The organism is Nitrososphaerota archaeon (genome assembly GCA_029785825.1).
Classification (GTDB): domain Archaea; phylum Thermoproteota; class Nitrososphaeria; order Nitrososphaerales; family Gagatemarchaeaceae; genus UBA183.
On the sequence record JAFLYY010000001.1, the window covers coordinates 284,791 to 396,953 of the forward strand.

126 protein-coding genes and 4 tRNA genes (2 of these 130 only partly in view) are annotated in these 112,163 nt (G+C 61.7%); 65 read left to right on the forward strand and 65 right to left on the reverse strand.

What is annotated here, in order from left to right; genetic code table 11:
* Positions 1-111: the 3' portion of an HAD-IA family hydrolase gene (locus tag JRN21_01510; GenBank protein MDG6987983.1), read on the forward strand. The gene continues 591 nt to the left of window position 1, outside the view; only the last 111 of its 702 coding nucleotides appear in the window; the start codon falls outside the window, past its left edge; the stop codon is at positions 109-111.
* On the opposite strand, the gene JRN21_01515 is transcribed toward JRN21_01510, so the two are convergent.
* From JRN21_01515 to JRN21_01535, 5 genes are read right to left on the reverse strand one after another with little or no spacing between them, the layout of a single operon-like run.
* Positions 48-920 (reverse strand): extradiol ring-cleavage dioxygenase, encoded by an 873-nt coding sequence (locus tag JRN21_01515; protein ID MDG6987984.1) that lies wholly within the window; start codon positions 918-920, stop codon positions 48-50. The genes JRN21_01510 and JRN21_01515 overlap by 64 nt on opposite strands.
* A gap of 25 nt (positions 921-945) precedes the next feature.
* Positions 946-1,848 (reverse strand): MBL fold metallo-hydrolase, encoded by a 903-nt coding sequence (locus JRN21_01520; GenBank protein MDG6987985.1) that lies wholly within the window; start codon positions 1,846-1,848, stop codon positions 946-948.
* 4 nt (positions 1,849-1,852) lie between these two features.
* A complete protein-coding gene (locus JRN21_01525; protein MDG6987986.1) occupies positions 1,853-3,049 on the reverse strand; it encodes an amidohydrolase in 1,197 nt (398 codons plus the stop codon).
* A gap of 38 nt (positions 3,050-3,087) precedes the next feature.
* Entirely contained in the window at positions 3,088-4,731 is a 1,644-nt protein-coding gene (locus JRN21_01530; GenBank protein MDG6987987.1) for a thiamine pyrophosphate-binding protein, read from the reverse strand.
* Positions 4,728-5,693, reverse strand: a complete 966-nt coding sequence (locus tag JRN21_01535) for a 2-hydroxyacid dehydrogenase (GenBank protein MDG6987988.1) — start codon at positions 5,691-5,693, stop codon at positions 4,728-4,730. Before JRN21_01535 ends, JRN21_01530 begins: the two co-directional genes overlap by 4 nt.
* 124 nt (positions 5,694-5,817) lie before the next feature.
* Here JRN21_01535 and JRN21_01540 point away from each other — a divergent pair, with 124 nt between their 5' ends.
* Positions 5,818-6,423, forward strand: coding sequence for a DUF998 domain-containing protein (locus tag JRN21_01540; protein ID MDG6987989.1), 606 nt, complete (start codon positions 5,818-5,820; stop codon positions 6,421-6,423).
* 109 nt (positions 6,424-6,532) lie between these two features.
* Here JRN21_01540 and acs read toward each other — a convergent pair whose 3' ends face one another.
* Complete coding sequence (gene acs, locus JRN21_01545; GenBank protein ID MDG6987990.1) at positions 6,533-8,569, reverse strand: acetate--CoA ligase; 2,037 nt, start codon at positions 8,567-8,569, stop codon at positions 6,533-6,535.
* A 269-nt stretch (positions 8,570-8,838) separates the two neighbouring features.
* Between acs and JRN21_01550 the strand changes: the two genes are divergently transcribed.
* Positions 8,839-9,090: a hypothetical protein gene (locus tag JRN21_01550; protein MDG6987991.1), complete on the forward strand. Its 252-nt coding sequence runs from the start codon at positions 8,839-8,841 to the stop codon at positions 9,088-9,090.
* A 66-nt stretch (positions 9,091-9,156) separates the two neighbouring features.
* Here JRN21_01550 and JRN21_01555 read toward each other — a convergent pair.
* Both JRN21_01555 and polX read right to left on the reverse strand, forming a co-directional pair.
* Positions 9,157-9,260, reverse strand: a tRNA-Leu gene (locus JRN21_01555).
* A 40-nt stretch (positions 9,261-9,300) separates the two neighbouring features.
* Positions 9,301-10,989, reverse strand: a complete 1,689-nt coding sequence (polX, locus tag JRN21_01560) for a DNA polymerase/3'-5' exonuclease PolX (protein MDG6987992.1) — start codon at positions 10,987-10,989, stop codon at positions 9,301-9,303.
* 56 nt (positions 10,990-11,045) lie between these two features.
* Between polX and JRN21_01565 the strand changes: the two genes are divergently transcribed.
* On the forward strand, positions 11,046-11,315 hold the full coding sequence (locus JRN21_01565) for an Lrp/AsnC ligand binding domain-containing protein (protein MDG6987993.1): 270 nt from the start codon (positions 11,046-11,048) through the stop codon (positions 11,313-11,315).
* 1 nt (position 11,316) lies between these two features.
* Here JRN21_01565 and JRN21_01570 read toward each other — a convergent pair whose 3' ends face one another.
* A complete protein-coding gene (locus JRN21_01570; protein ID MDG6987994.1) occupies positions 11,317-12,417 on the reverse strand; it encodes a M24 family metallopeptidase in 1,101 nt (366 codons plus the stop codon).
* A 59-nt stretch (positions 12,418-12,476) separates the two neighbouring features.
* Between JRN21_01570 and JRN21_01575 the strand changes: the two genes are divergently transcribed.
* On the forward strand, positions 12,477-13,322 hold the full coding sequence (locus JRN21_01575) for a proline dehydrogenase family protein (GenBank protein ID MDG6987995.1): 846 nt from the start codon (positions 12,477-12,479) through the stop codon (positions 13,320-13,322).
* Between the two features lie 97 nt (positions 13,323-13,419).
* Positions 13,420-13,596: a hypothetical protein gene (locus tag JRN21_01580; GenBank protein MDG6987996.1), complete on the forward strand. Its 177-nt coding sequence runs from the start codon at positions 13,420-13,422 to the stop codon at positions 13,594-13,596.
* Positions 13,597-13,622: 26 nt separating this feature from the next.
* On the opposite strand, the gene JRN21_01585 is transcribed toward JRN21_01580, so the two are convergent.
* Positions 13,623-14,288: an ArsR family transcriptional regulator gene (locus JRN21_01585; GenBank protein MDG6987997.1), complete on the reverse strand. Its 666-nt coding sequence runs from the start codon at positions 14,286-14,288 to the stop codon at positions 13,623-13,625.
* A 68-nt stretch (positions 14,289-14,356) separates the two neighbouring features.
* Here JRN21_01585 and JRN21_01590 point away from each other — a divergent pair, with 68 nt between their 5' ends.
* Entirely contained in the window at positions 14,357-15,859 is a 1,503-nt protein-coding gene (locus JRN21_01590; GenBank protein ID MDG6987998.1) for a gamma-glutamyltransferase family protein, read from the forward strand.
* A 265-nt stretch (positions 15,860-16,124) separates the two neighbouring features.
* Here the strand turns inward: JRN21_01590 and JRN21_01595 are convergent.
* From JRN21_01595 to JRN21_01605, 3 genes are all read right to left on the reverse strand, one after another.
* A tRNA-Arg gene (locus JRN21_01595) sits at positions 16,125-16,265 on the reverse strand.
* A 60-nt stretch (positions 16,266-16,325) separates the two neighbouring features.
* Positions 16,326-16,784, reverse strand: a complete 459-nt coding sequence (locus JRN21_01600; protein MDG6987999.1) for an alanyl-tRNA editing protein — start codon at positions 16,782-16,784, stop codon at positions 16,326-16,328.
* On the reverse strand, positions 16,785-17,810 hold the full coding sequence (locus JRN21_01605) for an NAD(P)/FAD-dependent oxidoreductase (GenBank protein MDG6988000.1): 1,026 nt from the start codon (positions 17,808-17,810) through the stop codon (positions 16,785-16,787).
* Between the two features lie 202 nt (positions 17,811-18,012).
* On the opposite strand from JRN21_01605, the gene JRN21_01610 reads away from it, so the two are divergent.
* A complete protein-coding gene (locus JRN21_01610; protein ID MDG6988001.1) occupies positions 18,013-19,161 on the forward strand; it encodes a citrate/2-methylcitrate synthase in 1,149 nt (382 codons plus the stop codon).
* Positions 19,158-19,583, forward strand: a complete 426-nt coding sequence (locus JRN21_01615) for a CBS domain-containing protein (GenBank protein ID MDG6988002.1) — start codon at positions 19,158-19,160, stop codon at positions 19,581-19,583. Before JRN21_01610 ends, JRN21_01615 begins: the two co-directional genes overlap by 4 nt.
* A gap of 168 nt (positions 19,584-19,751) precedes the next feature.
* Here the strand turns inward: JRN21_01615 and JRN21_01620 are convergent, their stop codons facing one another.
* Positions 19,752-20,501 (reverse strand): Rieske 2Fe-2S domain-containing protein, encoded by a 750-nt coding sequence (locus JRN21_01620; GenBank protein ID MDG6988003.1) that lies wholly within the window; start codon positions 20,499-20,501, stop codon positions 19,752-19,754.
* A gap of 272 nt (positions 20,502-20,773) precedes the next feature.
* Between JRN21_01620 and JRN21_01625 the strand changes: the two genes are divergently transcribed.
* The 6 genes from JRN21_01625 (at position 20,774) to JRN21_01650 (ending at position 26,274) form a co-directional block, all read left to right on the forward strand.
* Positions 20,774-21,373 (forward strand): hypothetical protein, encoded by a 600-nt coding sequence (locus tag JRN21_01625; GenBank protein ID MDG6988004.1) that lies wholly within the window; start codon positions 20,774-20,776, stop codon positions 21,371-21,373.
* A 58-nt stretch (positions 21,374-21,431) separates the two neighbouring features.
* Positions 21,432-22,379 (forward strand): hypothetical protein, encoded by a 948-nt coding sequence (locus JRN21_01630; protein MDG6988005.1) that lies wholly within the window; start codon positions 21,432-21,434, stop codon positions 22,377-22,379.
* A gap of 200 nt (positions 22,380-22,579) precedes the next feature.
* Complete coding sequence (locus JRN21_01635; protein MDG6988006.1) at positions 22,580-22,915, forward strand: NADH-quinone oxidoreductase subunit A; 336 nt, start codon at positions 22,580-22,582, stop codon at positions 22,913-22,915.
* Complete coding sequence (nuoB, locus tag JRN21_01640; GenBank protein MDG6988007.1) at positions 22,909-24,570, forward strand: NADH-quinone oxidoreductase subunit NuoB; 1,662 nt, start codon at positions 22,909-22,911, stop codon at positions 24,568-24,570. The genes JRN21_01635 and nuoB overlap by 7 nt, the downstream gene beginning before the upstream one ends.
* A 7-nt stretch (positions 24,571-24,577) precedes the next feature.
* Positions 24,578-25,153 (forward strand): NADH-quinone oxidoreductase subunit C, encoded by a 576-nt coding sequence (locus JRN21_01645; protein ID MDG6988008.1) that lies wholly within the window; start codon positions 24,578-24,580, stop codon positions 25,151-25,153.
* Between the two features lie 44 nt (positions 25,154-25,197).
* Positions 25,198-26,274: an NADH-quinone oxidoreductase subunit D gene (locus tag JRN21_01650; protein ID MDG6988009.1), complete on the forward strand. Its 1,077-nt coding sequence runs from the start codon at positions 25,198-25,200 to the stop codon at positions 26,272-26,274.
* Positions 26,275-26,450: 176 nt separating this feature from the next.
* Here the strand turns inward: JRN21_01650 and JRN21_01655 are convergent, their stop codons facing one another.
* Positions 26,451-27,377, reverse strand: coding sequence for a DMT family transporter (locus tag JRN21_01655; protein ID MDG6988010.1), 927 nt, complete (start codon positions 27,375-27,377; stop codon positions 26,451-26,453).
* An 82-nt stretch (positions 27,378-27,459) separates the two neighbouring features.
* Here JRN21_01655 and JRN21_01660 point away from each other — a divergent pair, with 82 nt between their 5' ends.
* Positions 27,460-27,876 (forward strand): MscL family protein, encoded by a 417-nt coding sequence (locus JRN21_01660; protein ID MDG6988011.1) that lies wholly within the window; start codon positions 27,460-27,462, stop codon positions 27,874-27,876.
* A gap of 114 nt (positions 27,877-27,990) precedes the next feature.
* Entirely contained in the window at positions 27,991-28,635 is a 645-nt protein-coding gene (locus tag JRN21_01665) for a hypothetical protein (protein ID MDG6988012.1), read from the forward strand.
* Between the two features lie 266 nt (positions 28,636-28,901).
* On the opposite strand, the gene JRN21_01670 is transcribed toward JRN21_01665, so the two are convergent.
* Complete coding sequence (locus JRN21_01670) at positions 28,902-29,600, reverse strand: TrmB family transcriptional regulator (protein MDG6988013.1); 699 nt, start codon at positions 29,598-29,600, stop codon at positions 28,902-28,904.
* A 52-nt stretch (positions 29,601-29,652) separates the two neighbouring features.
* Between JRN21_01670 and JRN21_01675 the strand changes: the two genes are divergently transcribed.
* Positions 29,653-31,128 carry an NAD(P)/FAD-dependent oxidoreductase gene (locus JRN21_01675; protein ID MDG6988014.1) on the forward strand — a complete coding sequence of 492 codons (1,476 nt, stop codon included), beginning with the start codon at positions 29,653-29,655 and terminating at the stop codon, positions 31,126-31,128.
* A 26-nt stretch (positions 31,129-31,154) separates the two neighbouring features.
* The gene (locus JRN21_01680) at positions 31,155-31,553 is read left to right on the forward strand and encodes a PPOX class F420-dependent oxidoreductase (GenBank protein MDG6988015.1); all 399 of its coding nucleotides are present in this window, start codon (positions 31,155-31,157) and stop codon (positions 31,551-31,553) included.
* On the opposite strand, the gene JRN21_01685 is transcribed toward JRN21_01680, so the two are convergent.
* From JRN21_01685 to JRN21_01695, 3 genes are all read right to left on the reverse strand, one after another.
* Positions 31,554-32,138: a TetR/AcrR family transcriptional regulator gene (locus JRN21_01685; protein MDG6988016.1), complete on the reverse strand. Its 585-nt coding sequence runs from the start codon at positions 32,136-32,138 to the stop codon at positions 31,554-31,556. It abuts the gene before it with no gap.
* Positions 32,139-32,233: 95 nt separating this feature from the next.
* Positions 32,234-33,904: a TCP-1/cpn60 chaperonin family protein gene (locus JRN21_01690; protein ID MDG6988017.1), complete on the reverse strand. Its 1,671-nt coding sequence runs from the start codon at positions 33,902-33,904 to the stop codon at positions 32,234-32,236.
* A gap of 32 nt (positions 33,905-33,936) precedes the next feature.
* Positions 33,937-34,719, reverse strand: a complete 783-nt coding sequence (locus JRN21_01695; GenBank protein MDG6988018.1) for a 4a-hydroxytetrahydrobiopterin dehydratase — start codon at positions 34,717-34,719, stop codon at positions 33,937-33,939.
* Positions 34,720-34,723: 4 nt separating this feature from the next.
* Here JRN21_01695 and JRN21_01700 point away from each other — a divergent pair, with 4 nt between their 5' ends.
* On the forward strand, positions 34,724-35,017 hold the full coding sequence (locus tag JRN21_01700) for a hypothetical protein (GenBank protein MDG6988019.1): 294 nt from the start codon (positions 34,724-34,726) through the stop codon (positions 35,015-35,017).
* Positions 35,018-35,021: 4 nt separating this feature from the next.
* A complete protein-coding gene (locus JRN21_01705; protein MDG6988020.1) occupies positions 35,022-35,354 on the forward strand; it encodes a hypothetical protein in 333 nt (110 codons plus the stop codon).
* 59 nt (positions 35,355-35,413) lie between these two features.
* Here the strand turns inward: JRN21_01705 and JRN21_01710 are convergent, their stop codons facing one another.
* Positions 35,414-35,797 (reverse strand): hypothetical protein, encoded by a 384-nt coding sequence (locus JRN21_01710; protein ID MDG6988021.1) that lies wholly within the window; start codon positions 35,795-35,797, stop codon positions 35,414-35,416.
* Between the two features lie 355 nt (positions 35,798-36,152).
* On the opposite strand from JRN21_01710, the gene JRN21_01715 reads away from it, so the two are divergent.
* Positions 36,153-37,898: a hypothetical protein gene (locus tag JRN21_01715; protein MDG6988022.1), complete on the forward strand. Its 1,746-nt coding sequence runs from the start codon at positions 36,153-36,155 to the stop codon at positions 37,896-37,898.
* 2 nt (positions 37,899-37,900) lie between these two features.
* Positions 37,901-39,661, forward strand: coding sequence for an ATP-binding protein (locus JRN21_01720; protein ID MDG6988023.1), 1,761 nt, complete (start codon positions 37,901-37,903; stop codon positions 39,659-39,661).
* 6 nt (positions 39,662-39,667) lie between these two features.
* Here the strand turns inward: JRN21_01720 and JRN21_01725 are convergent, their stop codons facing one another.
* Both JRN21_01725 and JRN21_01730 read right to left on the reverse strand, forming a co-directional pair.
* Positions 39,668-41,119, reverse strand: a complete 1,452-nt coding sequence (locus JRN21_01725; protein ID MDG6988024.1) for an MFS transporter — start codon at positions 41,117-41,119, stop codon at positions 39,668-39,670.
* Between the two features lie 151 nt (positions 41,120-41,270).
* A complete protein-coding gene (locus JRN21_01730; protein MDG6988025.1) occupies positions 41,271-41,711 on the reverse strand; it encodes a CoA-binding protein in 441 nt (146 codons plus the stop codon).
* Between the two features lie 95 nt (positions 41,712-41,806).
* On the opposite strand from JRN21_01730, the gene JRN21_01735 reads away from it, so the two are divergent.
* On the forward strand, positions 41,807-41,974 hold the full coding sequence (locus tag JRN21_01735) for a hypothetical protein (protein MDG6988026.1): 168 nt from the start codon (positions 41,807-41,809) through the stop codon (positions 41,972-41,974).
* Here JRN21_01735 and JRN21_01740 read toward each other — a convergent pair.
* Complete coding sequence (locus tag JRN21_01740) at positions 41,958-43,163, reverse strand: DUF4349 domain-containing protein (GenBank protein ID MDG6988027.1); 1,206 nt, start codon at positions 43,161-43,163, stop codon at positions 41,958-41,960. The two genes, JRN21_01735 and JRN21_01740, sit on opposite strands and share 17 nt — an antisense overlap.
* Before the next feature lie 105 nt (positions 43,164-43,268).
* Here JRN21_01740 and JRN21_01745 point away from each other — a divergent pair, with 105 nt between their 5' ends.
* Positions 43,269-43,703: a hypothetical protein gene (locus JRN21_01745; GenBank protein MDG6988028.1), complete on the forward strand. Its 435-nt coding sequence runs from the start codon at positions 43,269-43,271 to the stop codon at positions 43,701-43,703.
* A gap of 37 nt (positions 43,704-43,740) precedes the next feature.
* Positions 43,741-44,151 carry a hypothetical protein gene (locus JRN21_01750; protein MDG6988029.1) on the forward strand — a complete coding sequence of 137 codons (411 nt, stop codon included), beginning with the start codon at positions 43,741-43,743 and terminating at the stop codon, positions 44,149-44,151.
* 10 nt (positions 44,152-44,161) lie between these two features.
* Here JRN21_01750 and JRN21_01755 read toward each other — a convergent pair whose 3' ends face one another.
* Complete coding sequence (locus JRN21_01755; protein ID MDG6988030.1) at positions 44,162-44,545, reverse strand: helix-turn-helix transcriptional regulator; 384 nt, start codon at positions 44,543-44,545, stop codon at positions 44,162-44,164.
* Positions 44,546-44,604: 59 nt separating this feature from the next.
* Here JRN21_01755 and JRN21_01760 point away from each other — a divergent pair, with 59 nt between their 5' ends.
* Genes JRN21_01760 through JRN21_01780 form a run of 5 tightly spaced genes read left to right on the forward strand, consistent with a single transcriptional unit; the run spans position 44,605 to position 48,841 of the window.
* On the forward strand, positions 44,605-44,979 hold the full coding sequence (locus JRN21_01760) for a PPOX class F420-dependent oxidoreductase (GenBank protein ID MDG6988031.1): 375 nt from the start codon (positions 44,605-44,607) through the stop codon (positions 44,977-44,979).
* 2 nt (positions 44,980-44,981) lie between these two features.
* Entirely contained in the window at positions 44,982-45,941 is a 960-nt protein-coding gene (locus tag JRN21_01765) for a trypsin-like peptidase domain-containing protein (GenBank protein MDG6988032.1), read from the forward strand.
* A 12-nt stretch (positions 45,942-45,953) separates the two neighbouring features.
* On the forward strand, positions 45,954-47,111 hold the full coding sequence (locus JRN21_01770; GenBank protein MDG6988033.1) for a cobalamin-independent methionine synthase II family protein: 1,158 nt from the start codon (positions 45,954-45,956) through the stop codon (positions 47,109-47,111).
* 10 nt (positions 47,112-47,121) lie between these two features.
* Entirely contained in the window at positions 47,122-48,057 is a 936-nt protein-coding gene (locus tag JRN21_01775; protein MDG6988034.1) for a hypothetical protein, read from the forward strand.
* Positions 48,058-48,097: 40 nt separating this feature from the next.
* Positions 48,098-48,841 (forward strand): nucleotidyltransferase family protein, encoded by a 744-nt coding sequence (locus tag JRN21_01780; protein MDG6988035.1) that lies wholly within the window; start codon positions 48,098-48,100, stop codon positions 48,839-48,841.
* A 4-nt stretch (positions 48,842-48,845) separates the two neighbouring features.
* Here JRN21_01780 and JRN21_01785 read toward each other — a convergent pair whose 3' ends face one another.
* Genes JRN21_01785 through JRN21_01795 form a run of 3 tightly spaced genes read right to left on the reverse strand, consistent with a single transcriptional unit; the run spans position 48,846 to position 51,148 of the window.
* On the reverse strand, positions 48,846-49,970 hold the full coding sequence (locus JRN21_01785) for an ABC transporter permease (GenBank protein MDG6988036.1): 1,125 nt from the start codon (positions 49,968-49,970) through the stop codon (positions 48,846-48,848).
* Complete coding sequence (locus tag JRN21_01790) at positions 49,971-50,888, reverse strand: ABC transporter ATP-binding protein (protein MDG6988037.1); 918 nt, start codon at positions 50,886-50,888, stop codon at positions 49,971-49,973.
* A gap of 41 nt (positions 50,889-50,929) precedes the next feature.
* Positions 50,930-51,148 (reverse strand): hypothetical protein, encoded by a 219-nt coding sequence (locus JRN21_01795; protein MDG6988038.1) that lies wholly within the window; start codon positions 51,146-51,148, stop codon positions 50,930-50,932.
* Positions 51,149-51,244: 96 nt separating this feature from the next.
* On the opposite strand from JRN21_01795, the gene rocF reads away from it, so the two are divergent.
* Together rocF and JRN21_01805 are read left to right on the forward strand one after the other, a co-directional pair.
* Complete coding sequence (rocF, locus tag JRN21_01800; protein ID MDG6988039.1) at positions 51,245-52,150, forward strand: arginase; 906 nt, start codon at positions 51,245-51,247, stop codon at positions 52,148-52,150.
* 127 nt (positions 52,151-52,277) lie between these two features.
* Positions 52,278-53,657, forward strand: a complete 1,380-nt coding sequence (locus JRN21_01805; protein ID MDG6988040.1) for an MFS transporter — start codon at positions 52,278-52,280, stop codon at positions 53,655-53,657.
* 45 nt (positions 53,658-53,702) lie between these two features.
* Here JRN21_01805 and JRN21_01810 read toward each other — a convergent pair whose 3' ends face one another.
* Positions 53,703-54,089 (reverse strand): PPOX class F420-dependent oxidoreductase, encoded by a 387-nt coding sequence (locus JRN21_01810; GenBank protein MDG6988041.1) that lies wholly within the window; start codon positions 54,087-54,089, stop codon positions 53,703-53,705.
* 189 nt (positions 54,090-54,278) lie between these two features.
* On the opposite strand from JRN21_01810, the gene JRN21_01815 reads away from it, so the two are divergent.
* From JRN21_01815 to JRN21_01825, 3 genes are read left to right on the forward strand one after another with little or no spacing between them, the layout of a single operon-like run.
* The gene (locus tag JRN21_01815; protein ID MDG6988042.1) at positions 54,279-54,761 is read left to right on the forward strand and encodes a DsrE/DsrF/DrsH-like family protein; all 483 of its coding nucleotides are present in this window, start codon (positions 54,279-54,281) and stop codon (positions 54,759-54,761) included.
* A gap of 10 nt (positions 54,762-54,771) precedes the next feature.
* Positions 54,772-55,020 carry a sulfurtransferase TusA family protein gene (locus JRN21_01820; GenBank protein MDG6988043.1) on the forward strand — a complete coding sequence of 83 codons (249 nt, stop codon included), beginning with the start codon at positions 54,772-54,774 and terminating at the stop codon, positions 55,018-55,020.
* Positions 55,021-56,256, forward strand: a complete 1,236-nt coding sequence (locus JRN21_01825) for an FAD-dependent oxidoreductase (protein MDG6988044.1) — start codon at positions 55,021-55,023, stop codon at positions 56,254-56,256.
* Between the two features lie 151 nt (positions 56,257-56,407).
* On the opposite strand, the gene JRN21_01830 is transcribed toward JRN21_01825, so the two are convergent.
* Complete coding sequence (locus JRN21_01830; protein MDG6988045.1) at positions 56,408-56,782, reverse strand: hypothetical protein; 375 nt, start codon at positions 56,780-56,782, stop codon at positions 56,408-56,410.
* Between the two features lie 47 nt (positions 56,783-56,829).
* On the reverse strand, positions 56,830-57,093 hold the full coding sequence (locus tag JRN21_01835) for a hypothetical protein (protein ID MDG6988046.1): 264 nt from the start codon (positions 57,091-57,093) through the stop codon (positions 56,830-56,832).
* 118 nt (positions 57,094-57,211) lie between these two features.
* Between JRN21_01835 and JRN21_01840 the strand changes: the two genes are divergently transcribed.
* From JRN21_01840 to JRN21_01875, 8 genes are all read left to right on the forward strand, one after another.
* Entirely contained in the window at positions 57,212-58,435 is a 1,224-nt protein-coding gene (locus JRN21_01840) for a hypothetical protein (protein MDG6988047.1), read from the forward strand.
* On the forward strand, positions 58,435-59,442 hold the full coding sequence (locus tag JRN21_01845; GenBank protein ID MDG6988048.1) for a hypothetical protein: 1,008 nt from the start codon (positions 58,435-58,437) through the stop codon (positions 59,440-59,442). The genes JRN21_01840 and JRN21_01845 overlap by 1 nt, the downstream gene beginning before the upstream one ends.
* Positions 59,442-60,482: a hypothetical protein gene (locus JRN21_01850; protein ID MDG6988049.1), complete on the forward strand. Its 1,041-nt coding sequence runs from the start codon at positions 59,442-59,444 to the stop codon at positions 60,480-60,482. The genes JRN21_01845 and JRN21_01850 overlap by 1 nt, the downstream gene beginning before the upstream one ends.
* Positions 60,483-61,435: 953 nt before the next feature.
* Positions 61,436-62,560, forward strand: coding sequence for a hypothetical protein (locus JRN21_01855; GenBank protein MDG6988050.1), 1,125 nt, complete (start codon positions 61,436-61,438; stop codon positions 62,558-62,560).
* An 868-nt stretch (positions 62,561-63,428) separates the two neighbouring features.
* Positions 63,429-63,935 carry a hypothetical protein gene (locus tag JRN21_01860; GenBank protein ID MDG6988051.1) on the forward strand — a complete coding sequence of 169 codons (507 nt, stop codon included), beginning with the start codon at positions 63,429-63,431 and terminating at the stop codon, positions 63,933-63,935.
* 274 nt (positions 63,936-64,209) lie between these two features.
* Positions 64,210-66,402: an elongation factor EF-2 gene (locus JRN21_01865; protein MDG6988052.1), complete on the forward strand. Its 2,193-nt coding sequence runs from the start codon at positions 64,210-64,212 to the stop codon at positions 66,400-66,402.
* 57 nt (positions 66,403-66,459) lie between these two features.
* Positions 66,460-68,883, forward strand: coding sequence for a M1 family metallopeptidase (locus tag JRN21_01870; GenBank protein MDG6988053.1), 2,424 nt, complete (start codon positions 66,460-66,462; stop codon positions 68,881-68,883).
* Positions 68,884-68,913: 30 nt separating this feature from the next.
* Positions 68,914-69,576, forward strand: coding sequence for a hypothetical protein (locus JRN21_01875; GenBank protein MDG6988054.1), 663 nt, complete (start codon positions 68,914-68,916; stop codon positions 69,574-69,576).
* 213 nt (positions 69,577-69,789) lie between these two features.
* On the opposite strand, the gene JRN21_01880 is transcribed toward JRN21_01875, so the two are convergent.
* From JRN21_01880 to JRN21_01905, 6 genes are read right to left on the reverse strand one after another with little or no spacing between them, the layout of a single operon-like run.
* Positions 69,790-70,425, reverse strand: coding sequence for an NAD(P)-binding domain-containing protein (locus JRN21_01880; GenBank protein MDG6988055.1), 636 nt, complete (start codon positions 70,423-70,425; stop codon positions 69,790-69,792).
* Positions 70,422-71,108, reverse strand: a complete 687-nt coding sequence (locus tag JRN21_01885; GenBank protein ID MDG6988056.1) for a heavy metal resistance protein CzcA — start codon at positions 71,106-71,108, stop codon at positions 70,422-70,424. The genes JRN21_01880 and JRN21_01885 overlap by 4 nt, the downstream gene beginning before the upstream one ends.
* A complete protein-coding gene (locus JRN21_01890; protein ID MDG6988057.1) occupies positions 71,105-71,875 on the reverse strand; it encodes an energy-coupling factor transporter transmembrane protein EcfT in 771 nt (256 codons plus the stop codon). Before JRN21_01890 ends, JRN21_01885 begins: the two co-directional genes overlap by 4 nt.
* Positions 71,848-72,660 carry an ABC transporter ATP-binding protein gene (locus JRN21_01895; protein ID MDG6988058.1) on the reverse strand — a complete coding sequence of 271 codons (813 nt, stop codon included), beginning with the start codon at positions 72,658-72,660 and terminating at the stop codon, positions 71,848-71,850. Before JRN21_01895 ends, JRN21_01890 begins: the two co-directional genes overlap by 28 nt.
* Positions 72,657-73,502, reverse strand: a complete 846-nt coding sequence (locus JRN21_01900; protein ID MDG6988059.1) for an ABC transporter ATP-binding protein — start codon at positions 73,500-73,502, stop codon at positions 72,657-72,659. The genes JRN21_01895 and JRN21_01900 overlap by 4 nt, the downstream gene beginning before the upstream one ends.
* Before the next feature lie 27 nt (positions 73,503-73,529).
* The gene (locus JRN21_01905) at positions 73,530-74,237 is read right to left on the reverse strand and encodes a hypothetical protein (protein ID MDG6988060.1); all 708 of its coding nucleotides are present in this window, start codon (positions 74,235-74,237) and stop codon (positions 73,530-73,532) included.
* A 59-nt stretch (positions 74,238-74,296) separates the two neighbouring features.
* Between JRN21_01905 and JRN21_01910 the strand changes: the two genes are divergently transcribed.
* Positions 74,297-75,007, forward strand: a complete 711-nt coding sequence (locus tag JRN21_01910) for a CTP-dependent riboflavin kinase (GenBank protein MDG6988061.1) — start codon at positions 74,297-74,299, stop codon at positions 75,005-75,007.
* Here JRN21_01910 and JRN21_01915 read toward each other — a convergent pair.
* Positions 74,967-75,389 carry a CTP-dependent riboflavin kinase gene (locus tag JRN21_01915; GenBank protein MDG6988062.1) on the reverse strand — a complete coding sequence of 141 codons (423 nt, stop codon included), beginning with the start codon at positions 75,387-75,389 and terminating at the stop codon, positions 74,967-74,969. The two genes, JRN21_01910 and JRN21_01915, sit on opposite strands and share 41 nt — an antisense overlap.
* 77 nt (positions 75,390-75,466) lie before the next feature.
* Here JRN21_01915 and idi point away from each other — a divergent pair, with 77 nt between their 5' ends.
* Positions 75,467-76,000: an isopentenyl-diphosphate Delta-isomerase gene (gene idi / locus JRN21_01920; protein MDG6988063.1), complete on the forward strand. Its 534-nt coding sequence runs from the start codon at positions 75,467-75,469 to the stop codon at positions 75,998-76,000.
* On the opposite strand, the gene JRN21_01925 is transcribed toward idi, so the two are convergent.
* From JRN21_01925 to psmA, 9 genes are read right to left on the reverse strand one after another with little or no spacing between them, the layout of a single operon-like run.
* Positions 75,997-77,001 carry a DHH family phosphoesterase gene (locus tag JRN21_01925; GenBank protein ID MDG6988064.1) on the reverse strand — a complete coding sequence of 335 codons (1,005 nt, stop codon included), beginning with the start codon at positions 76,999-77,001 and terminating at the stop codon, positions 75,997-75,999. The genes idi and JRN21_01925 overlap by 4 nt on opposite strands.
* 13 nt (positions 77,002-77,014) lie before the next feature.
* Positions 77,015-77,395 (reverse strand): prefoldin subunit beta, encoded by a 381-nt coding sequence (locus JRN21_01930; GenBank protein ID MDG6988065.1) that lies wholly within the window; start codon positions 77,393-77,395, stop codon positions 77,015-77,017.
* 23 nt (positions 77,396-77,418) lie between these two features.
* Entirely contained in the window at positions 77,419-77,652 is a 234-nt protein-coding gene (locus tag JRN21_01935) for a hypothetical protein (GenBank protein MDG6988066.1), read from the reverse strand.
* Positions 77,624-77,848 (reverse strand): transposase, encoded by a 225-nt coding sequence (locus JRN21_01940; GenBank protein ID MDG6988067.1) that lies wholly within the window; start codon positions 77,846-77,848, stop codon positions 77,624-77,626. The genes JRN21_01935 and JRN21_01940 overlap by 29 nt, the downstream gene beginning before the upstream one ends.
* The gene (locus JRN21_01945; GenBank protein MDG6988068.1) at positions 77,848-78,651 is read right to left on the reverse strand and encodes an exosome complex protein Rrp42; all 804 of its coding nucleotides are present in this window, start codon (positions 78,649-78,651) and stop codon (positions 77,848-77,850) included. Before JRN21_01945 ends, JRN21_01940 begins: the two co-directional genes overlap by 1 nt.
* A gap of 6 nt (positions 78,652-78,657) precedes the next feature.
* On the reverse strand, positions 78,658-79,413 hold the full coding sequence (locus JRN21_01950; GenBank protein MDG6988069.1) for an exosome complex exonuclease Rrp41: 756 nt from the start codon (positions 79,411-79,413) through the stop codon (positions 78,658-78,660).
* Positions 79,414-79,415: 2 nt separating this feature from the next.
* A complete protein-coding gene (locus JRN21_01955; protein MDG6988070.1) occupies positions 79,416-80,081 on the reverse strand; it encodes a S1 RNA-binding domain-containing protein in 666 nt (221 codons plus the stop codon).
* Positions 80,082-80,089: 8 nt separating this feature from the next.
* Positions 80,090-80,830: a ribosome assembly factor SBDS gene (locus tag JRN21_01960; protein ID MDG6988071.1), complete on the reverse strand. Its 741-nt coding sequence runs from the start codon at positions 80,828-80,830 to the stop codon at positions 80,090-80,092.
* Positions 80,831-80,845: 15 nt separating this feature from the next.
* Complete coding sequence (gene psmA, locus JRN21_01965; GenBank protein ID MDG6988072.1) at positions 80,846-81,592, reverse strand: archaeal proteasome endopeptidase complex subunit alpha; 747 nt, start codon at positions 81,590-81,592, stop codon at positions 80,846-80,848.
* 113 nt (positions 81,593-81,705) lie between these two features.
* Between psmA and JRN21_01970 the strand changes: the two genes are divergently transcribed.
* The 3 genes from JRN21_01970 to JRN21_01980 all read left to right on the forward strand — a co-directional run bounded on the left by JRN21_01970 (position 81,706) and on the right by JRN21_01980 (position 83,124).
* Entirely contained in the window at positions 81,706-82,293 is a 588-nt protein-coding gene (locus JRN21_01970) for a gamma-glutamyl-gamma-aminobutyrate hydrolase family protein (GenBank protein MDG6988073.1), read from the forward strand.
* Positions 82,294-82,686: a Mov34/MPN/PAD-1 family protein gene (locus JRN21_01975; protein MDG6988074.1), complete on the forward strand. Its 393-nt coding sequence runs from the start codon at positions 82,294-82,296 to the stop codon at positions 82,684-82,686.
* A gap of 258 nt (positions 82,687-82,944) precedes the next feature.
* On the forward strand, positions 82,945-83,124 hold the full coding sequence (locus tag JRN21_01980; GenBank protein ID MDG6988075.1) for a hypothetical protein: 180 nt from the start codon (positions 82,945-82,947) through the stop codon (positions 83,122-83,124).
* An 18-nt stretch (positions 83,125-83,142) separates the two neighbouring features.
* On the opposite strand, the gene JRN21_01985 is transcribed toward JRN21_01980, so the two are convergent.
* Positions 83,143-83,517: a hypothetical protein gene (locus tag JRN21_01985; GenBank protein MDG6988076.1), complete on the reverse strand. Its 375-nt coding sequence runs from the start codon at positions 83,515-83,517 to the stop codon at positions 83,143-83,145.
* A 75-nt stretch (positions 83,518-83,592) separates the two neighbouring features.
* Positions 83,593-84,165: a hydrolase gene (locus JRN21_01990; GenBank protein ID MDG6988077.1), complete on the reverse strand. Its 573-nt coding sequence runs from the start codon at positions 84,163-84,165 to the stop codon at positions 83,593-83,595.
* Between the two features lie 187 nt (positions 84,166-84,352).
* Between JRN21_01990 and JRN21_01995 the strand changes: the two genes are divergently transcribed.
* The 5 genes from JRN21_01995 (at position 84,353) to JRN21_02015 (ending at position 87,088) form a co-directional block, all read left to right on the forward strand.
* Positions 84,353-84,766, forward strand: coding sequence for a DoxX family protein (locus tag JRN21_01995; GenBank protein ID MDG6988078.1), 414 nt, complete (start codon positions 84,353-84,355; stop codon positions 84,764-84,766).
* A gap of 88 nt (positions 84,767-84,854) precedes the next feature.
* Positions 84,855-85,274, forward strand: a complete 420-nt coding sequence (locus tag JRN21_02000; GenBank protein MDG6988079.1) for a hypothetical protein — start codon at positions 84,855-84,857, stop codon at positions 85,272-85,274.
* Between the two features lie 77 nt (positions 85,275-85,351).
* A complete protein-coding gene (locus tag JRN21_02005; GenBank protein MDG6988080.1) occupies positions 85,352-86,188 on the forward strand; it encodes a deoxyribonuclease IV in 837 nt (278 codons plus the stop codon).
* Between the two features lie 42 nt (positions 86,189-86,230).
* A tRNA-Lys gene (locus tag JRN21_02010) sits at positions 86,231-86,338 on the forward strand.
* A 405-nt stretch (positions 86,339-86,743) separates the two neighbouring features.
* Positions 86,744-87,088 carry a hypothetical protein gene (locus JRN21_02015; GenBank protein ID MDG6988081.1) on the forward strand — a complete coding sequence of 115 codons (345 nt, stop codon included), beginning with the start codon at positions 86,744-86,746 and terminating at the stop codon, positions 87,086-87,088.
* A gap of 155 nt (positions 87,089-87,243) precedes the next feature.
* On the opposite strand, the gene JRN21_02020 is transcribed toward JRN21_02015, so the two are convergent.
* Together JRN21_02020 and JRN21_02025 are read right to left on the reverse strand one after the other, a co-directional pair.
* Complete coding sequence (locus tag JRN21_02020; protein MDG6988082.1) at positions 87,244-88,842, reverse strand: DUF790 family protein; 1,599 nt, start codon at positions 88,840-88,842, stop codon at positions 87,244-87,246.
* A 9-nt stretch (positions 88,843-88,851) separates the two neighbouring features.
* Positions 88,852-90,303: a DEAD/DEAH box helicase family protein gene (locus JRN21_02025; protein MDG6988083.1), complete on the reverse strand. Its 1,452-nt coding sequence runs from the start codon at positions 90,301-90,303 to the stop codon at positions 88,852-88,854.
* 258 nt (positions 90,304-90,561) lie between these two features.
* Between JRN21_02025 and JRN21_02030 the strand changes: the two genes are divergently transcribed.
* Complete coding sequence (locus JRN21_02030; GenBank protein MDG6988084.1) at positions 90,562-90,882, forward strand: hypothetical protein; 321 nt, start codon at positions 90,562-90,564, stop codon at positions 90,880-90,882.
* 53 nt (positions 90,883-90,935) lie between these two features.
* Here the strand turns inward: JRN21_02030 and JRN21_02035 are convergent, their stop codons facing one another.
* Together JRN21_02035 and JRN21_02040 are read right to left on the reverse strand one after the other, a co-directional pair.
* Positions 90,936-91,178 carry a hypothetical protein gene (locus JRN21_02035; GenBank protein MDG6988085.1) on the reverse strand — a complete coding sequence of 81 codons (243 nt, stop codon included), beginning with the start codon at positions 91,176-91,178 and terminating at the stop codon, positions 90,936-90,938.
* Positions 91,179-91,296: 118 nt separating this feature from the next.
* Positions 91,297-92,283 (reverse strand): polyprenyl synthetase family protein, encoded by a 987-nt coding sequence (locus JRN21_02040; GenBank protein MDG6988086.1) that lies wholly within the window; start codon positions 92,281-92,283, stop codon positions 91,297-91,299.
* Between the two features lie 126 nt (positions 92,284-92,409).
* On the opposite strand from JRN21_02040, the gene JRN21_02045 reads away from it, so the two are divergent.
* The gene (locus tag JRN21_02045; GenBank protein ID MDG6988087.1) at positions 92,410-92,583 is read left to right on the forward strand and encodes a hypothetical protein; all 174 of its coding nucleotides are present in this window, start codon (positions 92,410-92,412) and stop codon (positions 92,581-92,583) included.
* Between the two features lie 418 nt (positions 92,584-93,001).
* Complete coding sequence (locus JRN21_02050) at positions 93,002-94,945, forward strand: adenylate/guanylate cyclase domain-containing protein (GenBank protein ID MDG6988088.1); 1,944 nt, start codon at positions 93,002-93,004, stop codon at positions 94,943-94,945.
* Between the two features lie 230 nt (positions 94,946-95,175).
* On the opposite strand, the gene JRN21_02055 is transcribed toward JRN21_02050, so the two are convergent.
* From JRN21_02055 to JRN21_02080, 6 genes are all read right to left on the reverse strand, one after another.
* Positions 95,176-95,889 carry a DUF998 domain-containing protein gene (locus JRN21_02055; GenBank protein MDG6988089.1) on the reverse strand — a complete coding sequence of 238 codons (714 nt, stop codon included), beginning with the start codon at positions 95,887-95,889 and terminating at the stop codon, positions 95,176-95,178.
* Between the two features lie 830 nt (positions 95,890-96,719).
* Positions 96,720-97,613 carry a hypothetical protein gene (locus JRN21_02060; GenBank protein ID MDG6988090.1) on the reverse strand — a complete coding sequence of 298 codons (894 nt, stop codon included), beginning with the start codon at positions 97,611-97,613 and terminating at the stop codon, positions 96,720-96,722.
* Positions 97,614-97,668: 55 nt separating this feature from the next.
* Positions 97,669-98,112, reverse strand: coding sequence for a chromate resistance protein (locus JRN21_02065; GenBank protein MDG6988091.1), 444 nt, complete (start codon positions 98,110-98,112; stop codon positions 97,669-97,671).
* A 186-nt stretch (positions 98,113-98,298) separates the two neighbouring features.
* Positions 98,299-98,658: an arsenate reductase ArsC gene (locus tag JRN21_02070; protein ID MDG6988092.1), complete on the reverse strand. Its 360-nt coding sequence runs from the start codon at positions 98,656-98,658 to the stop codon at positions 98,299-98,301.
* A gap of 78 nt (positions 98,659-98,736) precedes the next feature.
* Positions 98,737-99,876 carry an ACR3 family arsenite efflux transporter gene (gene arsB, locus JRN21_02075; protein MDG6988093.1) on the reverse strand — a complete coding sequence of 380 codons (1,140 nt, stop codon included), beginning with the start codon at positions 99,874-99,876 and terminating at the stop codon, positions 98,737-98,739.
* A gap of 4 nt (positions 99,877-99,880) precedes the next feature.
* Positions 99,881-100,255, reverse strand: coding sequence for a helix-turn-helix transcriptional regulator (locus JRN21_02080; GenBank protein MDG6988094.1), 375 nt, complete (start codon positions 100,253-100,255; stop codon positions 99,881-99,883).
* 214 nt (positions 100,256-100,469) lie between these two features.
* Here JRN21_02080 and JRN21_02085 point away from each other — a divergent pair, with 214 nt between their 5' ends.
* From JRN21_02085 to JRN21_02095, 3 genes are all read left to right on the forward strand, one after another.
* Positions 100,470-100,778, forward strand: coding sequence for a hypothetical protein (locus tag JRN21_02085; protein ID MDG6988095.1), 309 nt, complete (start codon positions 100,470-100,472; stop codon positions 100,776-100,778).
* A 321-nt stretch (positions 100,779-101,099) separates the two neighbouring features.
* Entirely contained in the window at positions 101,100-102,482 is a 1,383-nt protein-coding gene (locus JRN21_02090) for a CoA-binding protein (GenBank protein ID MDG6988096.1), read from the forward strand.
* A gap of 26 nt (positions 102,483-102,508) precedes the next feature.
* Positions 102,509-103,300, forward strand: a complete 792-nt coding sequence (locus JRN21_02095) for an acetate--CoA ligase family protein (protein ID MDG6988097.1) — start codon at positions 102,509-102,511, stop codon at positions 103,298-103,300.
* Between the two features lie 27 nt (positions 103,301-103,327).
* On the opposite strand, the gene JRN21_02100 is transcribed toward JRN21_02095, so the two are convergent.
* The 5 genes from JRN21_02100 to JRN21_02120 form a co-directional block, all read right to left on the reverse strand.
* Positions 103,328-104,473, reverse strand: coding sequence for an MFS transporter (locus JRN21_02100; GenBank protein ID MDG6988098.1), 1,146 nt, complete (start codon positions 104,471-104,473; stop codon positions 103,328-103,330).
* Between the two features lie 15 nt (positions 104,474-104,488).
* On the reverse strand, positions 104,489-105,580 hold the full coding sequence (locus JRN21_02105) for a glycosyltransferase family 4 protein (GenBank protein MDG6988099.1): 1,092 nt from the start codon (positions 105,578-105,580) through the stop codon (positions 104,489-104,491).
* Between the two features lie 3 nt (positions 105,581-105,583).
* Positions 105,584-106,861 carry an NAD-dependent epimerase/dehydratase family protein gene (locus tag JRN21_02110; GenBank protein ID MDG6988100.1) on the reverse strand — a complete coding sequence of 426 codons (1,278 nt, stop codon included), beginning with the start codon at positions 106,859-106,861 and terminating at the stop codon, positions 105,584-105,586.
* 114 nt (positions 106,862-106,975) lie between these two features.
* Positions 106,976-107,260 (reverse strand): winged helix DNA-binding protein, encoded by a 285-nt coding sequence (locus tag JRN21_02115; protein MDG6988101.1) that lies wholly within the window; start codon positions 107,258-107,260, stop codon positions 106,976-106,978.
* Positions 107,247-107,909, reverse strand: a complete 663-nt coding sequence (locus tag JRN21_02120) for a hypothetical protein (protein ID MDG6988102.1) — start codon at positions 107,907-107,909, stop codon at positions 107,247-107,249. Before JRN21_02120 ends, JRN21_02115 begins: the two co-directional genes overlap by 14 nt.
* 175 nt (positions 107,910-108,084) lie before the next feature.
* On the opposite strand from JRN21_02120, the gene JRN21_02125 reads away from it, so the two are divergent.
* A complete protein-coding gene (locus JRN21_02125; protein ID MDG6988103.1) occupies positions 108,085-108,972 on the forward strand; it encodes a dihydrodipicolinate synthase family protein in 888 nt (295 codons plus the stop codon).
* Here JRN21_02125 and JRN21_02130 read toward each other — a convergent pair.
* The gene (locus tag JRN21_02130) at positions 108,967-109,596 is read right to left on the reverse strand and encodes a DNA-3-methyladenine glycosylase I (GenBank protein ID MDG6988104.1); all 630 of its coding nucleotides are present in this window, start codon (positions 109,594-109,596) and stop codon (positions 108,967-108,969) included. The genes JRN21_02125 and JRN21_02130 overlap by 6 nt on opposite strands.
* 210 nt (positions 109,597-109,806) lie before the next feature.
* Between JRN21_02130 and JRN21_02135 the strand changes: the two genes are divergently transcribed.
* From JRN21_02135 to JRN21_02150, 4 genes are all read left to right on the forward strand, one after another.
* A tRNA-Asp gene (locus tag JRN21_02135) sits at positions 109,807-109,914 on the forward strand.
* Positions 109,915-110,072: 158 nt separating this feature from the next.
* Entirely contained in the window at positions 110,073-110,294 is a 222-nt protein-coding gene (locus JRN21_02140) for a hypothetical protein (protein ID MDG6988105.1), read from the forward strand.
* A gap of 15 nt (positions 110,295-110,309) precedes the next feature.
* A complete protein-coding gene (locus tag JRN21_02145; protein ID MDG6988106.1) occupies positions 110,310-110,798 on the forward strand; it encodes a hypothetical protein in 489 nt (162 codons plus the stop codon).
* 19 nt (positions 110,799-110,817) lie between these two features.
* The gene (locus JRN21_02150) at positions 110,818-111,261 is read left to right on the forward strand and encodes a Rieske (2Fe-2S) protein (protein ID MDG6988107.1); all 444 of its coding nucleotides are present in this window, start codon (positions 110,818-110,820) and stop codon (positions 111,259-111,261) included.
* 52 nt (positions 111,262-111,313) lie between these two features.
* Here the strand turns inward: JRN21_02150 and JRN21_02155 are convergent, their stop codons facing one another.
* Positions 111,314-112,163, reverse strand: the 3' portion of a protein-coding gene (locus JRN21_02155; GenBank protein MDG6988108.1) for a hypothetical protein. Its footprint extends 464 nt past the window's final position; the window shows 850 of its 1,314 coding nt (coding positions 465-1,314); its start codon lies beyond the right edge, outside the window; the stop codon is at positions 111,314-111,316.

Below are 112,163 nucleotides of genomic sequence, written 5' to 3' on the forward strand. Positions count from 1 at the left end.
GCAAGGAACGCCGGGGTCGACGGGGTCCTGATAGACAGGGAAGGGAACTACGGGGCGACCGACTGCCTCAAGATCGCCGGGCTCGACGAGGTCTTCGGCCTTCTGGGGTAGCCGGCGCAGAGCATCCCGAAGTAAGTCGGGACCTGGTAGGAGTGAAGCCTCCCCTCTATGGGGACAACGGAGAGCGCTCCCGCGAGCATGGCCATCTGCCACAGGCTGTCAGGTTTGGCCTTGTCGACTAGGCTGGCCCTGACCTCTAGGACTGACTCGAGCCTGTTCTTCCTTACCGCGTCTACCACCAGGCTGTCATACTCCGCTGCAGCAGGGCTGTAGCCGTAGGGCCCTCCCTTCTTGTGGGCGTGCGCCTGGTCTGAGCTGGCGATGAAGGCAGTTCGTTTCGTCTGCGCTTCCGCGACCCGCGCTATCACTTTCCCGAACTCGAAGTCCTGGTAGAGAGGTATCCCTCTCGACGGCGTGACTATCACTATCTTGCTCCTGAGGCGGGTCCCCCTGACGAGGAACCAGAGCGGGACCAGGGTCCCCCAGTCCATGGCCATGTCCGACAGTGGCCCCTCGTTCACCCCGTAGGCAGCGCCCACGACCGGGAGCCCTTGCCCTTCGGCCGTCAGGACCAGCCTTTCCGCGAACTCCACGTCGCACCTGGCTCTGAGCCTGATCTCCCTGCCCGCCTCCCGCAGCACACCCGAGGAGTTCTCTGCCGTGACCACGCCGATGTGCCTGTGGAGCCTGAGGTTGTGGGGGGTGGCCACCACCACAGTGTCAGGGCGCGCCTCCTTGATTTCCTCCGCCAGCTTCCGCATCCCGGCTCTCGTCTGACTGAAGCGCGCGGACTTCGTCCCTGCCAGTGCAGGGACCACTTCGCTCCCGTGGGGCGCTATGCAGGCATAGACCAAAGGCATGACGGGGCGGGACCCGTCGAGATATTCAAGCGTTCTTTTCCAGATAGTGCATTATGCCCATGGTGGATGTTCTGACGGATATCTTCGCGTAGATGGGGAGTCCCTCCGCTCCCGCGTCCGCCGCCACGGTCCGCTCCATCTCCTCTGAGGCCTCGTCCAGCGTCATCTTCTGCTTCCACATTTCTTTCACCCTGCCCACCCAGCTCTCCACCAGCTCCGCGGTCCTGTCGAACACCCAGTCGACGTCCTTCCGCGCCCCAAAGTGGGGGACGAGGAGTTCGCCGGGGGTCGTCTGCTTCAGCCTAGTGATCGTGGCCACAAGCTCCGACGGGTGGAAGCTCGGAGGCGGTGTGGTGGGGATCAGCGCCCCCAGTCCAGGATAGACAATCCCCACCGAGTCCGCGGTGAGGAGAACCTTGGTCCTGTCGAGGCTCACTGAAATCTGATGGGGGGCGTGCCCCGGGGCATGCATGAGGGTCGCGGTGATCCCGTCCCCCAGGTCCAGGGATGCCTCCTCTCCAACGGCCGTGACCCTGGAGGCCGGTATGGGATCGGGAGCGCCGTACAGTTCCATCATCTCCTTGCCGAAGACTTTGGCGGAGCTCTCCACCAGGCGGGTCGGGTCGACGAGATGGGGGACTGCCCTCTCCTGCGCGAACACCTCGGCGTTGGGCATCTCCCTGAGCAGCTTCCCTGCGGCCCCGGCGTGGTCGAGATGGACGTGGGTCGGGATCACATATCTCACATCTGATGGCATGACCCCCACCTCTGATAGGCCGCGCAGCACGCTCGCGTAAGAAGAGGCGTACCCGCAGTCCACCAGCGCGGGTTTAGGTCCCTTCACGAGGTAGGCGCCGACCGTCCCGGGCACTCCGAGCGCATAGGTGTCCAGAAGGTAGACCCGCTCGGAGACCCTAGTGGCGAACAACTTTTCACTCCTGGGCTCTGCCGCCTGACCTCCCGAATTCGAACGCCAGCGAAGCCAGCGAAGCCGCCCCGATCTTGAGCACGTCCTCGTCGACCTTGAACTTCGAGCTGTGGTTAGGATAGACGCACCCCTTCGCGGGGTTAAGGCTCCCCAAGAAGTAAAAAGTCCCCGGCGCCCTCTGCAGGAACCTGGAGAAGTCCTCTCCGCCGAGTATGGCTTCAGCCTTCTTCACCTTGGCCCCGCGGACCTTCTCGAGGACTGCCCTCGCCTTGGCTGTCGTCCTCGGGTCGTTGACGGTCACTGGGTATGCATCCTTCTCGAAGGTCACTTCTGCGGACCCTCCGAACGCCCTGCAGACTTCCTTCACCACGCTCGTCACCTTCCTCTTTGCAAGGCGCCTCGTCTGCTCGTCAAGCGTCCTGATGGTCCCATGCAATTCTGCCGTGTCGGGTATCACGTTCTCCTTCGTCCCAGAGTGGATGGACCCGACCGTGATCACGAACGGCCTGACCGGGTTGATCATCCTCGATGACACTCCCTGCAGCGCGAGGATTACGTGGGCCGCCAGATAGATCGGGTCTACGGTCTCGTGGGGGGCCGACCCATGGCCTCCCTTGCCCGCTATCTTCACCACGAAGGAGTCCGGCGCGGCCATTATCGGGCCCTCCCTCACCCCGAACACCGCCGACCTCCTGGCGCAGTCTATGTGTAGCCCGAAGACGTAGTCCACCTTTGGGTCTTTCATCACTCCGGCTTCAATCATAGGTAGCGCCCCGCCCCTCCCGCCGTGCTCTTCAGCAGGCTGGAAGAGGAACTTCACGGTCCCGCACAGCTCTTCTTTGTGACCTGACAGGAGCTTCGCCGCTCCCAGGAGCATCGCCATGTGCGTGTCATGCCCGCACGCGTGCATTACCCCGTCCACCTTCGATCTGAACTCCACGTCGGCCGCTTCCGTGACAGGGAGCGCATCCATGTCCGCCCTCAGCGCTACCACCTTCCCCCTCTTGGCTCCCTTCAAGGTGCCCAGCACCCCCGTCCCCCCGGCCATCCTCCTGACCTCCACCCCCATCGCTTCGAGGCTCCGCGCCACATACTCCGAAGTCCATTCCTCGTGGTAGGAGAGCTCCGGATGTTGGTGGAGCTTCCTCCTGTTCGCGATTATCTCCGGCTCGATGCGCTTCGCTTCCGCCGTGAAGTCCATGGCCCGGCGCTCGCATGGGCGGCGTTTAAAGCAGGCCCTTAGAACATGAGCGAGCCCTGGATGTTGATCGGAGGGAGGTCCTCCGGGTCAACCCTGAGCTCTAGGACCAGCGGGACGTCCGACTTCTCCATGATGAACTCTACGGCGTCTCCCGCCCTCTCGTCCGAGTCGACCACCATCCCCCGCGCGCCGAATGTCTCGGCGACCTTCGCGAAGTCAGGGTTGGCATGCATGGTCCCAAACACCCTCCCCATCTTCTGTATCTTCTGCCTCATCAGGAGCACCCTGTAGGAGTTGTCGTTCACCACGACAACCTTCGCCCCTATCTTCTCCCTTACCGCCGTCTCCATGTCCTGAAGAGTCATCATGAACTCCCCGTCCCCCATGACCCCCACGACCTCCCTTTCCGGGAGTGCCATCTTCGCCCCGAGGACGGCCGGGAAGACGAATCCCATGGAACCCATGTTGGTGGCCGCGAGGAAGCTGCGGCTGGACCTGACCTTCAGGCACGCGTACGAGTACACCTGGTGGAGCCCCTGCCCCGCCGCAAGGATGGCATCCCTCGGAAGGGCCCCGTCGAGGGCCGAAAGGAAGCGAGCCGGGTTCGCATATCCTGGCTTGTGACGCCTTTCCGCTTCGCCCAGAACCACACGCCACGCTTCTTTCTCGTCTTCGATCCTGCTCTTCCAGCCGTCTTTCGCCCTCGCTTCGACCACGGCCGCGAGCCTCTTCGCGAACCCTGAGGCATCCGCATCCGAATGCATGGCGTAGGGGATGGGCTTCTTGTCCCAGAGAGGGTCCATGTTCACCGCGTAGACTTCGCCCCTGGGAGCGGTGTTGAAGCCATAGGTCGAGACGTCAGAAAGGCCACATCCGAGGCAAAGGACCATGTCGGCCTGGGCGAGGGCGGCGTCGGCGACCCTGACCCCGCCGAACCCTGTCCTTCCCAGCGACATAGGGTTATCCTCAGGCACCGCTCCCCTACCATTCCCGGTTGACACAGCAGGCATCTCCGTCTTCGACAGTAGGTCTGCGAGCGCCTCCGACCCCCGTGGGGAGTTGATTCCTCCGCCGACCACCACAAGGGGCCTTTCGGCCTTGACCAGGGCTTCGGCGGCGAGCTTCACCTCTTCTTCCCTGGCCGGCTTCTCTTCAGCCGCGGATACCTGGACTACCTGTCTTCCTGCCTCTTGGGACCAGACATCGTCCGGGACTTCGAGGTAGACCGGCCCTGCCGGCGCCGAGGCAGCCAGCGAGAACGCGTCAGCGAAGGCCCTTCCCGCTCCCGTCCCCTTTTCGATCCGCCAGGCTCCCTTGACCAGGCTCTTTGCCATTTCCGTCTGGGGTATCTCCAGCCAGGAGTCCATCCCCGACATCCTCCGCTTCACGGCCCCCGCCACGAGAAGCATGGGGGAGCCGTCCTTCCACGCATTCGCCAGGCCGACCAGGGAGTTCAGGAAACCCGGCCCACCGTGCACCAGCGCGACCCCCGGACTTCCCGTGACCCTCCCTTCTGCGTCAGCCATGCTCACCGCGACCTGCTCGTGTCTGGTGGAGACGTATCTGATTCCGCTCCCAGAGAGCGCGTCCATCAGGTCGAGGACCGAAGTACCGATGAGCCCGTAGGCCCTCTTGACGCCGTACCCTTCGAGCGAGGCGACGAGGAGCTCGGAGACTTTCATGGGTTCACTACGTTCAGAGGCGGCTGGCCGAGGGCTACCCTTACCACGTTCTCCACCGTCGCCTGGATTATCCTGAGCCTCGCATCATTCGTCGCGCCCGCGATGTGCGGAGTAAGGATCACGTTCGCCCCGTCCTTTGCCGCCAAGAGGAGGGGGTTGTCAGGGGAGACGGGCTCTTGAGCGAACACGTCCAACCCCGCGCCTCCGATCCACCCCTGAGTGACCGCCCTGGCCAGAGCGGCCTCGTCGTTGAGCTCACCCCTGGAGACGTTGATGTAGACAGCATAGGACTTCATCAGCCTGAACTCCCTCTCCCCGAACATCGCCTTTGTGCTCTCTGTCAGGGGTACATGTACGCTCACGACGTCGCTCTCGGAAAGCAGGCGGGAAAGCGGGAGGAACGACGCTTCTAGCGTCTTTTCATCGTCGTCGGCGAGCTTCACCAGGTCATTGTAGACGACGTTGGCGCCCAGGAACCTCGCCCTCTGCGCGACCTCCTTCCCTATCCGTCCCATCCCGACGATCCCCCAGGTCTTCCCGTGCACCTCCGCGGAGACGTTCAGGAGCTCTTCCTGGACCCACACTCCCTCGGTTATCCTGCGGTGGGCGTAGCCCATCCGCTTGAGGAGGACCAGCGCGGCTGCCAGGGTGTGTTCTGCAACCGAGATGGCGTTGGCCCCCCCGATATTCGTCACCTGGATTCCCTTCTTCCTGCAGGCCGCCAGGTCGATATGATTGTAGCCGGTGCTGGGCTGCGCAATCAGCCTGACCTTGTCCATCGAGGCCACCTCTCTCTCGGTTATCGGGATTCTGAACGTGTAGTCCCCGATTACCATGTCTGCCTTCGAAAGCTCCTCCATCAGTCTCGGAGAACCGGGGTCGCTCACGGTGACGAACTCTGCGTCGATCTTGTACTTCTCTAGGCTCTCGGCGAAAAAGAGCCTGACGAGCCCTTCTGGCATCGGCGAGAGGACGAGTATCCTCAGCACGGGGTCTCCCCGCCGGCGACGGCTCCATCCGACGACCTCATGCCCCTTCCCGGCCGAACCCGCATCTTTTTAGCGTAACCCAAAACATGCAGTGCCGTTGGGCTGGAGCAATGCCAGGAAGGCCGGTGCGCTGCTCTTCTTCGGTGTGGCGCAGTTCGCCCTCTTCGAGATGGTAGCTGAGTTCGTCTACCCGGGGTACAGCGTCTCTCAGAACTACATCAGCGACCTGGGGCCGCCCTGCGTGAACGGGGGAGGGTGCCCCTCTCAGACCTCCTGGCTCATCTTCGACACGTCTATCGCGATCATGGGCGTCGCAGTGATTCTGTCGGGGCTAATGATCCAGCGCCACTACAGATGGAAGCCGCTCTCCGGAGTCGTCGTCCTCGCAGGGATCGGGGCGCTCGGAGTGGGAGTCTTCAACGAGACGGCGCCATATGGCCTCCACGATATCTTCTCGCTGATCACCTTCGTCGGCATAGGCCTGACCGCGATTCTTTCTTACAAGCTGCAAAAGGCCCCGCTTTCTTACTTCGGGGTGATCTTGGGCCTCCTCACCCTCGCCTTCCTCGTCCTCTACATCCCGGGCACCGGAGCCGAGGGGACTGCGATGGGGATTGGTCCCGGAGGGCTCGAGCGGCTTATCGTCTATCCCGTCCTCATCTGGAGCCTGGCCTTCTCTGGCCACCTGATGGCTACGGATTAGTGTCCGCCTTCTCTGGGGGAACCGACGCACCCGCTGGCTCTTCCGCGGCTGCGAGTCCGTTCACCGCCGCCAGCTCACACCTTCGGCGCGACCGCCGCGCCTGCCGATCCTACGGTGCCTGGACCTGCTTCCGGATGGTCTCGACGACGTCAGGGTTGGCGAGTGTCGTGACATCGCCGTAGTCCTTCCTGTCTGAAATCGAAGCGAGCACCCTCCTCATTATCTTCCCTGACCTCGTCTTTGGGAGGTCTGGGACCACGTACACGAACCTCGGCCTGGCTATCGGCCCGAGCTGCTTCACCACGTTCCCCCTGATGGCGTCTTCCAGCCCCCCTGTGGGGACGCTGCCGGGCTTTAGGGCCACGTACACGACAGGGACATGCCCTCTGAGCTCGTCTTCCATGGCTATGGCTGCCGCCTCTGCGACCTCCGGCGTCGTGAGCACCGCGTTCTCTATCTCTTTGGTTCCGAGCCTGTGCCCCGCCACCTTGATGACGTCGTCGACCCTCCCGAGGATCCGGAAATATCCGTCCGCTGCCTGGACCGCTCCGTCGCCTGCAAAGTAGGGCCAGTCGCGCCAGTCCTTGCTCTGCCTGTCGCGGTTGTATTTCGAGTAGTATACGCTCACGAACCGGTCAGGGTCTCCCCAGACGGTCTGCATGATTCCAGGCCACGGGTTCCTGATGCAGATGTTCCCCGCCCTGTTCTGACCGGGAGGGACCTCCGCGCCGTTTTCGTCATAGATGACCGGGTATATCCCGGGCATGCCTGGACCGGCACTCCCCGGTTTCATCGGTGCTACAGCTGGTATGGTGGAGCAGAGGAACCCACCTGTCTCGGTCTGCCACCAGGTGTCGGTGATCACCGCCTCCCTCTTCCCCACGGCTTCATAGTACCACTTCCATGCTTCCGGCTCTATGGGTTCCCCCACCGTGGTCATGGCCTTGAAGCGATAGTGGTACTTTGCGGGTTCGTCTGGACCCGCCTTTCTCAGCATGCGGATGGTGGTGGGGGCCGTGTGGAATATGTTGACTCCGAGGCGCTCGGCGATCCTCCAAGGCCTCCCGGGGTCCGGGTACAGCGGGACTCCCTCGTACATCACCGAAGTCGCCGCGTTGGTCAGCGGACCGTAGACTATGTACGAGTGGCCAGTGATCCACCCGATGTCGGCGAAGCACCAATAGACGTCTTCAGGGCGTATGTCCTGCACGAACCTCGTAGTCCCCGCTACATAGGCCAGGTAGCCGCCGGTCCTGTGCTGAACCCCCTTGGGCACCCCGGTGGAGCCGCTGGTGTACATCAGGAAAAGAGGCGCCTCGGCATCCATCGAGACCGGAGCTATGGTCTTCCCTCTGAACGGCTTCACCACCTCGTCCACGAAGAAGTCCCTCCCTTCGATCATGGGGGACCGGGAGATGTACTTCCCCGGATGCCTCCTCCAGACGAGCACCTTCTTGACCTCGACTCCCAGCTTCTCGGCCTCCTCTACTGTGACGTCTGCTTCCTTCTTCTTGTCAATCAATCCGCCGTTCCTGTAGTAACCGTCGATCGTGACCAGGACGGTGCTCTCGGAGTCCTCCATGCGTTCGGCGCACGCCTTCGCGCTGAATCCTCCGAACACCTGGTTGTGGATTATCCCCAGCCTCGCCGCTGCCAGCATCGAGATGGGGAGCTCAGGGACCATGGGGAGATGGAACGTTATCCTGTCTCCTGTGTTCAGGCCCGCGAACTCCCTCAGGACCAGGGCGAACCCGTTGACCCTGTTGTAGAGCTCCTGGTAGGTGATGACCTGAGTGGCCTCGTCCTCAGATTCCGGGACCCAGATGAGCGCCGCCTTGTTCCTATGCTTCGGGAGGTGCCTGTCGACGGTGTTATAGGACGCGTTCAGCTTCCCGCCGACGAACCACTTCCAGAAGGGAGGTCTGCTCGTGTCAAGGACTGTGTGCCATCTGCTGTCCCAGCTCAGCAGGTCTGCATACTCTTCGAAGCACTGGGGGAAATTCTTCTCGGAGAAGCGTTCAAAGACGGACGAGTCGCTCATGTTGGCCTGCTTCACGAAGCTCTGTGGCGGCTGTATGAGTGGTTCCTCCTTCCAGTGCACTGCGATGTGGGCTTCGGAAACCTCGGCCCCCGTGCCGGCCGTCATCCTGACCCTGAAATGGACGTGTCGCGCATTTAAGAGTGGCTGAACCCTCTCACTTTCTTCCGCCGCGCCGAGGGCCCTTGGAGAGCCTGGCTGAGGATGGTTCCAGTACACCAATGACGCTATGGACCAATCATGCCATCCGCGCAATGCTGACGCGAGGATGTCCCAGTTCACGTCGGCGGTCAAGAACCAGACGGAGGCGCAGCCGTTCTACACCAAGAACGTCGGTTTCGAGAAGAAGACAGACTCCACCCCTCCAGGGGGTACAGGTGGGTGACAGTCGGGGCAGAAGGGCCCAAGTTCTGGAGCTGGCGCTCTTCCAGGGTGGGACGGCTGACTTGAATCACTGGTCGGCCAACTGGTGGCCAGTGACATCCCAGCCGATCGTGCTTCGCGTGGACGACTGCCGGAAGACCGCCGCCGAGCTGAAGGCGCGCGGCGTGCCGTCCAGCGCAGAGCCGAAGGACTACCCGTGGGGGATATCGCTACCTTCGCAGGCCCCGACGGCAACCTCTTCTTGATCAACCATTCCCCTTCCCAACAGTGGTCGGATGGCTGGAGTCAGAGCAGTCCGGCGATTTTTGCACTGGTGCGGGGGATGGGATTCGAACCCACGAACCCCTAAGGGAGGGGATCTCTCGGGCTGCGCCGCTTAAGTCCCCTGCTTTTGGCCAGGCTTAGCTACCCCCGCGAAAGCCGCGATGCAAGGTTCTGTTATTAACATTGGAGACCTATGAGACGAGCCTTACGAGCGCCTTCAGCCCCCCTGCGTTCGCGACGCCGTCGGCCTGCACCCAGCCCCTTCTCGCCACGGTCACGCCGTAGCCGACGTTGTCGAGTTCGCCCACCGAATGGGCGTCAGAGTCTATCACGAGGGGTACCCCCTCCTCAATGGCTTTCTTGGCCCAAAGTTCATCCAAGTCGAGTCGCTTGGGCTGTCCGTCGACTTCGAGCATCTTCCCGTTGTCTTTGGCTGCCTTGATCACCCTGACGAGGTCGATGGGGTTCCCCTCTCTTCTGCCGATCAGCCGGTTCGTCGGGTGGCAGAGGAAGTCGACCGAGGGGTGAGCAAGGGCCTTCAGCACTCTTTCTGTGAGCCTCTCTGGGTCCTGCTTGAAGTTCTGGTGCAGCGACGCCCCGACCACGTCAAACTCGTCGAGGAACTCCCTGTCAAAGTCAAGCGACCCGTCGTTCCTGATCTCGACCTCAACCCCTTTCAGTATAGTGAACGGCGCCAGCAGTTCGTTGAGCCTGTCGATCTCCTTCCACTGGCGTCTGAACCTCTCTTCCGTTAGCCCGTTGGCCACCCTCACCGACACGGAATGGTCTGTGACCGCGATGTACTCGTACCCCCTCCCCTTCGCCGCCAGGGCCATGGCTTCAAGCTCCTCCGACCCGTCGCTCCATGTAGTATGCATCTGCAGGTCTCCCCTGATGTCGTCGAACTCCAGGAGCGCCGGGAGCCTATGCTCCAATGAGGCCTCGATCTCTCCCCTGTTCTCCCTCAGCTCCGGGGGGATGTATTCCATCCCTAGCTCCTGATACACCCCCTCTTCAGTTTCCCCTGCTCGCCTCCTCCCCTCCCTGTCGAACAGCCCGTACTCGTTGAGCTTCCAACCCTTCTCGATGGCAAGGTTCCTCATAGCGATGCTGTGGTCCTTGGAGCCGGTGAAATAGAGCAGAGCGGCCCCGCACTCTTCCTTGGTGAAGAGCCTGACGTCGACCTGGACGCCGTTCCCCTGCTTGACACTCGCCCTTCTCGGCCCACTCTCGACGACCTCGGCGATCCCGGGACACCCTTTGATGGCTTCCAGCACCCTTGGGTCCGTCGAGAGGAGGTCCAGGTCTCCTACGGTGCCCCTCCCTCTCCTGAGGCTCCCTGCCATCCTAACGCTTATTCCGAGCGCTTCAAAGTAAGACTCCAGTTTCCTGAACTCCCCTTCGGCTTCGGGGATGAGCATCCGCTTCCCATAGCTCGCCAGCCTCTCTATCCCTTCCCTGAACGACGCCCGCACCGTCGGGCCGAATTCCCTGTCCAGCCTTCCGCTCTCCAGGGCCTCCTTCAATTTGTCCACGCTGTCTATCCCGAGGTCGTGCGACAGATGATAGGCGGTCCTCGGCCCTATCCCCTGGACTCTCGTCAGAAGGGTGACCCCTGGTGGCGTCATCTCTTCCAGCTTCTCAAGGAGCCGCAACCTCCCGGTCGTCAGATACTCATCGATTTTCTTGGATATCCCCTCCCCGATGAAACGGATGTCTTCGAGCCTCCCCTCCCTCCACACGAGTTCAACGTCCTCGTCTAGGTTCCTGACGCTCGTCGCCGCGCGGTGGTAGGCTACGACCTTGAACCTGTCCTCTCCGTTGGCTTCCGCCAGGTCGCCCAGTCTGTCTAGGAGCTCAGCCACCTCTCCGTTCTTCAAGGCGGTCGTTTCACGGCGATTCGTTTTTAAAAGGAATGCCGGGCTACCAAGTAACAGTGCCAGTCTTTCAGAAGGCCTTCGTCCTGCTCAAGGTTGTTCCGGGACACGAAAGGGAAGTGATCAGTAATCTGTTGAAGATTCCCGATGTAATGGAAGCCCACGTGGTCCCCGGTGACTGGGATGTCCTCGCCGTGATCAGCTCCCAAAAGGAGGTGCTCATGCCGAGCGACGAGAAGGTGTATCGCCTGGTCATGGACAAGATTCAGAAGATAAAGCATATCCAAGACACCAACACGATGGTGTCCCAGTTCTCCCAGTCGAAGTAGACTATCTCCACCAGCCGTACTGTTTCGGAGCGTCCGTGATGGGGACGCCGCGCCTGCCTCGAATCAGGACGTCGTCTTCTATCCTCACTCCGAACTTCCCCATGATGTAGGCGCCGGGCTCCACGGTGAAGCACATGCCTTGACGGAGCTTCTCCTTCCCACCTTCTACGATGTAGGGCGCCTCGTGGATCTCGAGTCCCAGGCCGTGGCCCGTCCTGTGGAAGAAGTACCCTCCGAGCCCCGCCTTGGCCAAGACCCGGCGCGCAGCGGAATCGACCCTCCCCACGGAGGCACCTTCTACAGCGGCGCCGATGGCAGACTCCTGAGCCTCGAGGACCCTGTCATAGACCCGCTCCAGCTCCTTCGACCTGCCGAGGCAGAAAGTCCGGGTGATGTCGGCGTAGTATCCGCCATATGTCGCCCCGACGTCCACCAGCACGCTTTCGCCACGGGCCAGTTTCTTCTTCGAAGGCAGGTGATGGGGGTCGGCAGCCGCCGGCCCGGCCTGGACCAGCATGTCATCCACCTTGGTGGCCCCCTTCGCGTAGATGACCTCGGTCATCCTCCTGGCCAGCTCCTGCTCTGTCTGACCTTCATTGATGTGGCCTGGAAACTCTTCGAACGCCCTGCTCAGGATATCAGCGGACTTCTTGAGCAGGGCCACCTCTGCCTGGTCTTTGATCTCCCTCATGGCCTGCAGAATCGGCTCCGCGCTCCTGAACTTGGGCGATGATTCTTCCATCAGCTTCGAAATGTACTGGTACGGCGCCCTCCCCTCCACCCCCCATTCCCCCTCCAGCCCCGCGCCTGCCGCTGCCTCCTTCACGGCCGCTCCAGGGCCTTCTGAGTCGGTCCAAGCGAGTACTCTCATGCGCAGCCGCGCTTCTCCGTAGGGTCCAGCCTCGAGCTTCGGTGCGACAAGGTGGGGGACCCCTTCGGCGGGGAAGAGGAGCATGAACGGGCGCTCGAGCATCAGCGAATCGACCCCGGTGAGGTACTTCAGGTTCGGCCCGGGAACCAGCACCGCTCCCTGGAGCCCTTCTTTCCGGATGGCGTCCTTCAGCCTCCTCATCCGGCCGCCAAGGTCTGAGCCCGCTGCCATTCTCACCCCCTACATTCATGTGCACTGTTAATATGTGGTCTCTCCGGCTCGGCCAGGCCATGGGGCTCAAGGAGCTGGTCGTCCTCCCTGTCGCGAAGAAGTGGATAGCCGGACCTGACCTCGAGTCTGCAGTCAAGGACGCCCAGGGCGCCAACTCCAGAGGGATCGGCGTAGTTGTCAACTTCCTGGGCGAGGATATCACGGATTTGGCGGCCATGGACGCCCAGGTCGAAGAATATCTCAGGCTCCAGCAGGCGATGGCAGACAACGCCGTCAGGGGGTTCGTGTCCGTGAAGCTCACCCAGTTGGGACTGGGCGCAGACGAGGGCGGAATGAAGGGACGCCTCGAAAGGGTGATTGCGAACGCCGAAAGACTGTCACAGCTGCTCTGGATTGACATGGAAGGGTCCGCGTTCACCGGCAAGACTGTGGCCGCCTACCTTGAAGCCCACCAGAAGCACCCGGACACCGGGGTGGCCATCCAGGCATATGCCCGGCGGAGCGAGGCGGACGTGAAGGCGATCCTAGACGCCGGGGGCCGTATACGACTGGTAAAGGGGGCGTACAGAGAGCCCCAGGACTTCGTCTTCCCCACCAAGGACGACATCAGGATGAACTTCGACCGCCTGATGGTCTCTCTCTTCGAGAGGGGGGACGCCTTCGCGATTGCCACCCACGACAGCGTGCTCATAGACAGGGCTAAAGCGCTGTCAGACTCCAGCCACGCCCGCTTCCGTTTCGAGTTCCTCAAGGGAATCAGGGACGAGCTGAAGGACGAACTGGTCGCTTCCGGCTATGAGGTCGTGGAGTACCTCCCATACGGAGGCAGCTGGTGGGCCTACTCCAAGCGGCGCATCACAGAACACCCGAGCAACATCTGGCTCTTGCTGCGTTCGGTCGTCTGAGTCATCCCTGCGGGTAGCCACCGTTGATTACTGGCTCAAATAACGTAGACCCTGCTCGCAAAATACCGGAGAGAGGATGAAAGGGCAGGTCAAACAAATGGCCGAATATCAGAAAGGGCAAGTCTGGGGAGCCCTCCGCAAGGCGTGGAAGGGCTACCGAATAGCCAAGGTCCAGGGTGACAACGCCCGCATGAGGGAGTACGCCACCCGCATCAAGACCCTCCAGGGCCAACTTGGAGTTCCTCAGGCGAGCTTTCCAAATCTAGGAATGTAGAGGAGCTTCCGCTCCTCTATCCCTTTTTAGTCGGTGTCGAGCTCTTTTTCCATCTCTTCCAGAATGTCGCCGACGACCTGTTTCTGGATTCCGAGTGACGAGCAGATAGATAGGATGTCGTCTCCGTCTTCTCTCATCAGGTAGCGGAGGGCCTTCTTCCTGTCGACCCCAGGGAGGGAGGTCGTTATCCGTGCGGCTTCCCTTAGCGCGAGGCTCCTTATGTAAAGCAGTACTGCCCTCTCTTCTTCCATCTCCTTCAGCTTCCTGTCGACGTCAGCTACGACCCGAGTCAGGGGGCGGACGCGTGCGGCGCCTTCCGGGTACTTCTGGATCTCACTGATCTGGGTCATCATCTGGGCGTGTTCGTCACTCTCTTCGATTCCTGGGACCGCCCCGAATGAGAATATCCTCGTCCTGAAGAGGTTGGGCGCTAGGTCCACGGTGACCGAGAAGCTGTTCTTCAAGAGGTACTCCTTCCTCTGCGGTCCCCTAGGGCTATCCTGGGAGATAGTGCTGACGAGCCCCGCCCTCTCCATCGTGACCAGGTGCTTCGCGACCAGCTGTTGGCTGATCTTCAGTTCTTTGGAGAGCTGCAACTGATAGTTCGGTTCTTCGCTGATCCTTGATATGATCCGCCTTCGGATGGGGTTCTCAACGGTTCCGAGTATGGCGTCTAGTTCAGACTGGCTCAATGGTTATCTCCCGACGGTTGTATAGAAACCGTTTGTTCTATAAATAGATTCCCGACACCGTCTATCTGATGGCATTCAGCAAGACGCTGGTAGGACGACGCTCGGCCGTGGCCAGCGAGCAGCCCCTCGCGACCCTGGCGGGATACGACGTCCTGAGAAAAGGCGGGAACGCTTTCGACGCCGCGGTTGCGACCAGCTTCGCGCTGGCGGTGACGTTCCATCCGGCAGGAGGACTGGGCGGGGACTATTTCGGCATGTTCTACGAAGCGAAGTCCGGAAAAGTCCACTGCCTGAACTCCAGCGGGTGGTCTCCATCAGGACTGACCGTGGACCTGATCAGGGAAAAGGCGGGCGGAGAAGTCCCTCTCTTCGGGCCCCTCACCTGCGCCGTCCCGGGATACGCGGCCGGAGTCTGGGAGATGCACAAGAAGTTCGGGATCCTCGACTTCGGCGACCTACTGAAGCCCGCGATCAGCCTTGCCTCGGATGGATTTCCCGCGGGAGAGGGGATATGCAGATCGGTTGCGGGCGCTTACAATGAACTCTCGGAAGACGCCAGGAAGGTGTTCGCCCCTGGCGGGAAGCCGCCGGTTCCGGGAGATCTTATCAGACAGCCAGCACTCGGGAAGGTGATAGCAGAGATCGCCCGCTCCGGTCCTGAGGGTTTCTATTCCGGATGGCCGGCGGAGAAGATGGCATCCGCGATCGAGTCTCTCGGCGTCCCCTGCACCCTGGCCGACTTCGCCGACTTCAGGCCCGAGTGGGTCTCCCCGCTCGCGCTCGACTATCGGGGGACCACGGTCTACGAAGTGCCTCCTAACAGCATGGGTGCGACCAGCCTGCTCATACTCAAGCAACTGCTTGAAACCGACCTTTCGGCCGTCGGCCCGCTCTCGAAGGAGAGGATAGAGAAGACCATGGATGCGGCGCTCGTGGCGTACGGGCGCAGAGACCTGATGCTGGGAGACCCCCGGTTTGTTCACGTCGACATGAGTTCCTTCATGTCAGCGAAGGGACCCACAGCCTTCCCCAACTCGAGGATAAGGTCCGGAGACACCACTGCCTTCTCCGTAGCGGACTCGGAGGGGAACATGGTATCAGGGATACAGAGCCTGTTCCACCACTTCGGCTCGAGGGTCTTCGTCCCAGAGGTGGGTATCGCCTTGAACAACAGGGGCTCTGCCTTCGCCGTCTCTGGGCCTAACAAGGCGGAGCCGAGGAAGCGCCCCCTGCACACCCTGTCTTCGCTCATCCTCGAGCGGGGAGGGGCCCCCTACCTCGCCATCGGAGCGAGCGGGGGGGACTACCGCCCGATGCAGCATGCACTCTTCGTGACCAACTCAGTCGACTATTCGATGCCTGCAGAGGTGAACGTCGCCCACCCCCGGTTTCTCTGGGGTGGGGGGAAGAAACTGCTCGTGGAGAGTGGGTACGACATCCCCTACGGCTTCGAGGTCCAGAGCCTTCCCATGCCCGGCCGGACCGGGGTCTGCCAGGCCGTGGAGGTGGCTCCCGGTTACAGGAAAGCGGTCTGCGACGTCAGGGGAGACGGGGTCCCGGCAGGATTCTAGGGCCTGCTTGGTCCATACCGTCAGGTTATGGTGGCGGACCGTCTCCTCTCGGGTGATGGGAGCTCGAGCTTAGAGGCTCGGGACGGCCCGCTCTACGAAAAGCTTCGCCGCGGCAGCGCCTGCCATAGTCGGACGTTATCCCTACGACAGACTTGACCCCCGTTCGGCTACGAGGGAGGAAGTGGAACCACCCTGCCTCGGCCGCTGGGCGTACCACCTCGAGCCGGCGATGTCTCTCGCTCGGATGGGAACCTGTTCTCGAAAGCGGGCCCGGTGCGATTTGAACGCACGACCTCTGCGAGCGCAGGGCTCACTACAGCTATCTTCGGGAGGATAGGAGGCTCGGTCTCGACGAGTCTGCCGCGCTATCCGTACTTCGCTCGAAGACGATCTGCGCTACGGGCCCGATTTTGCCCGGCTTGGGTTGGACGTTATAACGGTTACCGACTCGTGCCATCTGCATGTCTTATGTGCTGCTGACCAGGTCAAAATCCAGCTCCAGCTCCCTCTTGGAGTTCCTGAACCTCACCTTCCCAATGGCGATTCTCCCTATCTGGAGGGTGTTGTCCACATGGGCTTCATTGCAGCAGTTTATGTTCCAGTCAGGGATCCTCGCTATCTTGAGAAGGGTGACCTCCGCAGGCACTGGAAAGAGGTCATAGATCGCATCTCCAAAGTGTCCCTCGGCCTCATGCCTCTCCATCTCGAACTCCAGCACCTCGGCCCCCTCGGCGACCTTCGCGTTGGCCAGCCGCTCTATCGTCGCCAGCTCTTCGTCGGTCGGCTTCCTTTCGAACTGTAGCGTGAGCCTTCCGTGCTTGCCGGACACGTAGACGGACGCCGTCCACTTCGCTCCAAGCGCCTTCTGGGCGGCTCCCTTGAGCACGTGGACAGCCGAGTGCGTCCGGAGCTCTTCCGAGCTCAACTACATCCTCGTTACGATCTTGTAGAAGTCGCCGAGCCTGGTCTCGAGCCCGTAGCGCGTCGTGTTCCCCCTCATGTACAGGAAGACAGAGAGGAGGGTGGGCCACATCTTCATCAGGCTGAACCTTCCTTCTACCTTCGCCTTGATGAATTCGTAGACCTTCGCGTAGATGGCGTAATGGTCCAGCACCGCCTTCCTGTACCCCTCCATGTCTCCGATGTGGTCGACGAAGAGGTTGACGCATTGCATGCTCGGGATTATTCCCTCTCCCAGCATCGGGTAGACGGTCCCGATAGACTCTCCGACCCCCACAACCTTCCCGTCGAAGAACGGCTCCATGAGCTTGGGTGGCGTTACCCTCACCGGCCTCCCTATCCTCCTCACAACTTCGCAGTGGTACTTCTTCACGAACTCCTCCATCTCTCCGCGGTATCTGCCTAGGACGTCGCCTGCGCCTACATGGGCCATCCCGTCTCCTAGCGGGAAATACCACCAGTACCCCGTCAGCCCCGGATAGGGTTTGATCACAAAGTCGTCGTAGGGGAGCTCTTTCGACTTGACCTGAATCTCGAACGACGGGACCACGAGGTCTTCCTTGACCTTCGGCAGGAGGGACCTGTGCAGCCCCGTCGCGTCGACCACCTGGTCGAACCCCTGCATGCTCCCATTTGCCCCCTTGATCTGGGCGCCCCAGTGTATCTTCTTCCCTTTCAGCATGTCCTCCGTAAGCCGGTGCTTGTCGTATGTTACAAGCCCCCTGAGGGGTATCTCTACCTCTTCGTCCCCAAGGTCGACGAGCATCTTCTTCCCCTTGTGGAGCACGTAGTCGTCGAAGTTGAACCCGGCCTCCCTCACAAGATCGGTGATGAACGGCTGGCTCGTCCCCCAGGCGCAGACAGTGTACCAGTTCTTCTCAGTCCGCATCTCGAAGGCCTCCGCGTCGACCCCCGAGGGGAGTCGGTTCAACAAGTAGGCCCCTGCTACCCCAGTTCCGACCACCGCGAGACGCGTCTTGGAAGACCCCATCTGTCCCCGTGCCTCGTCCTCTTTTTACCCTGTCGCCCTGACAGGCTTCGCTTCAAGCAGAGCCAAAACCTAATAAACCCAAAATATTGAATATAATAACAGAATGCCCATGCCAAAGAACCCAGAGGCCGACTCCACGACCGTGAAGCTATCCAGGGAGACCTACTCAAAGCTGGCCGCCCTCGGCAAGTACGGGGACACCATGGACCAGATCATACAGCACCTGACCGCGCAGGCAAGAGGTCTGGAGGACGTGGTGGCGGGGAAGAGTTCGATCACCTACATCGATGGCCGAGAGGGGCGGCTTCTCTACCGCGGGTATGACATCGCGGACCTCACGGCTCACTCGAACTACGAAGAGACCACGTTCCTCCTCTGGAACGGGCGCCTCCCCACCTCGGGGGAACTGAAGTCGTTCAGGGAAGATCTCGGGGCGAAGAGGGCGATCCCACGCGAGTTGGTCTCGATCCTCACGACCCTCCCGCAGAACTGCGATACTATGGACGCCCTGCGAGTGGGAGTGGCGGCTCTGGGGATCTTCGACGACCCCATGTATACCCAACTTGAGCGGGCTATGTCCATCGCCTCGAAGGCGGGGACGATAGTGGCCGCGATACATAGGCACAAGCACGGCCAGGCCATAATCCCTCCGCGCGAGGACCTGTCGTTCGCTTCCAATTTCCTCTACATGGTGACAGGGAAGGTGCCTTCGGAAGGGGACGAGAATCTGATGAACGTCCTCCTGATTCTACACGCCGACCACGAGTTCAACGCTTCCACCTTCACCGCCCGCGTGATCGCCTCGACCCTCTCCGACGTCTACTCAGCGACAACGGGCGCGGTGGGAGCCCTGAAAGGGCCCCTTCATGGCGGGGCAAACGAGAAGGTCGTCGAGATGACACTCGAGATCGGGACCCCTGACAGGGTGGACCCCTACATCCGTGAGAAACTGGCGAACAAGGTCAAGATCAACGGCTTCGGCCACCGGGTCTACAAGACCATGGACCCGAGGGCGAAGATCCTGAAGGACATGGCGGAGCGCTTCGTCAGGACTGAGAAGGAAAAGCAGTCGCTGGAGATCATCGAAAGGACCGAGGCGATCCTGCTCAGGGAGAAGAACTTGCACCCCAACCTGGACCTCTATTCCGGACTCGCACTCAACCACATTGGCGTCCCTGCCTACCTGTTCACCCCGGTCTTCGCGGTCGGCCGCGCCCCAGGTTGGCTCGCCCACGTCCTCGAGCAGTTCGCCGACAACAGGATAATCAGGCCCATCGCTGACTACGCCGGTCCCCCGCTGACCAAATACGTGCCCATCGAGAAACGTGCTTCCTCGGGTGCGGGACGTTGAGGGTCGAGGCCCTTCTGAAGCGGGACCCGGTCACCATCAGCCCAGGTGCCACCATAAGGCAGGCTGCCGAGGTCTTCGCCAGGGAGAAGATCGGGCTGCTGGTGGTCGCCCAGGCTGCGACCCCCAAAAAGCCTCAGGCGGTCATATCCGAGCGTGATGTGGTCAGGGCGGTGGCGAAGGGAACCCCCCTCACTGCGAAGCTCGAGTCCGTGGCCACGAAGAAGCTGGTCAGCATCAGGCGCTCAGACAGCCCGTCGACTGCGGCGAAACTGATGATGGAGAACGGGATCCGCCACCTGGTGGTGGTGAACGACGACGGGACCCTTTTCGGAGTCCTCTCCATCCGGGACTTCTTCCGCGAGGCGAAGCTACTCGGCTCGCTCAAGAAAGACGAGGCTGAAGAGACTCACGGAGTGGACTGAGAAAGGCTACCGCTCCTAAGCCCGCCAGTGCGTTCTCCCCTCGGCTTGGGTGCCCCTCGCGCCGACGCCCCCTGCAGAGAGCGGGCATCTGACCGCCGGGATGACCTGATGTCGAGACGGGCCGGATAGCCATGTCTGGGGGCTCTCTTCACGGAAGCGTCGACAGGGTCATGAGGACGCGGAAGTCTTCCCCGACTCCGCGGCCGGCCTGATGAACGACTCGTAGGACTGATAGTACCTTCCGTACCCCACCACTCCGTTGTGATTGACGTCGAACACCGCGGGCTCGATGTAGAGCGAGCCGTCAGGGTCAGCGGTCAGGGTCAGCATAGGCTCAGCATTTGTCGGCGGCGGCTGGGTGCTTGCCGGGCCAGCTATCGAGAGCGCGTCGGGGAGACGGTACACGCTCCCATGGCACGGGCACTGGTACGTCTCGTCACTCGGGTTGTCCGAGTTCTCGGGGTCGTAGTTGGGGCTGCACCAGAGATGGACGCACACCTCGCTGAAGGCCACGAAAGCCGTCGCCGCCTTCTGGTCCCCTCCCAGGCTGGAGGGCATCCTGATGAGCCGCCACTTGACGAACGTGTCAGGGTTCTGGGAGTCCAGCGTCAGGTTGCCGGACGAAGGATAAGTGATCAGCCAGGAGCTGTTCGGCGGGAACGTCGTAAGGTCGTTGACGTTGACGGGCTTCCCGCTTGCGGCGCCGTTGAATTTGTTGATGTCGGTCGTCACCTTTTGGCGCTTCGGCGTCCCTGGGCTGGAGACCGACGAGGATAGGTACTTCCCCCAGGGGACGAAGGGAATCGCGGTGAGCACCGCCGCGAACGTGAGGAGGACCTTGAAGAAAGACCTCCTGCTCGTCTTCGCTTGTGGGGTTGGCCCGGGTGGCGTTGGCGGGGGAGGAAGTCCGGGCTTCACGGCGGCCGAAGGCTGCCGGCGCCCAGAGAGAGGATCCGTGGCTGGGCGAAGAGGAGCTCCCGGGGCAGAAGTCTTTTCGGGCGTACCCTGACCTGTCTCTCCGCCTGCAGTCGGCCCTCCTGGCGACTGGCGTTTCTCTTCTTGCTTGCTCTCTTCAGACATTGCAACCACCGTTTGGAAGACGCTTCGTAGCAAGATGCGCGTGAACATGTTCATTTACGACTTCGGTTTCGAAAATCCAAAAATACCGGAAACTCAGAAACTACATCGTCATGGAGACATCTAGAACAAAGTCCTACCTGACGCACATACCTGTGCGGTCCCCACTGGAGGCTGACGCCCTCTCGAAGGAGAGCACCTGGAACATACTCAGGCTGGTAAGGGATGCAGGCGCGCAGGGAGCGTCGGCCGACGAGCTCGTGAAGAGGCTCAGACTCCCCCCGTCTGCCGTCTACGCAACGCTCAAGGAACTGAGACGCCTCGAGTTCGTCTCCGTCCTTCCACGGGAGAACAAGAGGAAGGGAGAGCGGAAAAGGAGGTTCGTCTGCGAACGGACCACCTGGGGGAAGTACAGGATCGACGGCGCGTTCCTGGACGCCATAACCTATGAGGGCATCACGGAGCAGGTCACCGAAGGGCTAGGCGGCGCATTGTCGCAGGTGCTGGGTAGGCTGTTCGACGAGTTCGGGAGGAATCCGAGGCTACTACAGTATCTCCCTGTGGCGGCTGAAGGGAGAATCTGCCCGATCTGCGGGAGGAACCACGAAGCAACAGACTTCGCGTTCGCAGTCGTGCTCGCTGCCTTGGACACATACATCACGGAGTCGGCGGACTTCTTGGGCCTGCTCAGGAAGAAAGCCTACGCGAAATAGCCTGCACAGGAGGGGCGGGGCAACACTTTATCGGCTCCAGCGCCCGGCTCCCTCCGGATTGTCGCGGCCGAAGGTCTTCTCTGGCAAGCAGGGGCTCGCCGTCGGTCTCGCCTTCGGGGGAGCGGGAGGGGTCCTCGCCCTCCTGGACATGTCTCTCTGGGCAGAGAACCAGTATGTCCTGGCTCTCTCCAGAGGGGTCGGAGCCGGCATCGGCGTCGTCGAGTTCTTTGCCTCCGAAGCGGCGGTCCTGGCGGTCATGGCTTCCGGCATCTATCTGGTCTACAGGGGAGCGATGGCTTCGGAACCCGGGAACCTCTCCTTGCCGTCGATAATCGGCGCGGCATTCTCCTCCAGAAAGACCATGAGGCTCGCAGTGACGGGGGGCGTCCTCTACGCCTTCGCCTTCCTCTTCCTTTCGGGGACCTTGGTCTACCAGCCGACTGTCGACTTCAGCGAGGTGTACGGGGCGTCCTCCCCCGGCTGGGCCTCCGCCGTCTGCTGCGGCACCCTCGGGTCAGTCCCCGAACTGAAGTTCTACCTCTCCCCGGCGCTCCACCTGGGAGCGCAGCTCCTTCCTCTCACGCTCCTGATGCTCGTCCTGGTCCCTCCCCTCGTAACCCTGAACATCGCGGTGGCTCTGGGGTCCCTGAGGCAGAAGGCGCTCAGGTCGGGCCGGCTGGTCACCTCCGTAGGGGCTCTGGTGGGTCTCGTGACCGGATGCCCCACCTGCGCAGGATACTTCCTCCTGAGCGCCGCAGGAGGGCTGGGCGCTTCAGCCTTCACCTTCGTCCTTGCGCCGTATCAGCTACTGTTCGTCGTCGTAAGCCTCCCGTTGCTCGTCATAGGTCCGTTCCTGACCGCCTATGGGCAGAAGAAAGCGCTGTCTTCAGCTTGCGAGGTCCCGGGCGCTCCCGACCAGGCGCCCCCGACTCCGGTGGCCCCTGCCAAGACCATGGATGGGGCAACGGGTTCCACTGCGAGCGATTGCCGACGGTGCTGCGCCTGACCAACGGCCCTGACTGGTGCTCCGCACCCGGGTGCCAAGGAACTGCAACCTCGCCGTCCGCTTTCGCCGCGCTGGTGGCCGGCCACGAACTTTGCTTTCCGCCCTTAGAGGTGGGCGAGCACCCCACCAATCTTAAATAGCGTGAGACGGTCGCAATTTTTGAAATGGCTCTCTTCGGGGACATAGGGACGGTCTTCGCGATGGGCCTGGTCGGCATGGGGTTTACCCTCCCGGTCGTCCTACTTCCGCGCCTCTTCGGGCCGAGGCACCCCAACCCCCTGAAAAACGCCCCCTTCGAGTCCGGGCAGGTCCCCCAGGGGGCCGGGAAGATGCACTTCATGATGCAATACTACGCCTACCTCCTGATGTTCATCGTTTTCGACGTCCTCGGGATGTTCCTCTACGCCTGGGCGGCAGCCTACAAACCGCTCTCGCTCGGTTTATCATCTGACTGGGCGGTCACGCTCTTCATCGGGATGCTTTTCATCCCCATGGGGTTCGCCCTGGTCCTGGCGGGGAGGCGCGACCTGTGGTAGTCGCCCAGCAGCAAAAGTCAGGGGCCTTCCAGGTCTTGGTCGGGAAGATAGACGACATCCTCCAGTATGCCATAGGCGATCCGATGCGCTACCTCGCAAACTGGGGGCGCCTCTACTCCCTCTGGCCCGTCCATCTAGAGACGGCATGCTGCGTCCCTCCGGAAACCGTCATCCTGGGGGACAACAAGCAGATTTCTGAATACGAACCTGGCGACATGGCCGCCTCGGCTTCAGGGCTCGTCACTGTCACCAGGACCTTCAAGCGGCAGTACAGCGGTCACATCCTCGAAGTCACGGGGCGCGGGATGCTCCCCATCCGTCTGACCCCGGAGCACCCAGTCCTCGTCGCTTCGCGGTTGCTCAGGAGCGGCAAGGGAGAATACCTTCCTGGAACCAGTTGGAAGAAGGCGTCAGAGCTGGTCAGCGCCCCGCCGGTAAAGGTGAACGGCGAGTTCGTCTTTCCTACGATGGCACACGACTGCCTCCTGATACCGAGGATCAAAGGGCACGTCGAGCTGACCAGCATCCCTCTCAGCCCCTATGCGAATCGCCGCGGCCTTGCTGTCCTGAAAGGCCGACGGGATAGCCCGCCCTTGGACTTTCCGCTCAATGCGAGGACCGCGTGGCTCCTGGGTGTCTACGTTGCGGAAGGCTGGACCACCGAGAACCACGACGTCTTCTTCTCACTTGGGAAGCACGAGAGGAGCCTCGCCAGGCGCATCTCGCTCCTGGCGAAGTCCCTGGGGTACTCGCCACAGGTCAGGGAAAGGGAGACCGCGCTTGTCGTGAGGTTCTCATCCAGCATCCTCGCAAGGGCCCTGAGAGAGTGGTGCGGGCACCTCGCGGAGAACAAGAAAGTTCCCGACTTTATACTCTACCACAGGAGCGAACACCTGTTGCGTTCGTTCCTCAGCGGCTACCTGAAGGGAGACGGAAGCGTCACCGTCGACAACAGGGGCCCCACTTTCGACCGTGCGAGCACAACTTCGAAGATCCTTGTCCTCCAGTTGCAGCTGGCGTATGCTAGGCTTGGGCGTTTCGCAAGAATCAGACTGGAGCGCCGAGAGGGGGTCGCCCATATTGAGGGAAGGACAGTCAAGACGAGGGATGCATACTCTCTTTTCCTACTCACATCGAAAAGGAAGGTCGCCGGCTTCTGCATCAACCCAGATTACATCGTCGTCCCGATAAGGAAGATCTCGAAGCTACCCTACTCCGGTCAGGTGAGGAACCTTGAGACAAGCGACAGCACGTATCTCGTGTCGAACGCCGTCGTCCACAACTGCAGCGTCGAGGTCGGAGCGGCCGCAGGGTCGAGGTTCGACATGGAGAGGTTCGGCGCCCTCGAAGCGTTCGGCTCCCTCCGCGCCTGCGACCTGATCATAGTCATGGGTACTGTCACCCGCAAGCTCGCCCCCAGGCTGAAGTTCATCTACGACCAGATGGCCGAGCCCAAGTGGGTCATGGCGATGGGCGCGTGCAGCATCACCGGGGGGCTCTACTTCGACTCGTACAACGTCCTGAGAGGAATCGATGACATCATCCCGGTCGATGTCTACATCCCCGGCTGCCCACCAAGGGCCGAAGCCGTGCTCCAGGGCCTCGTCCTGCTCCAAGAAAAGATCAGAAGGGCTCCATCTCTAAGCGGCCGGTGACACCTGCATGAGCAAGGCACAAGCCCCGCAGCCTGCACCGTCTCAACCCCCGACTGCCGCGCCGGCCACTCCTCCGCGCGTCCAGGCTCCTCCAGCCGCGACCGCTCCCACGAACCCAGAGCCCGTCAGGGCTAAGGAGTTCGCCGCGAAGTTCACAGCAAGGTTCCCCGGTGCTAAGGTGGACTGGATGAAGGAGCACAGAGTCAAGTTGACCGTGACCCCTCAGGAGATCGGGGAAGCGGCACTCTTCGTCCGTGACTCTCTGAAGTTCGATCACATAAGCGCCGTCAGCGGGATTGACTGGATCGCGAAGAACGAACTCGAGGTAGTCTACTTCGTGGGCTCCTCGGTCCCCGGACTGGAAGACTTCGTCTTTGCCTTGGCTGAGCGCGTCCCCAGAGACGACCCTGTGGTCCCGACCCTCATCGGGGTCTGGAGGGGAGCGGAGTACCAAGAGCGCGAGACGCACGAGATGTTCGGGATCAACTTCAAAGGGCACCCCAACCAAGCCCACATGTTTCTCCCCGAGGACTGGAACGACCTCCCTCCTCTCCGCAAAGACTACGTGTCGCCAGGAAGATGAACATGGCCCAGGAATCGGAATACTCCCCAGACTCCGACAGAATCATGGCTGTCTCCCTGGGGCCGCAGCACCCGGGCGCAGGTCACTTCCGCATCCGCCTCTGGCTCGACGGGGACTACGTCGTCCGGTCCGAACCTGACCCGGGGTACGTCCACCGGGGAGAGGAAAAGATGAGCGAGTACAGGAACTACATCCAGAACGTCCCGCACCTTGAGAGGCCCGTCATACTCGACAGCTCGAACATCCTCTTCCCGTACGCCTTGGGGGTCGACGAGCTCATGGGGAGCAAGATCCCACCCAGGGGACAGTACCTCAGGGTGATCATGTCAGAGATAAACCGCATCATCTCCCACATGTACTTCCTCGCCATCCAGGGGTACTTCATGGGGCACACGACTATGATCACTTGGTGCATGGGTGACAGAGATTTTTGGATCGACCTCGGCGAGCGCATAGGCGGAGCCCGGGTCACCTTCGCCTATGTCATCCCAGGAGGGGTGAGGAACGACATCCCCGAGTACGCCATAGACAAAGGGCTCAAGACCTGCGACTGGTTCGACAAGCGGATGGACGAGTACGAGAAGATCTTCTTCGACAACCCCATGGTCCACCAGCGCTCCGACCGGGTCGGGGTTCTGTCGAAGGAGGACGCAATAGCCTTCGGGACGACTGGGACGGTGGCGCGCGCCTCGGGGTTGGCCTTCGACGTCCGCAAGGACGAGCCCTACAGCTCCTACGGAGACTTTGAGTTCAAGACCCCCATGCTCACTCAGGGAGACTCTTGGGCGAGGGCGTACGTGGCCCTCCTGGACATGAGGGAAGCCGTGAAGATCATCCGTCAGGCCCTGAAGAAGCTTCCACAGGGTTCAGTCAGGCTGAAGCTCGGTCCCCAGCCGAGGGTCCCGGCGGGGGAGGTCTACTCCAGGACCGAAGGGGCCAGAGGGGAGATGTCCTACTATATCATCAGCGACGGGTCGCCCCGCCCCTACAGGCTGAAGATAGGGGTTCCGTCGGCGAAGAACCTGAGGGTCCTCCCCCACCTGTTGAAGGGCGTCCACGTGGCAGACATCCCCGTGATATACTGGGGTCTGAACTATTGGCCGGTAGAAGCCGACAGATAAGCATCTTTAAGCTCCGTTCTGCAGAATCTGCCCGATTCAAGCCCTTCTTTCTGCTCAGGCTTGGCATCAGCCCTTGACGCGGGAATGCTAGCGCTGCTTCGTCTACAAAAGCGTCGCAATCCGCATGTACCTGTTGCTTGGGCGACTCCAGCTCGGGTGTCGTCGCCGCTTGGCTTTCAGCTCTGACTCGGCGTCACCCCTCCTGCGGGGGGTGCGAACGGCTCGGCCTCGGGACCCTTCTCACCCCTGTGGAATACGTAGACGCCGACGAGGATAAGCGCTCCCCCGAAGATCTGGGCGAGAGTAATCTGCTCGCCCAGGACCACCAGCCCAAAGACCGCCCCGAACACCGTGGAACTGGACCAGACCAGCAGCATCCTGATGGCGCCGAGCCTCTTCACGGCCGCTATGAACAGGACGGTCCCACCGGTGACGACCGCCCCGAGCAGCAGCAGGATGGAGGCGCTGTATGCAGTGAACCTGAGGTGCGCCCCAGCTGCTAGGAAGACGGCTGTCAGCGCGGTCCCGCCTATCAAGTTCCTGTACTTGCTGATGAGCGAGGTGTCGAACCGTTTCGTCGCCAGGGCCATGATGTTGTTCTCGAAGGCCCAAGCGACCCCCGACCCGAGGACGAGCAGGTTCCCGGTCAGCCCTTGGAAAAAGGCGATATGCGACAGGTCGAGGTTCGTCGAGACCACAACCAGCCCTGCGACTATGAGCAGCCCGCGCAGGGCCTGGCCCCGGCGGAGCGACTCACCGAACACCGAGAAAGCTAGGATGGTGGTGAAGAGCACCTCCCCGTTTGCCAGGAGGGCGGCGTTCACCACCGTGGTCTCGTCCAGCCCCGCGGTGTACATCAGAGGGGCCAGGGCTGCCCCCACGAGCCCGAAGAACACCAGGTACCTGAGGCTGCCAGGAGCCGGCCCCCTTCTAGGCTGATGGAAGAGGAGCACCACGCCGGAGATCAGGAAGGAGAGCCCGGTCACCACCACGGGGCCATTGTAGGAAAGGGCGATCTTGGTGAGCGTCGACACCGACCCCGCGCAGAGGGACCCGAGGATGGCGTAGACGTATCCTTTCGTCGTCTCAGAGCTGGCCTTCACGAGTAGCTTGCGCCGGGGAAACAGGGGGCATTAAGCATCCTTTGCGAACTCCTCTTAAAACGGCCCCCGCCTACCCATGGCCATGGCATCTGATGACGCCATACTGACTGAACTTCAGAAGATTAGAGAGCTCCTCACCCCCAAACCAGCTCCGCCAGCGCCTCCTCCTCCCAAAGGGCTGTGGGCCGAGTTCAAATCGTTCCTATCCCAGTACAAGGTCCTCGGCCTCGCCGTGGCCTTCATCCTAGGTCTGTACCTGGGGAACCTCGTACAGGGGCTGGTCAACGACCTGATTATGCCAGTCATCTCCATAGCGACCGGGAGTTCCGGCCCACTCAAAGCGTGCACCACCGGAGGGACCCCGGTCCCCGCATGGCAGTGCATCACCGCCGGGCCTTTCCTCGTCGGCTCGTTCCTCGGCACCGTGATAACCTTCATCGTCGTCGCCTTCGTCGTATTCCTCATAGTCAAGGTCGCGAAAAGGTCGAACATCCAATAGGAGCTCTCCCCGTTTCTTCTTCTGCCGTGCGTCAAATCCGTTAAGCATACTGTCAACGGTAATTGCCTCAGTCAGTCATGTCCATCTCCCAAGATATCAGAGCAAGATTTCACGATGAGCAGCAGCAAGTTCGAAAAAGGATGGAAGACCCAGGAGAAGGAGCCTTTCGGGAAGATGGTCCGCGAAACCGTCCGCGGGCCACAGCCGATCCGGCCCCAGGTCCAGAAAGCGACCCAGCAGTTGACTGGGGAGATCAACCGCCTGGACCAGGCGATGGGCCGGCTGAAGCAACGAGAGAACTCCATTTTCAAGAAGACCGTAACGGCCGTTCAGGCGCACGACCAGGAATCCAGTAAGGCGTACTCCAACGAGCTCGCCGAAGTCCGCAAGATGGAGAAGATTGTAACGCAGTCCAGGATTGCCCTGGAACAGATCAACACGAGGCTGCAGACGGTCACAGACATCGGAGACTTCGCGGCGACCATCGCCCCGGCCATAGGGGTGATCAAGAATGTACGCGTCACCCTTGGCGAGGCCATGCCCGACGCCCAGGGGGCCCTGGGAGAGATCGGGGCTCAGCTGAACTCGATAATGGTGGACGTCGGCCAGATAACGGGGACGACCTTCTACCAAGCCGAGAACGGCGAGGAGGCCAACAAGATCCTGGCCGAGGCATCCGCGATAGCCGAGAAGCGGATGTCCGAGTCCCTCCCCGAGGTACCAAGCAGCGCCGGTCAGTCCATCTTCACGAGCGAATAGACCGCCCGGGGCAGCTCGGCCCCGGCCGGGCCGCCCTTTCTGCTTCTTGTGGTCGTTGCGGCTTCCGATGCGCGAACAGCCTCTCCGGTAGAGGAACGGCGCCAGCCATCTCGATTCTCCTCGAGCGCCGTCGCGGGGTAGGCGCATCACGAAAGCCTAGAATGCCGAGTAGAAACCTGGCCCCGCTGCAAGGAACAGTGCCTCAGGACTCACGAAGGTGAAGAGTCGTCTGGCGTACTGGACTCTCCGCAGGGTCCAGCATGGAGCTATGCCGGAGACGAGGTCGTCCAGAGCAGCTCCATGAACTGCTTGAAGTGGCTCGCCACGGCTGGGCTGTCGATCCATCCGCAGGCAGAGTGGTCAGGGAGCCCGATTAGGGCGACTTTGTCGTCTACCAGGAGGTCGAACGCCACCTGGTTCCCGGTCCTCGCCTCTACCCCGGGGGGGAGGAGCCCCTGGGCCTGGTCGTCGCAGACCGCTCTGACCTTCACCCCTCTCTTCACCGCCCCGTCGAGGAGTTCCATCACCTTGGCGTCCTCCAAGCCCATGGCAGGCGTGACGACCATCACACTCTCTCTTGCCCCTCTGAGCATCTCGTAGATCTTCCCCAGAACTCTCTCGCTCCCTCGGACGGTGTACACCAGCTCTGCTTCTTCGGTAGGCTCGGCCCTGTATATCCTCTGAAGCTCCCTGAATGCGTCTTCGACCCTCGAAGAAATCGTGGCCTTGACGGTCTCAGGCTTCTTGGCTCTGTACGTGACCGGTTTGCTTACGACCTTCTCGACCCACCCCTTCGCCTCGAGGGCCTTGAGCGCCGTGTAGGCGCTGGGGTAAGGGATCCGGGCCTCGGTGGCGACCCTCTTCGGCTCAGCAGGCCCGAGGCCGGCGTTGGCGACGTATGCCTTGGCTTCGTAGCTCGTGAGCCCCAGGTCCTTGAGCTGTTCGACTATCTGGGACCTGTCCACGCATGGAGTGCGGCGAAGCTCTTATATAGTATTTTCGTAGCGTTCGCACTAAATGGCTGGCGAACCTGACTACGACGTGGTCATCGCAGGCGGCGGGATGGCCGGCCTGATCACAGCTGCTTCCATTGGCTATCATTCGAAGGGGAGCGCCCGGGTCCTAGTGGTCGACAGGAACAAGGAGGCCGAACCGGGAAGGAAGACTAACAACGGCTGGACCTGTGGGGACGCCACCAGTAAGAGGTCTCTGGACTACCTCGCGGAGCACATAGGGATAAGGTACGGCTCCCCCGAGCTGGAACATCCGGTGAGCGGGGTCTACGTCTACTCCCCAGACAGGAAGTCGAAAGTGCTCTTCGAAGGGGAGGGCTATCTGTTCAACAGGAAGCTGGTCCCGAGGCGCCAGGTCGCAGACGCGAAGAAGTTCGGGACAGAGTTCATGTTCGGGGCCACGGCAGAGAGGCTTCTCTCGGAAGAAGGCCGCATCACCGGGGTGACGGGACGGAAGTCCGACGGGGCGGCGTTCAGCGTCACCGGGAAAATCGTCATCGACGCGACAGGTTCGTCCTCTACCCTCAGGAGATTCATGCCCATTCCGTCGCTGATCGAGAAAGAGATCGACCCGGACGACGTGGTCGGCACCGGGAGGTACATCCTCGACTTCGAGCCTGCCAAGGACGACCCCGCCTTCTTCGCTCCCGACTACTGCATAATCCACCTCGACCAGTTCATCGCCCCCGCCGGCTACGCCTGGGTCTTCCCGAAGGGGAAGAAGAAGGTGAACATAGGACTGGGGGTGTCTCACTCCGGGCTGGCGAGGAGGAACAGGAGGTTCGGGCTCAACGACAACCTCCAGAGCCTCATCGACAAGTACCTGGCCGACAACCCGGTCATCAGGAACTTCTCGCAGCCCTCTGACGACGCCAACGCCGGGAACACGAAGGGGAACTGGCAAGTCCCGGTGAGGCGGCACAACGACTGCATGGTCGCCAACGGTTTTGCGGTGGTGGGGGACGCCGCCTGGATGCCCAGGCCCATCGACGCCGGAGGGATAAGCCCCTCCATCTATGGCGGGACCATCCTGGGGAAGGTGGTCGCCGAGGCGCTCGAGGCCGGGGATGCGACCGAGGCGGGCCTCTGGAAGTACAACGTCGAGTACATGAACACCCACGGATACCCGATGGCCAGTTTCGAGGTCCTCAGAAGATACCTGCAGACAGTCACCAACGACCAGATCAACTACGGGATGGAACACTTCCTCTCAGAGGAAGATGTAGCGGCGATAACCGAGAGGAAGCACCCCGAATTCAATCAGGCCCGCTTCATGAACCCGGCGATGTGGTTCCGGGTCCTGGGGCAGCTTTCGCTCGCCAGGGGGCTCAGGTACACCGTCAAGAAAAGCGCCGCCCTGGTGGAGATCAACTTGGCCTACCCAGACTCCCCCAAAGGCTTCGGCGAGTGGCAGAAGCGCCTGGGGAAGGAGCTCGCTGAGACCGTTGAGAAGTTCAAGCCCCTCGACGTAGCCAACTAGAAATACCGCTCGGGTTCCAGGTGCCCATGGTCAAGCTCGCCCCCAAGGTCATGGGGTTCCTAGAGGGGAAGCACTTCGGTAAGCTCGCGACTGTGATGAAGGACGGGTCCCCTCATGTCACCCCCATCTGGTACATGATGGACGGGGGCAAGGTCGTGATCAACACTACCACGACTCGGGTGAAGTACTTCAACATCGTCCGGGACTCGAGGGTAAGCTTCCTGGTGGACGACGGATATCCATACGTCATACTCTTCGGGAGGGCCAGGGTTGCGCCAGAGCGGGACGCCAAGAGGGACATAGAGGCCCTCGCGGTCAGGTACACCGGAGAGGCGAGGGGGCGGAAGTCGGCGCGGTCGACCTTCTGGAAGGAGCCCCGGGTATCGATAGAGATAGTGCCAGAGAGGGTCTTCGTCAACCTCTAGCTATTTCATCGCGCGCGAGAAGAAGTCGGTTACGAACCTGCTGTAGGTCTCCCTGTCCGAACTCTTCGCGAAGTGGATATGCTGGAAGATCACCCTGTTGAGCATCCCAAGGAGGCAGTCGACGGCTAACTTGGGATCCGTCTTGCGAAACATCCCTCTCGAGATCGCGCGTTCCACCAGCCCGGAAGCGATACCTGATATCTTCTCCAGGTCGTCGGACACCATCTGGGCGCTGTGCTTGTCCAGGGTGGCCGAGTCCCTCATGTATAGTCCGATGTCGAAGGTGTGCTCCGGGAAAGACCTGAGGTAGGTAGAGATGAAGATCTCGAGCCCTCTCTTAGGGTCGGGGGCCTTGGACGCGGCGGCGAGCTTCCGGATGAACTCTTCCATCGATATCTGTTTCCGGGCTACGGCTTCGAAGAGCCCCTTCTTGCTGCCGAAGTAGTAGTAGATGACAGGGGCGGTGGTCCCTGACACCCTGCAGATGTCTCTCACCGAGACGTTTGCGAACCCCTTCTCCGCGAACATCCTCGAAGCCACTTCGAGTATCTTCCCGGCGGTCGCATGCTGTTCTTCGACCTGCACGTCCAACGAAAGCCCTCCTTTCCGTATATAACAGTTGGAGGCCGGGCGGATGCGGCCGCCCAGAGCCCTTGTGACGCGCGTATCAGCGGGGCAGGCTAGTCGAACTCGCCGCCTTCGCCGCCCATCCCGCCGGCTCCCCCGGGGGGTCCCGCCGGCGCCTTCGACTTCCCTGCGGCGATGACGTCATCGATCCTCAGTATCATCGAGGCCGCCTCGGTGGCAGACCTGATGATCTGAACCTTCACGGCCAGAGGCTCGATGACCTGGCGCTGGTACATGTCCTTGACCTTCCCGTCCGCGGCTTCGATCCCGAACCACTTCCCGTTCTCCGTAGCGTGCTTCGCTCTGAACTCCACCTGCGCGTCGATGGGGTCCATACCTGCGTTGAGCGCGAGGGCGATGGGTATCGACTCGAGGGCCTCGGCGAACTTCTGGGCTGCGAGCTGCTCCCTCCCCGTGAGCTTGTCCGCCCACTTGAGGACCTGAGCTGCCGCCTCCGCCTCCGCCGCGCCACCGCCGGCTACCACCGCCGGCCTCTCGATGACGTCTTTGGTCACCATCAGGGCGTCGTGGAGGGACCTCTCGCCCTCGTCTACGATGCGCTGGGTCCCGCCTCTCACCAGTATGGTGACCGCCTTCGGGTTCTTGGCTCCCTCTACGAACACCCATTTGTCTTCTTCGACCTTCCTCTCTTCTACGTGCCCCGCATAGCCGAGGTCGCCGGGAGAAAGGTCCTCGAAGTTGTTCACCACCCTGCCGCCTGTCGCTTTCGCTAGCTTGGTCATGTCCGACTCCTTCGCCCTCCGTACGGCGAGAATCCCGGACTTCGCAAGGTAGTGCTGGGCGATGTCGTCGATACCCTTCTGGCAGATGACGACGTTAGCCCCCACTTCAGCGACCTTGTCCACCATACCCTTCAACATCTTCGTCTCTTCGTCCAGGAACTTCTTCATCATGCTGGGGTCGTTGATGTTGAGCTTGGCGTCGAATTCCGTCTTTTCTATCTCGAAAGGAGCGCTGACGAGGGCGATCTTGGCTTTGTCCACCGACTTCGGCATGCCAGAGTGGACCACTTCCTTGTCCAGCACTATCCCCTGAATGAGCCTGGTGTCCTTCAGCGAGCCGCCGGGCTTCTTCTCCACCTTTACGTTGTCGATGTCCACCCTGTACCCCTTATCTGCCTTCTCCGCCACCGCCAGGGTCGCCTCGACCACGAGTTCCGCAAGGTCCTGAGCTTCCTTCGAGACCAACTTGGTCTGCATGCTGGTCTTCGCGACCTTCACCAGCCACTCCTTGTCGCTCGAGGAGACCTTCTCGGCCACGTCCTCCAGGGACTCGATGGCCTTCCTCGAGGCCTTCGAATAGCCGTCTACTATGACGGTAGGGTGAACGTTCTTGTCAAGGAGCTCCTCTGCCTTCTCCAGCAACGCTCCTGCGAGCACTACCGCAGAAGTCGTCCCGTCGCCGACCTCGTTGTCGGTGGTCTTGGACACTTCTACCAGCATCTTGGCTGCCGGGTGCTGCACGTCTATCTCCTTCAGCATCGTCGCGCCATCATTGGTGATGGTGACGTCTCCGAGAGAGTCTACGAGCATCTTGTCCATACCCCTCGGCCCTATGGAGCTCTTCACTACCTCTGAGATCAGCTTAGCGGCCGCTATGTTGTTCCTCTGGGCCTCCCTGCCCCTGCTCTGGCTCGACCCTTCCTTAAGAATCAGGACGGGCTGCCCAGACTGGGTGACTGCCGGAATCGCGGTTGTTGACATCGTAAATCTTCGTTCGGTATACAACTAGTGGTTTATATTCGTTTTGCGGGAGGGAGGGTACTGCGGGCCTTTTCGGGCTTCCGTGCCGGGGCTACCTGCTGTATGGCCTTCGCCAGGCCGATGTCCCAGCTGGTCACGCCTCCTTCCGAGTGAGTCTGGAGCGCTAGCGTGACTCTAGTGTATCTGATGTGGATGTCAGGATGGTGTTCCTGCTTCTCAGCTACTGCCGCTACCCTTCCCACGAAGGCGACCCCTTCCATGAACGTGTCGAACTCGAGCGTCCTGGTGATGAACTTCCATTCGCGCTTCCATCCCTCGAGGCCCTTCAGGGCCCTGTCAACCTCGGGTGCCTTCAGGAGCCTTGGCACAGATGCCTGGGAGTGGGCGTCCGCTTTTAGTTTTACCGAAGCGGCAACTGTAGTTGACAACGGGAGTTTACGACCCAGCTGCGTCCTCGTCTCCGTCGCATGGGAGAAAAGAAGGAGCTTCTCCGGTCGACCGCGCAGTCCCTGCAGAGGATCAGCAGCTCGAAGTCCGAGGTGGCGTCCGGGCTCGACTCGTCCGTCATTTCGCGCCAGGTGGAAAGGGTCACGAAGCCGAGTTCCCCGGGGGCTGCCATGAAGAAGGCGGGGGTCGCGCTCATCGCCGCGCCCGAGCCGCTGACCGGGGTCGCGGGAGTTGCCCTGGTCGCGTCGTCGTTCGCTATCAAGGGGAAAGAGCCGGCGAGCCTGGCGAGCATCGCCCAGGAGACGAGGAAGATTCTCCGTGAGATCCAGTCCTTTAGGATTTAAGTAGCCGCGGAGGTGTCGGCGCATCTCGATGGAACTCAAGCCATCGAAGGGGCTCAAGGTGAAAGTCAACGCGCAGCGCGAAGCCGTGTTCGGCGACGAGTCAGTCAGCGTCCAAGGTGCATCGATCAAGGAGGGGGCTAGGGTCGGGGTGATGACAGGCCGGTCACTGGTGGGGTTCTGCGAGGTGGAGATGCAGAAGCTCGACGGCCGCGCACACTGGTACCCGATAGAAGACTTGACAGGGGAGCACGGCGAGAAGCTGGTCGAAGAAGTGATACCGATAGAGCTAGAAGAGGACGAGGGACCAGAAGAGGAGCAGTAGCGGCATGAGCGAGGCCGCCAGGGCCGAGCTTGTCTTCGTCGTCGATGTAGCCTCGTTCACAACAGGCGGCTTCGTGGGCACCACCAGCTACGGGGGGAGGAAGGTGAACATGGAGTTCGATGACGGAGGCGAAGGCGTTTTTCTCACAGCAGAGATGGCAGGCCGCATCGGGGTAAGGAAGGGGTCAAAGGCCGTGGTGGTCCTGGAGGATGGCGCTATCCGCGTCCACGAGTTGGCTGTCGCGGGGGTCGGGAAGTCTCTCCGTGTCTCCGATTCAACGGTCTACTACGGCGTAGGAAGGGAGGGCGCTGCCGTCCTAAGAATCAGGAAAGCCTGAGCTCCTCGGGCCCATTTCAGCATCGCGTCGCCGTCGCAGTCGCAGTCTGGGGTGCCGTATCATCCCGACATCCCGCCTATCCTCGCCCTCATCCTCCAAACGAAGCTCTTGGGGTATCCCTCGATCATACTCGTCAGTTTCCTGATGCGCGGCTCCACCAGCTCTTTGCCTTCTCCTGCCCGCTCCCCCGCCATCGCGACCGCAGTTTCGAGTGACTTCCAGAATGTGGCGTACACATCCCGGTCCTTGGGGCAGAGATCGGCGATCTCGTCCCCCTTGATCCCTCCATGTTCCGCGGCTACGATGTCCTCGAAAGCGACCATCATGTACTCATGCTCCTCCGACTTCTCGACGACCTGGAGCTTGGTCATCAGCAGCTGAGTGATGGAGGGCGTATGCGTCCCGGCGGAGATACCCTCCTTGAAGTTGAACCTATGGCACATGACGGACTCGTCTAGGAAGAGGTCGACCCTCCGTCGGTTCCCATGTCGTAATAGATCCGCCTCTGCCCCATGTCGAGCTTGTTGAACAGCTCCCTCGGCTTGTAACCGAGCGTTTCCACGGTTTTCACAATCTCTCTTGAGAGCCCTCTCTCTTTTGCCCATCAGGTCGACGTCCCTGTTCTCCCGGAAGTATCTGGGACCGCTGGCGTGCTCCGCGGCTTCTTTGGGGGGCGCGCACATCAGGAAGAGCTTCAGTTTCGCCGACGCCCCTCTTGCTTAATAACGGACGCGGCTTCATCCTTTAAGCCTCCGACAAGAGGGCCACAAGAATGAAAGACGCAGTCTGGGTTAGGCCATGTCCTTCGAGATAGCCGAGGACCTTTCGCGTCAGACTTCGGAGCTTCTTTCCCGGTTCGAAAGGAGGGCCGCATCCTTCTCCAACAGGGCAGACCTCGCCTCATTTGCACTTCAGCGCGACCAGGCTGCGGCGGAGAAGACCGCCAGGGAGTTCTTCGGCCCAGGGGAGCACGTGGCAACGGGGATCGACGGCTCCATGGACTTTGACGAGCGGCTCCAGATGATACTCTTCTACGCCAACGCGACCGCCTACAGCTGCCCCTTTACAGTCGCGGAACGCCTGTCCCTGGATCTCTCCGGGGCCTACAGAGAGTCGAAGATGGACGCTTCCGCAGCCGTCCCACTCTGGGCCGAGGACCTCTCGAACGTCCTCACAAACGAGCCCGAGATAGACATCGAACTGGAACATTCGATGGAGAGAATCCCGAACTCCTTCATGACGCTCGGAGAGCTTTACCTGGGGTACCGGGCGTGCGAGAAGTCCAGGGTCTTGTTCATGGACCGGCCCCTGTCCGGGACCTATTCAGCCCTCTCCCGCGACGTCAGGCTGCTCCTCCGGCGGGGGGAGACCAAGCTCACTCGTTGGTCCCCTGAAGTTCCGGCGACGCTGCTGGACATAAGGCTCGCCCTGTACCTGGGCTCCCCTTCCATGGCGGTCCCCACGAGGGGCCGCTATCTGCATATCGCCCTGCTCAAACGCCTGCTCGCGGGTCCGTCGAGCGTAGCAGACCTCTCGAAGAGGCTCAAGGTCAGGGAAGCGGAGGCGTCGAAGGCTGCTGCAAGGCTCCTCAAACTCGACAAGGAAGTCGGAGGGTCTATACTATCAGACTCTTCAGAGTCTCACCTCGAGGTGAGAGACGAGGTCCTAGGATACTGGAGCCGCACCCTCGCGCTCTCTGTCGACTACGCCTCCAAGGTCTTCTCCAGGTCGAGGCACCCCCTCGCCTTGAAGGCGGACGAGTATCTCACGATGCTCGATGTCAGCGCGATCTCTCTCTTCCTGCTCCAGGGGCTCCTCGACCGGGCCTCGGAGAAGCGGACCCTCCTGGTGGGGATAGCCAAGGACACCTCGGCGACGGACGTCGCAAGGTCGGTCCTGCCGTTCGCGTCAGCCGGCGGCTTCGTGAGACTTGGGTCTCCAGCTCCGATGCTGAGGAACGACAGGGCTTTCCTGGCGATACTGAGCGCCGAAAACCCGGAGATCGCGACCCCCTGGAGGACGATGGGGTACGACTCTGCCTTCTCCACCATCGCCAACGTCGGAGGAGAACTGCGGAGCGCCAGGAAACTGGTCTCCAGAGAACAGCTCTTCGTCCGCTCTTACTTCCAGCTCCGGACCCTCAGGAGCGACAGAAAGGTCAGGTCGCAGGTCTTCCTCTTCGATAGGCCGTTCGGCAAGGAAGACGAGGGCGCCGAGAGGCAGGTCAGGGTGAAGGAGAAGTCGGGGATGACCGACGTCGGTGCCTACTTCGAAGGAGACCGCTTCAGCCAGACGTCTAACCTGGTCCTGCATATCCTGTCCATGGGAGACAACCCGGAGGTCTTCGAAGCCTTCGGCCACAACCAGTTGCTCTACCTGGCGGACAAGGCGGTGAAGGCAGAGGTCAGGATGCTCCGGAGCTCCCTCAGGGGGGTCGCAGACCTCAGCGCGGGCGGGGTGTCCAACCGGCGGAAGATATTCGGGCTCGTTACACCTTATAGGCAGCAGCGAGCCGAGGCCGAACACGCGAGGATGAAACAGTAGAGATGCTGGAGAGCCAGGAGAACGGGTTCTTCGACAACATGGGCGGAGAGTTCGACGCCCGCCTCAAGATGGTCACGAGGACTACGAGGACCACCAAGAGCGACGGCAGGGAGCTGACCGTCTCCAACCCGCTCGCGATAATCGAGGCGCGGTTCAGCTACAAGGTCCTCGACAGGCTCCTCTCCCCCAACTTCGTCGCCATAGAAAGGAGCGTCGACGGCGAGAAGCGCTACGTGATGTACGAAGTGGTGGCTGTCAACCCCACGCACTACCAGCTCCCGGGGATCGACGCTTCGATGCCCACCCTCCTCAGGAAGGAGTACCTCGACACCATCAACGAGAGCTGGGGCAAGTCCCAGGAGACCTGGATCGACCTCGCAGCGATCCCGACCAACTACTGCGCGAAGCTGCAGGGCGACGGCATGGAGTACACGCGAGCCTCCTACGCCCCGCTCCCGGGTGCCAAGGCGCTGCTGCTCTCCAAGCCCGCCGTCGAGAGGTTCCTGTGCGTCGCCGGAGGGGTCGAGATCGGCGACATGGTGGGCTTCGAGATTCCGCTCACCGTAGACATGGACAGCCTGATCCGGTATCACATGGGCGCGTTTGGCTTCACCGGCGCAGGGAAGTCAAACCTCACCAGCGGCCTGCTCAGGACGGCCCTGGCGAGGGACCCGCTGCTTACCGCGGTGGTGTTCGACATCGCAGGCGAGTACGCGGTGAACCTGCTCGACCTGCTGAAGGCAGGAGCCAAGATATACACGACCGAGACCATGGACAGCGCCTCGGAGTTCGTAAGCTCCCAGGCCATCCCCGAGACCCTGGAGACCGCCCTGGGGAGGGAGAAGATAGAGCAGGAGTTGGCAGGCCTCTACAGAGGCGGGGTGGAGCGGCTTTCGCTCCTTGATGCCGGCGGGATAGACCTGGCGTGGATACAGTCACTCCTTCAGGGGACCGTCGACTCGGGGAGGACCGGAGGCACTTCGGCCAAGATAGGGATCTCCCGTCTCGGCATGTCCTTCTACGAGAAGAGAGGATACAGGGCGAGCACCAGGCTGACCGACCTGGACAAGGAGGCGAGAGACGAGCTCAACGCCCTGCTGAAGGACATCAACCAGAGCGTCAACGAGCGCTCCGGGCTCAGGGCTGACCTGGACCTCATAATCAAGATGCTCGATGCGCCGGAAGGGGCCCCGACTGGCCCGGCCCGGGTCACCCCCGAGGTGCTTGCCGACCGGCTTGTCCGCGGGAACGCCCCCCGCCTGAACATCCTCTACATGCCTGACCCTCACAACGCGAGGTCGGTCGCGGCCCGGCTGATACGCCGCCTCCTGTTCCTGAAGAAAAAGGTGGGGAACAAGCAGAGGATCCTCGTCTTGCTCGACGAGGCCCAAGAGTACATCCCTGACGAGACGGCAGACCGCGACTTCACCAGAGACTCGAACCTGGCGGTGGAGCAGCTCCTCCGTCAGGGGAGGAAGTATAGGCTCCACTGCTGGATGGCCACGCAGAGGGTCGCCAGGCTCAACGTGAACGCCCTGCAGCAGCTCCACAGCTACTTCGTGAGCACCCTTCCGCGGATGTACGACAGGATGGTGATAGCTGACGCCTTCGCGCTCCCTTACGAGGTACTCGAGAGGTCTGCCGAACTCGGCACGGGGGAGTGGCTCTTCGTGTCCTTCAAGGCGGCGAAGCAGAGGAACGTCCCTGTATTCCTGAAGACCGTCAACAACGAGGGCGTCGTCGCCAGGGCCCTGAATCACTAGGCCCGCTCACTCTGGCATCATCTCAGGCGTCCCGTCATGGGTCCCTTTCTGACGCTTGGTCATGAAAGCGGGGACCGCCGCGAAGAGGCTGATCACCCCCAGGATCAGGAAGAGCCCGTGCAGCGACCCCACGAATGCCGCCTCGACGGCCGGGTTCACCACCCCCGTGGGGGACCCCGCGAATATCGCCTGGAGGACTGCCGATGGGACGCTGGCGGCCATCACCGCGAACGCCAGTCCCAAGCTGAGGAGGAACCCGGTGTTGACCAAGGTCGACGACATCCCCGACGCTATCCCCCTCCTGGGCGTGGGAGTCGCGTTCATTATCGAGGCTATGTTTGGCGCGACGAAGAGACCGCCTCCAGCCCCCGCGAGGGCCATTGGGACCAACAGCCGCAGATAGCTGTCCGCCGTCCCCAGGGGGAATGCCCCGAACCAGAAGAGCGCGGCCGCGACCACGATCAGCCCTGCCGTCGCCAGCCCCCTGGACCCAACCCTGTCAGAGAGGTACCCGCTCAGGGGGCCGAGAGTGACGAAGGCGATCGAATATGGGATGAGCCAGAGCCCCGACGTGAACGCGCTCAGGAGCAGGACCCCTTGAAAATAGAACACTAGGACCAGGGAGATCCCTCCGCGCGCCACCGACGCCAGCAGGTTGCTCGCCATCCCTGTTGCGAACGCCCTTATCTTGAACAGAGTCAGGTCCATCATGGGGTAGCGCGTTCTGGACTCGACCACGACGAACCCCCCCACCATGGCCAGCCCCGTCCCCATCACAGCAAGGTAAGTAGGGGACCAGCCTATGAGCGCGCCGAGCATAAGCCCCACCAGGAACACCGTCAGCCCCCCTGAGAATAGGACGTTCCCCAGGGGGTCCAGCTTCTCACCACGGCGGGGCTCCGATATTTCCTTCAGTTTGAGATAAGCCCAGCCGGTAGCGAAGGCGCCGAAGGGTATGTTGATCCAGAAGATCGACCTCCACCCGAGGAAGGAGCCGGCAAGGACACCGCCGAGCGCCAGGCCGAGGACAGATCCCACCGTCCCGGCTACCTGGTTGAGCCCGAGGGCCCTCCCTCTTTCCGTGACGGGGAAGGCGTCGGTGAGGAGGGCGGCGGCGTTAGAGAATATGAGCGCGCCCCCCGACCCTTGCACCAGCCTGAATAGGACGAGGGAGATCCCGTTGGGGGCGACGCTGCAAAGGGCGGAGCCCACGGTGAAGAGCGCGAACCCGAGGTTGTAGAGCTTCACCCTCCCGAGGATGTCTGAGAGCCTTCCGAAGGTCATCAGGAGGGAGGCCGTGACGAGGATGTACCCCATGATGATCCACACCGCCTCGAAGGGGGTCGCGTGCAGGTCAGCGGTGATGGTCGGAAGGGCGATGAGCACTATGTTGGAGTCCAGGACCGCCATGAACGCCCCGATGGTCGTGTTGATGAGGACCACGTACTTGTACTGCAATCTGATGAATTCCACAGAGACTCTGACGGTTGCCGATAAGACTTCGCGTCAGGGCGGGGCCGCGAGCATGAGGGCGGCGGGAACCAGCCACCCCGGCTGAGTCAATGGGGCTTCGGACGGCCGTGGCGTGCGGGGGAGCCACCGGTCTGCCTTACTTCCAGCCTTCCGCGACCCTGTGCTCTATCCGCATGCATTTGTCCATCACGTAGTCCACTCCGGCGTCGGCGAGGATCTTCTTCGCCTCCTCGTTCTCCAGGCCGAGCTGCCCCCAGAACACAAAGGGCCTCCCCGTCTTCTTCTTCATCTCCGCCACCTGTCTGGCCACCTGGGGGAACTCCTCGGACGGTCTGAACACATCCACCACCTCGATCTTCTGCGCTGTTTCTTCGGGGATGTCCGCAAGCGTCGGATATGTCTTCTGGCCGAGCACCACGTCCGCGGTAGGGTTGACCGGTACTATGGTGTATCCGTGCTGTTGCAGGTACGCAGGGACCGTGTTTGCCTCTTTCTCCGGGTTCTTCGACGCGCCCACCACCGCGATGAGCCTGTATCTCTTCATCACTTCGGTCGGCTGAACCGTAAACTTGTCCATGTCGGCCGAACCCGATTTCCCGTTAATACAGATGTCGGCCCCTGGAACAATGTCCGCAAACTCTAAAGCCTCTGGAGGTGAGACTGGCGAACAGAATGCTGGCGACCCTCCTGTCGAACATCCCGCTCGGGACCGCTAATGCGCTCTCCTGGTCCATGCTGGTCGTCGTGGCGGTTTTCCTGGTGTCGGGCACTTCCATCGCCTACTACTTCTGGAGGGAGAGCAAAAAGGTGAAGGCGGCCGCTCCTACTGGTCCTGCCTGACGGGCTTCTGGTTCTTTCGCCTCAGCGGGATGAGTATCGCCGCGCCGACGGCGGCGATCGGCAGCGCCACCACCGCGACCTCCACGATCCCTTCGACGACGCCGACAAGGAGCCCCCCGACGGTGTTGATGAACGTGGAGAACCCCGAACCTACGCCAGGGGCAACCACCTTGACCGTGGCGCTCCTCTCGACCACGGTCCCGTTCTGGTCAGTCACGCTAACGAGGACATTGTAGTCGCCCGGCTCGTAATACGTGTGTATCAGGATCTGCCCCTGGGCCGCGTATCCGTCTCCAAAGTTGTAGTTCACCACGTACGGCTGGGACCCGCCTTTCACGACTGCGTTGAAGGTGACGCTCAACGGGACCGTGCCGTTGTCGGGAGTGACGGAAAGGGTCAGGGAAAGGGGGGAGGGAGCGGAGGTCTCGCCGACCGTGACGCTGATGGTCGCGTAGGCTATGAGAGTCCTGGTCTGAAGGATCTGGCTCTCCACCTCGTTGATTTGCTGGTTCACTTGCTGCAGCTGGGACTCTATGGCCAACGTCCCGTTTACTGTGGAAGACTCGTTGAGGAGCTTCAGCAGGGCTCCCTGTTCCGTCTGCAGGGAGATCAGCGTCGCGTTGAGGTCGGTGTACTGCACGGTCACATCGTTTGAGTTCGTCGTCAGGCTGACGAACGACCCCATGCCCTCGACCTGCCCCAGGACCGCGCGATATTCGGCCGCCGGTACCCTGATCACGACATAAGCGGAGCTGTTGTAGGTCGACTGGTAGGCTACGTACCCTCCTACCGAGTAAGCTAGGGCCGACACCGCGGAGGCGGTCTGTTCGGGGGAGGAGGCGGATAGGACAAGCGAAGTCGAAATCTCGATGTCCCCTCCCGGAGAGCCCTGGGTCCCATTGGAAGCCGCCGCGGTTCCGCCCCCAGAAGTGGTGCTGGCGGTCTCGGCCTGGCTGACGACCACCGTCTGGTAAGGCGAGCTAGGGGGGTTGCTCTCATGCGCGCCGAGAATGTAATTCGAAGCTATGGACTGGTCGAAGCCCGAAGAGACCGGCAGGGTCTGAACGGCGGGTCGCGCCGTGAGACCCGCGCCCATGTTGACCAGGGCGACGACGAAACCCCCCGCGACTATCGCCGCAGCCAAACCTAGGAGCGCCCTCCTCCTGCTCACCCCTCCGAGCCTGTTCACGCCGGAGGTGTCTTCCGGGGCCGAGTTAGTCCCAGCGTCCCGAACGGGGCGTTCGCCCCGGCAGAACAGTAGTCCTTATCTCATCTCGCCTCCCATTGTCAGACCTTGTCTCAGCCTTCCCGGGACAGGGTTGACTACGAGCTCCGGGGGAAGACCCTCACCGTCTACCTCTACATACTGAAGCACGGTAAGGCAATAGGGGTCCGGGAAGTCCAGAAGGCGCTAGGCTTCTCCAGCCCCTCGGTCGCGTTCCACCACCTCGACAAGCTCGTGGACCTGGGGGTGGTCGAGAAGGATGAGTACGACAGGTACGTCCTCGCCAAGAAGGTGGACGCGGGGATCCTCCATTCGTTCGTCAGCATAGGCGGGGTGACGCTCCCGAGGCTGGGGTTCTACGCTGCCTTCTTCACCACCATAGCGGCCGCCTACCTCCTCTTCGACAGAGGGTCGCTCGACCTGTACGCGCTCATCGGGACCATAGGCGGGGCGGGGGTCTTCTGGTACGAAGCCTGGAGGGTATGGAGGAGAAAGCCGTTCTGACTGCTAGAACTAACTACATGACGGGGAGGAGGGAGGTATGAGAGGGCCGCGGTTCAGTTCTGGGCTGGCGGCAGGCATGCTCGTGGCGCTGGCCGTGGTCGCGGCGTCGGCGGGGATGTCGTACCTAAGCGTAGGGTTCGTATCCGCGTCGCCTTCGCATCAGACTACCCCTTATTCGTCGATCACCGGCGCCGAGACGAAGACCACGACGGCGGCCCCCTATCCCGTCACGAGCAACCAGACCCTGTCCGCCGGAGGCACATCAGGTCAGACCTCTTCCTCGGCCTCCCCTCAGGGGTTGTCACTCGTTCCGTCTTCGAACCTACAGGTAGTTCCGAAGCAGCCTCCGCTCTCCAATGCATTCCTACTGGTCCCAATCCTGGTCGCGTTCCTGGTCGGGGCGGCGCTGTACAGGGTGTCCAGGGAGAGAACGGATCTATACGATTAAGGCGACCGTGTTACTTTGCGACCAGGAACTCGCGGCTGTTGGGTTCCTTCCCTTCCCAGCGCTTCGACCAGTTGGCGAGCTCGCAGAGGATCCTGTAGACCTCATGCCCTTTGACGGTGAGCGAGTATTCAATCCTCGGCTTCTCCTCGGCGTAAACCTTCCTCTGCACCACTCCGAACTTCTCGAGCTGTGACAGCCTCTCGGCGAGCGAGGTGGCGCTTATCCCGTCAATGTGCCTCTTCAGCACGTTGAACCTCGTCGGCTCAATCTGGCCCAGCATGTGGATCGTGGGCAAGGTCCAAGTCCGCGTGATCTCGTTCCAGGTCTTGTGGACGATGGCGCACGAGTTGAGCGTCTTCCGGTCAAGCTCCTCTGACTTGGTCAAGCTAACCATGAGCTAGTTAGTTCAGATAGACTACCAGTCTTAAAAACCTGTCTCGACCGGAGCCGAACATGTTCAGAGGTCAGCGCACGAGCGGGACGGCGGCATTTACTGAGGTCGAAGCCGCCTACCTGGCGGAGGGGTTCATCGGGAGGGTGGCGACGGCTTCCCTGTCCGGGCAGCCCCATGTGGTCCCGGTCGGCTACAGGTTCGACGGGGCGACGATAACCTTCGGCGGTTGGAACCTGAAGTCCACCCTGAAGTATAGGAACATGATGGCCAACGACAAGGTCGCGTTCGTCGTCGATGACGTGGTGTCGACCGACCCCTGGGAAGTGAGAGGGGTCGAGGTGAGGGGGAGGGCAGAGCCCGTGGCAGGAGAGGACGGTGTGAGCATGGTGAGGATAATCCCACTCAATATCAGGAGCTGGGGTCTGAGGGACTGAAGTTGGCGCTTTCAGGGTTCGAAGGGCAGGTCACAGGGGCGGTAGAGAAGGTCAGCGAAAGCATAGTCAGCGTCGCCAGCACGAGGCTTGAGCGGCGGTTCTTCGCCGTCGTCCCCCTCGAGGGGCAGGGGTCGGGGATAGTGCTCGACAGGAGGGGGCTCATCGTGACCAACAACCACGTCATAGCCGGCGCCAGCCAGGTCCACGTCAGCCTCAAGGACGGCAGGACGTTCACCGGGGAGGTGGTGGGGTCCGACGAGGCGACCGACGTCGCGGTGATACGCATGGATGCCACCGACCTCCCGGCCGCAGAGCTTGGAGACTCGGAGGCGGTCAGGGTCGGTCAGTTCGTCTTGGCAATCGGGAACGCCCTCGCCCTCCCCGGAGGGCCGACGGTCTCCATGGGGGTGCTCAGCGCCAAGGGGAGGCCGCTCCCAGGCACGGACTTCATCTTCGAAGGGCTGCTTCAGACCGACGCGGCGGTCAATCCAGGGAACAGCGGGGGCCCTCTGGCGGACCTTGACGGGCGCATCATCGGGATCACGACCATGATGATCCCCTACGCCCAGGGGATGGGGTTCGCGATACCCATCAACACCGTCAAGAAGATAGCCGACGAGATACTCGAGAACGGCAGGGTCAGCCGCCGCTGGATCGGAATATCTGGGATAGACGTCACCCCTCAGCTCGCGAGGCAGTACAGCCTGTCGACGGAGGCCGGTTTCTTAGTTGCCGAGGTGGTCCCGCGGAGCCCCGCCGACTTCGCAGGGGTCCGCAACGGAGACGTGATAATGGGAGCCGACGGGTCCGAGGTGAAGCACACCAAGGACCTGCTTGTAGCGATCTCGAAGGCCAAACAGGGAGGGACGGTAAGGCTCGACGTCAACCGCCAGGGGAGGCGGGGGGCCCTTGAGGTGAGCCCGACGGAATCCGCGCCCGTCCGACCCATATACGGACGTTAACCAACGGCTTTAATCTGGCTCCGCGCACCCCCTCTTGTGGCGTTCACAACCACTGTGGTCGGAAGCTTCCCCAGGCCCCGGGAGCTCATCGAGGCGACGAAGAGGCACGCGAAGGGCGAGCTGTCGGACATGGAATACGACGGGCTTCTGGACAAGGCGACCCGGTCCATAGTCGCGGGGGAGGAGCAGGCAGGTATCGACGTCATAACCGACGGGGAGCAGAGGCGGAGCAGCTTCGTCAGCTTTGTCGGCGATAAAATCCCCGGCTTCAAGGTCATGCACATAACACAGCTCAACCCTGACGCCATGGAGATACTCAAGCGCAACAAGGTCCAGCTTACTTACATGCGGGCCGTAGTGACGGAGGAGTTGGGCGACGCGGTCATCGCCCGAGACGAGTTCGACGCGGCCAAGAAGCACTCGAAGAAGCCGTTCAAAGTCACGCTCCCAGCGCCTTACCTGGTGATGTGGGAGAGCTGGCACAAGGAGCTCTCGAAGGGGGCCTATCCCAGAGCGGAAGACTTTGCCTACGCCTACGCGCGTCTCCTCAGAGCGGAGGTCCAAAGGCTGAAGGAGGCGGGGGTATCTTTCATCCAGATAGACGAGCCGATGCTCGGAGACCTCACGGAGGCGGGGGAAAAGCCCGACAGGTACAGGAAGGTGTTCGACGAGCTCTACGGCCAGAAGTACAGAGGGTTCAAGGAAGAACTGAAGCTTGCCGTGGACCTCCTCAACGAGGTCACCAAGGGGGTTGGCGGCGTGAGGGTAGGGGTCCACATGGACCGCTGGCCGAACAAAGACTCTCCCTATTTCGACCTCGGATACGAGCGGTTCCTCCCTGAGCTGCTCGAGACGAAGACCCAACAGTTCGTACTGGAGTACACGAGCCCAGGCACCGGAGACCCGGCAAAGCTGGTGAAGGAGTTCCCCGACGGCATGGAGATAGGCCTAGGTGTGGTAAGCGTCCAGGACTACGAGGTCGAGTCCCCGGAGACGATAGTCTCTCGTGCCAAGCGGGTGACCAGCTCAATAGATCCCGAACGGATCTGGCTCAACCCAGACTGTGGTTTCGCCCCCGGGATGTTCAGGGCCTTCCCGGTCGACGTCGCCTTCGCCAAGCTGAAGTCGATGTCGAAGGCGGCGGAAATACTTAGGAAAGAGTTCGCCTGAGAGGTCCATCTTGGGCCTGAAGGCGTCGCTGGCGAGCAGTCCTGTCATCTACGAGATAGTCCCTCCCCGGAGGGACCCGTCCAGGTTCAGCACAGAGATTGGCGGAGTGGAAGTGGTCCTCCTCGACAAGCGGATCACCGCCATCAACATCCCTGAGCTGATCAAGCGCCGGGAGGACCACGGGAGCGTCGTCTATTCCCCTGCGACAATCCCTCCCGAAGAGTACGCTATGATGATCAGGGACTACAAGGAGTCCGTCGTAAACCTCGTCGCCCCGCGTATGGAGGAGGAGGCGTTCTTGAAGAGAGCGAGGAAGATCATCCACGAGTACAAGGTCCCTAACCTCGTCGTCGTGGGGAAGGAGAGGACGACGGACAGGCTACCGGGACCTGACGTGGCGAGGGCGCTCGGGCTCCTCTCCCAGGAGAGGACGGATTCGGTAGCCCTAGGCGGGGTCTGCATATTTTCCCGGACCACCCCGCCCCTGGACGAACGGCGGGGGCCTTCCTCCCAGAGCGAGGCTAGGCGCGTCTGGCTGAAAGCCCAGGCCGGAGCGGATTTCGTCACCAGCCAGATCAACCTCGAAGCAGCCCCTGTCAGCCGCTTCCTCAGGGCCTACCAGGCCATCTGCGAGGAGACTGGGCAGAAGCCCGTGACGGTGTTCGTGAGTCTGACGACGGTCCCCACCCGGACCATATTGTCTCTCATCGAATCGCTCGACGTCGTCGTCCCGTCCCCTGTGAAGAGGAGGCTCCTGAGCGCCTCCGAAATGGGGAAGGAGTCGGTGAAAGTCTCACACGACGTCTTCGCCGAGGTGCTCTCGCAGGCGGAGAAAGACGGCATAACGGTCCCGCTGGGGCTCCAGGTCGAGCAGGTCGGCGTGAACAGCGGCGCCCTTACGCTGGACCTCCTCGACACTGTCTACCCCATGGCCCGAGGGCGCTGAGCCGAACGATTTTTTACCGCACGAAGTCCACGCGACGGCCATGGGCAAGGGGACCCAGGCGGCGATCCTTTGCGGGGGGAGGGGGGAGCGGCTGAAACCTCTGACCGACTACTTCCAGAAGGTGATGATCCCGATTGGGCCGAAGAAGCTCCCGCTCCTGGCATACATAATCGCCCTTGTGAAGCACCACGGGATAGAGGACATCGCCCTTCTCACAGGCTACCGTTCGGAAGACATCAGGCACTATTTCGGGGACGGGAAACAGCACGGGGTCAGGCTCTCCTATTCCAAAGATGAGAACGGGGTCAGCGGGAGCCTCAACGCGGTCGCCCACGCCCTCCGGAACGAGGCGATTGACAGCGACGAGCTCCTCATCTACTACGGAGACATCCTGACTGACCTGGACATTACCGCCCTCCTCGAGACCCACAGGAGGACTGGTGCCGACGTCACCCTTGTCTTGGACAAGGGGTACACTCTCCCCGTCGGAGTGGCGGAGCTGAACGGTGACATGGTTTCTTCCTTCAAGGAGAAGCCGCGGGTGGACCTCACAGTTACCACAGGGCCGATGGTCGTGGGTCCGAACGCCATGGAGCTCATGAAGTCGCTCGCGAGCAAGGAAAGGCCGGACCTCATGACCGACTTCGTCCCGGAGATGCTGAAGAGGGGAGGTAAGGTGGCCGCTTTCTACAACCAGAAGGAGTGGTTAGACGTGGGGACTCTCACGAACTTCGAGAAACTGAACCAGAAACTGGCGAGGCATCCCCTCAACCACCTCGTCTGAGCAGCTAGTCTTCACGCCAGCGGAAGAACTTCACGGCTAGGGCGAAGACGGCGGCAGATATGACGAGAAGGAGCCCCGCGTCGAAGTACGCAGGGCCGAAGTTCTTGTAGATCATCACGTCGTTCAGCCCCTCTATCATGTAGTAGAGCGGGAGGACGTGGGCGACTGTCTGAAGGTACTTGGGCATCGACGTGACCGGGAAGAACGTCCCCGAGAGGAACATCATCGGAAATGTCACGAGGTTCCCCACCACAGAGGCCGCCTCGGGGCTGTTGGAGACGGTCCCCACGAGCATCCCGAGGGATACGAAGAAGAAGGGCCCCAGCACGAGGAACATCCCGATCCCCCAGTTCAGGGTTATGTGGGCCCCGAACGCGTATACGCCGACCAGGGTCATGAGGAAGAATGAGACGACCGTGGTCCCGATGTACCAGATTATCTTGGCCAGGAGCCATTCGGTCTTTGTCAGAGGCGTGAGCGAGAGGAGCTTGAACACCTTGTCCCTCCGATAGGTGGAACTGATGTTCACGAGGGCGAACATAGGGCTCGTGAGGGCCGCGAAGCCTATGAGACCAGGGACCAGGAAGTCGATGTACTTGTAGTTCGAGGAGACGGCTGTCTTGGACGTTATCCCCACCGAGTGCACCCCGGTAGCGCCGTGGACGTTGAAACCGTTCACGACCACCGCGACGATGCCGGAAACCACGGCGCTGGTCGTAGAAGTCGGGTTGCCGTAGACGGTCACGTTGACCTTGTCCCCCGCCTGATAGGCGGCGCTGAAGTTTGCTGGGATGACTATGCCGTCCGACGCGGAATTCGACGTAAGGAACTGCGTGAAGTTCTGGTCAGAAGGGACCGGGCGCAGGCAGAGCCCCGAGGTGCTGTTGGAGCTGCAGTAGTTGGAGGTGCTGTTCAACGCCGACACGAACGACGAGCCGATGGGGCCCACGTCCATGTTCTGCACGTACACCTTCGACTGGCTGATCCCGCCGGACGAGAAGATCGCGCCGAAGAGCAGGATCAGGATGATGGGGAACACGAGGGTGAAAAAGAACCCCTCTTTGCTCCTGAGGTTCGACCTCCCGTACACCTTCAGGTCTGCCGTCATCCTGCGTATGCTGAATCCCATCTACTCCCCCCCTTTGCCCGTCCCGCCTTCCCCCACGAGCTTGAGGAATACGTCCTCGAGGCTGTCCCTCTTCACCGTGAGGTCTCCCCACTCGGCCCCTGATTCCTCTATGGCGCCCAGGGCGACCAGAGCGTCTTTCTTGTCCCTGAGCATGATCGTCACAGTCTCCCCGTCCCTCCCCACGTCCAGCTTCGTGTTCTCCTGCAAGTAGGCGAATAGTCCCTGGCTCCCTTTGACCACCATCCTCTGCCCTGTGCCGAACCTCGATTCTATCTCCGCTGTCGTCCCGATGGCCACGATCCTGCCGTGGTTCATTATCGCCACCCGGTCGGCCAGCTCTTCCGCCTCCTCCAGGTAGTGGGTGGTGAGCATGACCGTCCTCCCCTCGCCCTTCAGCCTCCTGACGACCTCCCATACGGCCCTCCTCGCCTGAGGGTCAAGCCCCGTCGTCGGCTCGTCCAGAAAGACCACTTCGGGGTCGTTGACCAGCGACAGCGCCATCCCCAGTTTCTGCTTCTGCCCCCCCGACAGGTTCTGGAACCAGACGTTCTCCGCGTCGTCAAGGATCACCCTCTTGAGGAGCTCGTCCGGGTCCACTTTCCTCCCGAAGAGGGCCCCGTAGTATACGATTGCCTCCCGCGGCGTCGGATAGTCGAGGAACTTGAACCCCTGGGGGGTCACCCCTATCTTCTTGTGGAGTTCATACCCCGACTTCCACGGGTCCATCCCCAGGACCTGCGCGGTGCCCTCGTCCCTGTCCCTGAGCCCTTCAAGGATCTCGATCGTGGTCGTCTTCCCGGCCCCGTTCGGCCCCAGCAGTGAAAACACTTCCCCCTCGCCCACCGAGAAAGAGATGCCGTCTACGGCCTGCAGTCCCCCGTATCTCTTCTTCAGTCCGTCGACCTCTATGGCGGGCAATTGAGGGCCCGCACTGGCATTCGCTATTTACGGTGTTTCTTTCAAGTGTTGACGGGCCGCTCCCATCCCCACGGGCCCCTCGCCCACCATCTGCCGAAGAGGACCATGGCGATCCCTCCTAAGATCAGTATTATCCCTACTATCACGGCGAGGAGCTGGAGGATCACCACGATGATGCTCACTACGAAGCTGGCCAGAAGTATGATAATCGCCGCCCCGATGAGTACCATCAGGGCTCCGAGCAGCTGTGACCTGTGCACTGCCTCTTCCGCCGCGGCGCGATATTTAGCCTCTCGAGCCCTTCTCGAACCCCTGACGCGAGTCCGTTAATATCATGGGCGTAGCCGTCCCTGCCGATGAAGATAGGGGTGGTCGGCGCCCCCGTCGACCTCGGCCAGCAGCGGAGGGGGGTCGACATGGGCCCCAGCGCGATGAGGATCGCCCGGCTCGAGGAGCGGCTCGAGTCGCTCGGCCACAGCGTCAAAGACTTCGGCAACATCTCTGCCGCTGATATGGCGACCGCGAAGGTCGGGGACAGGAGCGCAAGGTACCTGAACGATGTGGTCAGGCAATGCGGGCTCATCGCCCGCAGGGTTGCCGACTGCGCATCCCAGGGCCTCTTCCCTCTCGTCCTCGGAGGAGACCAGAGCGTCTCGATAGGGACACTGGCAGGACTCTCGTCTGGCGGGACCAGCAGGGGGATAGTCTGGCTCGACGCCCATGGCGACTTCAACACGCCGAAGACGACCCCCAGCGGCAACATACACGGCATGGCGCTGGCGGCCATCCTTGGCTACGGCCTGCCGGAACTCGTCCGCCTCGGGGGACGCTCCCCCAAGGCGTCGGAAAGGAACACCGTTCTGGTGGGGGTGAGGGACCTGGACCCGGACGAGGGGAAGGCTGTGGCGCGTTCCAAGATGACCATCTTTACGATGAAGGAGATAGACCAGCTCGGGATGCAGACAGTCATGAAGCGGGCCATAGGCATAGCCGGAGACGGGGTCGACCAGGTCCACGTGAGCTTTGATGTCGACGTAGTCGACCCCAGGGAAGCGCCCGGGACCGGCACCCCTGTCAGGGGCGGCCTCACCTATCGCGAAGCGCACCTTGCCATGGAGACGCTGTCCGACTCGCGCAGGGTGACGTCAGCCGAGTTCGTCGAGGTGAATCCGATCCTAGACACGGCCAACCACACGGCCGAGCTGGCGGTGGAGATGATGCTGTCCCTCTTCGGGAAGAGGATCATCTCGCGGCAAGCCTGAAGCCTCAGGGTTCTTTATAACCCGGACCCGGCGTGCGGCCCGAAAGTTGCAGACCCCGGGAGCAGACGCGCGTCCGCCGGAAGTCCCCACGGGGACGACCTCACATCAGCTGAGGGCCTTGCTCGCGATGGTAGGGGTGGCCCTCCTCCTCAACTATGTGGAGACGATGATCATTCCGGGGATCCTCACCATCCAGACCTATTTCTCCACCACCGAAGGGACGGTCGCGTGGATCACCTCGGCCTTCCTCATAGTGGGGTCCGCCGTGTCCCCGTTGTTCGGAAAATGGGGGGACAGCTACGGCAAGAAGCGGATGTTCCTGATCGCGCTCGTGTTCTACACCGCTGGGGTGGGGGTCGCTGGGTTCTCTCCCTCGATTTACTTCCTCATCGCCGCAAGAGCGGTGCAGGGGATAGGCTTCGCCATAGTCCCCCTGGCCCTTGCGATAATCGCCGAGACCTTCCCGAAGGAGAGGATCGCAACTGCCCAGGGGATTGTGAGCGCCACCTTCGCCATAGGGGCAGCGGCCGGCCTAATCGTCGGCTCGTACATAATCCAGGACTTCGGTTGGCAGTGGGCCTTCCACTCGGCGTTCATCCTGAGCGTAATCCTCTACGTTGTGGTCGCGCGCTTCCTTCCTAGGGGGCACCCTGGGACTGGGAGGAAGGTGGACTACGAAACGGTGGTCCTCCTCATGGCCGGTGTGTCGCTTGTGCTCCTCTACCTGACCGACGCGCCATACAGCGGCTGGTACTCTCCCTACGGCCTCGGCGCCCTCGTGGCTGGCGTGGGATTGACCGTAGGGTTCTTCTTTGCTGAGAGCAGGAAGTCCAACCCGCTCATCCAGCTCAGCCTCCTCCGGATCAGGAACGTGCTGGTGGCCAATGGCATAGGGATAATCTCCGGGATCGGGCTGTTCATGCTCTTCTTCGCTGTCACCTTCTACGCTGAAGACCCAGTCCCCCTCGGCCTGGGCCTTACCCCGATAGACGCAGGGCTCGCCATAGGCCCTGCCGCGATCCTCATGCTCGTCGCCGGCCCGTTGGTGGGGAGGATGGTGACGAGCTACGGCCCCAAGCCGGCTATGGTGGTCGGCGGAGCGATAGCCATCGCGGGCTTCGCGCTCTTCGTCCTGAACAGGGGGACCAGAATCGACATCGCCGTCGACGCAGCCGTCTCCATGGTAGGCGCCGTGGCCGTCATCATCCCCATAGTCAACATGATCAGCGTCTCACTCCCCGGGGAGGCTGTAGCCACGGGCCTCGGGCTCAACACCATGCTCCGCAACATCGGCGGTGCCCTCGGCCCCGTGGTAGCGACCACAATCCTGAGCACATACGCGACGACCCTGATGGTCCCGCACGGCGGGCACCTGATCCCAGTCGCATTCCCCAACTCCACCGGCTTCGACTACGTCTTCTATCTGGGGATAGCGGCGATGGCCATGGCGGTCGTCATCTCCCTTGCGACGAAGAACTACACCTTCAGGAAGGGCCAGCCTGACTGACCGTCCTTCCCTCGCTGCGCCGGGGCTGGCGAAACGGACGGCCTGCTAGTGGGTGACCCGCTCCGGGCGGATCCTGATGACCACCCTCGGGTCGTCTGCCTGGTGGTAGGCGTACTTCTTTCCTTGATACTTCATAGACAGCCGGTCGATCTGGGCCTCGGCGCCGTCTTTGGTGATCTCGACCACCTTCCCCCGTATCATGACCTTCCGGTACGGGTTCTGCATGTCGAAGACCGCCAGGGCGACTCGCGGGTCGCGCCTGATGTTCCTCGTTCTCTGTCTTGACTCCGTGGCGCTGATGAGAACCTGATCCTCATCCCTCTCGACCCAGACGGGGGCTACCTGAGGTGACCCGTCAGGCATCACAGTCGCGACGCAGCCGAAGTTCCTCCCGTCCAGCAGCGCCTTCGCCTGGTCCGTCAGTTTTACCAAGGCTACTGACGTGCTCCTTCCCGTATGATAAGGTTGCTTCCGTCCGGATAGCTCCAGTTGAGCAAAGCCAGCCTATCCGGTGGACGTAGTCCCACGCTGTGATTCCCACAGATGAGAAACGGCTTCTCCATTTATCACGGTATCAGATGCTCCGAACACCGGTGACATGGATTGGCGCAGACGACACAGATGAGGACGGAAGAGAAGGGTGAACAGGCTTCCAAGCTCCTCATCATTCTCTCGAAAGGAACCATGGACATGGTCTACCCCGCCCTGATGATTGCCACGGCGGGGGCGACTATGGGGAGGGAGGTGCACATGTTCTTCACCTTCTGGGGACTGGACGCAGTGAACAAGAAGAAGGTCGGCACCATGAAAGTTGCCCCCGTGGGCAACCCCGGGATGCCGGTGCCTAACGTCCTTGGGATGATTCCGGGGATGACGGCTATGGCCACGAGGATGATGAATGGGAAGATGGCCAAGGCGAAGATCCCTTCCATCCCAGAGATGTTCAGGACGGCCAAGGACCTAGGGATCAAACTCCACGCGTGCTCGACCACCATGGAAGTCATGGGGACGCCGAAGGAGGCCCTCATCGAAGAGATTGACGATGTGGTGGGGGCGGCCACCATGCTGTCACTGGGCGAGGGGGGCCAGATTATATTCATCTAGGTGAGCATCAATGTCCCAGATAGAACAACACAAAGTGATTGACTCGCGGGGGAGCTTCTGCCCTGGGCCGATTACTGACCTCTTCAAGGCCTACAGGAACTCACAGGTCGGGGACGTCATTGAGCTCTGGGCAACCGACCCGGCCGCGAAGGCCGATGTCGCAGCCTGGGCTCAGAGGAGCGGGAACGAGCTTCTAGACACAGTCGACGAACAGGGCTATGTCCGCATCCTCGTAAAGATCTCGAAGAAGAGGGGGTAGATCGTGATGGCGCGTATTGTGATAATAGGTTCTGGAGACGGCGGGACCTTCACCGCGAACCTGCTGGCCTCAGAACTCAAGGATGAGATCACGCGCGGCGCCGTCTCCGTCCAGCTTGTCGGGGAACACCTCCTCCACCCCTTCCAGCCGGCAAACCTGGACATCGCCTTCAAGGGGGCCGCGCCAAGGAAGTTCGTGCGGGAAGAGACCAAGCTCCTGAGGAAAGGCGTCGAATTCATCCAAGACTCCGCAGAAAGGATCGACTTCAGCAGTAGGTCGGTCGTCACCAAGAGTGGGAGCGTCCTCCCCTACGACCAGCTCGTAATCGCCACCGGCGCGGTTGCCGACCCCTCCAAGATCCCTGGGCTCGCCGAAGGCGCCTTGAACTTCCATACTGGACCAGAGGACTCCCAGCGGACCTGGGACGCGCTCCGGGCCTTCACCAAGGGCACCGTGGTGGTTGCGATAGCGGGGGCCCCCCACAAGTGCCCCCCTTCCCCCAACGAGGCTGCGTTCATGCTCGACCACTACTTCCGAACGCGAAAGATCAGGAGCCGCGTGAAAATCTTGTTCCTCACTCCCTACCCCAGACCCTACCCAGCTGAGAAGGTCTCGCAGGTGGTGGCCCGCCTCTTCGAGTCCAGGGGGATAGAAGTCACCACCTTCTTCAACGTCGAGTCGGTAGACCCTGTAGCGCACAAGATCTATTCACTCGAAGGGGAGTCGGTCCACTATGATCTCCTCGTAGCTATACCCCCGCATCATGGTGCCCAGGTCATCCTTAGGTCAGGCATAGGAGACAGCGATGGTTTCGTCCCCACCGACAAGGGGACCATGAGGGTGAAAGGTCAGGAAGGCGTCTACGCGATAGGGGATGCTACAGACATCCCAGTGTCGAAATCGGGGGTCGTGGCGCACCTGCAGTCGGTGGTGGTGGCGCACAACATCGTCGGCTCCATCCGCGGGACTCACGACGAACTCGAGTACAACGGTAGGATCAACTGTCCTATGGAAGTGGGGGCGCACAAGGCCATCTTCGTCTCGGCCACCTATGCCTCTCCTCCCGAGGACCAGGCCCCTTCGAGGATAAAGTACATCGAGAAGCGCACCTTCGGCATGATATACTGGAGGGCGCTCGGTGGTGGAATGGAGAGGGTCTTTGACATCTTCTTCGGCCAGACGCGCTTTCCGGCCCGTCGCGAAGAGGAAGTCCAGGCTGCTACGGCGTCGACCTGAAACCTGTGAGCGAACTGGTAGGGCGACAGGCATCTAGCAAGTTCACCTGCCCAACACCTGTCAATCCCGAGGCAGTTCGGTTACCTTCTCGCCGGCCGCCTATCCCTAGGCCGCTAGACTTCCAGTGCGGCTGCGGAGGAGATGCCTGGGGCTATATCTTGGGGTCCAGACCATACCTCTTCCTCGTCTCCGACTGCAACTCTCTGACGTCCTTGATCCGCCTCGACATTCTCCTCTGGAAGAGAATATCTCTCAGGCCCACGTAGCACCAGAGCAGAGACACCACGAGGCTCACAACCCCTGCCGCCACAAGGCCGGGGCTGACTAGGTCTACGGTCTGGGTCGTGACCCCCAGCATGTACGGCAGGACGACAAGCTGGACGAAGTAGCTCAGGGCGAAGTATGCGCCGGCAACGGTGGCGATTATGGCGAGAGTCCTGATTCTTCTCCCTCCACTCTCAAGGTGCTGTATGAACTCCTCTTGCAGTTCTATGATCGAGACCCCGGCGTCGCCGTCTTCAGACATGTCTTCTCTGCTCCCCCTTTTGCATATAACCGATGCTCACAAGTTGTTCATCGTTTCTCATAGAAGAGCAATTTCAGGGCCGAGTCCAGGTGGGACAGAGCCTCCATCCCTCTGGTGGTGATAGAATACGCTTCATGTCCGTCGAACGGTTCGGCTCTGACCAGCCCACCTGCGGCGAGCAGCCCCATGTAATCCGAAAGCCTGTCGTAGGGGATGTTCGCGACCCGTGCCAGCCTGGAGGGGATCTGCGGGCCTGAAGCCAGGGCCCGGAGGAGCTCCCAGCATATCACGGTCGTGTCCCTGTTCTTCAACGGCCCACTCGAGAGAAGAGGGGCGATATGAACGAATTGTGCTCACGAATCGAGAGCACAACTTGAGAGCACAAGTTGTGCGTCAGTGACTTAAGCCAAAGGCACGCTCTTGGGGCCAATGAACGAGATCTCCGGTTGGCTAGGCTATTCACTGGACAGGTCGAGGGGAAGGGTCGGTGTGAGGGGGCTCGGCGACAGGGTCCTTCTCCTCGGAAGGCAGGCCGGCAGCCTCGCGTCACTCTACTCATATTCAGCAGCGGAAGCTGGGATGAAGGTGGCCGTCCTCGACGTCGACGGCTCGGTCTCCCCTGATGTCCGTGGGTACTATGACACTTACGACTACAGCTCGATGCTTTACGAGGCGTTCCGCCTGGAGGGGGACGACGCCGTACACGGACAGCTCGTGGCGGGCGCCTACGCGGCCGCCCTCGACCTCACCTCAGAGGAGGAGGCGATCCTTTCGGCAGCCCTGCAGAAGCTCTCGGCGCAGAACGACCTGGCCACGCCCGCTTCGCTCTACGACGCCCTCGGAGGGGTGGAGGGATTCAGGGGGTTCTACGTAGACAAGCTGAGGGGGAGGATCGGGGCGCTGAAGCTCCTCGACGCCACCAGGGCGGAGCCCTTCGACAGGCTGACTTCGGAAGGCGCCCTGGTCGACTTCTCTTCCGCTCCCTATCCGCAGGCGGCCGAGCTTGCGGCCTGCTTGTTCGTCGCGAAGGCCCTCTACACGGCCACTTCTTCGGCCGCCCGCCCTGACGCGCTCCTCGTCACGGGGGTTCACCGGCTCTTCAGGAACCTGACCCGGTTCCAGCACTCGGGGAAGCTGATGTCGCATCTCCTCGAGTTCCCCGCTTCCCTGGTCCTGGCCACGCCAATACCCGCTCTCATGAACGACCGCCTCCTCGAATCCATGCCTGTCCGGGTCTATTCAAGCGAGGCGTGGAACGCGAAGAGGACCTTGAGGCAGGCGGCTGCCCTGGCGTGCTCCTTCATGGTCTGTGACGACAGGTCGGGAGTGTCATCGGGGTTCTTCCCCCGCTTTGTCAGGCCAAAGCGCCCCGCCGGGGCCCCGGCCAGACCAGGGACTCCTGCCATGGTGAACTCAGAGCTGACGAGGACCATACTCGAGGAGGTCGTGAAGTTCGACACGGCCAGCAGGCAGTCGGTAGTGACGTACCTCTCTGCCACGTTCCTCGCGTCAGACGTGGAGGGAGAGCTCGACCGGCTCCACTCGGGAGGGTTCCTGGTCCTGGAACCCAAGGAAAACGGGTCCGGTCCGAAGATATTGGCCTACACAGTGACCGAAGCCGGAAGGCGCCTCCTCAGGGGGACGGCGGAGTGATGGAGCACATCAAGACCGGATGCGCAGCCGTCGACGGGCTCACGGACGGGGGGCTGGCGACCGGGACCATCACCCAGATCTTCGGCGAGAAGGCCCTCGGAAAGAGCATAATCTCCTTCCAGGCCGCGTGCTCCGTCGCCGCCTCAGGAGGGAGCGCGGTGATACTCGACACCGAGCAGTCCTACTCCAGCTATCTCATCCCCTACTGGAAGGACAGGATGTCCAAGAGGTTCGGGAAGGAGTTCAACGTGGCAGAAGTCAAGCTCGAGAGGGCTCCAAAGGCCTCGCCGAAGAGAAAGCCTGTCACGCGCGGAGAGCTCATCAACGCCGTCGACGGCGCGCTGAGCCGTCTGGGGGTGTCGTACACGGACGCCCACCTCAGCGCAGTGGCTGACATCTTCTCTCCCGATTTCAAGGTAGAGCTCCCCCAGAAGGGGCCATCGGTGCTTGTCTTTCAGACCCCCGAGGTGGTCGACCTCCTGAACCTCCACGGCATCGACGCGGCCAAGGAGGTGTCCAGCGGCGGTAGGGTCGAGCTGAAGATGAGGCAGACACCGACATACCAGTCGGCCCTCCACCACATAGTCAGGGAGACCGGCGCCAGGCTCGTGATCTACGACTCCATTTCAGCCCCTTTCAAGTCTTCTTTCCCCAGCACCCAGGACCTCCCCGCCAGGAGCGCGGGCCTCGCCATGCTGCTTGCACACGCGCAGCGTCTCTGCATCGAGTTCGGCATAGCGGTCTTGGTGACCAGCCACGTCTCCATCGATCCCATCAACCCATGGGACAGGACCCCCTACGGTGGGGTCATTCTCGGCCACGATGCGAAGTTCTCCCTTGAGCTCACGAAGTCGAGGGCGTCGCGGAACAAGGACGGTAACCCCGTTGCCCTTAACTCCGACGAGAAGGACCTGTGCACCAAGGCGTTCTGGGCGGCGAGGCACCCGGCCCTGGAGGAGTACTCGAGGTTCGCCTACGCCCGCCAGGATGACGAGGGGTTCCACTGATGGGATGGGGGCTGAGGATGCTCGCGGCCTTCGTCGGGCTCGTCGCCCTCGGGCTCGGGGCCTGGCCTGTCACCCTGCTGGCGGCGCTCTACCTCGTTTACTCCCTAAGGAGGCCAAGGACCAAAGCAGTGTTCGTCCAGGGACGAGGGGCCCTCCTGAAACCAGCGCGCCCCTTGGGGAGATACGCCGCCGCGGCACTCCTGTTCCTGCTCTCGCTGCTCGCCGCGGAAGACGGCGGAACCTATTCACCAGTGGTGTTCTTCGCGGCAGGGACGATGGTCGCCTTCTGGCCACTGGTGAGCCGGGCGGGGTTAGCCAGCGGGGTCGTTCCTGTCAGTGACTCAGTACTGCTACGGAGCAGACTCTTCCCGTTCTCATGGCACGCTCTGGCCGAGGTGAAGCTCGAATCTCAAGACCAGACGAGGGGGATCGTTTCGATGAGCGGGAGGGTCTTTCTCTTGGCGGGAAAGGCGCCCGCACTGTTCTTGATAATCAGCGTCCGCGCCACGAGCGCCAGGCAGGCGGAGGTCAGTGTCATCCGCAGGCTGAGGAGGGAGACAACGATGCTTTCCCAAAGGGGTGCCCATCTGCTGCCTGCTGACAGCTCTGACGCGGCAGAAAAGCTCTCCCTCGGCTTGGGACGACTGAACGTCGGGACCGAGGACTTCGACGCGGTTTCCTCCCTGCCTTTCGAAGCGATTGTGTTTCAGGTGCACGAGGGCCGGGTGGTCTCGCACAGGGCCTTCAACATCGCCGAGCAGGGCGGTTCTGCTTCAATCCCTGTCCCAGACCTGAAGTACTCTCGTCAGCCGCTCTTCGCCGAAGTGGTCCAAGGGATCGGCGAAAGGCACGGTTGGCCCGGACCCGACGAGTTCTCGCCGTTCCTTGCCTCACTGGATGCGTCTCGCACCGAGCCTCTGGCGGACAGGCTCCAGGTGAAGGAAGAGGCGGCAGGGAAGGTTGCTGTGGAAACTCCAGGCGGAGCTGAGGTGCGCATTGCGAGGTCTCAGCTGAGAGCCCTGGCGGGAATCTATAGGTGACGGCGAGACCCGGATGAAGCTCGCATGCGGGAGGGATACGAGCTACCGAAAAATCTGATACAGGGGCCCTAAGGAAACCGCACAGAGAGCGATGGAGTCAGCCTCCGGTGCATCTCGAGGGTCTGGCAAGGTCGATGCCTTGGGATGAGCATAGGGAACCCGCAGTTCTCCCAGGCTTGAGTCGGGAGCGCCCCGAACGGCGACGCCCCCGCTGGGCTCACTCCGTCGCTCGCTTGCTCGGTCGGGAGGCATCGGTTGCTGGAGGCTCGCCAGGGAGGGCGACAGAAGCGGGCTCAGATTCGAAGACAGGAAAGCACACAAGGGACACTCCCTCTGTGGATGGAAGTACTGGTCTGTCCTAACACGCAGAATGTCAGTCGGCCAGTCAAGTGACCGGCCCCTTCGGTGACACCTGTTCGACGCCTCGAGCAGCGACTCGACAGTATAAGCACGGAGTTGAGCTGAGTCCGCCGCCGAAGCGGGCCTCTAGGTAAACCGTGCTGCGCAGCAGGACGCAGAATCATACGGAAGCCCAAGCTTGAATCCACGGCCCGGAGGGAACGAAGACCGAGCATGACACTGGCACCGGGGGAGCTGCGGGATTCAAGGGTCTGGAGGCACAGGTGGTCGACGCTCTTGGTCTCCCTGCTTGTACTGGCCTGTAGCGCCATCGTGGGCTATTCAGTCTCCTTACCTGCTTTGCTCTACATTCCCTTGGCCCTCGTGGACATAACATCGACCTTCTTTCTCCTGCGCCTGACGCAACTTTATCACGCCCCGAAGAGCTGGAAGGGCGAAGCCCCGAGCTAAACGGAATTCTGGTTGGGGCATCCTGCTGCTCCAGCGTTAAATGTCATCCCGCCCGAAACAAGCGGGTGACTCGAGATCGTCTGGAACGCTTTGTTCCCTGTTCTCAAGTGTAGAACTAGATAGTGCAAGAAGTACCCCAGCGCGTGAAGCGCCTGGCGGCCTCCTCGGTTTTGGTTTTCCTGATCGTCTCGATGGCGGTAGTCGGGCTTACAGGCGCCTCTGCCGTCTTGGGTCCGAGAATCCCTCCCTTTCTCACACAGGAAAGTATTCAGGGGCCGAACGGCACATCAGACTACAATTCTACGACGGGACTTAATCTTACCCTGTCCCTCTCAGGTCGCATCTTGGACGTCGGAGACTACCTCACGATCAACGCTACTGTGTTCAACACCAGGTATTCCCAAGCCAATCTTCCAGGCTCCGAACAGAGCCGGAGCTTTGTCTTTGGACCCGCCCCGTGCAGCCAGCTGCCACTGGGGGTCGGGATTGCAAGAGGGAACTGGAGCGCGTCCGAGATCTCCGGAACAAGCCCGCTGCAGCTCTACTACCCGGGCATCTACAACTGCCCTCCGATGTCCTTCATCGACTATTTCACCATCCCTCCGAGAAGTGACCTGGTCACGCCGTACAGTTCCCAGGCATCAGGGGAAGTATCTCTAGGGGCGGAGAACGGGGTCCTTACGCTTGAGGCTTGGGGATACTGGACTGAGCCCCGTCAGGCCAACGGCACGCTGACTTCTTATCCAGGGCAGTTCAGTTCGTTCGAACCAGGCGTTTACACGGCTATCGCCGACGACCCATGGGGGCAGGTGGCTCTGCTGAGCTTCGTAGTGCAGGATGCGAGTAGTCTCCATTCCTGCACTTCCATGGGAAGCAACCCTTCGTTCGCTTCTCACCCAATCCAACCGGTCCAAGGAAGCCCGCTTGCGCTTTCGGCGTACTACACCAGTCTTCACGACAATGACAGTGTCTTTCTTGCTCTGGACAACGTAGACGACTCTTCGGTAACTATCGTCAACCTAGGGGGTGCCGGCGGAGAGTACTTCCAGTTCCAGGGAAATATGGCCCCAGGGGAGACTACGATCGGAAGTTGGTATGGAATCGTTTCAGGTGCCGTCTCCTTCCCTGCAGTCATTCCAGCCCATGGGTGCTTTCTCCTGCATCTAGAGCCTCCGGGGCCCGCCATCAGCTACCTTGGAGTTACAATGCAGTTTAGCAGCGGAGGGAACGAGACGATCTTGAAAGGCGGCCTCCCTCTCCAAGGCTGACAGCTCACGAGACACGGCTGAATACCGAACGGCAAGGGAAGGGCCCACCAGAGAACGAGAAAGCGCTCTGCAGTCAGACCGGAGGATGGCCGAAGGCATGAAGAAGCAGGTCGCCGATTCAACCGCGCATATGGGGGTGGAAAGCAACTCGTCTCCCTTCCTAACTTCCTCTCCTCCAGCCACAAATGAGGCGCGGTCAGCACCGCGCCAGCGGCGACTGTCACCCCGAGCAGGGAACCTCCCGGCCTGAGGCCGGAAGCGTAGGAGCAGACCGCCCCTCGGGGCCGACTGTCGACAGTAGGGCAGAGAGGAGGACTGTCGTAAAGGCAGTCCGCCTCTCCAGCGGTGCCAGCCACGTCACCTCAGAGGTGGGTGAATGCCACGAGCGCAGAACGAGGTCGACCATGCTGTCGCCCCTGAAGGTGAGTAGAGCGAGGCTCCCTGACAGGATACCGGTGCGTGTCGAACCCGCCACTTCAGCCATCGTCTAGAGGAACCAGAGGCTTTCGATGGAAATCTGCTCTGCTTGGCCCTCCCTTCCTCACACTCTACACGGCTTGTCGGGTAACAACAGCCGGCGCAGTTCGCGCACAGGTCAGGAGCAGCACCCCTGCACGATGCCTCGGCACGGTCGCATGACTGGCAGGAGGGTGCCATCGCTGGCAACGGAGAAACCAACCTATGAACGAGCGGTGCACGTTTAGAAGATCGGCACGGGAGCGCCCCCAAGTCGGTAGCTCTCCAGGAAAACTCAGATACACCCCTAGCGGACGACATGTAACCTCCAGACTCGACCACTTCACCTGAGGTACTGCTCGGCGTCGTTGTTGCCCTTTCAGTACTGCACATGCTCGCCCCTGACCACTGGGTGCCAATCACGGTGGTCTCGCACCGAAGGAATTACACCAGGCCTAGGACATATCTCCTCGCGTCAGGGATAGGGCTAGGCCACGGCGCCTCCTCGGCTGTACTCTCTCTGGCCATCGCAGAGATAGGCGCATTCTTCTTTTTGGCGTACCGTGTGAACCTCTTCGCGGTCTTTCTTCTTCTTGTGATAGCTCTGTACATCGCTGTCAATGCAGCGAAGGAGGCGCGGGCTGGGGCGAAGGCCGAGAGCGTCTCTGTCCTTGTAAGCGTGATACCCGATCCGGCCCTCGTGCCATTCATCTTGGTAGCGCAGGGTTTCGGGGCGGTTTACACCGGCGTCATGTCGGGCGCATTTGCCGTGGCTGCGGTCGCGTCGGTCACCCTGGTGGTGTTCCTGGCGACAAAGGGACTGTCTAGTGCCCTGTCGAGAGTCAAGCCCCAGCATGTTGACTACCTCGTCGCTCTGGCCCTGGTTCTCGTCGCCGTGTTCATGTACTTTTCCGGCTAGTTGTCAGAGCGGCCGTTGGGTTTGTAATGCTCCCCATCGGCTGGCATCGGCGGTGTATCCTGTCCCTGCCGTATACCCCCCTGTTACATCTTGGATCACACGAGGAGGTTCCTTTTTCTTGAGCAGATGCCTTCAAGCGTGACTCTCGTTGATGAAGGCCGCGTTCGCCAAAGGCGGAGCCGCTTCATGACCGCCCAGAAGACGAGACAGAACCCGGTCGACTCGAGGAAACATTCATAACCGCTTCAAGAAGGGAACGTCAGAAAGACAGTATATGCCAAAGTTCAAGACTACTGCAGAGGCTCTCAAGATAGTCCACAACAAGGACCAGATACGGAACCTGGGGATCATCGCGCACGTGGACCATGGGAAAACCACTACCTCTGACAGCCTCTTGGCGGCGACCGGCATGTTGTCGCCTTCGGTGGCAGGCCAAGCGCTGGCTCTGGACTACATGGAGCTGGAGCAGCAGCGGCAGATGACGATCAAGGCAGCCAACGTCACGCTCTACTACGAGAAGGAAGGCAAACCATACGTCATCAACCTCATAGACACGCCGGGTCACATCGACTTTACAGGGAAGGTAACGCGCTCGCTTCGGGCCGTCGACGGCGCGATAGTCGTCGTAGACGCAGTCGAGGGGATAATGACCCAGACCGAGACAGTCACCCGCCAGGCCCTGGAGGAGAGGGTTCGTCCGGTAGTCTACATCAACAAGATAGACCGTCTCATCAAGGAGCTCCGCCTCACCCCCGAGAAGATGCAGGAGTGGCTCTTCGGCATTGTGAAAGACTTCAACCGCCTGGTGGAGACCTACGCCGAGCCCGAGTACAAACAGAAGTGGAAGGTCTCTGTCCAAGACGCCCAGGTTGCATTCGGCTCTTCGAAGGACAAGTGGGGGTTCAACTTCGACATGGCGAAGGCCGCGGGGATGTCCTTCAAGGACATCATCAACGCTTACCAGAGTTCAACCCCGGAGCAGCTCGGCCAGAAGCTCCCGCTGCATGAAGCGCTCCTCGGCATGGTGGTCAGGCACCACCCGCCCCCCCACGTAGCCCAGGCGTATCGCATCCCCAAGATATGGCCCCAGGGAGACCTCAACAGCGACGTGGGAAAGGCCCTGCTGGCCTGCGACGAGAACGGCCCTACAGTCATGATGGTGACCAACGTGGTGGTGGACCCGGCGGCCGGGCTGGTCGCCACAGGGCGCCTGTTCTCGGGGAGCGTGACTAACGGCGACCCCATCTATCTGCTAAATTCGAAGCGTGAGGGGAAGATCCAGTCAGTGCAGATATTCATGGGGTTCCAGAGAGAGATAGTCGACTCTCTCCCCGCCGGGAACATACCAGCCCTGCTGGGGCTGGACATCAGATCAGGGGAGACCATCTCGAACAGGAAGGACGTCGCCACATTCGAATCCATACACTACGTGAGCGAGCCTGTCGTGACCGTGGCTGTGGAGGCGAAGCACCCAAGGGACCTCCCCAAGCTCGTAGAGGTCATGCGGAGGCTCAACATCGAGGACCCCAACCTCGTGATCACTATCAACCAGGAGTCCGGGGAGACCTTGATGGCCGGAATGGGGGTCCTCCACCTGGAGATAGCCACCACCCAGATCCAGCAGGCTGGCCTGGAGATCATCACCTCGCCTCCGATCATCAACTACAGGGAGACCATACGCGCCCGGGCCGGCCCGATCATGTCCCGGTCCCCCAACAGGCACAACAAGATCTTCATCGAAGTGGAGCCACTCGAGCCTGATGTCATCGAGCTCATCCGCAACGGGACCGTCGGGGAGAACGTGGAGAAGAAGGCGGTCATCAAGACGCTCAGGGACCACGGCTGGGACCCCGACCAGGCTCGCAACTTCCAGGCGGTCGACGAGAGGGGGAACATCCTCACCGAGGTCACCAAAGGGGTCCAGTTCCTCCAGGAGTCCATGGACTCAATCCGGGCGGGCTTCGACGACATCATGAAGAACGGGCCGCTTGCTTACGAGTTCACGCGCGGGGTGAAGGTGGCGCTCACCAACTTCGTCCCCCATGAGGACCCCGCCCACAGGACCTACGCCCAGTTGATGCCCGCTTCAAGGAGGGCCATACTCGGTGCGATGCTGTCGGCCAACCCCACCCTCCTCGAGCCCATCCTGGGGATAGAGGTGAAGGGGCCGTCAGAGCTCATAGGCGCGGTGACGGGGGTCATCAGCGCGAAGAGGGGGAAGCTGGTTAGGATAGACCAGAAGGAGGTCATGACTGTGGTGGAGGGAGAGATACCGGCGGCCGAGACCTTCGACCTCAGCGAGAAGATGAGGGGGGCCACTGCCGGGAAGGCCGTCTGGAATACCCACTTCAAGACCTGGCAGGCGGTCCCTCAGAACATGCTTTGGGGACTGGTCACGGAGATAAGGAAGCGCAAGGGTCTGCCGCCCGACCCACCGAAGGCAGAAGAGTTCATCGACAAGGAGTAGCTCCGTGGCTCAGGCTTTAAGCGGGTCGCCGGGGCCCTTTGGCGCTGGTAACGGGTCATGGAGATTCTCGCATACGATCTGAACCTGGACATCGACTTCCGGAGGGCCTTTGTGAATGGCGAGGAGGTCGTGGAAGTGAAGGGCGCCAGGAACCCCTTCGCACTGGACTGCTCGGGACTCGAGGTCAGCGGGGTGACAGTCGACGGGAAGGCCGCCCGGTTCAGGGTGGACAAGAAGCGCTCAAAATTGATGGTATCCGGGGTCCCTCCAAGGACCTCGAAGGTCCGGATTTCCTACTCGAAGCAGGTCTCTGACGAAGTGATATTCGGGCTGTACAAGTCTAGGTACGGCGGCGACTACATCCTCGCCACCGACCTGGAGCCAGCCGAGGCCAGGACGGTCTTCCCCTGCGTCGACGAGCCTTCATACAAGGCCGTCTTTCGGCTTCAGATAACGACCGACTCCGGGCTGAATGTAGTGGCGAACACCCTCGCCGAACGGGTTGAGGAGGCCGGTCCAGGAAGGACGAGGCACGTGTTCGAGGACACCCCCAGGATGTCCACCTACCTTTTCTTCTTCGCCATCGGCGACCTCGAGGAGACCAAGACCCGCGCAGGCGGGGTCGAGGTGATAACGGCCACCAGGCCCGGTCAGGCTGCCAACTCCCGGTTGGCCCTGAAGATGGTCGCGGGGTCGGTGGAGGACTTCGCCCGCTACTACGGGGTCCCGTACCCGCTGAAGAAGCTGCACGTCGTCGCCCTCCCAGAATACCACACGGGGGCCATGGAGAACTGGGGAGCCATCTCGTCCCGGGAGAGCTACGCCCTTGTCACGGAGGACAGCGCGTTCGCCCAGAAGAACCGGGGAGCCATGTCGATGGTCCACGAAGTCGCGCACCAGTGGTTCGGCGACCTCGTGACCATGAAGTGGTGGGACGACCTCTGGCTGAACGAGAGCTTCGCCACCTTCATGGGGTACAAGATGACTGACAGGCTCCGCCCTGAGTGGGACACCATGAGCGTCTTCCTCAGAGATGAGACGTTCGCCGCCCTCCACCTCGACGCCATCAAGACCACCCATCCGGTCCAGGCGCACGTGAAGAAGGTGGAAGACGCGATGCACATGTTCGACATGATCAGCTACAACAAGGGGGCGAGCGTCCTCCGGATGCTGGAGTCATATGTCGGGGAAGAGAGATTCAGGAAGGGCGTCTCTGACTACCTGAAGAGGTTCAGCTTCTCCAACGCTTCAGGGGAAGACCTCTGGGCGTCGCTTGGTAAGGCGTCCAACCTCCCGGTCAAGGGAGTGGCAAAGGCCTGGCTGACGAGGCCCGGGTACCCCGTAGTGAGCGTCAGGTCCTCGGGAAAGAAGCTCCTGCTCACCCAGAAGAGGTTCATGATCACTGGAAGCGTCTCTGCCCAGCCGTGGCCCATCCCCACCACCCTCAGAGCGGGAGGCAAGGACACCACGATCTTCTTCGACAAGAAGAGCATGGAAGTCGAAGCCGGCACGGATCACGACGTCCTCCTTAACGTGGGGAGGAGCGCGTTCCATGTCACCCTCTATGACAAGGGAGGGTACGAGCGCCTCGCGAAGGCCTTCCCGGGTCTCAGCCCCCACGACAGGGCTGGAATCATCAGCGACCTCTACCTCTTCCTCCAGGCGGGCGAAGTGGACCCAGACCTCTACCTCCGTTTCATTGCCCTCTGCGGAGAGGTTCCGGACCCCTTCACGGCAGAGGTGGCGGCCGAGCAGCTTGATTCCCTCCACATGATCGCCTGGGACTCCGAAAGGCTTCAGAAGGTCTATCCGAAGTTCTACCCTCCCCTCATAGAGTCGATTGGCGAGGACCCCCGGCCAGGCGAGCCGGTCTCGGTCGGGGCTGCTAGGGAGGCGCTCACTTCGCAGTATGTGGAAATCGACGACGCCTACGCTTCGAGGCTGGCGGAGCGGTTCGACCGCTATTCCAGCGTCGACCCCAACCTGAAGGCGGCGGTAGCCCGAGCCTACGCCATCGCCAACGGGGAGAAGGCAAAGGGACCGCTCATAGACATGGTGAAGTCCATGCAGGGGGAAGTGGACAGGGCGAAGATCTATGGCGCCCTCTGCTCCTTCAAAGACCCGGGGCTCATCGAAGAGACGCTGGACCTCGGGATAAGCGGCAAGGTGAGCCGTTCGGACTCGGCCTATCCGATGATGTACGGGATCCGGAACCCCGCGGCAAGGGACCTCTATTGGGACTGGCTCGCAAGGCACTACGACGGCATACTCGATATGTACGGAGGGTCGCAGCAGTTCTACCTGTACATGGGCCGCCTGCTCCCCATCATCGGGGTGACCAGGGAAGCGAAGGTGAAAGAGTTCCTTTCCGGGAGGCGCATGAAGCAGGGCGGGTCCAGCCTCGTCCGGGCCCTCGACCTCCTCTCGATCACTTCAAGCGTCCGCGCCCGGCTGGTCGGCAAGTCCCGCGGCCGGAACTAGAGTTAAGAGCACCGTGGGGCGCGCCCGCACATGGACTCCGACGATGTCACATATCGGAAGAACGTGAGGAACATGTCGGTGGTCCTCGCGGCCATAGTCCTCACCATCTTCGCCGCTCTGTTCGTCCCTCCGTACTTCGCCTCCCCCAACGTCTTCCAGACCTCCGTCTCGGTCGCCACTCCTTTCGGTTTCTCGCTGAACCTCGCTCTCAACTCCACTTCCGCATCCCCGGCGGGCGGGGTCCTCCTTACAGGATGGCTGAACAGCACGGAATCCTCGGTCAACAACGTCACGGCTTCCGTCTCCTGGGCTTTCCCCCCGACCGGCCTTTGGCTCGGAACCGACCGGTGCACAGCCGGGTGGCCCCTGGGGATAGGGGTGATGCAGGGGCACTACACCCAGGACAACTACACCCTGGGGTCCCTCCTCCCGTTCATGCAGCCGCTCGTATACTGCCCCGTTACTGCTCCGCCGCAGTTCTTCCTGCTATACCCTCACTCCTCCGAGGCGCTGGCGGTCATCGGAGGGAACCCCTTCAGATGGGTCCTGAACGATTCGCTTCCGTTCAGTTCGTCCTCCCTCGCCCCGGGCGCCCTGCGCTCTACGGTCTCTGGTTTGCCCCCTGGGGTGTACACGGCCGTCCTAGCCGACGAATGGGGGGACGTGCTTACAGCGAACTTCCGGGTGACCTGACGCGTCGGACCTGGCGGCGATGAAGGAAATGGTAGTAGGCGGCTCTAACAGATGCCCGTAGGGCTACTTGGGCTCCCTGGACTCCCGGGGCATGATCACGCGGTCCGTCGCCCAGACCGAGTCGAAACCCCACCTCTTCGCAGACGCCGGAGATCTCCAGCAGCTCCCGGGCGCTGATCTTGTCGCCGTAGTCGGGGAGGCTGTAGCCGAACCTCACCTGCTGCGCGCCCTTCCAGATACGAACCTCGTAGCGAGGCTCCCGGTGGCGTTCAGCCTGGCTAGGTTCAGCAGCAGTGGGGTGATGGCTTCCACGCCCCTGGCCTGGGAAAGAGGCCCTGCATTGAGCGGGCGGAGGTTCGGTATGCTCCTCACCAGCCCCGCGGCGGCTTCGAAGGTAGGTTCCGAGTCCGCAGCCACCAGGACGTCGATGGGTGCCACTTCGTCAGCGTCAAGGATGCTCCAGGGGATGTGGTTGAAGCCCGTCGCAAGCCTGCTCTCGGGGAGCAGCCTGGCGAGCTCCTCGGCGGCGGACCCTTCGCCCAAGGCGAGCTCGAAGAGCCCTCCGCTGAGCCGCATGGGGTTCACAGCCGAAACGACGAGCTTCCCCGAAAGCGCCTTCCTCAGCGGCGCGGCCAGCATCAGCGCAGGGTACGGGATGGCGAAGACGGCTGCTTCTGCCCCGTCCGACGCCTCGGCGTAGTCCGCTCCTTCCGCTCCCGGGATAGCCCCGGCAGCGTCCTTAGCCCTCGCCGGGTCCCTCGACCCGATCGTGACCCTGTTGTTACGTGAGAGCTGCCTGGCCAGGGCCTTCCCCATCTTCCCTGTGCCGCCTATGACTGCGACCTTCATCCCTCAAGCCTCGCCTGGGGAGTCTCTTCCTGGCGCTTTGAATACTTCGCGTCGAGGACCTCCTTGATCTTCTCGGCCCTTCTCCACCCGAGGCCCTGGGTCATGGCAAGCTCTCCGGACGTGAGCCCCATAACCCTCCGCGGCGTCTCATATTTCGCTAGGAGCCTCTCTGCGAGCTTCCTTCCAACCCCCGGGAGTGACGACACGAGATACAATTGCTGCCGAGGGACGTCCTTGGCCTTCAGGGACGCCACGGCCGGCATCATCGAGAGCGGCTTCGCACGCGCGTGGGCCAGGAGCTCGGCGATGGCAACCGCGGTCTCAGCCCCGTTGGCCGTATAGATCATCCTCAGACCGTAGGCCAGAGTCACGTTGGCTATCGCCCCGTAGAACGACTTCAGGTTCTTAGTCAGGGATTCCACCTCCTTGGAGTCCCCTTCGACAAGCAGGTAAGGCTTCGCGAAGCTGGCAGCCATCCTGGCCGCCTGGGAGAAGATCCGAGAGTCATACACTGACGAGACCAGGTCCCGAACCGCCTTCCTCTCCACCGCTATCTCGGGGTTGAGGACGTAGTCTCCGACGGTCAGCCTGCTGTAGTAGACGCGCACGTTGAGCTTGGCGAGCTCCTCGGGGACCCCGCTCGCCCGTTCCCTCTCGTCGGCTACCACCCTGGCGGGTATCACGGGAAGTGGAGGGGGAGGATGTAATAAAAGGAGTAGGCGGCGAGCGCGAAGACCAGGACTGCCGCTGCGCCTACAGCGACGTCCCGCCTTCCGGCTCGGTACGCCACCAGCGACGTCGGCCTCGGCACTGCTCCGTATGCCCTGGACTCCATGGCCTCGGCCAGCTCCCCGCTCCTCACCACCGAGTTCACCACCAGGGGTATCAAGATCGGTATCATGTTCCTCACCCTCTTCAGGATGTTCCCTTTCTCGAGCTCGAGCCCCCTGGACTTCTGCGCGTCCATGATCTGAATCGTGTCTAGCATCATGACTGGTATGAACCTCACGGCGGTCACAAAGGCGAAGACGACGTCCCTGGGGAACCGGAACGTCTTCATCACCTGCTCGAGCTCGTCCGGTGAGGTGGTGATGAAGAACAAGCTCGTCGACACCACTATGGCCACGAACCGGGTGGCATACAGGGTGGACGAGGCCAGGTCCCTCGTAGCCAGCATGTTGACGCCGAAGATGAACGCCGAGAAGAGAGCTGTGAACGCCATGGTCCTGAGGACCCTCTTCAGCACCGTGGCGACGGCGGCCACAGCCACCATGATGGCGATGACGATGACCATCTCGTAGACCGCCTTTACGAGGAAGGTAGCGACGAACATCAGCAGGGAGATCAGGAGCTTGACCCTGGGGTCGAGCCTGTGATAGGCAGATGTCCCCCTCCTAAAGATGAACCCCCCGCTTATCCACATCATGGCCGCATCCCCCCTCCCACCCACCGCCGCGCCTCCAGAGGATCCACGAATGGTTCCTTTGGCCCCTGGCCGAGCCAGTGGTGGAACTCCACCAGCTGCGGCTGGGCCACCCTCGCCGACTCGAGCAGCCCCCTATCTTGCATCACCTCCGAGGCCGGTCCATCTCCCACAACCTTCCCCCCCTTCATGACCACCACCCTGGGCTGAATCGGCCAGAGGAATTCGATGTCGTGGGAGACCACCACCACAGTCTTGCCTGTCGACCGGAGCATCCGTATGGTTCCGGCGAGCTTCTCCTTCTGGATGGAGTCCTGCCCGACCGTCGGCTCGTCCAGTATCACCACCTGGGGGTCCCAGGCGAGGATGCACGCGAGGGTGAGTCTCTTCTTCTCGCCCCCGCTGAGCACCAGCGGAGACGACTTCCTGTACTCCTCGAGCCCGAAGAGCTCCAGCCCCCAGGACACCCTGTTCTCCACCAGGTCCGGCGAGAACCCGAAGTTCCTGAGGGCGAACGACATCTCTTCCTCTACGGTCTCGGAGAAGAGCTGATGGTCCGGGTTCTGGAACGCCACCCCCACCTTCCTCGAGAGCTGGGCCGTGCTGGAAGACCTCGTGTCCGCCCCGTCCACGAGAACCCTCCCCGACGCCGGCTTTAGCAGCCCGGTCACGTGCTTCACAAGTGTCGTCTTTCCGGCACCGTTCTCGCCCACGATCGCCACTGTCTCCCCGGCTCCGACCTCGAGGGTGACCCCGTCCAGGGCCCTGACCCCGTTCTGATGGACGAACGTTACGTCATCGAACCGGATCATCCGAGGGCGCCCCTCACAGCCGTAGCGAGCTCCTGAGGCGACATCAGGTGGTCCCCGCGCACGGCGCCGTCGTCGGTGAGCATCTTCTGCACCTTCGTCACAGCGGGGACGGAGACCCCGTAGCTCTCCGCCTCGTCGCCGAAAAGCACTTCATATGGGGACCCTTCAATGACCTTCCTCCCTGCGCTCATCACGACCAGCCTGTCCGCGTGCTTCACCAGCAGGTCCAGCCTGTGCTCTACGACCACGAATGTGGTCCCGAACTCCTTCCTCAGCTTCTCGACCAGCTCGACCAGCTCGGAGGCTGTCTTTGGGTCCAACAGGGACGTAGGCTCGTCAAGGATGACCAGCCTCGGCCTCATGGCCAGCACCCCCGCCAGGGCCACCCTCTGCTTCTGGCCGTCAGACAGTTCGTGGGGGGCGCGCTGGGCGAGGCTGGAGATGCCCAGGAGGCTGACGGCCTCGTCGACCCTCTTTCTCATCTCCGCTCTCGGGACCCCCAGGTTCTCGAGGCCGAACGCCACGTCCCTCTCGACGCTGAACATGAAGATCTGGTTCTCAGGGTTCTGAAAGAGGAACCCGACAGTCTGGGCGAGGTCGCGCATGCTGGACCCTCTGACGCTCGTCCCAGCGACGAGGACGTCCCCGGAATAATCTCCGCTGTACATGTGGGGGATAAGTCCGTTGACGGTCCTGAGGAGGGTGGACTTCCCGCACCCCGATGGGCCCGCCAGGACTACTATCTCTCCCTCGGGGATCTCGAGATCGAAGTCCGAGACCGCCTTCCTCGGAGAGTCAGGGTACTTGAAACTCAGCCCGTCTATCTTGAGGATCTCAGCCATCCCGTCACCCTTGGGTCTCGGAGGCGCTCAGTGAGAGGGCGCCCTGTCCGCCAGCTTCCCCTGGGGTGCTCCCCCGTCGTTGACCATGGAGGCGAACCAGGGGGTCCGCCCCGCGAGCCTCAGGCGCGGGATGGCGGGGACCCTGATGACAAGATACGACACCGCCATAACCATGACGAGCTGGACCACGTTGAACAACGCCGTGAACGCGAGGACCACGACCAGGACGTCCGAACCCGTGAGTGGGACCCCTATGGCCGCGAACGGGGCGCGGAGGAACCCCTCGATTGCGGGGAGCCCGTAGAGGAAAGCGATGAGATAGAAGTTGGGGACTGTCATCACCGCCGCCCTGAGCAAGCACCCCATGGCGGTGCTCCACCCCGTCAGCCTGGACAGGGTCGCCCCTCCGCGGGCCGCGATTCTGGCGCCCAACCAGAGCCCCGCGACGGTCGAAACCAGAGCGAACAGCTTCAGCAGCGGGCCCACCGGAATCGCCTGACCGAACACCATCAGGCCTGCGAACTCGACCACCGAAGAGACTAGGGCTGGAACCGGCCCGAAAATGAAGAAAGCGAGGATGATGGCCACCTCCCCCACGTCGAACTGGAGGTACGGGATGAGAGGGAAGTTCAGTCCCAGGGCCTGGGATGCGCCCGCGAGCAGGATGGCGAGAGCGCTGAAAACGGCGCTCCCGGCTATCGACGTCGTGTCTAGCCGGCCCCTGGTGCTCTGCACGCTCGAGCGCCGAAGGAGTTAATCTTTTAACCGTTTGGTAGCTACCATCCTACTTGTAGATGAAAAGGCGCGGGAAGTCGGGGGCGGAGCGCCTCACCACCCTCCTTCACCTGGTCAAGCTCGGGGCGGTAGGGTCCTTCGCCATGGTGCCCACGCGGAGGCTGGGGGACTCGATTGGGCTCAGCCAGCAGGCCGCCTCCCTCAGGCTTGCCGACCTCGAAACTGCGGGGCTGGTCGAAAGGGCTCGCCGCGGGCGCGGGGCAGCCGTAAGACTGACCGAGTCGGGGCTGGACGCGGTAGAGACCTTCTTGGCCGAAGCCGGAGCCAACCTCGGCCGGGGGAAAGCTCAGCTGGAGTTCAGGGGGGCCGTCTTCAGCGGTCTGAAGGAAGGCGCCTACTACGTCTCGCTCGAGGGCTACGCCCCAGGGTTCTCCAGTGCCCTCGGGTTCGTCCCCTTCCCCGGGACTCTGAACCTCCGCCTGACCAGCCAGGCGATGGTGGAACAGCGCCGACGTCTGGACCTCATGAGGGGGGTGGAGATACCAGGCTTCGCCGACGGCAGGAGGTCTTATGGTCCGGTCAAGTGCTTCAGGGCGAGGGTCGGCGGGAGGCGGCCGGCCGGAGTCCTCGTGATCGAGAGGACCCACTATGACAGCTCTGTCCTCGAGGTGGTCTCCCCGGTCGGCCTGAGGAGGTCGCTGGGGCTGAAGGACGGCGACGAGTGCTCTGTCACCGTCTATCTCGGCGAAGGCTGGGTGCGTCGACGGTGAACGACACGACGTCCCCGTCGGCCAGGCCCAGCTTCCCTCTGAGGAACGCGGGCGAGATCAGCTCTGCGACCGTCTCGTTATAGTAGGTCACGTCTATGAAGAGCAGCGTGATCTTCTCCCCCATCAGCTCCCCGTCGTAGCACGTCAGGGAGCTGAAAGACTCCCCCCCGAGGTTGAACCCGTCTACTTTGACCCCGTCCCCCGACCGCAGATCCCTGAGCCTTTCGATGGTCCCAGGCTCTTCCAGCTTCAGGTTCAGGGTCCCAGGGTAGGGGGCGTATCCGAGGCGCTCGGCGAACCTCCTCTGGTACTCTGGGTGCCCCACGTAGTACTTCCCCTTCCCCATCCCGCTGAAGACCCTCCCGGTCGCTACGACGCGCATCTCCTAAGGCGCTTCCAGGGCGGGGATAAAAAGCAACGATGGGCTTAACTAGAATCTTCCCGGCTAGGAGGAAGGGAATGGCCGACAAGGAGATACTCATACTTGTGGACGACGAAGACAACGAGCTCGGCACCGACACCAGGGAGAACTGCCACGCCGGGAATGGGAGGCGCCACAGAGCCTACACTGCCTTCCTCTTCCACAACGGCAAGATGCTCCTTCAGCAGAGGAGCGGGAAGAAGCTGCTCTGGCCCGGGGCCTGGGACGTCTCTTACACGAGCCACGTCTTTCCGGGGGAGAGCTACCAGCAGGCCGCGTCCCGTCGGGCGCAGCAGGAGCTGAAAGCCACGGTGGGGCCGCTGACCGACGTGCACTCGTTCGTGTACTTCGCACCGCAGGGGGCGAACGCGGAAAACGAGTTCTGCCGGGTCCTCATCGGTGACTTCGACGGGAAGGTCACGCCTAATCCGGAGGAGATGGCCGCAGTCAAGTGGGCCACGGTCCCGGAGGTCTCGGCCGACCTCAAGGCGCACCCAGGCTCCTACACCCCGTGGTTCAAGCTGTCTTTCGAGGGGTTCCTGAAGAGCCCGGCGGCTCGCAGGTACGTCTAGTCCAGCTTCCTGACTTCGCCCAGGAGCTCCCCGACCCTCTTCATCGTCGCCTCCACGGTCTCGTCCTCCTCCGTCTTCGTGGAGAAGGATGCCGCCGTAGGGTGCCCCCCGCCGTGCCCTCCGAGCCTGGACGCCATCTCCTCGGCCACCTTCGTCCCGAGGTTCACCCCCGTCCGGTCGAGGAACCTCTGCGTCGACCTGAGGCTCACCCGGGTCTCACCGTCTGATTCGCCTCCCACCACCGCCAGATCGGCGCCGAGGTATACGAGAGCCCTGGCGACGTGCGCCTGAAAAGACCCGATGTGGCTGGACGCCACCACCCACTCCCCGGCCTTGTTGATGGAGAGCCTCTGGGCCCCCTTCAGCTTCGCTAGGACCTCCCCGTAATCAGGCTCAGAGCGAAGCTCCTTCCTTGCCAGGGCCAGATCCGCCCCCATGTCCATGAGCTTCACTGCGACCCTGAGCCCCGAGGGGCTGGCGATGGCCAGGTGAGACGAGTCGAAGAGGAGCGCCTCCAGCAGGGCCTGCGCCGACTCCGCGTCAGGCTTCGCGCCGGCCCCCTCGTATATCCCGAAGACCACCTCGGCCGCCGAGGTCGCAGCCTCGTTGACCACGGCCCTGTCATAGAGCCTGGTCGCTCGGGCGGGGTGGTGGTCCACCAGCACCCTGACCCCTGCGCTCGACGCCATCTTCCCCTTCCAGTCGCCCAGGAGTTCCTCGTCACCCACGTCCACGGCCACATAGAGGTCGAAGTCGCCATCCCCCTTCACCGCCGCGGCGTGCTTGAACCTGACGCTCAGCTTCTGGGTGAGGGTGGTCATCCCCCCAGGAGTCCCGATGACGACTTCGCACCCGGGGGCGAGGGACTCTATCAGGCGGGCGATGGCGAAAGCCGAGAGATAGGAGTCGGCGTCGGCGTTCCTGTGGCAGACGACTGCCGCCCTGTGGAGCGTTCCGATTTCGGCGAACGGGAACCCTTTCGGCCCCGCGTCAAGAGTCAACGGCGGCCACAGCTCAGGCGTCGCCGGGGGGCTGCGCCGGCGGGGGCCTCGTCTTCACGGCGTCGTCGATCTTCCCCTGCAGGTCCTTCAGGGTCTCTCTGAACCTCGACTCCTGCTTCGCGAGCACCATCTTCCTAGTGCTTGCCAGCTCCTTCTTCTCGTTGAGTTCCTTCAGCACGTCCCCCTTCTTCACCTTGACCAGCAGGTTTCCTGCGAACTTGTATACCGCCTCTGAGTCTGACGCCTTCCCCAGTTCCTCCAGGGCCTTCTCGGTCTCGCTCAGTTCCATCTCGACCTGCTGCTTCTGGGCAAGCACCGCCTGCAGGTTCTGCTGGGTCTGGTCATATCGCGCTAGCTGCTCCCTGAGGAGGGGCGGAAGCTCAGGCTGGCTCAATTTTGACCCAGCGACCTCGGTCTCTACTTAAAGCCTTTCGAGCCTGGGGCCCTGATCAGGTCGAGGAGCGCCTTTGTCTTCTCGGCGGCCTCCCTGGGTCCGTCCCCCCTGATCTCTAGTTCGCACGCAGTCCCCTTCGCTTTGGCCCCGGGGAACGACTCGATGACCTTCTTGAGGGACGCCCTGTCAGCCCTGAAGGCGACGCTGACCCGGACCGACGCTATCGGTCTACCTTGCTTTCGCTTGGGCGAGTTCATAGGCGCCGCCCGCTACGGTGTAACCGCACGACTTGCACTTCCATATCCCTGAGGATGTCCTCGCCAGCTTCATGCTGGAACAGGCGGGACATTCCCTTGCCTGCTTGAGCGTCCTGAAGACCCTGGCGTACCTCTTCCTGAGGGTTCCCCCGTACTTTGCGCCGAGACCTCTGACGGCCTCCTTCGCCTTCGGCACTACTTCGTCGCCTCTAGGATGCGGGCCCTGACGTCCCTCCCCACCCTGATGGCGATGTCTGCCGCTTCAAGCACCTGTGCGGGGGTGATGGTGCTCGCCTCGCCCTTCTGGGTCGCGCAGACGTTCCCGCCGTCTTCGGTCGTTATGGTGATTCTCATGTCCATGGACGCCTCCTCCTCGGCGCTCGGGTCGACCACCATCCTCTCGCCTATCCTGGCGAAGGTGACTGACACCGGGGTCTTCTTGACGGGGACTGGGACAACCTCCTCCGTGGCCTCCACCTTGTCGTCCTTGACCTTGAGCTTCTTCATCTTCGCCGTCTTCAGGGCGGCTACCACGGCGTAGCTCACCGCGTCGAACAGGTTCCCGTCGACGTTCATGACGTTGAAGTCGCAGAAGACTGAGATGACGGTCTTTCCGGGGATCAGGCTGAGGTCCTCCAAGGCTATCATCTTGGACTCGCGCACCCCCCTGTCCACCACCCTCGCGAGCTCTATCGCCTCTGGGCTCGGTGGGCCCGCCTCCGCGTAAGGCGAAGACATAGGGAGTATCTCACCGTTGACCATGAGGATCCCCTTGTCGGGCGTGTCGGGGAACGGTATCCCCGTGGCTACCTTCACCCCGGCAATCACTTCCGTGTTCCCAAGGGTAACCCTGGCCGAGCCGTTGGCCTTCGGGATGACCCCTGTCTCCACTTTCAGCTCCCTCGGCTGGTCGAGCGCCCTCTCGTCCAGCCGCTTCCCCGCAGCCAGCAGCTGAACCATCTGGGCCTTCCGTATCGTTTCGACTACGTAGTTCTTCATCGACATCTACTCGGCTACCTCTTCTACCTGGGTCACCTTCGCCTCGCCCCCAAAGAACCTCGCGTTGAGTGCCTCCCGCTGCATCCCGTACACTTCTTTCCCTTTCTGGATGGCCAGCTCGAACGCCTTCTGGAACTTCTCCCGCGAGTAGACCCCGTCCACCTGCAGCAGAGACACCACCCCCAGGTTGGGGAGTATCGCGACCGGCATGTCGCCGTCCCCTTCCTTGTCTTCGGTGTCGTCCAGGTCAGCCACCACTTGGCCGTTGATCATGCCGCAGGAGCACCCGACGACCAGGTCCCTCATGTTGATCCCAGCGTCCGCCAAGGCTAGCGAGGCTGCGGTTATCCCCGCCACCCTCGACCCTCCGTCAGACTGGAGCACCTCGACCCACACCTCTATCGCCGTCCGAGGGTAGTCCTCCACAACAACAGCGGGCTCCAGCGCTTCCCTCATCACCTTCGAAATCTCGATCTCCCTTCTGGAAGGAGCCGGGTTCTTCCTCTCATCGACGGAGAAGGGGGCCATGTGGTATCTGCACCTGAGCAACGCCCTGTCAGGGAGCACTTGGTGCTTCGGATGCACCTCTTTCGGCCCGTAGACGGCTGCCATTATCTTGTTCTTCCCCCACTCGATGTACGCCGAGCCGTCGGCGTTCTTCACCAGTCCCACCTGGAGCTTTATGGGCCTCAGCTGGTCCCACTTCCTGCCATCCCGACGGTTGCCTTTCTCGTCGATTAGTTTCGTTTCACCCTTTGCCATCTCTATTCCCCTCCAAGGACCCCTTCGACTCTCGTGGTAAGGTCGGCGGCGTGGGCCTCCTCTTCCACGGTCCTGATAGCCTTCACGGCCTTCGTGATCCCCTCCGGGGTCCCGGATACCACGACCACTCCGTTCTGGCCGACCTTGACCTCGGCCCCGGTCCTCTCACTGATCAGGTTGATCATCGCTCCCCTCTTTCCAATTAGTCTGGGCACCTTCGTGGGCGATATCTTAACGATTTCTCCCGAGTCTATCTTTCCGTATCCCTGCCCCCTGATGCTGAGCTGCGGGTCCCTCGACCTTTCGAACGACTCTATCCTGGTCCCGATCATGTCTCCGACCTTGAACTTGCTCGACAGGTCGTGCGTCGAGGGGGAGAACTCTCTCCCGAACACGAAAGACGCGGGAAGGAACCCATCGAAGCACGAATTGATGTCCACCACCCACCCGAAGCCGTTGACGTCCACGACCTTCCCTATCACCTCGTCGTCGGCCCGCGGAAGGTACGGCCCTGTGAGAGGGTTCAGCTTGACTTCGTCCCTCCCCACCTCGGCTAGCCCCACCCGGAGCGCGACATACTCCTCGCCCCTCTTCTCGATGTAGCTGCCGTATCTGTAGTTCCCCTTGGCTATGACGTCCCCGGGGATTACCTGTCTTCTCTCGATCATTGGCATCTCTATTTCACCACTGTGACCTGCGCCGCTCCCTTCGTCGTCGAGCCCAGCCGGTCCAGCAGGCCGGGCTGTCCGCCAGCCGGTATTTCTACTATTGCCGAGAGGGTCCCATCGGCCAGCCAGTCCTCCTTCATTATCTCGCCATAGGCCTTCAGGACGCCGATGGCCTGCCCCGTGTACTGGGCCGCAACCTTGACCTGAAGCCGGACCTTCTCAGACTTCAGGGGAAGCAACGTCCTCAGGGCTTCCACCACCGCTTTCATCTGCTCGTTAGGGTCCTGGAACGGGTCCACGGACACGCGCGCTTCCTGCATCGCCTGGTCGATCCTCGTAGGGGGGTGCGGGAGAAGGGTCCGCGGGTCGACGAAGTTCTTGGAGATAGCTGCGATGATGGCCTTCCTCTTCTCCTCCGTCAGCCTCTTCCTCTGCTCCTGGGTGAGGTTTAGCTCCCCGCGCTTCAGCACCTCCAGGACCGCCTTGGCGTGGTCGTCGGTTCCGAAGTGCAGTTTCAGCTTCTCTGTGCTCGCCCTCAGCCCCTTCCGGGCGTCGGAGTAGACTTCGTCCGTGACTATCACGGCAGAGGGCTCGACATTCCTCCCTTGCTTGAACGAAAGCGCGGAGTCGGGATTCACTAGAATCTCGTAATGCTCTCCCGCGATGGTCAGCCTCACCGTTGTGAACTTGGACGCTTCATGGGTCCTCGGCTTGAAGTTCCCTCCGCCGTACCCGAACCCACCGCTCATCGATGCCGACGCTTCTCAGGAGCTCTTGGCCGGGGGCTTGTCTGACTTCGTCTTGGCGTTGGATGCGCTCTTCCCGATCTCCTGCTCAGCGAGGCGCCTCCACTTCTTCGAACCGGCTTCCACCACGGCTGCCTTTATGTGGGCTGTCCCGATCTTGTCCTCGCTCACGAGATAGATGCATTCGATGGCAAGAGTGACGGCTTCTTCCAGGCTCAGGTCTGGCGAGTAGTTCTTCTCCAGGTAGTCGTTCACCTGGTCGCTCCCCTGGCCTATGGCTATGGCATGGAATCCCGAATAGGTCCCGGTCGGGTCAGCCAGATACACCACGGGCCCCTCCCCGTCGACCCCCGCTATGATCAGGGATACGCCGAATGGCCTGACGCCTGCATACTGAGTGTACTGCTGGTTCATGTCGGCGATCCTCTTGGCTATGGCCTCCACGTCCACAGGCTCGTCGTAGATCAGCCTGTTGCTCTGCGCCAGGACCCTCGCGCTGTCGACCTGGATCCTCGCATCCGGGATGTAACCAGCCCCGACGGCCCCGACGTGGTCGTCGATCTGGAACATCTTGATGACGGAGTCGACGTTCTGAAGCTTCCTTTGCTTCTCTTCCACGGCCAGCACCACCCCCTCTTTGGTCTGGATGCCGACAGCCAGGTTTCCCCTCCTGACGGTCTCGAGGGCATATTCCACTTGGTACAGCCTGCCATCGGGCGAAAAAATCGTGATCGCCCTGTCATATCCTGCCGAAGGTGCAAACATTTTCTTCTAGTTGCTCCTTTTTGCCCAACGAATTCAGTCGCCTTTTAAACTGTTCTGAGAACTTGCGCGATTCCGCGAAGGTTCATATCAAGATGTTCCCCTCCCGAAACGGAATGCCAAAGGTCCTCGTGGTGAACAACTACCCCGCGCGGGAACGGGCCGGGACGCTGCAGTCATGCGTCGAGGGGAACGGGGGCGCGGTGACCGCGGTCGGGTGGGGGGACGCCACGGCCCCCCTGTTCGACTCGTTCGACGGCGTCGTCCTCAGCGGCTCACCCGACATGATGACCGAGGGGAGGACGGAGTCGAAGTTCTCGAAGGAGAGAGAGGCGATCCTGGAGTCGAAGGTCCCGATACTGGGGATCTGTTTCGGTCACCAGCTGGTGGCCCGCGCTTTCCAGGCCGAAGTGGTGAAGGACAGAAAGCCGGTCCAGGAGATGGTACGGACGACCGTCCTCGCCGAAGATCCACTCTTCGCCGGTCTCCCGAACTCTCTCATGCTGCTAGAGTCGCGCCACGAAGTGGTGAGGGCCCTCCCGGGCGGGTTCACACTGTTGGCGAAGAGCGCGACCAGCGCCATTGCCGCAATGAAGAGCAGGTCCCGCACCATCTATGGAGTCCAGTTCCATCCGGAGCGCTACTCCGTAGACCACCCCGAGGGGAACGCCGTGCTGGGAAACTTCGTGGGCATGCTGAAGTAGGTGGGTGCACTGGCCGTAGAGAAGGTCGTCTTCCAAAAGAAGGTGGTCGACAGCCTGTTCAGCTATTCTGCCATGGCCTACCCCAACGAGGGGATACTTCTCCTGAGAGGAAAGTCGAAGAAGGGCGTCGTCGAGGTGACGGGAGTCGTGGTCCCCCCGCTCGCGGCCCATGGAGCCGCGTTCTCCTCTTTCAACTGGTGGATGCTCCCCGTGGACCTTTCGTACCTCGGGGTGGCTCACTCCCATCCTTCGGGGAACTTCAACCCCTCGCACGAGGACTTGCTCCACGCCACGGGGAAGATCATGGTGATCATGGGGTACCCCTACGCCACTGTCGACAACCTGGGGGTCTACAACCACAAGGGGGAGAGGATCCCCTTTGAAGTAGTGTGACTGACGTGAACCCAGGGCTTCATGGATGATACCGGCCGGGGAGGCGTGGCCCTCCACGGGGCTCTTCCCGCTTTCAGCCGGCTGAAGTAGGCGCCCCGCCTACCGTCTTGACGCTGTTCTCTCCGGGTCTGTCCTCCCCACGTCTCATCTGTTCCGGCGAGGGTCGCCCCAGGCATGGAAGCCGGCGGCTGGCGGCTCCCAAGGTCGTGCTACATGAGACGCTAAGCCTTAAATCGTCTCATCGAAGGGACACGTTTCATGAGCCAATACACGAAGGGGCAGTCGTGGGGCGCGCTAAAGAAGGCCTGGCGCGGCTACAAGGTGGCCAAGGTCCAGAAGAACGCGGAGGACATGAAGAAATACGCCGAACGCATCAGGACCCTCCAGAGTGAGCTGGGCCTCGTCCAAGCGAAGTTCCCTGAGCTAGGCCTCAACTAGGCCTAACTCAGTCCTCTTTTAGCGGGCCAGGTCTGAATGGTTCGTTATGATCTGGTTCCTGAGGTCCTGAGCCTGCTGCAGCGTGAAGTCGGGTTCGGCCGAGACCAAGACTAGCTTCTCTCCGAGGTAGAACGTCATGATGTTCAGCCTCTCTCTCTTGTTGAAGGTATACTGGTTCTTCCCGAAGTAGCGGTCCCACGTCCTGTCGTTGTTGATTTGGATGGTTATGCCCGCTATGAGCCTGATGTCCTCGCTCTGGGGCTCGAGCGAAGGGATCCCCTTTCTCATCCCTCCCGCGACCTGCCTTCCGGACTGGTCGAGGATCTGGGCCGACCTCACCCTCCTGTCGAACTTGAATATCTCAGTGATTATCTTGTCCCACTGGACCTGCAACATTACGTTTCTTTCAGCGGCATGCGGTGAGATATAAGCGAGACCCTGAGCTTCATGCTGGAAGACCCGGCGGCCTCAGTCCAAGGCGTCCAGGATCTCCTGAGTGCTCCTTACTCTGCCTATCCTCTTCAGAACGAACTCAATCGCGTTCCTGTGGGCCTCGGCTGAGCGGTCGGACATGGCGTCTTCTGCGAATATCTGCTGGAACCCGTACTCGAAGGCGAACCTCGCGGTGCTCTCGACCCCATAGGTGGTGGAGATCCCGCAGAGGACTATTGTGTCCACGCCTCCTCTCCTCAGCCTGAGTTCCAGGTCAGTCCCGTAGAACGCGCCCCACTGCCGCTTTGTTATCACCACGTCCGAGGGGTCGGGACCTAGCTCGGGGACGAAGTCGGCCCAGTCCGGGGGCATCTGACCACGCGAGGGGAAGGGGGTGTCGGACTGGGTCTGGAGGGCGGTCCCCTTCGACTGGGTCACATGGACGAGGAAGACAGGCATCCCCCTCTCGCGGAACGCCTTGGCGAGCTTCGCCGCGTTGGCTATAACCGCCTTCGAGTCGTGGGGCTGGGCATCCATCCCCGCTATGCCCTTCTGGAGGTCGATCACCACCAGGGCCGTCTTCGAGCTTCCGATCGTGAATGTGCTCAACGACCTTCCCGCCGGACGGCCTGTAGAAATCCTCTTCTGTGTTGATCCGCCGGTCCGGCGTCGCGCCCGGCTTCCCGAGACGAAAGGACCGCGCCCCCGCTGAACGACGGGACGCCCTGATATGGTGCGCGACCACGACCAGAGCAAGTTTTAAGAGCTAGTCTCAGGATGCTACCAACATCGCTCCATGTCTTCTCTGATAGACGCAGATTACGCGGCCCTCCTCTTGAGGGTGTTCGTGGGGGCGGCATTGATAGCCCACGCAATGCCCAAGGTGAAGGGAGGCTGGGGGACCCAGGCAGGCATGTGGATCGGGTCGATGGGGGTCCCGCCCGTGGCAGCCAGGCTCGTGACCGTCTTGGAGTTCTTCGGGGGCATCTTCCTCATCGTCGGTTTGATCACCCCTGTGGTCGCCGGCTTCTTTGCCATCCAGTTCGCGGCAATCATAGCCATGAAGGCGACCAAGATGAAAGCAGGGTTCATGGGTGCGGGCGACAAGCCCGGCTATGAGCTCGACTTCACCTACCTACTGCTGTCTCTGGGGATATTTCTCCTCGGATCGGGGGCTCTGTCCGTGGACGGCTTGCTCCACATACTCTAGCCGCAGCGCCGGTTCTTGTCGAATCATCATAACGGACTTGTTGATAGTGTTTGACTCAGGCTCTGAAGTGCCCTGACCGACCGTATCAATGTCAGCAATGGTCCTAGAAATCGCCGAACTGCTGCTTGGCACTTGCGTGGGCGCGATTGTCGCGGTCTACGCGTCATCCAAGGGCTATCTGGGACACCGGAGAACGAAGGTCGCGTCAATCACAGTCCCGTCCACGGCGAGCTTCGCCGCGACGACTGAACAGGCCAAAGAGGTCCCGACTGCGGCAGCACCTGCCGCGACAGAGCCTGCCCCGTCACCCACACCAGCCCCATCACATGCCATCTATGAGACGGTGCAGCCGGCTCCAGCGCCCGTGACGTACGCGGCGCCGGCGGCGACGTCATTCAGCTCCCCTACACTCGCAAAGAAGCCGACGCGGACCTACAGGCGCAGGACGGCTCCCGTGAGGAGCTCATCCGGTGTCAAGAAGACCCTGTCCAAACCCAAGAAGCGCTGAGCGCGAAAACCAAAGCAAGAGCGTGGGTTCATAAACCCACACTCTGCCTCTTTTGATGTTCTTTGACGACAGAGCCGATGGTGGGCCTCCACATCTCAGCTGCCGGCTCCCTGGACCTCGCCTTCGACAGAGCTTCCGAGATAGGTGCGACGACCTTCCAGATATTCACCAGGAACCCAAACCAGTGGAAGTTCAAGCCCATCCCGGATGAGACCGTCGCAGCTTTCCGGCAGAAGCGGAAGGAGTCTGCCTTCGGCCGGGTGGTTGACCATATGCCCTACCTCCCGAACCTGGCTTCATCCGAAAAGTCTACCATGAAGATCAGCAGGTTCACCCTGGGAGAGGAGTTGAAGCGGTGCGACGCCCTCGGGATAGACTATCTGGTCGTCCACCTCGGAAGCCATCTAGGGAGAGGGGCCGCCGTCGGGGTGGCCAACATAGCGGCCGCGTGTAACGAAGCGCTCGCCGGTAGCGACGGGAAGACTACGATTCTCTTGGAGAACATGGCGGGCCAGAAAAACTGCGTGGGAGCCAGGTTCGAGGAGATAAGGGGGATACTGGACAAGACGACGGAGCGTTCGCGGGTCGGGGTCTGCGTTGACTCCTGCCATCTGTTCGCCGCGGGGTTCGACCTTCAGAGCGAGGAAGCGGTCGAAGGGACCCTCGGCCTCTTCAACGAGATAGTGGGGTTCGAGAGGCTGAAGGTCATACACCTGAACGACTCCAAGGGGCCGCTGGGGAGCAGGCTCGACAGGCATGAGAACATCGGGGAGGGGAAGATCGGGAGGAGCGGGATCAGGGCTCTGCTGCACTATCCGGGGGTGGGCGAAAGGCCGATCATAATGGAGACCCCATATGAAGACTACAAGGCCATGGACAAGAGCATCAGGCTCGTCCGGGCACTTCTGAGATAGCTCGATTGGGTAAAATACACGGCCTGACCCGCTGGGTGACGCGGGCCCGTAGCTTAGTTCCAAAATTGGAGAGAACTCAGGCAGAGCATCGGGCTTTTAACCCGAGGGTCAGCGAAGGCCCCTAAACGGGTTCGATTCCCGTCGGGCCCGCACTCACCCGAGGTCGGTTCCCGGCACTTCTTCCGTCAGTTCCGGGTTCCAATGTGTTGATGAATAATCTGTGCGGACGTTAAAAATACCACGGTCGCCGAATAATCACCGAGATATAGCCCGTATTCAAAAAGCTGGAAGTCACTTACTTCCTGGTTGACGACGGCTGGGTTATTGTCCCGGGAGACACCTCCAATAGACGACAAGTTTACGTGGGCCGGGTCCATCTTATCACCTTGTAGTCCCGCGGATCAACGTTCCTATAGGGAAGTGGGCTGTTGAATAACCCAGTTTGATGGGCGCGCCTTTTCCCCTTCGGACACCTCGACCGTCCCTCGTCTTGACCTACGCCCTCGCCGACAGGAACATGTTGTACACCGACGCCTTCAGGAGAGGAGGAGCTCGTTGACCATGTACTTCCACTTCACAGACGTCACGTGCTCCCTTAAGGCGCTCTTGAAGGACGATATCACCGACTCCACCCTCCATCTAGGGGTGGAAGAGGTACGGCCCGAAGAAGTACCCCCGGCGGGAGGCACGCTCGTCTGTCAGAGGTTCGCGGGATGGACTGGGAGCTCCTCTTCGGACCAGCCGACCGGCTCGACAATGATCATTTCTCCGGAGTTCATCACGGCGCAGTGGAGCACGGACAACACACTCCTCTTCGCGGCTGTCGGGGGTGCTCTGGCAGGAGCGGCCGTGGTCGGCTTGTTCGTCTTCAGATTGAGGAAGAAGCTGACTCCCTCGTGACGGTTTCGTTCGTTATTAGCCTAGCCGGGTCTATTCCCCGATGAGCGTCGAGTCCGATGGGACCGAACGTGTCCAGAGGAAGCTCGACCTGGCTGTCAGGCAGATCTGCATCTGAACCGCCCATTTCTGGTTTTCTTCAGCCGGTCGAATCTTCCCTAGGCCGTGCCTTCCGACGCTTCAGCCCTGCGTTTGGATATCCTGACTTTCTCCACCTCCATCCCGGTCCAGATCGAGACGTACCCCAGGGCGTCCAGCACCTTCTGCCTATGCTCCTCTCTTACCCCCGATGCCCCGATAATCCTCAGGGCGTCGACGAGCATCTCGACCCCCGCGAGCTTCGCGTCTATCTCCCCCAGCTTCGCCTTCGAGACGAAGAGGTCCCCGGCCCTCACGTACCCGTCGGCGTCGAAACCCGCCAGGGCCAATCTCAGCGACTCCAATGAGACCCCTTTCTCCTTTGCAATCTCGCTGAGGCTCACGACGTCCTCATCGAGGACGATGTCTTCCTTCCTGATCGCCCCCGCCTGCACCCTCAGGATGGACGCCTCCCTCTCCTTCAGGTGCTCGATCACAGGCTTGACGGGGACCTCTTTCTTGTAGTAGACGACCACCGCCTTCCGCCTCAGCCTCTCCACCTTGGCGCAGGCGAGGCTCTCGTCCACCGCTATAATCATATCAACGCCAGCGACCGACTCCAGCTTGTCTAACTTCCTCTCCAAATAACCGGGGGTCCAGAAGCCCACCACCTCCAGGTAGACCTTCGCGCCATCCTTCTCGAAGCCGAAGTCTGGTATCAGGACGTGCCTCCCCGCGATGAGAGGCTCGGGCTCCCTCTTCACCGACCACCCCGAGCCATAGGATGCGAAAGACTTCGCGAACCTCTCCTCCACCGAGCTGTCGTAGAGCTTTGTAGTGGGCCCGCCCCAGTCGTCGGACGTGTCTATCTTTCCCTTCAGCTCGCCGCTCTCCGTCTCGAAGATGTAGACCCTGTTCCCCCTGCTCCTCGAGAGTATCTCGGCCTTGATCCTCCAGGTGTCTGAGGCTGCGATCATGGGGAGGAGCTTCGCTACCGACGTGCCGTACCTGTCAGTCAGCTTGAAGAGGGAGAGGGGGCCGTCCAGGGAGACAGTGTACCCGCCTCTGCCATCGCCGCCGTTGTCGCCCTTCTCCACAGAGTAGATCAGACCGAACCTCTTCACGCCCCGGAAGATGTTCTTCCAGTTCCCAGAAGCGGAGAACTCGACCCTGAGCGACTTGAAGAGGAGGGTCTGGGTCAGGGAGAGGTTGTACCTCCTGAGGAGGAGCCCAGAATCGAGTGGTTGGAAGTCTTTCAGCACCAGCTCTTCGTCCAGGTCGCTGTAGATGGTCCTCTCGAGTGCCTCTTCTGGGATGCCCAGCTTCGCTGCGACTGTGCGCACGACCTCCCCCCTCTCTTCTACGCTCGTCACCCTCTTCCTGCTCGCTTCCTCGAAGACAGCCATCCGCGCCTGCATCGGGTCCACCGCGCCCTCAGCCTTGAAGACGCACCTCCTCTCGAGGAGGGCCGCCAGGCCCCTGACCAGCTTGAAGTCGTAGCCTTCCCCTTCCGCCTCGGCGAGCCTATCAATGAGCTCCCCTTTCCTCTTCCCTACGGAGTCGCGGTAGACGCCGGTGACCCTCTCGGCGAGGGCCAGCGTATCCGCGTCGAGGCCGACGTAGAGGGGGTTGATCTTCCCCCTGGAAATCTTGGCCCTCAGCAGGTTAGACGGGAGCATCCTGGTCCTCTACTCCTCGTAGAGCTCTCCCTCGTCGGCTCCTTTCGTTACGACAGGCTCTGGGACGCCTTCTTTCTCCTCCACGGCTTCCGTCTCTCTCCCCTTCCGCGATCCCCTGGCCCGCTTCCTCCTCGAGCTCGTCCTCGTCTCCGACGTCTCCCTCGACACGAGTTCGATCAGCCTCGCCTTTTCCTTCCCTTCGCTCTTCCTCAGGAGCCTCCCCAAGCGCTGGATGAACTCCCTCGAGCTCCCGGTACCGCTGACGATGACCCCTATGGAGGCCTCGGGGACGTCTATCCCCTCGTCCAACACCTTCGAAGTGGCGATGGCTCTGAACCTCCCCTCCCTGAACCCCTTCAGGACCTCGTACCTCTCCTCCTTCCCGGTGGTGTGGGTGATGAACGGGAGGAGGAAACGCTTCGATATCCTGTAGACCAGGTCGTTGTGCTGTGTGAAGACCAGGACCCTCTCCTCCGGGTTCTCGCGGAGTATCTCCTCCAGCCGGTCCAGCTTCGCCTCCGAATCGAAGGCGACCTTGACCGCGCGATTCCTCGCGAGGAGGGCCCTTCTCGCTTCCGGGTCCCTGGCCGTCCTCATTATGAACCTCTGGAAGTCCATGGGGGTCCTCATCCAGATGCGGTTCTTCTCCAGGTAGCCGGTGAACTCCCTGTAGTTCCTCTGGTACTCCTCCTTCTCCGCTTCGGTCAGCTCCACATTCACCTTCTCGACGGCGTAGTCGGAGAGATATCTGCCCGCGAGGTCCTCTGGGTCGAGCCTGTAGACGACGCCCCCGATGAGCCTCGGCAGCTCCAAGTGGAGCATGTCGTCCCTCTCGTAGGTCGCGGTGAGGCCCATCCTGTAGGGGGCCGTGAACATCTCCGCTATCTGCCTGAAGCTCTCGGCGGGGAGGTGGTGGGTCTCGTCGGCGATCAGCAGGGAGAACCTGTTCCCCAACTCCGACGCCCTCAGGAAGGCAGAGTCGTAGGTGCAGATCGTAACAGCCTTCAGCGTGTTCTCCCCTCCGCCGTATACCCCGACCTCTATCCCGAGGTCTTCCGCGACCCTCCTCCTCCACTGCTCAAGGAGGTCCAGGGTGGGGACAATCACCACTGCGGGCCTGTTTACCAGTTCGATCGCTTTCATCCCTATCACGGTCTTGCCGGCTCCTGTGGGGAGGACGACCACGCCCCGCCTCCCCGCCCTGTCCCAGGAGTCGAGCGCCTTCCTCTGGTACGCCCTCAGCTCCCCCTTGGACCTCAGCTCCGGGCAGGGAGGGAGGTCCTCCACCCCGTCCTTGACCTCGCCCAGCTCGCTCTTCCTCAGGAAGTCGACTATCTCCCTGTAATAGAGGGCCTGGGCCCTGAACGCCCTCACCCTGTCGTCCCAGGCGGAGTAGGGGACCTTCGCCTCCCCCCTGACGAGGAGGGTCCCCCTGTCATACGACAGGTAGGTGGGCTGCAACGTAGTCGTTCCACCCCGCCGCGGATTTAGTCTTTCTTCGCCTCGCCTGGCTGGCACGCGAACAAGAAATCACCGAATCCTTCGCATGAACAGCCAGGCGGTCCCGACGGAACGCTTTATTGACCGGACACCGCATGTGGGCACGGGCCGAAATCTACGTCAAGAGCTCGGAAGGAACGGGATGGCAGGACACCGCCGCTCAGCCAGTCAGAGTTGACCGCTTTATTCGGCCTCCTCCCCCGCTTCAGGTCAGGTGGGGTGAGCGTCTCCGTGAATGGGATTCCCATGGCGCGGCTCGACTCCGAATCCAAGCTCCTCAGCATAGAGACGGACGGGATGAGGCAGGGCGGCATAAGGCTGGGGAAGATGCTCGGCCTCAAGAGGGGGCGGGGCGGCGTGGGGATGCTGCTAGGGGAGTCGGAGGGGATGGCGAGGAGGCTCTCTGAGATGGGCTGGACGCTCGCGCTCTACGACAAGGACCAGAGGCTGCTGAGCATGGGGAAGGGGGCGTCGAGGCTCACGGGCCACATCGAAGCCAATCCACTAAAGCTGAGGAGGCTGCTGGCGGCCCTCCGGTAAACATGGTCAGCAACGGGTCTACGAGAAAGCGGGGAGGAGCGCCGAAGGCTTGCTTACTTTGACATCAGCGCGACGTTCTTCTCCGCCGATGCCTTCTTTTCGCCCTCTGTCAGGTCCCGCATATGGACAGTGAGGCTCAGGACCCCGTTCAACTCCCAGCCCAGCTGCGAGCCCAGCAGGTTCACCTTCGCGTGCTGGAAGTTCATGTCCAACTGGGAGTGCTTGTCGCTCAGCGCCTCAATCAGCCCCTCGAAGAGCCCTTTCTCCACCTCTTCAGCTTCCTTTGATTCGCTCATGGCTCCGCCGGCTATCGGGCGCGATATATCCGTTTAAGCGAGCGGGCCGCATCAGCAAGAAAGCCGGTTCGCGCGGCCTCGGAGTGACCATAGCAGCTGGTTTTCCGAACGGGCTAGGTCAATAGTCCCGGTCCGAGAGGGAGTCGCAGAGCTCGAAGAGCCTGCTCTTCGCGTCCGACGGCCCGACGGATTGGAGGAGCCTCTTCGCCTCCCCTACATACCGCAGCGCCCTCTCCTGGCAATACTCGACGGAGCCGTTCCGCCGCACTATGTCCTTCATCCTCTCGACCTCCCAGCCCTCGAGCGACGTCCTCCCGGAGAGGCCCTCAGCGAAGCGCCTCTCTTCTCCGGAGCACCTGCTCAGCGCATGAATCGTCACCAGGCTCTTCTTCCCTTCCCTCACGTCTGTGAATACGGGCTTGCCGAGCACCTCCTCGCTCCCCATCACGTCGAGCAGGTCGTCCCGGACCTGGTAGGCCATGCCGAGCCGTTCTCCGAACCTGTATGCCGTCCTTACCTCGGCGTCCGGCGCCCCGGCCACTATCGCGCCGCTGGCTGAAGGGGCAGCCAGGAGCGACGCCGTCTTGAGCCTGATCATCCTCTCATAATCCTTCTCAGTGGCCCGCCCCCTCTCCGCCATCCGCATGTCCAAGAACTCCCCCATTGTCGTGGCCCTGCAGCACTCGCCGACGAGGTCGAAGAGCCTGCAGAGCCTCGCGCTCGGCATCCTATGGTAGCGGGAGACCATCTTCGGGACATAGAATAGGAGCATGTTGGACGCGAGTATCGCATTGGTGAGGCCGTGCCCGTTCACGACAGACTCCTTCCCCCTCCTCTTGTCGGAGCCGTCGATTATGTCGTCCTCCACGAGGGCGGCCGAATGGGCGAGTTCGTACGCCACCGCTATGGGGACCGCCTGTTCGTAGCCTCCGGATAACGCCTCGCACCAGAGCAGGGCCAGCACGGCCCTGACCCTCTTGCCGCCGCTCGACAGGGCGTCCCTCACCGAACTGCCGAGCGCCGACCTCCCGAAGGAGAGGCCGAGGAGCTCCGTGTTCACGCGCTCCACGTACCTGTCCAACCCTGCCATTCCCGGTGCAGCCATCGGTCTCCGCCCGACCGCCCCGCGCTTTAGGCCTTCCAGTGGGAGCATCGCCTGCAGGGATTGCGTGGTCGATGGGCTGGCCGCGGAGCCCCTACCCGTTATTAGCGGCTGGCCCCTCCGGCTTCGATGACCGACTCGGGTTGGCTCTCCCTCAACACTCCGCTCCCTTACTTGGGGGCGATGTATTTTCTCGCGTACCGCCACGACCTCGGAAGGATCGCGAGCTCCTTCCACGACCTCTCGAACGACTCCGAGTGGTATGCCGTCTTCGAACGTCTCGACCTGGCCGGCGCGCGCTAGCGTATCTAAGCTAGAAATGTGCTCTGTTTGGCAGGATATCCCCATTTCTGGTTCGTAAGCTTTCCGTGACGGCGCACGTAGCGAGACTCCAGACGAGCGCCAGCGTGCAAACTAGTACCAAAAACGGCCGTGAATGTGCCCCTCTAGGACTGACGCAGGTAGTGAAGGGTCAAAGCCCTTCCGTGGTGTCTTCATCCTGTATCGAAGACTAGGATGCTATATTGGCTGCCGGAGCATCGGAAAAGCTCCGGAATCGAATGCCCCGGCATGCGGTTCCCGTCCGGCCCGCGTTAGTACTCGCCTAGGGCTGGTCCTGGTCTAAAGTTGACTCGGTTAGAAGACTGGTCGGATCCTGGGCAGGCGAGACTTGGCCAACAGAGAGGACGGTTTTTGAATGACTTCATGCCAGGCCGCGCTCTTGTCAGACTCCGAACGCAGGCTGGTGGCCATCATGTTCACTGACATCGTGGGGTATACCGCGCTGACGCAAGAGAACGAATCAGCCACGATGGCGCTGCTGGAAGGTCATCGGAAACTCATACGCCCAATACTCGCAAGCCACGGTGGACGTGAAATCAAGACAATCGGGGACGCGTTCCTCGTAGAATTCGGGAGCGCGCTGGATGCTACCCTCTGCGCTGTCGCAGTCCAGAGCGCGATAAACGACCTGAGGCTCAGCAGGGGCGGAAGGCTTTCTCTCAGGATAGGCATCCACATAGGGGACGTCGTCGAAAAGGAGAACGACGTCCTAGGCGACGCTGTGAACATCGCGTCTAGGATTGAGTCGCTGGCTGACGCTAACGGGATCTGCATCTCTGGGTCTGTTTTCGAGCAGGTCAGGAACAAGCTCCCTTACGCGCTGGACAAATTGGCCGCGCCAGACCTGAAGAACGTCCGAGAACCCGTAGACGTTTACAGGGTCGTTCTGCCCTGGGGAAAAACCACTCCTGCCGAAGCGGTAACCTGCCCTTCGAACAGGGTTGCAGTACTCCCGTTCGCCAACATGAGCCCAGACCCTAACGATGAATACTTCGCAGACGGGATGACCGAGGAGCTCATCGACAGGCTGGCGCAACTGAAGGGGATCGAGGTTATCGCGCGAACGTCAGTGATGAGCTACAAGAAGAAGGAGAAGAAGGCGTCCGAGATTGCACGAGAGTTAGCCGCGGGGTCGCTGGTGGAAGGGAGCGTCAGGAAGGCGGGGAACAAAGTGAGGGTCACCGCCCAGCTCATCAACGGCTCGACCGAGGGGCACCTCTGGTCTTCCCACTACGACGGCAGCCTCGACGACATTTTCGCGGTACAGAGCGAGATAGCGGAGAAGGTGGCGGGAGAACTGAAGGTCAAGCTTCTCGACTCGGAGAAGAGTGCCATGAAGAAGAAGCCTACCGAAGATACCATGGCCTACACCGATTATTTGCAGGCGATGCAGCTCCTCAACAGGCTTGAAGAGGAGCCTCTCAGGAACGCCTTGGCCCTCTTCCAGCAGGCCATTGAAAGGGACCCCTCCTTCGCCAGGGCGTTTGCGGGCCTGGCCGAGTGCTATACGTGGCTCGCCAACCGGGCTTACATCCCTATCCAGGAAGCCATAGAGAAGGGGCGCGCGGCCGCCCTGAAGGCCATGGAACTGGATCCGGAGCTGGCTGAGGCGCATCACAGCATGGCCTTGATCATGTACATGGCCGACGACCCCGAAGGGAGCATGATTGAGCTTAGGAGGGCGGTTGAACTCAACCCCAACCTGGCCGGAGCATACGTTCTGCTCGCCGAAACATCGGCCGCATTCGGGGACGTTGTCGAGATGGTCAACTCAGCCGAGAAGGGATACCTGCTCGACCCCCTATCCCCTGGTGCGATAACGTGGCTGGGCATGGCTTACTTCTACGCCGGGAAAGGGGAGGAGGCATTGGCGCACTGCAGGAAGACTCTGCACCTGGAGCCGTACCGCACCTACCGTCTCATGTTCGACTACTGCGCGTACACGAGAGACTACGTCAAGGCGGAGCAGTTGTTGAGGGAGCTGGAGAGGATGGGTCCAACCCTGATGCCAACTTTACTCGACAAGGGGTACTTGGCCGCCCTGGCCGGAGACGTCAAGACCGCACACGAAATGATAGCGAAGCTCGAGCCGGGGAAGGGGCTGGGAGACGTCTCTTACGTGGGATTCGTCTACTACGCCCTTGGAGACATGGACAAGTTCTTCGAGTGCATGCTCAGGGCTGCGGATGGCCACATGCTCCGGGCGGCCGAGTTCAGGCTCAGCCCACTCTTCGAGGAAGCGAGGCGGGACCCGCGGTTCGGCGAAGTCTTGAGACGCGGAGGGCTGCCCTACAGCTCACCAGTCCGACAGCTTCCCAGGTAGAGGCATAGAGCTTCACAAGGCTCAAGGAACAGGTGGAAAAACTCGCCGTCGAAAGGACCCACTCAAGAAACCAAGGGAATCCCGTCAGGCCAGCACTTCTGGAGACGAGGGACGATGTGGAGAACCAGGCAGTCGAGCGGAATCTTGTCCCACTGGTTAGTGTACGTGCGCGGACACGCTACGCGGTCACGTGAATGAGCATCTGATATGTGTGGGCCGACGTCGACGCGCTACAAGCCAGAGAAGATTATCAAGCCCAGTAGGACAACGAATACCATGACCAACAGCCCAAAGGCTATGGTCTTCGTTCGAAGTGGTGGTTCCATGAAGTGTGCCTGGGCAACGTTGGGGAGTTGGACCGCCCCCGAAGATCGAAACAGCGAGAATATTGCCCACGCATCGATGATCAGAATCTCGTAGATTTCGGTCGTGGCTGAAGATGGAAAGGGTATGAGGATGTCGCCAAGAGGCATGATGATGGCCAAGATGACCGGGATGACAGCGCCAGTGAAGTCCATCGCAGTGAAAGACCCGATTCCCATTACAAGAATGGCGAGGGCTGCCTGCACGAAGAAGTATGTGGACACAAAATCGTGCGGATATGTACCGCCGTGATAAATGCCAATCAAGGCAAGAAAGAGTCCTGCGACGAACCAGAACGCTCCCCCAAAGACCTGCATCTTCTTCGCTGACGTTGCCACGATGCCAAGAGACATGACCCAGATAATGACCGCGATGACTCCCAGACCGTCATTGTAGACCCAAGGGAACTTGGAGAATGAGGGATCGCCAAAGCTGCTGAGAGCATCCCGAGTCAGTATCCATTGGGGGTTGAGCAGATAGCACAGGAGAAACAGAATCCAGGGGACGACCACGAGCGCCACACCGGAGTACTTGGCTATCCTCTCAACCCTCAACTTTCCTTCGGCGTTTCCGGGCTCCAACCGGCAAGAGGTGAGTCAGGTGTTAGATAAGCGGTTCTCAACCGCGCACTGCGCATACGCGTTCTCACTGTGGAGCCCAGGCAATGCTGCACAGCGGGAGCCTGTGCAGAAGTACCCCAGACCGCCGCTAGGCGCCGAACGAGCACAGAACACTGTCGTGAGCGCACCAGTCTGGCCTCAGAACTTCCGAACGCAAGTACCCCCTCTGCCATCACACGGAGTGGTTCGAAAACTGGTCGAGGCTCCAACGGCCTGACCAGCGAGCATTCATCGGACAGCGCCATGCGTCCGCCTCGCTATGATCTTACACACAAGGGCCCCAATGGATGAGACTGACGAGGGTCTTGCGACTGGATTCCTCTTCGAGGATCCGCATGAGAGTCGTCTGCGAAACGCCGGACTGACCCAGGCGCGATACGATGGTGTAGGCGAGTTTCCTGTCGGGAACGAGTCCAACGATCTTGCCCTTGGCGGCAGCCCCAGAGTGGCTCGACTCCCGATAGAAGTTGAACTCGTGTTCGCCGCCCAACTTTGGCTCCATCTTGGCCCGTCGGCGCCCACCGAGTCCGCTCCTTCTCGCTGGTTAGCGCCTTGATAACCGGCGCCGGGGCATTTGTGAGGACTGCCTTTCTCGCTGCTAATCTGCTGCTTGCTCGCGCATAGGACCTTGGGCTCCGTGACTCAGGTTCGAGGGGGCTCCCCAAAAGTCCTCGAGGAGTAACATCTCGGGCACTTTTCCCGGTTGACAGAGTGTTACCGATGCCGGCCCTGACCTAGGACAGCTACGTACCGGGTCCCAGCCCCAGCGGATGGTTGGCGCTTCGCCCAGACTACGCTTCCGAGTATGCTACCAACGCGCTCGACTTCGGAAGAGGTACGTACAGCAGCTGCCTCTTCTCGTCAAAGGTGAGCGTATGGGCTCCCTCTCCCGTGGCCAGTGCTTGTCCAGCTGTCATCTTCTCGGTATCGATCACGTCGACCACCCCCGGTTCCCCGACCGCACAGTAGAGGAGACCCCTCTTCCGGTTGCGCCAGAGCACGTCCGGCTCCCCAGACAGGGGGACCCTCGCCGTCTCCTTTTCGCGGATGAGGTCCAAGGAGACCAGCGCCTTTCCGTCGCAGGCCACGAAGGCGCGGCCGGTCCCTTCGACAGCTTCCAGACCATGCGGGCCGTTTACGGAGACGTTGACGAATTTCCGCTCGGTCATGTTATCTGGGGAAATCATGGTTACGCCCGGCGGGTCTCGGATGTTCACGAGGAAAACGTCCAGTTTCCCGTCGTAGAGACACCAGCGCGGCCTTCCCCTGAGGCTGGACGACGCGATGACCTTCCCCAGTTCCGGGTCGACCAGCCTTGCCTGGTTGTCCTTCACGTCAGCGACGAGCAGGTGCCTCCTCAGGGAGTCCCAGGCAAGGCCGTTGGGCCTGAGCCCGACGGGAACCTCTCTCACCACTCTGTCGCTGTCGACGTCGATTACGAGCAGTTTGCCGTCTCCCCGTGCTGCAGCGAAGACGCGCCCGTCTGGTTGGGCGCAGAGCACCCCGCTCGCCTCGGGGCACCCGTCGATGGTCGCGACGTGGGACATGGCTTCCCCGTCGACCACCACCACGCTGTTGTTGGCAGTGTGGGCGATGTAGACCTTCCCGCTTTGGAGGTGCACGTCGGCGTGGTCGAAGCCGCCAGCCCCAAGCGAAGGCAGCTTGACGGAACCGACTAGCTTCAACAATGCGCTCCGTTCTCCCTCAAGGCAAGGAGGAGCTACGGGGGAGGTGCCGCTGTCATGGCTTCTGGACCGTCAGCTTGCAGAAAGCGTAGAGAGCGTCGTAGGTAGGGAACTCCCTCTCCATCTTCTCGTGGTCGTTCCTAGCTAGGACCTGGAAGCCCTCAGCGACCGCCTTCAGCCCCGCTGACTCCGGCGGCACTTCGGGGGTCTTAGTGTCGGCCCCCCTGACTATCTTGGCCATCTTGAGCAGCGCCGGGTCCTTGAGGCCGTATTTCTTGACGATCGCGTCGAAGCTGCACCGCTCCTCCCCGTCCTCTTTGTAGTGCGTCAGTTCGATGTCCGGCGCGTCAAAAGGAGTGGCGTTCTCCGCCTTCGCGACCTCCTTGACCATCGACGCGGGCACGAAGAGAAACTCCGCTTGCGAGTCGACGAACTTCCTTATCAGCCAGGGACAGGCTATCCTGTCTACATGGGCGTTTGACCGAGTCACCCACTTCATAGCAGTTGGCCCGCCCGGGCCTCACCATACTTAAACACCCTTCGGGACCATAAGGTACCGGCAGGCCGACTCTCGGTCTAGGGGCCTGTCCCACATCCTTACGGTCGCAGGCCCGGCTATGGGGCCGTCCTCCGTCCGACTCGTATTGTGCGCCGCCCCTTCAGATGAGCCGAGCCAAAGCCGACGCTAGGGCGCCAGCTTTTCGGCCCTCGCTAGGTCCTTTACCCTCTTCTCGATCTCGTCCCTGATCTTCCTCACCTCGGGGAGGAGCTTCCCCTTCGGATCCTCGAGGTCCCAGTCGACGACCTTCTTTTGCATCCTGTTCAGCATCGGCCTCGGACACACCTTCTCCACAGAGCACCCCATGGTCATGACGATGTCCGCCTTGTCGATCATCTCCATGGTGAGCATCTTCGGTACCTTGAGAGAGAGGTCGAACCCCTTCTCTGACATGGCCTCCACCACGGTCGGGTTGATCGAACCAGCTGGTACCGTCCCTGCGCTCATCGCCGCGAGCCCCATCCTCGCGGCGAAGGCCTCCGCCATCTGGCTCCTGCCTGCGTTCTCCACACAGACGAAGAGCACACGGGTTCGTCTGGAACCGTCGACTGTTCTACCTGCCACCTATGCGACCTCCATCCCTGGCCCTGCCTCCCAGATCCCGTTCGCCCCGAGACGGGGGAACCTCTCAGCGGGGGACGTGGCGTGGAAAAACCTCTTCTGGAGCCAGAAGGCTACGTTGACCAAACTGATCATCACAGGCACCTCGATCAGCGGCCCTATCACAGCCGCGAGGGCCTCCTGAGAAGCAAGCCCGAAGACCGAAACGGCGACCGCTATCGCCAGTTCGAAGTTGTTGCTGGCCGCCGTGAAAGCCAGGGTCGTGGTCCTGGGATAGTCCAGCTTCGAGTAGACGCCCAGGGCAAACGACGCGAAGAACATTATGACGAAGTAGGTCAGCAGGGGGACTGCGACGAGGACTACGTCGTAGGGGATGCTGACTATGTCCGCCCCTTCGAGTGAGAACATGACGACGATGGTGAACAGCAGGGCGATGAGCGACGTCGGGGCCAGCTTGGGGATCAGGGTCTCCTCATACCACTCTCTCCCTCTCCGCTTCAGGAAGTAGAACCTCGTTGCCATCCCCCCGAAGAACGGGATGCCGAGGTAGACTAGGACAGACTGGGCCACAGAGAGAAGTGAGACGTTCACAACGGTGCCTTGCCCCGCGATCCAAGTGCTGGCGAGCGTGACGTAGAAATAGGCGAGAACGCTGTAGAAGACTATCTGGAAGACCGAGTTCAGAGCCACCAGTATCGCGGCCCACTCGCCATCTCCTTGGGCGAGCCCGTTCCAGACCATCACCATTGCGATGCACCTCGCAATTCCGATGATGATCAGCCCGTTCCTCAGGTCGGGATAGCCTGCCAGAAACACCCATGCCAGGGCGAACATCAGCAGCGGCCCCACCACCCAGTTCAGGACCAGCGAAGCGGAAAGCATCTTCTTGGACCCCTTCTCGCTCATCACCTTTCCCAAGTCCTCATACCTGACACGGGCCAAAGGAGGATACATCATCCAGATCAGACCTATGGCTATCGGAATCGAGGTCGTTCCGACGCTGAGAGAACTCAGCGCTGCCGACAGGCCAGGGAATGCATCTCCTGCTCCCAGGCCCGCGGCCATGGCCAGGAAGATCCACAGAGTCAAGAGCCTGTTTATGAAAGACAAGCGGCCTTGGGGCTTATCGCTCGAGACGGCCATCCTCCTACGAAGTGAGGTTTCTAAGGAGCTCCAGCGCTGGGGAGTCGGTCGCCTCGTAGAAGGCCCACCTTCCCTTCTTGCTCCTCTTCAGCAGGCCTGCCTGTTCCAGCACGCCCAGGTTATGCGACACGGTGGGCTGGGGCATCTCGAGAGCGGATTCGAGCTCGCAGACGCACATCTCCCCCTTTGAGAGGAGCAGCAGGATCTTCATCCGACTTGACTCTCCCATCGCGCCGAAGAGCTTCTCTGCACGGCGGAGCTTCGCCGCAGACTCCGGAGCTGCCAGCTTCTCAGCTTCGGCCCTGGCCCGTATGATGTCCGATGGCTGGCAGATTTTGAGCTCGAGCATCCGTTGGACAGACGCGCTCTGCTTCTCCATCCCAGCTCGCTCATCATATCCATATATATTAATTTATAATAGCTAACACTAGTTAGCGAACGCGGCCGCCACAGAAGGTTATAGCGAGGGCATCTACAAAAAAATTTGAGCCAAGGGTCTTCCGGGGTTCCGGCCGGCACCACAGGCGGGAGCTGACGCGATATTCCTGGGCCTCGTCGTCTATTGGATTCTGGCAGCAGTCGACAGAAAGGACGTGGCCAACATCTTCACAGGGCAGGCTCTGAAAGCCGGAGCCTGGGCTCCGGTTCACATCGTGACGCTTGTCGTCCTGTCCTATCTGGGCGATACTGACTACGGGGAAATCGGGGTCCTCGACTTCCCTGTAGACTTCGTGGTCGTCATAATCATAGGCCTGGTTTTCTACTACTGGTCCGTGATGTCAGGGTACAGGACGACAGAGATAGAGCAGATGGCCGCCCTCGGAACCCAGTTTGTGGGGAGCGAGTCCCCCGAGAGCGCCCCAGCTGGTCAGAAGACTGACGTAAAACCGGCCGGGGCGTGAGCCATCCTTGGCCCTCGGCCAAGGATGAACATCGCATTCGTCCCTTTGCGTAATCCATATCATGGAATCGCCCCGCAGCGGTTCGCCTGATCGTCGTCAGCCAATGGCGGACGGCGCTGCCGCCGGCGGCCCTTTTGGTGTAGAGCGAGTCTGCGAGCGCGGTCTGTAGGCTCCAACGCCGGCGTCACGGGCCTCGTGAGTCTCCACTATGCCAGTCCAAGATACTCTGGTGAGAGGGTCGAGAAGATGAAAACGAGTCTCCACCTTCCGCATTAGGGAACCAATATAGTATGGGGGTGCCGAGAGCATCCCACGGTCGCCTTGCGCAGAGACGTCGCGCCGTTCTTCGCTCCCAGGAGCGTGGCGGTAATCGGTGCTTCCAGGACCCCGGGGAAGATCGGGCACGAGATTCTGCGCAACATCAAACTGTCAGGATACAAGGGAAGCGTCTTCCCGGTCAACCCCAACTACGGATCCGTCCTCGACATTCCCTGCTACGGGACGCTCGCTGACATCCCGTCGGACGTCGACCTGGCCCTGATAGCCGTCCCCGCGAAGCTGGTGGAGGGGGTTGTCGGAGACTGCGTAAGGAAGAAGGTGAAGGGTGCCATAATCATAACCTCGGGGTTCTCCGAAGTGGGTGACAGGGGCTCCGAAGACAGACTGGTCTCCATGGCCAAGGGGACGATGAGGATCATCGGGCCGAACACCTTCGGGCTCTACTGCGCACGAAGCAGTTTGAACGCGACCTTCGGTCCGACGAAGGTCCTCGAGGGGAAGACGGCTTTCATCACCCAGTCCGGGGCGCTGGGGCTCGCCCTGATGGACTGGACCACCGAGGAGAAGTACGGGGTGTCCGCCATAGTCAGCATAGGGAACAAGGCCGACGTGGACGACGCCGACTTGGTAGAATATTTCGCCGACGACCCCTCCACCAGTTCCATCCTGATCTACATGGAAGGGCTGAAGGACGGGAGGCGGTTCTTCGAGGCGTCCAAGAGGGCGGTGAGGCGGAAGCCGATAGTGGTGATAAAGGCGGGCCGGTCCGCCAGGGGGGCCCAGGCCGCGTCGTCTCACACGGGGTCCATCGCCGGGCAGGACGCCATCTTCGCGGCGGCGTTCCAGCAGGCGGGGGTTATGAGGGCCGAGGGGATGACCCAGGCCTTTGACTGGATCCAGGCCCTGAACGAGAACCCGGTCCCCCGAGGGGAGAACGTAGTCGTGGTCACAAACGGCGGGGGGCTGGGGGTGCTCTCTACGGACAGGTGCGAAATGCTCGGCCTGAAGCTGATGGACCTCCCCGGCGACCTTACGAAACAGATACAGGCTGTGACTCCGAGCTTCGGGTCGGTCAAGAACCCGATAGACCTCACGGCCAACGCTGACGACCTGCTCTACGGCGAGGTCCTCAGGCTGGTCATGAGGCAGAGGGAGGTCGACGCAGTCATAGCCCTCTTCTGCCAGACGGCGAACATCGACCCTGGCTTGGTGGCGCGAGCCATCGTGGACGCGAGAGACAAAGAGGGAGTTGACAAACCGATCACGGCCGCCTTCATCGGCGGGCACATGTCCCAGATGGCCTACGCGAAGATGCTCGAACGGAGGTTCGCGGCGTACCTTACTGCCGAGCGAGCCGTGGACGCGATGAACGCGCTGATGACGCGCCACAGGCAGCTGGAGTCGTTCGGGAAGGGGAGCAGTTGACGGCGACAGACCAGAGGAAGGCCAGGATATCCAGGCTTCTCCGTTCAGTGCTGGACTCAGGGAGGGCGTCTCTTCTGGAGCATGAGGCGGACCTGGTCGCTAGGTCTTACGGGCTGAGGGTCGCCCCCTCGGGGCTGGCCCGGACCGAAGGAGAGCTGGCTCCCCTGGCGAGGAAGTTGGGGTTCCCCCTCGTGCTGAAGATCGCATCCAAGGATGTCCTCCACAAGTCTGACGTCGGGGGGGTCGTGGCCGGGGTCACTTCTCTGAAGGACGCGCGTTCTGCATACAGGGAGATACTGCGCAACGTCAGGGCCGCGAAGCCACGAGCGGCGGTCTCAGGGGTCCTCGTCCAGAAGATGGCGCCCAGGGGGAACGAGTTCGTGGTCGGCGGGAGCAGGGACCCGCAGTTCGGGCCTGCGGTCATGTTCGGCCTCGGGGGCGTCTACGTCGAGCTCTTCAGGGACGTCTCATTCAGACTCGCCCCGCTTTCCAAGGACGAAGCCTTCGAGATGATGAAACAGACGAAGTCATCCAAGCTCATGGAGGGGTTCAGGGGGTCTAAGCCCCTCGACGCAAGGGCGGCCGCGAAGGCAATCGTCGCGGTGGGGGACATCATGGCGGACCACCCTGACATCGACTCCGTCGACGTCAACCCTCTCTTCGTTTATCCCCACGGCGTGCTGGCCGTCGACGTGAGGGTCATGGTGAAGGAGCGCGCCACGCAGCGAACGGACGTCATCCGGACCCGTGAAGCCCGGCGTGGGTGGGGACGGCGCGGCCAGCTGATGCATCCTCCACTGCGCCGACCATCATCCTAGACCGAGAGCGGGTCCACGGGAACGACGTTACCTGGGCTTGGTTGCCGAAACTACGAACGCGGTCGCGGCGAGTGCGGCTCCTAGGAGGAAGACCCCCTGGACTCCGACCGATGGTATCAGGAGGACGGCGGCGGCGGGCGCCAGGAGTTCTGCGACGCCCGAGGAGGCCTGGAACGCGTAGCTGGCGTTGACCACATCGGCCTCATTCACCGAGCTAAAGGCGAAGTAGCTTGAGATAGGATAGACCATGGCATGTGGGAGGCTGAAGAGAACCATGCCGAAGACGAAGAGGGGCCAGGCTGAAGCCAGGCCCAGACAAAGGGTCGATGCCAGCAGCAGGCCCGTGGAAGCGAGTAGCAGCTTACTCAAGCCCACGCGGGAACTGGTCGCCAGGATACGCAACCCGGTGGAGACAAGGAAGACCGCGGCGAACAGCAACAGTGCGTCCTCAGCTGAGAAGCCGAACCTGGCCTCGGCGGAGATTGCGCCGTACGAGAGGAAGACCGGAAGTAGGAGGGCATAGAAGAAGTTGACCGTGAACGCGCGCCGGAACCCAGGCTTGCGGAACGCAGCCCCCCACCTGGCCGGGGAGGGTGCCGGAGGCCGCGGCCTCCCTTCTAAGCTCGACGCTCCCATGATTGCGCCGACGGCGCCCAGGACGCAGACCAGAGCGAGGGCTCCGAACACACCATCGAACCCGAAGAGCTCCAGCGCTCCGTAGGCCAAGAGGGGGCCGAGGACCAGGCCCACCCCCAGGGCAGTGGAATAGAGTCCGATCCCCCTGAAAGGCTTCTCAGGCCTCGACTCCAGGTGCATGAACGCGGAGAGGAACGGCTGGGGGAGTCCCATCCCGACCCCCGAGCCGAGTGCTTCCAGCCAGAACGGCACGTAGTGCGTTCCCGATGCCAGGACCGCCGCCGACGCCCCCAGGAGCACGAACCCAGCGACCGACGAGGTTGACTGGTCTCTGATCAACACGGTGGCCGTCATCACGCCTGCAGCGTTGCCCACCCACAGGAGTACGACGAACGCCCCGGCTTCGGCAGCCGCGGCCCCAAGGACCGACGTCGCGTAAAGCGGGACCACTATGGCCAGAGACGACGTGAGGAGCCTGAGGGCCAGCGCAAGTGCGAACCCCGGCCTCAGGTATGTGCTCCTCCCGGGGGCGGTCAAGCTGCGGCCAGGCTCCTAGCGGGCAAGGCCGTACACCTTCATGAGCGACCGGCCGACCTTCTCGGGGGAGAACAGCTCCATCGCCCTCCTCCGCCCGCCCTCTCCCAGCCTGCGCCTCAACTCGGGGTCCTCCACGAGCTTCTTCAGGTTCTCCCTTAGCCCTTCCTCGTCTCCGACCTCAGACAGAAGCCCCGAAACACCATCCTGGACCGCCTCCGCCACCGCCGGGATCTTGGTGGAGACCACAGGTATCCCCCTCCTCATGGCGTCGACCACCGTGATGGCGAAGGCGTCAGCCCTGGTCGGGAGGAGGAGCACATCGGTCGTCGGCCAAACGCATTCTGTCAGACTCTTCCCCGACGAGCCGTCAATCTGGGCGATCCTCCTGTCGGACTTCACCTCCAGCCTCGCCGCCGGAGTCCCGACGGGGCCCACGAACACCAGCCTGGTTCCATCTTCCTTGAGGGACCTGAACGCCCTGAGGGCGGCGTCCCCTCCTTTCCGTCGGAAATCCCTTCCGATGTAGAGGACATTGCACCCCCGATGTTCCTTCTTCGCGTCGACGGTCTCGAACGGAGGGGGGATGACGAAGACCTTTGAGTGGTCCACTCCATCCTCGACGAACCCCTTCCTAGCCCAGTCAGACCACGTCACGACCCCCGCGCACCAGCGCGAGTTCAGGTACGACGAGAACCCCTCGGTCGTCGACCTCCTCACGAACCCCTTGACGTTGTTGTAACCCGAAAGGAATTGGCCGAACGACTGGTCGCTTTCGTGGACCCAGCGGCGCTCGAACTTCCTGACGTCCCAGAAGAAGGAGTGCACCAGTGCCTTCCCCTTCTGGTCCAGGGGGGCAAGGTGCTCCAAGGCGAACCTCGCCGCCACTAGGGCGACGTTGACGGGGTTGAACTCGTAGTTCGCCGCCCTCGCGGGATACCGGAAGCGGTCGGTCGCCAGAGTGTACTTCACCCCCGGAGGCGGATGCCTGAGCCTCCTCAGGGGCCCTGACCTCAGGCCGCCGGTCAGAGGGTCGGTGGGAGAGAGGAGAAGGCACTCCAGGTCGTGGCTGGGCTCACTGGGGGCCCGAAGGCTCGAAGACGTATCCAAGACTTACCGGGATACCTTGGCGGGCTGGTCTTGAGCCAGTTCCATCAGCTCCATGGCAGAGGGCCACCCGGTGAGATCGCGGGGAAGCTGGAACACGTCCGAGGCTACGCTCTTGCGTCCGCCCCAGGGGACCGAAGGAGCGAGGAGTGCCTTCATCCGCATCGCCCGCGACTTGTGCTCTATCACCACCTCGAAGACCTCGCGCAGGACTTCGTCCATGGTCTTCGTCCGGGCGAACCCAAGCGAAGGAAGGACCTTGTGCTGGACCCTATAGTAATGTTCCTCGCTCTCCACCCTTGGGTTCCTGACCTTCTCGAAGCCGACGTCCAGGCCGAACTCGTCTGCGATGCGTCTGACCTTCTCCGCCAGCTGCAGGGTGTCGAACGTCTCGTCTATCTGGTTGACGACTCGGTATTCTCCTTCGCGGGGCGGGTTGTCGAGCAACAGGGTCAGGCATTTTATGCTGTCGTAGAGGGAGAGATACCCTCTCGTCATCTTCCCTCTCCCGTAGATCAGGAGCTTGTTGTAGACCACGGCCTGGGCGACGTACTTGTTGACCACTGTCCCCCACACGGAGTCGAGGTCAAATCTGGTGGCCAGCCGCCCGTCGACGACCTCGCCCGTCCTGCACCCGTAGACCACCCCCTGCATGACGTCGGTAGCCTTCAGGCCGTGGATCTTGTTCGCCAGCATCACGTTGAACGTGTCGAAGACTTTGCTCAGGTGGTACCAGCTCTGGCCCGTCCTGGGGAACATAGCTTTGTGCTTCCTCCCGCCCCTGCGTATCTCGACCGGGCCCTCCGTGATCTCCACATTGGGGGTCCCGTACTCGCCCATGGTCCCCATCTTCAGCAGGTGGGAGCCGGGGGTGTGCCTGGTCATCGAGAAGACGATGTTCAGGTTCGTGGCCACGTTGCTGAGCTCTGTGTAGAGGGCGTGCTCTTGGTCAATCATGCTGAACGGCGCACTCCTCTGCTGGGCGAGGTGGACCACGGTTCCGGGGCGGTATCTCGAAATGACCCAGTCGACCTCGCTAGGGTTCCTGGCGTCGGCCCGGACGAAGGCGAGGTTCTGCTTGCCGGACGCCTTCTCGTAGGTCGAAATCCTCGTCTCCGGGCTCTCTATGGGGACAAGCGAATCAGACCCGACGGACTGCACCAGCCTTCGCGTGACGAGGTTGTCGACGATTACCACGTCCCTCTCGCTCCGCCAAGCGAGGTGCAACGCGAGCGGCCAACCTATGTATCCATCGCCGCCGAAAATGACGACAGAATCCTTCAAAGGACCCCGATAGCCCGTCGGAAGCGGTCCAACACTCCAGAGGCTGTGGCGGCCTATTTATCTGAAGAGAACGTTGCGTATGAACGGTGCGTTCATCCGTTCCAGAGCCACCAGTCAGATGGCGACCCCGAAGGCCGAAAGAAAGCTCTGGGCGCGCCTCACTTCCCTCACGAACTCCAGCCCCTTCGAGGTCACCCTGTAGTATCTGCTCCCTCCGTCTTCATGCTCGCTCAGGAGGCCCCTCTTCTGGAGCTCGGCAACGTGTTTCATCAGGCGGTCATGGGGGAGATTTGCTTTCTGGAGTATCCTGGTCGTCTTGGCCTCTCCCTCCTCCTCGGTCACCGTCAAGATGTCGAAGTAAATCTTGATGGTGCTCCTCTGCTTCTCAGCTTGAACCAACTCTTCCACTCCAGATGACGAAGATCAGAAGAAGGACGAAACCCGCGAGGTTCGTAGTCCCCCCGATGACGTAAAGGAAACCCGAAGTGAGGATGCTTCCGGTAAGTTCACCCAGGTGGGAAAGGGCAATGAGGGCGAACGCGAGGAGGACGATGAGCGAGAACCTGTTCCTCTGCTCGGAGTATGCCATCACCCCCTGGAATGCGATGAACGAAACCAGAACGAGTATCACAAGCTCGCCTGTGTCGAGGATCAAGGTGCGGAACAGCAGGGGCATCACCGGGCCTACCGCCGCCAGAGGCGCCAGGGCCTCCGCCCGGTCCATCGGCACCCCCTTCTGGACGCGGACGGTGTAGCCTGCGGCGATGATGAGATAGGCGGCCGACTGAAGAACGAGATACAGGGCGGTGGCGCTGTAGATGAGAGCAATCCTGTCGGTGACCCTGGCGAGGTTGAACGCGGCGAAGAGGTAGAGCGACGCCTGGGCAAGGAGACCAACCCCCAGGAGCATGAAGCCAACGCTCAGGTACCTGAGGAAGCCAGACCCCGTCACCCTCCTGTACCTGAAGGCGTAGTAGCTCACTCCCAATGCGACCGCGCCGCTGACGAGGTTAAGGAGGGAATTGGGAACCAGATACGGCTCTACCACTGTCGCGCCTCCCGCCGGATGGGGTCGAGAGCTGTAGCGTGGCGGCCAGGAGTGGGGGTTCCCCGCGATTTCAAATGATGCCTTGGCTCTTCGAATCCGGGCGAGGGTTATAGAGGTTTTTCGGCCCTGGTCAGGCCATCAAAGGATAAGTCGGCCGCCCCGGCGCCCCTCTGGCTTGCCTCGCCGAGCGCCGAAAGTCAAAGGGCTGTTCACCGCCCTCCTCACCCCCTTCGACGGGAAGGGAAGGGCAGACGCCGGTAAGGCTGCTGACCTGGTCCGGTTCCAGGTCTCCAAGGGGGCAGACGGCATCTATGTCTGCGGTAGCACCGGGCTGGGGCCGATGCTGGGGGTTGACGAGAGGAAATCGCTCGCCGAAGCCGCCGTTGGAGCCGCCGGCAGGGTTCCGGTGGTGGTGCAGGTGGGGTGCGCAGACACACCTTCGACCGTACTGCTCGCGAAGCACGCAGAGAAGGCGGGGGCCTACGCCGTCGCCAGCCTTACGCCGTACTACTACAGGCCTGGGGAGCTGGCGGTGACAAAGCACTTCGAGGCCGTTTCGAAGGCGGTCACCCTTCCGCTTCTCGCATACAACATCCCGCAGTTCACAGGGAACAACCTCCTCCCTGAGACTGTGGCCGCGCTTGCCGATGCTGAGACTATAGTGGGGGTCAAAGACTCCTGTCGTGACCTGCTCCAGCTGCTGGACCTGATGGACAGGGTCCCTGAAGGGTTCGTCGTCATGAACGGTACAGAAGAGTATGGCCTTTTCGCGATGATGTCTGGGGCCGACGGTTTGGTCTCGGGAGGGGCTAACGCGCTCCCGGAGCTCATGAAGTCCATGGTGGCAGCCGAGACGAAGGGGGACCACCAGGGCGCGATCGAAGCACAGGCCCGGGTCAGGGAATTCAAGGACCTGGTAAGATCCAGCCCCATCCCTTCCTACTACGCGATACTCCGCGAAAGAGGGTTCGACTGCGGTTCCCCCAGGGGACCCTTCCTCGAGCTGCGGAGGGCGGAGTCGGGCCGGTTGATTTCCGCGCTAAGAAGGCTTGACTTCCTATAGTCTCCCGGCTAGCTCCCTGTGCCTGAAGCACCCTACCAGGTGATCGTTCACCATCCCAGTGGCCTGCATGTGGGCGTAGCAGATGGTGGGGCCGGCGAACCCGAACCCGCGGCTGACAAGATCTTTGCTCATCGCCGTAGCCTCCGGGGTGACGGCAGGTATCTCCTTCAGCGAACGCCACCTGTTGACCTTCGGCTTGCCGCCCACGAAGCGCCAGACGTAGTCGTCGAAGCTACCGAACTCCTCCTGCACCCGCAAAAACGCCTTTGCATTCTTGACCGCAGACTCGACCTTCCTCCTGTTCCTCACTATCCCTGGGTCGTCCAACAGCCTGCTCACCCTCCCGCTGCCGTAGCGCGCCACCTTTTCGGGATCGAACCCGTCGAAGGCCTTCCTGTAGCCTTCCCGTTTCTTCAGGATGATGTACCAGTTGAGGCCCGCCTGGGCCCCTTCGAGGACAAGGAACTCGAACATGAGTGCGTCGTCGTGGACCGGAACCCCCCACTCCCTGTCGTGGTAGTCGCGGTAGATTGGGACGTCCATCGAGGGCCACCCGCACCTTTGGAGGCTGCTCAACCCCTCCCCCACCTCCTCCCTGGATAAATCGGGATTGCTTTCCCGCATGGCAACGCGTAAGTAGAGCGGACGGCTATCAACACGCATGCCTGTCTGCCCCAAGTGCGGCAAGCTGATCAGCCCCAAGAAGTACAAGAGGCATCTGGAGCGCTGCGGGACGACCCACAAGCACGCCGCACAGCCCCTGAGATCTGGAGACGACTTCTTCGAGCGGGTATGAAGCTTAAAACCACCTTCGGGCCTGGCCCGTTTTCGAGCGCCCTGGTCGTATAGAGGTCAGTATGCTGCCCTGTCACCGGCGTATCGCCGGCAGAGCGGCAGCGACCCGGGTTCGAAATCTCGGCGACGAAAGTCCCGGCCAGGGCGCCTACGTTCCAATTCCGGCTCACAGCCGTCAAGAGGCGAGGGGCCCTCTCGGGTCTAGGGCCGGGGATTGCCTACCGAGCTTTCAAGCAGGTTGAAAGGTCAAGAAACGGCGATTCAAACGCGTTGGAATAAGTGGCTTCCGACTCGGCCTCCTTTCCATGCAGAGACTTTCCGTGATCTCCGTGATGGCCCTCCTCGCGATAGGGTGCGTCCTTGCTGGAGCGGTCTTCATTCATCCCTTGACAGCTGCCCCCTCTCCCACGAGCTCCCCTTCCACCCAGGGCGCCGCTCCGCCCACCGCGTCGAACAGCACCCTCCTGACCCAACCTCCGGCCACCCAGAGCGGTGGCGATGACGGCGGGGGCGGCGGCGATCACTAGCCGCGGGGCCACCCTTTGAACGGCCCGCTGTGGCTTGGCGAAGCAGCCGGCTTCGCTGCGCTCGCCTTCACTGGAGGGTCCGCGTCCATGGTGATGTTCAGGGCAAGGCTGGTGAGGGCCGTCGGAGGGGCGCTACGGCTCAGGTGGATGCACGTCTCCATGTCCGTGCTTGGAGCCCTTTTCATCGCGGTCCACATCTACGTCCTGTTCCTCCCGCCGGACCTCCTCCCGGTGGACCTGGGGTACGCGGCCGTCGCCCTCGGGCTCGCCCTCTGGGCCACGGGGGTGGGGTTCCTGGAGAGGAACAGGGACTCCTTCTTCCTTCATGGGGCCCTCGCCGTCTCGTTCTTCACCGCGGTGATACTCCACGCGGCCTCATCCAGCACCACTTTGCCCTCCCGGCTGGCTTTCGCATCCCTCGCCGCGGTCGCGGTCGCCGCCCTGGCCAACGCCGGCTACCACGCCAGGAAGCTGCTCCCAGCCAGGTCGAAGCCGGATGGATAGGCGGGAGCTCCTCCGGCGGATGGTGACCACAGCCCTCTTCGGGGCTCTCGGAGCGGTGGCCATCTTCGAAGCCGTCGCGAAGCTCGGCCAGTCGCAGCCCGTCCCGGTCCTCACTCCAGGCGCGACGACAGGAGGCCAGGCCACCACCGGGCAGCAGGCGCCAGCAGGGTACTTCATAGTGGCTCCGCTTTCGGCGCTCTCGGGGAAGGCTTCGGCGTACTTCAACCACCCCACCCGGGGTCTCTCGATACTTGTTGACTACGGTGGTCAGTGGCGTGCCTTCAGCGCACTATGCACCCACGCCGGGTGCACCGTGGACTTCACCGGTTCGCAGATCTACTGCCCCTGTCACGGTGGCTCTTTCAGCCCGACGAGCGGGGCAGTGCTGGGCGGCCCGCCCCAGACTCCTCTCCCGGAGTACTCGGTGCAGATTCAGGGCGGCAGTCTGTACGTGAGCGGATGAAGACTCTCGCAAAAAAAGGGGGACCAGTGGCCTGAGGCTACGCCTCGGCCACTCAGTCTTCTGCTTGGTTTGAGGCACTGCAGCTGGTCGCTGTGACCGGTAGGTTGCAGGACAGCTGTGCGTTGGCGCCGAGAGATGCGATGATGTGCATGGTGTAGACCTGGTGGGCTAGGGTGGACGGGACCAGCACCAGTCCCGACTGACCGAAGGAGATGGTGCCTGTGAAGGTGAGGTCCACGCACTGACCCGGAGCGAGGGTCAGGCCGCCCGCCCCGCTCTCCCCGATGTCCCCGCTGACAAGCTGCATCTTCAGAGAGACACAACCTGTCCCGGTGACGGTCGAGTTGACGGGGGCGAAGATGACTTGGTCGGGGGTCTCCGTTTCGCATCTGCTTGACTGTTCTTGACTCGTCTTTGCGGAAGTAGTTGTGGAAGTAGCGGTCGTCGTTGTGTTCGAGTCGGGCGAATCCGGCGCCCCTCCGTCTGAGGAGTGCGAGGTGCTGTTGTCATTGCTGCTTGGTGTGCAGGAAGTCCCGGCGCGCGTGAAGTTTCCATGGAAACCTATCGCGTTGAGGACAACAGAGGCGTTTCCTATGTTGTTGACTTTGACCGAGATTGTCGTGGTGTTTCCCGATACCGAGAACGCCGAAAGGTTGGCGGTTAGGTTGCCCTGGGCGCTCTGCAGCTGGCTCTCATCTTCAGAGGTGAGATGCTGCTGGTCGCCGGTCTTGTCATGGCTTAGGTCGCTCCCTGTCGCCGCTCTGACGATTCCCACGGTCGAGGGCCACATCTGGTAGCCCGTCGGCGTGCTCACAATGATCGGGTTCAGCTGCAGGAGGGCGACGCTGTTCCCGTCCAAGGGCGCCGGCTCTGCGAGGTTCACGGTCACGGTGCTTCCGCCT

Coding starts and splice junctions, on each gene's coding strand:
- JRN21_01700 (MDG6988019.1), top strand. CDS start 34,724: ATGGAACTCAAGCCATCGAAGGGGCTCAAGGTGAAAGTCAACGCGCAG.
- JRN21_01580 (MDG6987996.1), top strand. CDS start 13,420: ATGGCCGAATATCAGAAAGGGCAAGTCTGGGGAGCCCTCCGCAAGGCG.
- JRN21_01730 (MDG6988025.1), bottom strand. CDS start 41,711: ATGGACAAGTTTACGGTTCAGCCGACCGAAGTGATGAAGAGATACAGG.
- JRN21_01755 (MDG6988030.1), bottom strand. CDS start 44,545: ATGGTTAGCTTGACCAAGTCAGAGGAGCTTGACCGGAAGACGCTCAAC.
- JRN21_02150 (MDG6988107.1), top strand. CDS start 110,818: ATGGTGACCACAGCCCTCTTCGGGGCTCTCGGAGCGGTGGCCATCTTC.
- JRN21_01570 (MDG6987994.1), bottom strand. CDS start 12,417: ATGGCAGCGGGCTCAGACCTTGGCGGCCGGATGAGGAGGCTGAAGGAC.
- JRN21_01695 (MDG6988018.1), bottom strand. CDS start 34,719: ATGCGCCGACACCTCCGCGGCTACTTAAATCCTAAAGGACTGGATCTC.
- JRN21_01705 (MDG6988020.1), top strand. CDS start 35,022: ATGAGCGAGGCCGCCAGGGCCGAGCTTGTCTTCGTCGTCGATGTAGCC.
- JRN21_01635 (MDG6988006.1), top strand. CDS start 22,580: ATGGGCCTGGTCGGCATGGGGTTTACCCTCCCGGTCGTCCTACTTCCG.
- rocF (MDG6988039.1), top strand. CDS start 51,245: ATGAAGATAGGGGTGGTCGGCGCCCCCGTCGACCTCGGCCAGCAGCGG.
- JRN21_01605 (MDG6988000.1), bottom strand. CDS start 17,810: ATGGGGTCTTCCAAGACGCGTCTCGCGGTGGTCGGAACTGGGGTAGCA.
- idi (MDG6988063.1), top strand. CDS start 75,467: ATGGCCGACAAGGAGATACTCATACTTGTGGACGACGAAGACAACGAG.
- JRN21_01960 (MDG6988071.1), bottom strand. CDS start 80,830: ATGAGCGGTGGGTTCGGGTACGGCGGAGGGAACTTCAAGCCGAGGACC.
- psmA (MDG6988072.1), bottom strand. CDS start 81,592: ATGTTTGCACCTTCGGCAGGATATGACAGGGCGATCACGATTTTTTCG.
- JRN21_02140 (MDG6988105.1), top strand. CDS start 110,073: ATGCAGAGACTTTCCGTGATCTCCGTGATGGCCCTCCTCGCGATAGGG.
- JRN21_01830 (MDG6988045.1), bottom strand. CDS start 56,782: ATGTCTGAAGACGGCGACGCCGGGGTCTCGATCATAGAACTGCAAGAG.
- JRN21_01530 (MDG6987987.1), bottom strand. CDS start 4,731: ATGAAAGTCTCCGAGCTCCTCGTCGCCTCGCTCGAAGGGTACGGCGTC.
- JRN21_01665 (MDG6988012.1), top strand. CDS start 27,991: ATGAGCAGCAGCAAGTTCGAAAAAGGATGGAAGACCCAGGAGAAGGAG.
- JRN21_01760 (MDG6988031.1), top strand. CDS start 44,605: ATGTTCAGAGGTCAGCGCACGAGCGGGACGGCGGCATTTACTGAGGTC.
- JRN21_01525 (MDG6987986.1), bottom strand. CDS start 3,049: ATGGACTTCACGGCGGAAGCGAAGCGCATCGAGCCGGAGATAATCGCG.
- JRN21_01805 (MDG6988040.1), top strand. CDS start 52,278: ATGGTAGGGGTGGCCCTCCTCCTCAACTATGTGGAGACGATGATCATT.
- JRN21_01720 (MDG6988023.1), top strand. CDS start 37,901: ATGCTGGAGAGCCAGGAGAACGGGTTCTTCGACAACATGGGCGGAGAG.
- JRN21_01750 (MDG6988029.1), top strand. CDS start 43,741: ATGAGAGGGCCGCGGTTCAGTTCTGGGCTGGCGGCAGGCATGCTCGTG.
- JRN21_01535 (MDG6987988.1), bottom strand. CDS start 5,693: ATGCCAGAAGGGCTCGTCAGGCTCTTTTTCGCCGAGAGCCTAGAGAAG.
- JRN21_01650 (MDG6988009.1), top strand. CDS start 25,198: ATGGCTGTCTCCCTGGGGCCGCAGCACCCGGGCGCAGGTCACTTCCGC.
- JRN21_01955 (MDG6988070.1), bottom strand. CDS start 80,081: ATGATCGAGAGAAGACAGGTAATCCCCGGGGACGTCATAGCCAAGGGG.
- JRN21_01895 (MDG6988058.1), bottom strand. CDS start 72,660: ATGATCCGGTTCGATGACGTAACGTTCGTCCATCAGAACGGGGTCAGG.
- JRN21_02020 (MDG6988082.1), bottom strand. CDS start 88,842: ATGCTCCCGTCTAACCTGCTGAGGGCCAAGATTTCCAGGGGGAAGATC.
- JRN21_02040 (MDG6988086.1), bottom strand. CDS start 92,283: ATGGCTGCACCGGGAATGGCAGGGTTGGACAGGTACGTGGAGCGCGTG.
- JRN21_01660 (MDG6988011.1), top strand. CDS start 27,460: ATGGCATCTGATGACGCCATACTGACTGAACTTCAGAAGATTAGAGAG.
- JRN21_01840 (MDG6988047.1), top strand. CDS start 57,212: ATGAACGAGATCTCCGGTTGGCTAGGCTATTCACTGGACAGGTCGAGG.
- JRN21_02080 (MDG6988094.1), bottom strand. CDS start 100,255: ATGGAGAAGCAGAGCGCGTCTGTCCAACGGATGCTCGAGCTCAAAATC.
- JRN21_01820 (MDG6988043.1), top strand. CDS start 54,772: ATGTCCCAGATAGAACAACACAAAGTGATTGACTCGCGGGGGAGCTTC.
- acs (MDG6987990.1), bottom strand. CDS start 8,569: ATGACGGCCGGCACGGGGGCCGAGGTTTCCGAAGCCCACATCGCAGTG.
- JRN21_01590 (MDG6987998.1), top strand. CDS start 14,357: ATGGCATTCAGCAAGACGCTGGTAGGACGACGCTCGGCCGTGGCCAGC.
- JRN21_01680 (MDG6988015.1), top strand. CDS start 31,155: ATGGTCAAGCTCGCCCCCAAGGTCATGGGGTTCCTAGAGGGGAAGCAC.
- JRN21_02070 (MDG6988092.1), bottom strand. CDS start 98,658: ATGGCGGAGGCCTTCGCCGCGAGGATGGGGCTCGCGGCGATGAGCGCA.
- JRN21_01675 (MDG6988014.1), top strand. CDS start 29,653: ATGGCTGGCGAACCTGACTACGACGTGGTCATCGCAGGCGGCGGGATG.
- JRN21_02035 (MDG6988085.1), bottom strand. CDS start 91,178: ATGAGCGAATCAAAGGAAGCTGAAGAGGTGGAGAAAGGGCTCTTCGAG.
- JRN21_02000 (MDG6988079.1), top strand. CDS start 84,855: ATGTCAGCAATGGTCCTAGAAATCGCCGAACTGCTGCTTGGCACTTGC.
- JRN21_01735 (MDG6988026.1), top strand. CDS start 41,807: ATGCTGGCGACCCTCCTGTCGAACATCCCGCTCGGGACCGCTAATGCG.
- JRN21_01950 (MDG6988069.1), bottom strand. CDS start 79,413: ATGGCAAAGGGTGAAACGAAACTAATCGACGAGAAAGGCAACCGTCGG.
- JRN21_01915 (MDG6988062.1), bottom strand. CDS start 75,389: ATGCGCGTCGTAGCGACCGGGAGGGTCTTCAGCGGGATGGGGAAGGGG.
- JRN21_02005 (MDG6988080.1), top strand. CDS start 85,352: ATGGTGGGCCTCCACATCTCAGCTGCCGGCTCCCTGGACCTCGCCTTC.
- JRN21_01710 (MDG6988021.1), bottom strand. CDS start 35,797: ATGTGCCATAGGTTCAACTTCAAGGAGGGTATCTCCGCCGGGACGCAT.
- JRN21_01970 (MDG6988073.1), top strand. CDS start 81,706: ATGCCAAAGGTCCTCGTGGTGAACAACTACCCCGCGCGGGAACGGGCC.
- JRN21_01625 (MDG6988004.1), top strand. CDS start 20,774: ATGGAGACATCTAGAACAAAGTCCTACCTGACGCACATACCTGTGCGG.
- JRN21_01785 (MDG6988036.1), bottom strand. CDS start 49,970: ATGGGATTCAGCATACGCAGGATGACGGCAGACCTGAAGGTGTACGGG.
- JRN21_01880 (MDG6988055.1), bottom strand. CDS start 70,425: ATGAAGGTCGCAGTCATAGGCGGCACAGGGAAGATGGGGAAGGCCCTG.
- JRN21_01995 (MDG6988078.1), top strand. CDS start 84,353: ATGTCTTCTCTGATAGACGCAGATTACGCGGCCCTCCTCTTGAGGGTG.
- JRN21_01910 (MDG6988061.1), top strand. CDS start 74,297: ATGAAAAGGCGCGGGAAGTCGGGGGCGGAGCGCCTCACCACCCTCCTT.
- JRN21_01715 (MDG6988022.1), top strand. CDS start 36,153: ATGTCCTTCGAGATAGCCGAGGACCTTTCGCGTCAGACTTCGGAGCTT.
- JRN21_01845 (MDG6988048.1), top strand. CDS start 58,435: ATGGAGCACATCAAGACCGGATGCGCAGCCGTCGACGGGCTCACGGAC.
- JRN21_01945 (MDG6988068.1), bottom strand. CDS start 78,651: ATGAAGAACTACGTAGTCGAAACGATACGGAAGGCCCAGATGGTTCAG.
- arsB (MDG6988093.1), bottom strand. CDS start 99,876: ATGGCCGTCTCGAGCGATAAGCCCCAAGGCCGCTTGTCTTTCATAAAC.
- JRN21_01645 (MDG6988008.1), top strand. CDS start 24,578: ATGAGCAAGGCACAAGCCCCGCAGCCTGCACCGTCTCAACCCCCGACT.
- JRN21_01900 (MDG6988059.1), bottom strand. CDS start 73,502: ATGGCTGAGATCCTCAAGATAGACGGGCTGAGTTTCAAGTACCCTGAC.
- JRN21_01780 (MDG6988035.1), top strand. CDS start 48,098: ATGGGCAAGGGGACCCAGGCGGCGATCCTTTGCGGGGGGAGGGGGGAG.
- JRN21_01935 (MDG6988066.1), bottom strand. CDS start 77,652: ATGAACTCGCCCAAGCGAAAGCAAGGTAGACCGATAGCGTCGGTCCGG.
- JRN21_01575 (MDG6987995.1), top strand. CDS start 12,477: ATGGGGCTCAAGGAGCTGGTCGTCCTCCCTGTCGCGAAGAAGTGGATA.
- JRN21_01610 (MDG6988001.1), top strand. CDS start 18,013: ATGGACCAGATCATACAGCACCTGACCGCGCAGGCAAGAGGTCTGGAG.
- JRN21_01515 (MDG6987984.1), bottom strand. CDS start 920: ATGCCTTTGGTCTATGCCTGCATAGCGCCCCACGGGAGCGAAGTGGTC.
- JRN21_01980 (MDG6988075.1), top strand. CDS start 82,945: ATGAGCCAATACACGAAGGGGCAGTCGTGGGGCGCGCTAAAGAAGGCC.
- JRN21_02065 (MDG6988091.1), bottom strand. CDS start 98,112: ATGAAGTGGGTGACTCGGTCAAACGCCCATGTAGACAGGATAGCCTGT.
- JRN21_01865 (MDG6988052.1), top strand. CDS start 64,210: ATGCCAAAGTTCAAGACTACTGCAGAGGCTCTCAAGATAGTCCACAAC.
- JRN21_01815 (MDG6988042.1), top strand. CDS start 54,279: ATGAGGACGGAAGAGAAGGGTGAACAGGCTTCCAAGCTCCTCATCATT.
- JRN21_02045 (MDG6988087.1), top strand. CDS start 92,410: ATGACCGACTCGGGTTGGCTCTCCCTCAACACTCCGCTCCCTTACTTG.
- JRN21_01850 (MDG6988049.1), top strand. CDS start 59,442: ATGGGATGGGGGCTGAGGATGCTCGCGGCCTTCGTCGGGCTCGTCGCC.
- JRN21_02130 (MDG6988104.1), bottom strand. CDS start 109,596: ATGCGGGAAAGCAATCCCGATTTATCCAGGGAGGAGGTGGGGGAGGGG.
- JRN21_01875 (MDG6988054.1), top strand. CDS start 68,914: ATGGACTCCGACGATGTCACATATCGGAAGAACGTGAGGAACATGTCG.
- JRN21_01870 (MDG6988053.1), top strand. CDS start 66,460: ATGGAGATTCTCGCATACGATCTGAACCTGGACATCGACTTCCGGAGG.
- JRN21_01690 (MDG6988017.1), bottom strand. CDS start 33,904: ATGTCAACAACCGCGATTCCGGCAGTCACCCAGTCTGGGCAGCCCGTC.